Below are 111,941 nucleotides of genomic sequence, written 5' to 3'. Positions count from 1 at the left end.
GCTTGCGGTTCTCCGCCGTGCCCACGCCCATCACGCCAGAGGTGATCACCTGGGTGGAGGACACCGGCGCTCCCAGCAGCGTGGAGAATAGCACGGTCAGTGACGAGTTGGCTTGAGCCACCAGGGCGTGCACCGGCCTGATCTTGAATATCTTCCGACCCACCGTCCTCATTATGCGGTAACCGCCGCCCAGCGTACCCAGGGCGATGGCCGCGGCACAGGCCACCCGAACCCACAGCGGCACATCCATGCTAGAGGACGATCCGAGCGCTATCAAAAGAAGGGCGATCAAAGCCATCTGCTTCTGGGCGTCGTTAGCCCCGTGAGCGAAGGTCTGCATGCCAGTGGTTATCCACTGCGCCCGCTTCAGGTCGGCGTTGACGCTGACCTTGGCCCGACGGAGGGCCAATTGTGCTACTTTCATCAGAATGTACCCTCCCCAGAACCCAAGCAGTACCGAGGCTATAAGGAAGGTCAGCACCTTGGTCACTCCAGTAAGGTGCCCTCCCAGCAGTTCCTCCCATCCCCAGTTCACCCCGGACAGGCCATGGAAGGCCAGGCCGACGCCTATCAGCCCGCCTATCAGAGCATGGGTGGACGACGACGGAATGCCGTAATACCAAGTGAACAGGTTCCAGGCGTTGGCGGCGACGATGGCGGCGAACATGGCCAGGGCCACGTCCTGCCCCACATCGTTGGTCAGCACGCCCTGCAAGGTCAGTGCCACCGCGCTCCCCCCGACCAGAGCGCCGACGAAGTTGGCGGTGGAGGCAGTGAGCAGCGCCCCCTTCACCGAGGCCGCCCCGGAGGAGACCATGGTGGCCACATCCGCCCCGGCGTCGTTGTAACCATTGGTGAAAGCGAAGAAGAGAGATAGCAGGATCCCTGCGACAGCCAGCACCGATAGTACGTCCATGTCCATCCTTCACATCCAGCCCTTGCGTCGGAAGTAGTAGAGCATCAGCAACGATACGCCGGTCATGCCGATCAACACCGCCGGATAGGCCAGTTCGTTGGTCAGTTCTGGCATGAACGCGAAGTTCATTCCGAATACACCTACGATGAAGGTCAGGGGGATGAATATGGTGGCTATGATGGTCAGCGTCTTCATTATCTCGTTCATGCGGTTGCTGACGCTGGACATGTAGACGTCAAGGAGCTCGGCCAGCATGTCCGTGTACGTCTCCACGACATCCATCACCTGGATGGTGTGGTCGTAGACGTCGCGCAGGTAGGTGTTGGTCCCCGGGGAAACCAGCTCGGTGTCCTGTCTCATAAGGGCGGCCACCACCTCCCTAATGGGCCAGATGGACTTGCGCAGGAAGAGCACCTCCCTTTTCAATCGATAGATATCACCCAGTATGTCTGGCTCAGGGTTATCGGACAGCCTCTCCTCGATGTCCTCCACCAGGTCCCCGACCTTCTCCAAGGCCGGGAAGTAATTGTCCACCACCAAGTCCAACATGGAGTATACCAGGTAGTCGGCTCCTAATTTTCTGATGCGGCCCTTATTATTGCGGACGCGCTCGCGCAATCCGCAGAAAACATCGCCCTCCCGCTCCTGGAAGGAAAGGACATAGTTCTTGCCCAGGACAAGGGAGAGCTGCTCGTAGGTGACCTCTTTGTCGTTCTCTCTCCGGTAGATCATTTTTACCACGAGATAGACGTACTTATCGTACATCTCCAGCTTCGGCCTCTGTCCCATGTGGAGTATGTCTTCCATGACCAGAGGGTGCAGACCGAAGGCCTCACCAAGCTGTCTTACCATGTCCACATTGGCCATACCGGAGAAGTTAAGCCAGGTGACGCTGGGGCTGTCCCTCAGAGGCAGACATTCCTCCAGGGTGACCCCGGTCTTCTCCAGCACGTCGGTCTCGGTATAGTCCAATAGGCATACGGTGGTAGGCGCCGGGCCGGTCTCTCCGATGTAGACCAGGGAGCCAGGGGGCATTCCCACCTTGGTCGTGGCTCGTTGGGTGTTAGCCTTGGTCTTCCCTGATTCCATAAGATCACTCCCTCGGTCTCAACCTAATGGAAACGGAATTTATACAATACCTTTGGCCGGTGGGAGCCGGCCCGTCGTCGAACACATGCCCGAGGTGCCCTCCGCAGTCCGGGCAAAGCACCTCGGTGCGCGCCATGCCATGGCTCAGGTCCCGCTTTTCCTCCACTTCCTCCGCCGGCTTGATGAAGCTGGGCCAACCGCATCCAGAGTCGAACTTGTCATCGGAGAAGAAAAGCACTTTGCCGCAGCCGGTGCACACGTAAGCGCCCTGATAGTGGCTCTTGAAGTATTTGCCGGTGAACGGGGCCTCCGTTCCCTTGTTGCGGAGCACACGGTACTCCTCCGCGCTCAGCTCCTTCCGCCATTCCTCCTCGGTCCTCTCCACCTTCCTGCCCATGTCCACCCCGGCATGATATGGATGGATGGGTTTATTTGGCTTGCTCCCCACCAGAGGATTAAAAACTCAGGGCTCCGATACGTTTGCGCATGAGCGTTCCCGCTGTCCGCTTCCGCGAGTTGAAGTATTACCGCCCCTGGTGGTTCGTTCTGATCATCCTGCTCGCCAGCGGTCTGGCCTGGTGGGCGGCGGTGACACAGCTGGTAATGGGCGAGCCCTGGGGCAACAACCCCGCCTCGGATGAGTTCGTGCTCGTGTTCTTCATCGGCTTCGGCATTCTGTTTCCGCTGATAATGTTCAATATGCACCTGACGATCACGGTCTCGGACGCGGTATACATCAAGCTTTGGCCGTTCATGCCCCGGGCCCGAATGCTATCCCCCCGGGACATCGACTCCTATCAGGCGATGGATTACGATCCTCTCTCCGATTACGGCGGCTGGGGGATCAAAGGGACGGCGTCCGATCGGGCCTACAATGTGTCCGAAAGGCGTGGAGTAAAGTTCAATTTGAGGGATGGCAGAAAGGTAATGATCGGTTCGCAGAGGGCCGAGCAGCTAAAGATGTCCGTGGACCTCATATCACGACCAAAGAAAACGTAAGCACTCGAAGGGGCCTTGACAGAAGTTCTTCAGCTACTTCTGCGCCACCCGCACAGCCACCTCGTTGTGCCGCAAGAATCCCGGGGTGAAAGGTGAATTGTAGCGGAGCAGGAACGGCCGCCCGTCCATCACGTAATTGGCTTCCTTTAGCTCGCCCAGCAGCTCATTGGTCATCCTCTGCACGTCGTCGCCGACGGCCTTCCCTCGGAAGCGCATGATGGCGAAAATGCCGCCCTTCTTAGTTTCCAGCACCACCCGCGGATCGCTGGGCTTCGGGGCTTGCGATACCTTGACCTCACTGGGCAGGATGAAGGACATGTGCCCTTCGGAGTCCGGGTCCGCCGGCTCCCCTGTACGGGTAACGACCGGAGTGGTCATGGACAGCTTCACTTGACCGTCGTTCTCCCCGCCGATGTACCTGAACAGGAGCTGGAAGGACTCGTCCTCTTCCATATCGTAGACCGTGGCCAGGACCAGTTCGTCGTAGCGTCTCAGCTCTGCCTCGCCCAGGTGCCTGACTACCTCGTACGGGATGCTCTTGACCATATGTCATCCACCTCCGGACCGCCCGCTCGCCTCGCTCGAGGTTAGCGCATTGATGTAATAACATTCACTGAAGAGATAATTAACCGCTTGGTATCGTCCACATTCATTCCTTGCTCACGTCCACCAGTGGGGTCAAAGACTCTACGGCGTGGGCGATGAAGTCCAGGTCTTCCAGGTGCAGCGTTATGGCCTTCTCCGAGCAACCGTGCGCGCAGCGGGCGCAGCCCTTGCACACGTCCTGATTGATTACCGCCTTACCACCTACGAGAGTGACGGCCTTGACGTAACAGCCTTCGACGCACTTGCCGCAGCCCACGCACTTCTCAGGGTCGACGGTGAGGTGCACCCCGGGCAAGCGCCTTATCTTGCTGGATATTCCAAGGTCCAGCTGGGGGAGCATCTTCCACAGGCAGCAACAGGGGCAGCAGTTGCAGATGGTCATGAGGTCCTCCTTCGGGGTGGCGGAGGTCCACACGCTGTCTATCTTGTTCCGCCCGATGAGGTGGACCAGCCCGGCCTCCTGGCAGTGGTCCAGATGTGCCAGCGCCTCCTCCTTGCTGACCAGACGGCCCAGCTGGGGGTCTATCTTTAGAACAACTTTCCCCAGGAACAGGCAGCCCAACTCTCACGGATAGTCCTGGCAGTGAGCCGAGGTGCGGCATATGCAGTAGTTCATGAGGAAATGGTAGCGGGAGCCCTCCACGAAGTGGCGCACGACCTCGGAAGGGACCATGGCGTCCTCACGGACTTGGTCGGGAAGGTCCAGGGAGATGTCCACCATTCTGCCGGTGGTCTCCTTGGGCAGCACGTATATGTCATCGCCCTCGAAGAACGCACGGTCCATCATCCTTCCCAGGAGAGGCCACCGGGTCAGATTGGCCAGCCTGAAACGATAACGGAAACCGCCCTTGATGATGCGCACGTAAAGCATGGTCTTGCGGCCCAAGCGTCCACCTTTCAAAAGTAATGGGCCGGAGGCATATAGAACGATTACCCAGGTCCAGTGCCAGCCCCGATCGGGAATCGTCCCCACATTCCAGAGCCAATTGACTTTAGGTGGGGGTTCAACGCTTATTAACTGGGAAGTACATGCTCGCCCAGATGGAGATCGAGGAAGTGGCCAAGGCGCTGTCGTCGGACACCCGCCTAAGGATACTCAAGATAATGGCCGAGGGAGAGGCCTCTGCGGTGCACGTCTACAAGATGTACAACGAGAGGTTCCCGGAGCGCAAGGAGAGGGCGACCATCTATCGGGAGCTGGAGGTGCTCTACAAGTCCAACTTCCTGGTGAAGCTGTACAAGGGGGAGAGCAAAGAGATAGTGTACCGCCTGGCCGCCCGCAGTATCAACCTCGACCTCATCAAGCAGACCGCCTGTGCCGGCCCTTGATCCTTTCCCCGATATTCTCGTTTCATATGCTCTGAACCTGTATCATCAGGGTGTATCTGGTTACACGGGCGTGTAACAAACCCTTATACCCCTGCAAGAGGTTGGAGTATTCAGCGGTGAAGACCGCTACAAGGAGGAAATTATATGACCACTGTCGAATTAACTTTCGGCGTTCCGGACAAGGTCGCTGAAGAGGTAAAGAAGAAGTTCCCCAACGAGAAGGACGCACTGCGCGTGACCAAGGCCAACCCCAACTTCCCGCCGTACTACTCCGTCGGAGACCCCAGGGCCAAGCCCGAGGAGATCACCGTTGACGGAAAGAAGTACTGGGTATACCGCTGCTTCCAGGGCTGATCAAGCCCTCAAAACTTTCCCGTCAAACCTTTTAACTAATCCATTATTCTGAGTTCTTTGCATTACGGGATTATCATTTTACCCCATGCCGGCCTAACATACAACGAAAACGTCCATGATATCCGAGTATGTGTTCGGCCCGGTGCCGTCCCGCAGGTTCGGGAGGTCCCTAGGCGTCAATCCGCTGCCGCGCAAGACCTGCAACTACTCCTGCGTGTATTGTCAGCTGGGAAGAACGCCGAAATTGCAGGCCGAAAGGGTGGCGCTTTACGAGACGGCGGAGGTCATCGCCGACGTGAAGAAGGCGATCGATTCTGGGAATGAGATCGACTACGTCACCTTCATGGGGGATGGAGAGCCGACCATAGCTTTGAACCTGGGAGAGATGGCCGAGGGGGTCCGCAGGTTCTGGGACGGGAAGATGGCCCTGATCACCAACGGGTCCATGTTCCGCCTGTCCGAAGTGCGGGCGGCCGCGTCTTATTTCGATGTGATTTCCCCGACCGTTTCCGCCGGGGACGAACGGACCTTCCGCCGATTGCACCGGCCCCCGCGGTCGCTGAAGTTGGACGATGTCCTGGAAGGCCTTCGGCTACTGCGCGATGAATATCACGGGCAGATATGGGCGGAACTGATGCTGGTGCAAGAGGTTAACGATTCGCTGCCCTCTCTACTGAACATACGCAAGGTGATGAGGCAAGTAGGCGCCGATCGGGTGTACGTGAACGCGCCCATACGGCCGCCGGCGGAGAGCTGGGTAAGGCCTCCGACCAAGGAGGCGCTGCAGCAGGTGTTCGATGTCTTCCCCGAGGCCATAGACATGACCGGACCAGAGGAGGGCCCGTTCATAAGGAACAAGGAGGAGCGTGAGGCCGAGCTGGTAGAGATCGCCAAGAACCACCCCTTGCGCGAAGACCAGGCCCTGGAGCTGCTGGCGTTCGCCATGGGAGAGGAGGAGGCCAGGGAGGGCCTACGAAGGCTTGTGGACACGGGCAGGCTGCGGCCAACGAAGTATTCCGGCAAAACGTTCTACAGCGTGCCATTGGACCTCGACCGCCCCGCCAGCGATCATTGATTAGATTTAAAAGATGTGTGCATCCCAGGGCGCGCGTCAATCGTTTAAAATAATTTCCTTGCGCATGTCCCAGGGTCAGGTGAGCTCAGTTGGTAGAGGTGCGTTTGGTCACCATGACCAAGAAGGAGTTCAAGGCCATGGTGGAAGGGGGCATAAGACGGTACGCCGACGAGAACGTCAAGGCCGGGTATTGGTCCTCCTACAACTCATTGGAGAGGTCCCGCGAGGCCCACGACAACCTGCTGCCGAACGGCTCGCACACCGAAGGTCACCATTTCTACACCGCCAAAGATTCCGAGACAGACGTACCGGTCGGCCACGTCTGGATCCGAGTAGAGCCCGGAGAAGAGCGGCGCGGATTCATCTTCACGGTGTTCATCGAGGAAGGGTTCCGCGGGCGGGGCTACGGGAGGGCTATGATGGAGGCGTTGGAGGCCAAAGCCCGCCTTATGAAGATCAGCTCCTTGGCGCTTCACGTGTTCGCCTACAACGATGCGGCCAGACACCTCTACGAATCGCTGGGCTACGATACCATGAGCCTGAACATGCTCAAAAAGATCTGAGCCGCGCACATCCGACGTATAGGGCTCAGACCTTCTTCAGGTCCTTGAACTGCCAGCCGAATATCGTCACGAAACAGTTCCACAGATCGACCGAGCGGTCCTTGTACTTCGAACCGAACATGCGCTGGCAATCGAAGTCATTCGAGTCGTCCATGAGCACCACGTGATCGTACCTCCAATCCTCTACCATCAGGTAGGCGATGAAGGCCGCGTAGGGGTGGGTGGTCGGGTCGGCCGCGTCCACGGGTATGTGCTCGGGCACCACGAACTCTTTCTTGGTATGATTGAACAATCCGTATCTCACTCCCATTTCCTTACCTCGTTCTTCCATTTCACACATGGCAGGTCCTTGATAATTAATGTGTTCCTGGTAGGTCGAGGGGATCGGGCTCAAGGTTAAATCACGCCTGTGGCATCCCTTCTAACGATGCGCTGCACCCATTGCACCAAATGCTGCCAGGACACTCAGATGGAGCTGTGCCAGGCGGACATATCCAGACTGGTGCGGCGTGGATACTCCGAGGGGGAGTTCATGATCATAGGCCAGGACCGCATACCTCGGCTCAGGAACGTGAACGGTCACTGCTTTTTCTTTGACCGCGATCAGGAACGCTGCCGGGAATACGCCGCCCGACCGCTTGGATGCAGCATCTATCCCGTGAACTTGACGGACGAGGGCGATATCATCATTGACGACCTGTGCCCGGAAGGTCGGACTCTTACCAAAGAGGAGGTCCGGGAGAAGGGAGAGCGTCTGCGCAGACTGCTGGATACAATTGACGCCGAAGCGATCAAGAGGCAGGATCGGATCGAACAGTGATTATTATACGACTCATCCGGACCGCCAAATTTAAATATGGTTCTGAAACTGACCGACGGTCGGTCAATGAACAGACGCCGCAGTACTACCATGCTATCGAGCCGCCAGGACGAGTTCCTAGAGACAGCTCTTTCTCTCTTCAAGGAAAATGGGTTCGAGAACACCTCCATAGATGACATCGTGGGGTCCATGGGCGTTTCCAAAGGCCTGTTCTATCACTATTTCGAATCCAAGGAGGAGATGCTCAGGAACATCGTCCTCAGGACGCTCGACGAGGTCGACTCGTCGGTGGCCAAGATCATGGAAAAAGAGGGGCTTAGCGCCCTGGATCGGTACGCGGCGTTGATCTCGGTAAGTTCCGGGGTCAGCGAGCGCTCCAAGGACCTGGTATCTTTGTTCCGGCAGGAACGGAACCAGGCTATCCATCTGCTCATGGAGGAACGTGCCAGGGTGTCCATGGTCCCCGTTTTGCAGCGTATAATCGAACAGGGGAACGAGGAGGGCGTTTTCCACGCCCAGCACCCTTTCGAGACGTCCGTGGCCCTGCTGGCATCCATGAACTGGCTGCGCGACATCTATATGACCTCAGTTAGAACAGATTCGACCGAAGCTCGGCTCAAAGTGATGCAGGGACTTATCGAGAGGCTCCTGTGCATGGAACCCGGCTCGTTCACCCTGCTCGAAGAGATGGGCCGCTTCGATCAAGACGGTAAGGTAGCTCAAAATTCATAGTCAAGGGCGGATCACATGTTCAAAAAGAAGAAAGCTGAAGAAGGTCCGAACCACAAGGTCGAGACAGACCAGGATATAAAGGCCAAGAAGACCAGGACCTTCATCATGATAGGGCTGGGCTTAGGCATGCTGCTGGCCAGCCTGGACCAGACCATCGTGGGTACTTGCCTCCCCAAGATCGTCGGCGAACTGGGCGGCATGAACCTGTACGCCTGGTTGTTCATCGGTTACATGCTGGCCGAGACCGTGACCATTCCCATAGCCGGGAAGATGTCCGACCGCTTTGGGCGGAAGCCGGTGTTCCTCACGGGAATGCTGCTGTTCCTGGCCGGGTCCATATTAGCTGGCATGTCCAATAGCATGGAGATGCTCATCGTTTGCCGTTTCATCCAAGGATTCGGCGGAGGTGCTATGATGCCAGTGACCATGGCCACGGTGGCCGACCTATACGCTCCTACGGAAAGGGGTAAGATACAGGGCATGCTCGGTGCCATATTCGCCGTGTCCAGTGTCATCGGTCCCTTCCTGGGCGGTTTCATAGTGGACAACATGAACTGGCGCTGGGTGTTCTACGTGAACATTCCCGTGGGCATACTGGCCATATTGGTCACCACCCTAAAGTTCCCCGTGCTGAGGAAGGATGATGCGTTGCCCATCGACTACCCGGGAATGCTGACCTTGACCTCCACGCTGGGCCCTGCTCTGTTGGCGGTCTCCTGGGGTGGAAGTACTTATGCCTGGGACAGCTTGGAGATAATCGGCCTGGCGGTACTGGCCATCAGCTCGCTGATAGCCTTCATCCATATCGAGAGGAAGGCCGCCGACCCCATACTGCCACTGCACATGTTCAAGGAACCGATATTCAGCATCGGGAGCATTGGCTTGTTCATAATGTCCTTCGGTTTGTTCGGTGTGATATCGTACCTACCGTTGTTCCTACAGGCTATCATTGGCATGAGCGCCACCAACAGCGGTGAGACCCTCATTCCGTTGATGATGGGGGTTATGGCCACCAGCCTGGCCAGTGGGTTCCTCCTGAAAAGGACCGGCTATAAGCCCTGGTTGTTGATAGGACCGCCCATCGCCGCCGGTGGACTTTATCTATTGTCCACCTTGCATTCCGGCAGCTCACAAACGGATGCCATTGTCTTCCTGATCATCACCGGCATGGGACTGGGAGCGGTCATGTCCAACTTCATCGTTGCCGCCCAGAACGTCATGAGGAAGAAGGAGATGGGAGTGGTTACCTCATCGATGAGCCTGTTCCGAAGCATCGGTGGGACCATAGGTGTCGCCGTCCTGGGAGCCATAGTCAATGCCAAGATGGCGACGGAACTGAACTCCAACCTAACCCCGGCGGCCATGGCCAGCCTCCCGACCACGGACGTCAATAGCATCGGCGGGTTGCTCCTCTCGGCGCAAGCGGCATCCATACCCACCGAGGTCCTGGGGTCTATACGGGACTCGCTCAGCAACAGCATCAGCTATATGTTCTTCATCTCCTCGATCATCGTGCTATTCGCGCTTGTCGCCAGCGCGTTCGTCAAGAACGTGCCGCTAAAGAGCGCCGAGGAGTACCACGAGATCGAGGTGAAGGACTTGGCAAAGCCCGGGAACGAAGCCACCACTCCTGAAGCAGGTTCAATGATCAAGAAAAAAGGGGAGTGAAAACCTTTTCATCCATCTCATCTAAGAAATATCATGACAGAGAATAGTAAGGTGTTGACATGTTTCCGTACAAAAAAATACTGATACCTACCGACGGTAGCAAGAACAGCAATAAGGCCCTCGAGCATGGACTTCAGATAGCCAAGCTTTCGAACGCTGAAGTGACCGCCCTGAGCGTGATCGATATCAGCAAACCGAGTTCCCGGGTCCAGAGCATGACCTCTATGCCCCTCGGAAACCCTGAGGCGGACGTCGCGGACGCCGCAGTGAAAGAGGCCACCGAGATGGCGAAAGCTATGGGTATCAAGATAACCCCCGAGGTCAAGATGGGCAGCCCGGCCTTTGACATCATCGCTATGTCCGATAAGTTCGACCTTATCGTCATGGGCACCCAGGGCCGCACCGGATTACCGCACCTGCTCATCGGCAGTGTGGCTGAAAAGGTGGTCCGCGAGGCCAAGTGCCCGGTGCTGGTCATCAAGGCCATGAAGTGAGCCATCCCTTGGTCCAATTCACCAACTCCCCGGAGAACGAAGGTCCGGGGGAGGTGCGCTTCATCATGGAAACGCAGGCCACCAAGATCTTCGGGGACATACGCCTGGACCTTCTGTCGGGAAAATGGCCTACATCGATGCATACGAACCCCATCTCGCAGAGCACGATAGAGCTTGGATTCCGCAGAGGTACCTTCCTCAACATTTTCCCGTCCAAGGATTTCGACACGATATCCAGTTCCATCGGTTCTGACATAAAAAACCCTTTGGTCCCTGGGAACATTTTCGATGACACGGTCCATAGCATTGGCCAGATATGAGGAGCTTGATAGAATAAAGTGAAAATGGTTTAAATGGGGCTTACGCCCCAGAAAGGTTTAGCACCTAAGTGCTTAGAACCGGTCCTTCGGCTTGTGCTTCTGGAAGCAGTCCCTGCAATAGACAGGCCTGCCCTCAGTCGGTTTAAAAGGTACCTGAGTCGCTGCTCCGCAGTCGGAACAAACAACGTCGTGCATCTCGCGGGGTCCATCGTTTCTTGGGCGGTTGTATCCGCCGGAATTACCTCTGTTTCCGTACATTACTAAACTACCTACTGTTGTTATATCTCGCTTCCTTGTGGTTGCGGGATAAGGATGCCATATTTCCTCTAGTATTTAACTGGATGCATTCTAACAATTTTTCAAAGAATTATTCATTAACAATAAATAAATTGATTAGAAATAGGTAGCGGAAAGAGAGTTCCAGCATTATCAAAAGACCTTCATTTTTGTTATAATGCGTAAAGGAATAAAGGCAGTTTCGAGGAAGGTATACTTGCAAGCGAGCTCTGAGGGGGCATCGATTTCCGGACCGGATGGTTGGAAATAACATGCGGAGTAATTTTTAGATATGTGACATCGAATAACACTCACATAGCCATTCACGAGGCCATTGCATGAAAAGTATGGTAGTTTTCGACAGCGTGTACGGCAACACCAAGATGGTGGCCGAAGCCATAGCAGATCAGATAAAGGCCGACGGGAACGAGGCCGTTCTGGTGAACTTGAAGGATAACTCCAAGCCTTCTTTGGACGGGGACATAATGTTCGTCGGTTCACCGACCAGGATGTTCAAGATGACCTCGGCCGCAAAGAACTTCGTCAAGGACCTGAAGTCTTTGGGCTGGAAGGACCAACCCATCGTCATGTTCGACACCATGATGGGCGTACCTGAGGACATGGCCGAGAGGAACAAGGGCTCTTGGGCCACCAAAGGGGCGGCTCCAAAGCTCAGGGACCTGGCCAAAGCTGAGGGTCTCAAAACTCAGGAGGCCGTGCTGCACATAGGGGTCACTGGAATGAAGGGGCCATTGACCGCGACAGGCCAGGATGAGGCCAAGCAATTCACGAAGCAGGTACTGGCCGAACTGAAGAAGTGATCTGTCAAACCCATTAAACCTTTCTTAATCAGGCACTAATAAAGGACGATTCATACGTCCCCTTAGACAATTTTCAGGCCGAATGGATGTTGCAGAAGTAGGTACGCTGGATTTAGAGGTCGTTGCATCTATCGCTAAATATATGATTAGTGCATGAGGTCGGATCTCATCAACCAGGATTGGATGAAGATATCATAAATAAGGAATCGTCGATGCGAATATGTGGAAAGCAAACGGGACACCGCCGGCCGCTTCCTTCTCATCCTTGGGTCATTGGCAGCGCTGGCAATATTATCCTCCACAATGTCCAAGAATCCTGCATTGCCGTTGCTGGCGCTCCACATCGGTGCCACTGATGCGCAGATTGGGCTCATTTCTGCCATCAGTCCGATCCCTGGTATTCTAGTCAGCGGCATTGCCGGTGCCTATTCCGACAAGCACGGTAGGGCACGGATCATAACCCTCTCCCTCCTAATATTCGCTACCGCCCCATTCCTTTACCTCTTCATCACCGAGGTTTGGCAGCTGGCGCTCGTGAGGTTCTATCACGGGTTCGCCACCGCGATGTTCATGCCCGTGGCCACGGCAGCGGTGGCCGACCGTTATGATTCATCGGTCAGAGGCCAAGCCATGGGAACCTACTCCTCGTTCACTATGGTGGGCAGGTTCATGGCGCCCTTCCTCGGTGGGACATTGCTCTTCTATACCAGCTTCTTCTCCCTCTACCTGATCATCGGCATCACCGCCGTCATGGCCCTGGTGTTCTCTCTGCTTGTTCCTTGGGAGGGGAAGGGGGCGACCGCCCACGCCAAAAAGTTCGAAGGGTCTATGATCTCGGCCCTAAAAAATGTGGTAAAGGAGCGTAAGATCATGGTCACATCCTCGATGGAGGCGCTGCAGTACTTTGCCATGGGCGCCTTCGAGACGTTCCTGCCCATCTACATGAGCAGCATGCTTCATTTCAACGCGCTGGAAATAGGTTTTGTAATGGGCATTCAGGTCGTAGCCATGCTCATGGCCAAGCCATTGATGGGAAGGATGTCCGATAAACATGGAAGGGTGCAGTTCATCGTCGCCGGTCTGCTATTGGGAGCGGTCACCATGACGCTCATGCCCATATCCTCAAACATCCTGATCCTATCCGTTCTCTCCATAGGGTTCGGGCTCACCGTGGCCACGGTCACGGCGTCCACTTCCGCCCTGGTGACGGAGATAGCTGGCTCGTCGTCCCATGGGTCCTCCATCGGTGTCCTGAGCTCGGTCATGGACATAGGCCATTCATTAGGGCCGCTCGTGACGGGCATGATGATCGGAGCGATATCGTTCATGGCCGGCTTCGGCCTGGCAGCGGTCCTCTTGATCGTAGGGGCTGTCATCTTCGCGTTGAAGATGCACGTACCCATCACCGTTAGTACGCACATTTAAATACTGAAATCGCAACCACTGTTCGAAATCAAATTCGTCTTTTTACAGGGCGTTTTTCAATTTCCTCATAGAGTGAACATCGTGACAACTTTCACAGATCTACAGATCTCAAAGGAGATCATCAGGGCAATGAACGGCATGGGGTGGACAGAGCCCACACCCGTGCAGATAGAAGCGATACCGTTAGGCCTCAAGGGCGGCGACATGTTCGCCCAGGCCCAGACCGGGACGGGAAAGACCGGCGCATACGGGTCCATAATACTGGAGAACATCAAGCCCGGGATGCGGTTCGCATCCGCGTTGGTCCTGGTTCCCACCAGGGAACTGGCCAATCAGGTCTCCGAGGAGCTTACCAAGCTCTCCAAGTTCACCGGTCACAGATGCATCCCCATCTACGGGGGAGTGGGCATCGAGCCTCAGATAGCCAAGCTCAGAAGGGGTGTGGACATCGTAGTGGCTACACCTGGCCGGACCAAGGACCTCATTAACCGGAACGACCTGGACCTTTCCAAGATATCGGTCGTGGTACTGGACGAGGCGGACCGTATGCTGGACATGGGTTTCATCAGGGACATCAATTTCATCTTATCGAAGGTGCCCAGGAAGAGGCAGTCGCTGCTGTTCTCCGCGACCATGTCGCCGGATATTAAACAATTGGCAATGCATCAGATGGTCAACCCCCAGGAGATACTGGTCTCCAAGGATAAGCCGGTCCTGGACCTGACCAAACAATATTACATCATATCGGACAAGGACTCTAAGCGCGACACGCTCTGCACCATCCTCGACACGAACAATCCCAAGGCCATTGTGTTCTGTCACACCAAGCACAAGGTCGATCAGCTGACCAGGAAGCTAATGGCCTACAATTACCGCGTCGGCGCGATACACGGCGATGTGGCCCAGAACAAGAGGGAAAGGGTCATCAAGAGCTTCAAGGACGGTTCAATCAAGATACTGGTAGCTACTGACGTAGCCGCCCGCGGACTGGACATCGACGCCGTGGACTGTATTATCAATTTCGACGCGCCGAGCGATCCGGACACCTACATTCACCGCATCGGACGCACGGGCAGGGCGGGGAAGGAAGGCACCTCGGTATCGATATTCCTGCCCGAGGAGCGCGGCATGATCAGGGACATCCAGCGCAGGACCGGCAAGCCCATTGACTTGTTAGACATAGAGATCGTGCACCGGCCTGAACCCGAGATCAAGAGGCCCTTTCCCATCCATAACGCTCCCCGAGGAAGAGGGCCAGCGAGCCCGCCCACAAGGACGAACCGGAACAGACCTGCGTACAACAGGTAAGGGAGTTCCATCTGTATTGGGAAAGCAAAAAGAAGCTGGTTCCCTACCAGCAATAAAGCCCCTTCGATAGAATCAAAATCGAGGCAGCTTGAAATTGTTGAAGTGCGGGCGCCAGGATTTGTCCGACACGATAACCAGTAAGTCAATTTTTTTAATTAATCAGAGGATTATCGACTTAAACCCATTTCTTTTTATTTATAAATATATATCATATATAATAACTCTCTAATTCGTTTGTCTTCAATTGATAAAAAATAGATTTATACAATATCTATATCTTACTTTCTTGTTCTCTTGTATAATAGGTATGTATTACGGGGAAAGGGATTCGAACCCTTGAACCGCTAGGGACAGAATCTTAAGTCCTGCCAACACGAAAAAAATGATTGTACAGATCGATATTAATATGCTACTGAAAACTCACAATTTTAAGCCTTGCCGAAGATGTTTTTCGTGTCCGTGCAGACCGTTGATGCCTTTATAAGTGCAATAATCCCTGATAATAGAATGAAGGACCCCGGGGGCTTGGGCCTATTTTCGAAAACCACCCCACAGTAATATAATATTGGCTGCAATGGACCTCAAGGTTTCCCACTTTCGCCAGATGATATCCATCAATGGCACTGATTTTACAAAGTGGGAATTTTGCAGACCTTCATTTTTCTCTCCCAGTAATGATTGCTTGAATGAATATGGCAGTAAGGAAGCCTAGCACTAGATAGCCCGTGACGGATTCGAACAATGTGACCCCTTGACCAATGCCGATGGGGATGATTTCTGATGAACCAAGCGTTGTAAAAATGAGACCGCTATAATACATCGAATCCTCAAAACTGACATTGATCACGCTAGTGCTTAAGAAATCGCCCGCTGGATCAGCCTTTTCTAATAGACCGTTGACGTAATAAACCGTGGCAAATGTGTATATTATCAATACAATGGTCAGGAAGATCAAGCCCAAAGGCACTCTCGACTCTTTTTTTGACAATCCCTTGCCGAATTACCGATTCGACCAGAATCATGATGATCAGTATGAGGGGGATTATGATGACTACCGATGAGATCGCCCTAAGCACCACGATTACCTCTAAACCTAACAAGAATGTCAAGATGATGGTTAGAAGATAGAGCAAGATTGGTATTGAAATTATTAAAATGATTCCCGAACCAGCTTTCTTGAGTCTTGGGTCCGATTGTCTTTTTGCAAATGTGTGTACGACTATGATCATCAGACTGAAGACTATGGTCAGCCCGGAGAAGACTGTAATTGACTCTAATTGACGTGTTGTACTTTCATTCGGACCGCCCAATAATGGAACGATGAGGAAAATTGAAAAAAATGTTAGAATAATGATCTTTGATAGTTTGTTAGAATGAAGGATGAGCTGATGAAAAAAATCAAAAACCCCACTACTCGAATAATAATGATTTAATCTATCCTCTTTGTAAATCATGAGGTTCAATTTTCCTAGTATATAACTCAATTATATTATTTTGTACTTATTGATAGTATATGAGAGGTGTCTACGAAAATCTAATTATCCATAAATATTTATAAAAATTGGGCAGGGGAAAGGATTCGAACCCTTGAACTATAAAGAATAGAATCATGAGACTTAAAATTAATAGAATTATTATCTCAGGAATCATAAGTAAAATTATTTTTTTAAAAAAAGGAGATTCTTTTTAATGCTATAAAATGTAAAAAAGGTTAATTCTAAACTTTAAATTTCATCGGAAATTAAGATAAACTAGTAGTTTCAAACCAATCCTACTTGGGGGAGAGTAAGATGTTTAATGCCGAAGAATAAAGATATCATTGATTAATCGGGTATGTGGAAAGGGATATAATTATGACCTCATTCACCATTGAAGAGCAGAACCAGGTGCTTGATCATCTGATTGATTCAAGACGAACGGTCCGCAAGTTCAAAGCACAGAGCCCTCCAAGACCTTTGGTAGAGATGGTCCTTCAGGCCGGTCTCCTTGCTCCTTATGCCCAGCTCAGCGTAACCCGAGAAGACTTTCGACGGTTCGTGATAATCCCTCGGGAAAGTGATGCGACCGCTAAAGTAATCTCACTAATGAAGCATCGAGGTGCCATCCTGTCCGAAGAGCTGGGGGAACGGATGCAGCATGATGCTTTTCAAAGAAGTCGTGGGGAGCGGTACCTTGGCATGCTGAGGATGACCAGCCAGCAAGGACCACCCAACCTGGGGAAGGCGCCGTACTATGTCGTAGTAGCCGAACAGAGAGGTGTTCCTGATGTGGCACAGCTTTCCCTGGCCCACTGCCTGGAGAACATGTGGCTGAAGGCCAACGCCCTTGGACTTGGCTTCCAACTTTTCTCTATCACCGAACGGATGGCTGAGGACAAGGAGTTCTGTGAGCTCCTCGGCATTCCTTTCGGGGAGTATGCCCTAGATGGCTGCTTACTCGGTTACCCAGATGCTTCCCCTGCACTATCTAAAAGGCCATCAATGGACGAGGTTACAAGATGGATTTGACCACTCATAAAAGTGTCAATATCTACTTAGGGGATTACTGGAAAAGCTGATTGGCGTCATTAGTATTTATGAAAAAGCATCGAAATATACGAAATCCCCTAATAATATCAATACATGACTCAACCTAATGCCCCCTTTCCCATGTTCTAAAGGATAGCGGTCTAGATGTTTACATTTATTCGATGCGGATAAATAAATCGAACCACTATTTTCCACAGCCATACTAAATAAATCTAAGTGCGGGGGTAATATATAGAATTGAAAAAAGCCTACCTCACAATCATTATGATAAGTATATAGATTGAAAATGACCATTTTCTGAACTGTTCTCGATTTTCCCTTGGAAGAAGGTGGAGGGGATGACGTATTTCTCCGATTTATCAGCATAATCCGAATGTATGAAAATAGGATTGGAAAGCAATGGCATAAAGAAGCAATATCTCTCGCAGGTGATCCTGGGAAGCCTCATACCCGCATGAATGGGGTTGGAGCCAATTTTTTAAGGCAATACTAATTCTGTGAACCAATACTTTTCCTGTTTCAGTTTGTTTTTAACGACAACATCAATCCTTTGTTTGAACAGGGGACAATTCAAAACAAGAGTATGAAACTCGCCGTTCTCACCGCAGGCATCAACACCTAGTGTATCTAATTCATCGGTGAGTTCTTCATTCATAATTTTTCCTAAAAATTGCTCGCCCAATGTTTCATTGCAGCTGACGATCATTGTTTCGATGCCGCTGCTCATCATTTGCATCATCAAGTTTCTGCTGTCTTGTTGCCAGAGTGGTAAAATGGCTTTTATTCCCGCATCGGCGCATACTTTTTCTTCCCAATCCCTATGCGGTTGTAGATTAATATCTCCAAACACCGCATATTGTAATTGATACTGCTTTTGCAATAGTTGCAAGGTGCCAATAAATTTTTTCTCATAATCTTTCCAACTGCTGCTGATGAAATGAATGGGCAACCCTGCTGCACTTGCCTGTGCTTGTAATATAGCCGAAGGAATACCATGTGACCGGGAAATCTTTCCTTCTTCATTCAATACATTCAATAAAATTTTAGGTGTATAACCATTTTGAATAGTTTTCATTAATGCAAAACAACTGTCTTTTCCGCCACTCCAGCTGCATGCAGTATTTTTATTGTTCATTTTCTTGAACTTCATTAACTTGAACTATCGGCGTTGATATTTCTAAGGTTCTATTGGGAATATATATTTATTCATTACGATTTAATGTTGTAGCATACGAACCTCAAGTATAGCAGGAGGTACATCTCTTGTTTTGGTTCTCTATTCTGACTTCGACAGTCGATCTCGTTGAATTCAATAGATGCTCAATTTCTCTGAAAATTATCACGACCAAGTGTCGATCTCAGGACAAACGGTGGTTTCGATGGGCAACGGGCTAAAAAGAGGTTCTATTCGAACTTCAACGCGGTCAACAAGGCCATTTTGGCTGAATATCTGTGTTCGACCTAGTTGAAAACGCCCGAAAACGGGCGTTTTCGATGAGGTTAGAACACCGAAAAATCATCTGTCAAATTCTAAAAGCAGTGAATATTCTCAAGATCAACTGTCGAATTCAGGATAAAAAAATCAGCTCAGAATAAGGTTAGTATTCATTTTAACAATGTTAATAAATGAATTTTACAGAATGAGCACCCATTGATCATATAATAGCCCCCCGACCGCATGCCACGGACAATCGTCTAACAGCGTTCCGGACCTCGGTCGGGGAAGAACCGTTCAACGTCATCGCTACTAACGACGAACCTACGATCACTCCGTCCACGCCCGCCTCCTTTGCCATCTGAACATGCTCTGGTCCGGAGATGCCGAAACCCGCGGCCAAGGGAACGTCATCCCTTGCCTTCCTGGCCCGCTCCACCATGCGTCGGAGGTCATTTGTATCGACCACCCCTCCCCCGGTGACACCAGTGCGGGTAACTAAGTACAGAAAACCGGATGTGGCATCCATCAGCGCATGGTTACGATCGTCCGGGGTCAGGGGGGTGCTCAACTGCACCAAGTCCAAACCCTTTTGCGAACATGTACGACGCAGTGATTCGCCTTCATGCAATGGTAGGTCGGGTACGATGACGCCTTCCGCTCCCACTTTCAAGCAGGCAGAGACGAACCTTTCCTCCCCCATGCGGAATATGAGGTTGTAGTAGCCCATGAGCACCAGGGGCCTGGTGGTCCTTCCCCGGAGCTGTCTCACCATTTCCAGTACCATGGGCGGGGTCACCCCGTTCTCCAGCGCCCTGACCCCCGCCTCCTGTATGACCGCCCCGTCGGCCAACGGATCGGAGAAGGGTATGCCTATCTCCAGAACGTCCGCCCCGCCCTCCAGGCAGGCCATGGCCATGTCGATGAAGCCCTCGGGGGAAGGGACGCCGGCCATGAGATAGCAGACCAGTGCCGTCCGGCCTTCCCGCCGCGCCTCGGCGAACGCCTCGCTCAGCCGGCTCATCCCACCACTCCCAGGCCGAACACGGTCTCCAGGTCCTTGTCCCCGCGGCCGGAAATGGTGATGACCACCAATTGGTCCCGGCGCATGCCCGAAGCCTCCCGCATCCCGGCATGCACGGCATGGGCGCTCTCCAGCGCCGGTATTATGCCTTCCACCCGGGACAGCGTCACAAAAGCCTCCAGGGCCTGTGCGTCCGTCACTCCGACGTACTCCGCCCGCTTGATATCCATAAGAAAGCTATGCTCCGGACCCACGCCCGGGTAGTCCAGACCTGGGGCGAGGCTGTAGGTCTCTTTGATCATGCCATGTTCGTCCTGCAGCAGATAGGACTTGCAGCCCTGCAGCACGCCCACCTCGCCCCGGGACAGGGTGGCCGAATGGCGTTCGGTCTCCAGACCGTCACCAGCCGCCTCCGCGCCCAGCATGCGCACCCCCCGGTCCTCGATGAACGGATGGAAGGTGCCTATGGCATTGCTCCCCCCTCCCACGCAGGCCACCAGCAGGTCCGGTGAACGGCCCTCGGCCTCCATCAGCTGATGCCTTATCTCCCGTCCGATTATGCTCTGGAAGTCCCGGACCATCGTGGGATAGGGATGCGGTCCGGCCGCCGTGCCCAGTAGATAGTAGGTGCTCTCCACGCTTCCTGCCCAGTCCCGCAACGCCTCGTTTATCGCGTCCTTCAGCAGCCGGGAGCCGGAGCGCACCTCGTGCACCTCCGCCCCCATGAGCTTCATGCGGAAGACGTTCATGCGTTGCCTGGCCACGTCCTTCTCTCCCATGTATATCTCCGCCCTCATCCCCAGCACCGCCGCGGCCATGGCCGTGGCCGTCCCATGCTGACCCGCCCCCGTCTCGGCGATGAGGCGTCCCTTCCCCATGCGCTTGGCCAGCAGCGCCTGTCCCATCACATTGTTGAACTTGTGCGCCCCGCCGTGGCAGAGGTCCTCCCTTTTCAGGTATATCCTGGCCCCGCCGCACATCTCCGTCAATCGTTTGGCGAAGTACAGGGGGGTCTCCCTCCCGCCGTAATGACGGTTGAAGTCATCCAGCTCCCTGACGAACTCGGGATCCGCCCTGGCGGCGACGTATTCCCTCTCCAGTTCCTGCAAGGCCGGCACCAGCACCTCCGGCACGTATTGTCCGCCATAAATTCCGAACCTGTCCTTCATCCGTCCTCACCTCTGACCTTCATGATCAGCTCTCTCACTTTTACGGGGTCCTTCCCCGCCTCCCCCTCCACGCCGCTGGACACGTCCAGGGCGAAGGGGGACACCTTCCTCACGGCATCTACGGCGTTCCCGGGGGTGATCCCCCCGGCCAGCACCACCGGCAGAGGATCCACCTCGTCCCTTATGGCCCGACTCAGGGTCCAGTCATGGACCTGCCCGTTGCCCCCAGGCATCTTCCCTGGGGAATCCAGCACCAATGCATGAATGGAGTTCAAGGCCTCGCGGTCAAGGCAGGCTCCGGGGCGAACGGTCATGACCCCCCACACCGGGACCCCCAGATCCCTCGTGCTCTCCAGGAGCTTCCTGTCAAAAGGTGAGTGCAGCTGCAGAGCGTCCGGGTCCAGCCGGCGGACTATCCCTTCCAGCTCCCTCCGTCTTGTCTCCGTGGTCACTACCACTCTCAGATTGCCGCAGCAGGACATGAGGTCCGAGGCAGTACCAAGGTCCAGGCTCCTCGACGAATCTGTGAACACCACGAATCCCAGGTAGTCGGCTTCACGGCAGCTCTCCAGGTCGGCGCGGTGGCGCATGCCGCATATCTTGATCGCGGTCATCTTCCCACCTTCAGCGACAGCAGCTTGTCCCGTGGGCTGGGCGTGCCGCTCAGGGCGGAGCCGATGAGCACGCAGGAAGCGCCCAGGTCCCGAGCCCGGCACACGTCCTCCCTGGTGTCCATCATGCTCATGGCCATGGCCGGTCGGCCGCCCTCCCCGATCAGGCGCAGGGCTTCACCGAGCGCATCCGGGCCCTGGCGGAAGGTGCGCAGGTCCCGCCGGTTGAAGGCCAGGACGTCGGCCTCGGACGTCATCGCCCCCTGCACCTCCTCCAGGTCGGACGCCTCCAGCACCACTTCCAACCCTAGGCGGTGGGCTTTTTCGATAAGGTCGTCCCGCCCGGAAGCCAATCCACGTTCGAATATTCCTTCGATGAGCAGTATGGCCGAAGCGCCCAGACGGGCGGCGGCCTCCACCTGCCTGACATCGACCACGAAGTCCTTCATCATCACTGGCAGGCCGGTACGTGCAGCCAGCTCCAGATATCGGAGCGACCCCTTGAAGTACCGTGGCTCGGTGATGACGGACAGGGCGGCCGCCCCTCCTTGGCAGTAGTCGTCGATCAGTTCCTGGGCCAGGTGCGGGCCGAGCCGTCCAGCGGTGGGGGAGGCCAGCTTTATCTCCGCCAGGATAGGGAAGGAAGGGTGCTCCCTCACCACCTTGGTCAGTGAGGCCGGGCCGGCCCCGGGCGATCCGCCAGGACGCACCGCAGGATCGGAATAGAAACCACATCCCACCAGTTCCTGGGCGTTGCTCACCAGCAGCGACAAACGGTCCTCCACGTCGCTGAGCATCACGACGCCCCCCTGCTGCTGGCGATCACATATTCCCTCATCTTGGCGAAGGCCTTCCCGCTGTCGATGGTCATCTCCGCCAAGGAGAGCCCCGAGGCCAGGCTGCTGGTCTTGCCGAAGGCGAAGAAGGCGCAGGCGCAGTTCATGAGGACCATGTCCCGGCGCTCGTTACGACGACCCCGCAGCACATCGGTACAACAGCGGGCCGCCGCCTGGAGGGCCAGCTCGCCAACGGATCTGGGCTGACAAGGTTTCATCCCTATCTCTTCCAGGGTTATCTCGTACCTCTCGACGGTGCCGCCCCTGAGCTCGGCCACCTGAGTGGCGCCGCAGGGTGATACCTCGTCCATTCCCGGCTGGCCATGGACTACCAACGCCCGGTCCACTCCGAGAAGGTCCAGGACCGCGGGCACGACGTCCAGCAGCGCCGGGGAATGCACGCCCAGCAATTGCCGGCGGGGCCCCAGCACCGGGTTCATCAACGGCCCCATCACATTGAAGACGGTGTGTACGGGCACCATCTTTCGCGCCTTGACCACGTGGCGCATGGCCGGATGGTAGGCCGGGGCGAAGAGGAAGGTAAAATCGATCCGGTCCAGCATTTGTGTCGTCTGCTCCGTGCCGGGGGAGATGTCTGCGCCCAGCGCCTCTAACATGTCGGCACTGCCGCAACGTCCCCTCGAGGAACGGTTGCCGTGCTTGGCCACTGGGACCCCGGCCGCGGCCAGGACGAAGGAACTGATAGTGCTGACATTGAAGGTCCGTACCGGGGCGCCCCCGGTGCCGCACAGGTCCATGACCATAGGATGCTTCGTGACCACCCGTTTGCACTGGGGGTAGAACACCGATATCATGCCCATGAGGTCCTCGGCGCTCTCCCCCCTGCGCACCATCTCCTTCAGGCGCTCGGCTATGACCTGGTCGGATATCTTCTGATTGAGTATCTCGCAAGCGAAACGGTGCGCCTGGACCGTCCTCTCGGCCTGGGTCATGCCCCTCGCTCCAAAGATGAGACGAAGTTGTCCACGATGTCCTGCCCGCGCTCGGTGAGCACCGATTCGGGATGGAACTGCAGCCCCTCTATCGGATACTGACGATGGCGCAGGCCCATGACCGTGTCGTCCTCGCTGCAGGCGGTCACTTCCATGCACGAGGGGAGGTCCTCCTCCTGCACGCACAGGGAATGATACCTTCCCACGATCAGCGGCGAGGGCAGCCCCCGGAACAACCCCCGGCCATCGTGGCTGATGGGCGTGGATTTTCCGTGGAGGGGAGTACGTGCCCGGACCACCTTCCCGCCGAAGGCATGGGCAATACCCTGATGTCCCAGGCAGACGCCGAGCGTGGGGATGGACGGGGACAGTGTGCGAAGTAGCTCCACGCACATGCCAAAGTCTCTGAGGTTGGCCGGGTGCCCTGGGCCCGGGGATATGACGATGCCATGATACCTCCCCTCGACGGCCTTCAGGTCCAGCCGGTCGTTCCTGACCACATGCGGTTCAGCGCCGGCCGCGGCCAGGGAGTGTGCCAGATTATAGACGAAGGAATCATAGTTGTCGACCAGCAGCACATGCGGTCTCACGCTCCTCCCCCCTGGCAGATCTGCAGAGAGCGGTGCATCGCGCCTAGCTTGCTCTGGCACTCCTGAAATTCCCTTTCTGGGACGGAGTCCAGCACGATGCCCGCACCAGCCTGCAGGGAGATGCGGTCGCCGTTCACGAAGGCCGACCGTATGGTGATCGCCGTGTCCACGTCCCCGCTATCGGACAGGTAGCCAACAGCGCCCGCATAGGGCCCTCTTCCCCGTCCCTCCAAGGACTCTATCAGTTGCATGGCCCGGTGCTTAGGCGCGCCGCTTACCGTCCCGGCGGGGAAGACCGCGGCCAGGGCGTCCAAGGCGTCCCGGTCGCTCCGCAATATGCCCCGCACCCGAGAGACCATGTGCTGCACGTGGCTGTACTCCTCCACCCGCATGAGGTCCGCGACCTCCACCGATCCGTACTCGCAGACCTTGCCCAGATCATTACGTGCCAGGTCCACAAGCATGATGTGTTCGGCCCTCTCCTTCTCGTCGGAGAGCATATCCCGGCGGTTGCTCCGTCGTTCCTTGAGGTCAGAGCCGAGCGGCCGGGTCCCGGCGATGGGATAGGTAATCACTTCCCTTCCTTTCACGGTAACAAGCGTCTCCGGACTGGAGCCCAGGACCTTCCGCTGGCCGAAGTCCAGGTAGAACATGTAGGACGATGGGTTGACCTGCCTCAGCTTGAGGTACAGCCCGAAGGGGTCCCCGGCGAAGCGGTACTCCTCGTGTCCTGAGAGCACCACTTGGAAGGCCTCGCCCTCCCTGATCCGTTGTTTGAGCGTCCCCACGCCGCGCTCGTACTCCTCCTCGGTGGTCCCGGATGTGCGCTCCAGCAAACGGAAGTTCTCCCCTTGCGGCACCTCGGCGGGCAGAGCGATTCCCTTTTCGCCCTCCGAATGGAACTGATAGACCTTGAAGGCGGAATGATCGTAGATCAGGCCTCGGTCGTACAACCCTAGCTCGTAGGACGGGAATCCCCCGTCCCGCAGGTGCAGGTCCTGCTCCACCGCATTGACCAGATGATAAGAGAAGTAACCAACCAGCCCGCCCATGAAAGGGAACGGGGACCTTGTGCGGTCCCTGGTGGCCATGACCTCGCGTAACCGTTCCACGCCCTGTCCGCCATCGCTCCGTACGATTTCCCTAGGACAGGCGCCAAGGAACGAATAGGCGACGGTGCGGGAGGCCCCCTCCGCGCTCTCCAACAGGAAAGAGGCCTCCGCTCCCTGCCGCAGCCTGGAGAAGGCTTCGGCCGGCGACAGGTGCAGGTCGACCTCTTCATAGACGATCTTCGGCGCTATATTCATGTAGATGTCTGCACATTAATGAACATATAAAAGCATTATTGATTTTAATAATACAGTAGATTATTATTATAGGCTATGCGTTTTGACGGAAACAACGATCGAAAGACCACTTTGGGAAGGCAAAAGGGATCAGTGCGCGGAATACGATGTTGCCTAGTAATCTCGGCCAAGGCCGCTCTGCGGAGGAATCCTTAGACATCCAGCCACGGGAGAACATCATCTGCAAGCCCAGGAGAACGACGATGGCGTTCCCAATGATAACCTAACCTTGACAGTTAATCAGACAATTTAGGCACAGTATTTTGATTGATCGAATCTCTGGCCACCGCTTCGAGGAGGTGGCCAAACAGATTTTAAACGAGTCCTCAACCCTGCTGTAATTTGTGCATAGATAGTCCAGGCTGAGGACGACTCAGCATGGATTGTTTTGTCACAAACTCAACCTAATGTTGAGGACACCCTTAATTTCTACCCATTCCGCTGAACGCTCGTGCGCCCAGCATCGAATAATGACTAAATTTTACTGAATTCGATACGATCAACTGTCGAGGTCAGGATATAACTTAACACCTTCTTGCAATCATAAAAAGGTTAGTTCAGTCTCGGTTTGATGAGGAGGTGATATTTTTAAAAAGATGTCTATAACCCCTATTATTCTGGTGCGGGGGAAGGGATTTACCCAACACGACAGCCAGTAATTGAAGTTTACATTTCAATCAGATGGTTTTTCACATAAACCCTTTATCATTTTTATTATTATATACACATTATGATTTATTAATTAATAACGAGGTAGAAAAAATTGTTGCTTTACTTAGCGAAACTACGTGCCGCCGGAAGTCCTTCAGCTTGAAATTGATTCCCGAAAGCTCGAGGACTTCTATTTTCAGTTCGCAGAAGTGGATTGACATCAATCCGAATGAACGAGCTTTAGAGTAACAACCTGTTCATATCCCATCAACGGTATTTGTTTAATGAAAACCTTCGATTGGTATTCATGCATGGTTGCCGGATCTGTGACCTTCAGTTCTACAACCCCCTTATTGAAAATCTCATAGAGAGTAGCCTCAGCTTCCGGATCCATCAGAATCTTCAGGAAATAGCTTGCTTCTTTCAGGCCATCGATAAATTCACCCCTTCCTACAGATATTTTGTGCGTTAAGATGTCACATTGGGCTAGCAGAACCTTGTTAGTCAGAACCTTTCCATCAAAAAGAATCTCGGGGTTAGCGACTGAATACTTTTCAGCGACCATAAATGATGTAATGGATTGTCTATAAAAAGGGTATTCTTCGGTTCAGTGAAAGTGAGTGTATTGTTACTGGATAGTTCAGATTCTCATCGCCCTCCCGGTATCATCGGATCAAACTTCCGATAATCCTTAATCCGCTCCAGGAAAGCACCGTGGGCTCATGGATCTCGAACGTACGTCATGACCTCGTCGCAACCATTGCATTCTATCTCGATTTGCATTTTGACATCGAATAGTATCCTCACCTTGACCATTGATTAGGTCGGTTCCGGGAAGAGTTCGGTAATTTTCCAATGCTGGACGCGTGAGCGTCCATCATCAATTGTTCGTTCAATTCCTCTGAAAAAAATCTTCACCAAATGACAAAGTCAGCTTGATAAGAGACGTGATGAGCTCAGCCGAGACCACTCATCACTTGAGCCAGATGATTAGAATTGAAATTCAATTATTCAAATAATTCGCAGGGCCGGCTATTCAAACACTTTACTATTATTTTTTTCAATCATTAACGGCCCTGTTGCAAAACTAAATCCGACACTCTGACAATATAATTATTCTGTATTATCTATATTGTTATAGAAATTTATATGTGTGGCTGTCACCATATACCAGCTGTTCAGGATGGTAGTTGTTTGACAGTCACAATGATAGAGATACCGCGCTCGATATTCAATTTTTCCGGGCAGACGCACCTTGACACCTTCTCGATCCAGTTCGAGAAGGTGACAATGGATTTTGATCGATACGACGATCTGGCTGTCAACGGCCTCCGCCTGGCCATGGAGGCCATTCGCCTACATGCCGATGAGTTCTCGTTCTGGCAGCGGAGGAGACCGACCGGAAGGCCAGCATACGATGAGTGCGTCGTGCTCATCGGATTCCTGGTCCAGCAGCTGCTGGACCTGACCTTCCGTGAGACGGAAGGAATGCTGGCAATGATGCAGGACTACTATTCCATCGAGACCATTCTAGATTATTCCACCTTATGCCGGATGATCCAGTCGGACCGCTTCGCGGTCGTGCTGGAACGGTTCATCCAGCATATTCTCTCGGACCTTCCGACCAGGAAGGTTGTCGCCTCGACCGACGCCACTGGATACTCTGGCAGGAAGCGAGGCTGGCGTGAGACGCCGCACGCCCAACGCGCGAAGCAGGACTGGGTGAAGGCGAACATCGTCATCGAGGTGGACGAGTTCGTCATACTGGCTTATTACCTCTCAGACTCGAACGTACACGAGTCCCAGACGTCCTGGAACGTCTGGGACCGTTTGCCCGATAACGTCGTCCCCAAACGAAGTCTGGCCGATTCCGCCTACGTGGGCAACGACTGCCTGGCCGTGGCCAGGCAGCACGGTGCCACGCCTTTTCACAAGATCAAGAAGAACGCCAAGCTGGTCGTGGAGCCTGAGACGCTGTACCAGAAGCTGGTCAGCTTCGCAAAGCACTGGCCGAAGCGCTTCGCCGCGTTAACGGCGAAGCGCGCTCATTCCGAAACGGTGTTCAGCATGATTGATGCTTTGCTCGGTTATCGGCTGAGATGCTGGACGAAAGCTGCTCGGAAAAATGAGGTGCGGATCAAGTTCTGCCTGTTCAACCTGATCCAGCTGGCCATGAGGAAGGAGTTCTGGTCAAACTAGTTTTGCAACAGGGCCCACGAATCATCGATTTTGTGCGGACAAGCCCTGCAGACGTCATCGCATCGTGATGATAGCACGACACGCGGCGAATCATCATTTTTAATCTGGTCTATGATGCTATTGAATGTTGTTCGTAAAATCATCACTGTAGCCATAACCCTCGAAGAATCGAATGTATAAAAGATGGTGAGTTCTCAATTTTAGGATATCTAACATTCGATAACTCTATGTCATCTGTTACCTAGTTGCATTTTCTAGCTTCAACATATGGTGTATGAATGAAGTGGAAGGTGTTTCACAGTCACACATCAATCAATATCAATGTGATGCCGTCCTTGGTAACTGAAATCGTATGCAGATGTTCTCAGGATAGTAAAAATCAGAATATCGAATGACCTACATGAGCCGTTCTCGTTGGACCGGAAGAATCCAAATCAGAAAATCAAATGTTCAAGCAGACCGGTGGGTGCACTGATTATAAACTGAAAAAAATAAAAAGGCCCCAAAGGGCGTTTGGCGACGGTCAGGCAGCCATCTCTCTCCTCTTGAACAATACGTAGGTAAGGGCCAGTGCCACAATCGTGTAGGCCAGCATAACTGCGATGGAGACTCCGGTGTCCGCGCTGTACGAGTTCATGCTGAACCCAGAACCTCCTCCGTTGTCTGAGGTCGATGCACCAAAGACGTCGGTGATGCTCTGACCCGCCTGGGACAAAATAAACCATGGGTCTACGCCGCTGGCGCTCAGCACACTCGTTATGATGCTGAAGATGAACAGGAACAGGGCGAACGTCAAGATTAACGCTCCCGTCGATCCTTTCATCACCGTGCTTATCAGATAGCCAACGGCCAGAGCCGCCACTGAGTACGGCATCGCAAGCATCAGTGATTCGACCCCATTGACGGAAAGACCACCAGTGATGCCCACCCCGAGCAACAGCGCTACGCCGTAATAGATCACGAGCACCAAGAACATCGCCGCCACCGAAGCCAGGAACTTGCCGATCAGAAGGGTCCCTTTCTTAACCGGATTGGGGAAGAGCAGGAAGCCTGTGCGGTTCTGGAATTCGGATACAATGACGTCTCCGGCGAAGAACGTGGCTCCGATGACGACCAGGACCGTTCCGAACGAAGCGTAGGTCCTGACGAACGAATCGGCATCGTCCGAGTAATCGCTACCCAGAAGAGGCGGCAGTAGGGTTATGAGCAGCAGGACCAGCGCATCTATGGCCAGCATCCCCATCAACCGCCGGCTGCGCAGATACTTCAATATGTCGTACTTGAACACGGTCACAACTTGTGCCGCGTCCGATGGTGGGTTCGAAGTGACTTCGCGAATTTTCACTGTCTTTGTTTCGTTCATGAAGATCACTTCGATTCCTTGATAAGGGACATGTACAGGTTCTCCAGCGCCACGCCAGATTCCTTGAATGAGATTATGTCAAGATTGAGGCCTTGAAGTTCTTTCAACAGTTCGATCTGGGCATCATCTCCACCTTTCAACATCATAACGACAATATTATCTCCGGCCGGTTCCAGCTCGGATATCTTGTCCATCTTTGAGATATTGTTCAGCAGTTCCATATTGACACTTTGCCTCATCTTGACCTCTAGTCTGCGGAAGTTATTGGACGATATCAGTTCGCTCACTGTACCGCTCTTCAATAGTTTTCCATAATTAATCAGAGCGACCTCGTCGCAGACATCCTGTACTTCGTTAAGCAGGTGAGAGGACATGAACACGGTGTAGTTTTGTTTCTTCAGATCGACCAGTATCTCTCTTACCTCGAACATCCCTCTCGGGTCCAGACCGGAGGTCGGTTCGTCCAAGATGACGATCGGCGGTTCGTGTAGTATCGCCTGGGCTATGGCTATGCGCTGTTTCATTCCCTTTGAGAACTTGCCGATGCGCTTGTCCTTCCATTCGGTCATCTTGACCGTTTCCAGCACTTCCGTGCTTCGCCGCCTTATATCCTCCTTTCTCATCCCTCTCAGTTCACCCAGATAAGAAAGTGTCTCTGTCGGTGTAAGGTATGAATAGAACTCAGGGGTCTCAACCACTGCTCCTATCTGTGCCATTGCCTCCTTGGGTCGCTTGACGACGTCTATTCCGTTCAGGCTAGCAGATCCATTCGTCGCCGACAGCAGATTGGTCAATATCTTGATCGATGTGCTCTTCCCGGCCCCGTTGGGGCCGAGGAAACCGACGAAGGAACCTCTCTTGACAACGAGACTCAGGTCGTCCACCGCCCGGAACCCGTTGAAGTCCTTGCTCAGGTGTTCTATTACTATTGGTTCAACCATTGTAAGTTACCTGGGGCGGGCTATTCTATAAGGGGTATTAGGAAAAATGCCAGTATTAGGCCCAAATCTCACCCAAATCATTCGTTCGTGACTCTTATCAGCATTATCAGCGCAATGCTCTCGAACACGTTGAACCCGAAAGGCAGTATCCCCCCTACCATATGCTCATCGGATATCACGTTAAATGCGATGATCAGAATATAGCCGGTGTTCATAATGCTTTTCAGAAAGAAAGCAATGGAGAAGAGCAAAAGACCCCGAGTGAAACTGGACTTTAACCGACGGTAGTTCTTCCAAAATATATGCATGAGCACAAACAAGAGACCTAAGTTGACCAATTCAATGCCGATTGGAACCAATATAAAACCGGACAGATCCATCCTCATTCCTCCCTTTTAACCATAGTTGGTTTATCCCTGAACTTGCTGTATATCTCAATGAACAGGTTATAATTCCCCTCCATTTCCGTGGAGAGAAAGTACATCGTGCCATACTTTTCACCAGTATTTGATTCGATGATCCTGTTGTCAACTAGGACCTTAAGATGATGGCGGATGGTCTTGTAGTCGAGTCCCAACATCACCGTCAGCTGGTTGGCGTTGTATGGCCTTCCGTGGAGAGCCTCTATGATCCTTGCACGGTTGATGCCACCCTTAGAACCTGCGATCAACCACCATAGAATCGTCTTCATGATTCCCCACCGGATGGACTGATCGGTTGCGGTTAGCCGCTTCGACCATGTCCATGATCGACTTGCTCTAACATCAATTCATGATTAAAAACAATTGGTGATTGTCATTTCGAACTACGCGGGGCCGCTTTGATTTGTAATTTTAATCCTTCTGAATAACTCTCTCGTCGTTAAATTTTATATTTGCCATTGTTTTAAACTCTCGCAGATTTGTGAATATCGACAGGATGAGAGTTATGGTGGGCTAATCCGGGACTACGCGTCACTTGAGCCAGATAAGAAAATATTGAAATCAATTTTCGGGCGCTACGCGGGGCCAGCTCATAAAACCCTTTTCATCTTATTTTATTTAAGGAATATATATCAGTATGTGCATCCGTCGGGATTCGAACCCGAGACTAGCCAGACATTAATATTTTGGTTTCAATCAAAGGGGTTAGGAAAACCCTTTCCCGTCTTTTTCCTTTTTATTAAGAAGTCTACAATAGAAAATATTAACCCCACTCAGGTACCTTGCAGTCATCGATGCGGATAGTAGACTTAATGGATAAGTACGCCCAAAAGGAAGACATTTCCATAATGATGAAATCGTCGGGGCTTCCTTATACCGGTTCAAAGCGCGAAATGCTGGCGATTGTAGAAAAGAACTTCAATAAAACCAACGCTGCTCCTCTACTATCGAGAATGCCCCAGATGATTTTGGCCAACATAATCAGGAATGAGAAGACAAGTGCAAGCTTACTGTCCAAATTTAGACTGGCCTCGAAAGGCGATATTATCAATACGATCTTGAATGAGATTGTTGATGAGGAACCGAACCATTTTCAACCGTCTGTTTTACCAACTCAAAGTACGCCTAAATCAGAATTGACATTTACTACTCAACATACACCACCCGTCGAAAGCTCTCAATCGTCTAACCCTTATCAAGACGAACCAAGTAAGAAATTGTATGATATGCTGCTAAGTCTGGACAAGGAATCTCTTCAGTCATTATTAATGAGGTTTGACCAGGCGATTTCCGGGAATAAGAACGAGATTGTCCTTCGTTTAATCAATTCCCAGAACGGCAACCCTCAGTTGATCATTCCAATGATCGACCTGGCCAACCTACAATATCTGGCTTCTCAATACGGTATTCAAAGAAAGCGCTTGAAAGATGAGCAAGTAAGCGAGATATTGGAAGCTCAATTTGGAATTGTGTCGGTTGCAAAACCGATACCGCTCCAAGCGTCCTCCGTAGCAGAGACCAAACCCAAGGCCAAATCGAAAGACAAAGAAGGCAATCTGTTGCTTGATGTCTTGGATGTATTGGACAAAGAAGCGTTGAAGTCAGCATTGTATAAACTGGGAGAACCAGTCTCAGGGAAAAAGGATGAGCTTATCCTCAGGATAGTTCAGAGCTGCGATGGATCACCAGAGTCGGTATTGAGTGCGCTCGATGGTATTTCACTTAATTCGATTGCATCAGCTTATGACCTGCCTCGGAGACGCAGCAAAGATGACCAGATGGATGATTTGTTACGCGATTTGTTTGGTGTAGATAAGCACAAACCCAAATCGGAGCCTAAGGCAACTCAGGTCATTCCTTCAACCCCCAGTAGGAAATCAACCATCTCGGTCAAAGGAGATGCCGGGTTTGATGTCTTGGTGCGTGATATCGATGCGTGGCTTCCCACAATATCCTATGCTTCTGAAGATGGTTATAGGGCTGATCTAAACGCATTCCTTTCGGGAAGGGGTCATACCACGAGAATGGAAGCGGGAGATACCCTGGTCGATATTCTCGTCGATCAAAACTATCCCATCGAAGTCAAGAAGTCGCCAAGGGGCGGGGAGCTGGACAGAGCGTTTGGTCAGGTATTCCGCCATCTCGATGCATATCACAATGTAATTGTCGTGGTGTGTAAACCAAAATTCCTGGATGAGCTTGAGGACTTCAGCGATAGAATAAGCAAGTATGCGGTCTTACACAATCACCCATTTATTTTGATAAAAAAGGGTTGAGAGGAGCTTACTATCCTCCATCTTTTTTCCCTCTGGTCGGGATTATCATAAATACCAATAATCACCCCATCCCGGTTCAACTCTATTACCTAACTATCTTTGTGATAGGAGGGGCGATAGCCGTGGTGAAATACCTTGTTTTAGAAATATTGTACAATAATATACATTATTATTTTATGTTACATAATATGTATAACATGTTAATATGAATATGAAAACATATACTACATAATAAGGTAATAATATATATATAACAAACATCTTTTACTCCATATAAGAGGTTTATAACATGGAACAATCAACCAAACCAAGTGTAAAACCAGAAGAAGATAAGGATGAACGAGCAAAAAGGAAAGCTAGGGTATATAGCAGATATGTCCTTCCTTCCAATAGACATAGTTTTCAGGTCCAGTTTGATGTTCTTAAGAGGATTGTCAACCAAAGAAGATCAAGTGGAATTTCCGCATCTCAAATAGAAGGGGAGGGGATTCCTGCACAAGCAGCATCAATGAATGTCCGATTTTTACGGGATATCGGGCTGATTACTCCCTCGGATCGTGGATTATATGTTCCAACTCAGGAAGCAATACAATTTATCAATGCGAAATCCGTGAGTGATGATAAAGCAAGACCAATACTGGCCGCTCTTATTGTGAAAACATGGTTTGCTGAAATAGCAACATCAGTTTTTAGTAACGAACCAATAATGTCCGAGGATAAATTCCTCGGGGAGTTAGCAATTGCCGCTCAAACAGATAAAATAAAAGAGCAGCTTGCACTGAGAACCCTATTAGAATATCTCATTTACACAGGTATCATCGTCAGAGACGAAAGGGGGCTATCCTTCGGAGGTCAATCCAAGACATCGACTCCTTATCAACCAACCGAACTCTCGGAAAATGTCAGTCCAATCGATGTCCCATTGACTGAAAAATCATCGGAAAAGCAAAGCCAGGAAAACCTCGGCTGGCACATTATCCAAACAGAGGATTTTTATGTTAAGGTAAAATCGGATATAGACATCGTTGATGATTTAATCCTTTATCTTCAGACTCTTCAAAAGAAAATTTCGAGGTTAAAGGGGGCAGCAAAGAAAGATTCTTAAAACCCCTTCTCTCCATTTTTATATGCTGACTATGGATGAGAGTGCGGGCGCCGGGATTTGAACCCGAGTTATGAGCTTGGCAAGCTCAAGTGATAACCAGCTACACTACACCCGCGTTGCTTTTTCGGAAATGCACTGATTGCATTTAAAGGTTGTTGAATTCCAGATATCCAGCCGTCGATTCAAATATCGGGAAGCGGATTCCCCGCAGATGGCACGAGCAAGGAGGAGACGCGACCGTTCGATTCTGCCGGTACTTTCCATGTTCCTCTTCGGCCTCTTCCTGGTCCTGGGAACCAGCCCCGGCTCGCTGTTCTTCGATAGCGTGCTGTCCCTGGTCTCACCTTACGTCCAGGCGGCCTTCCTGCTGGTCCTGGTGCTTGTAATCTACCTGCTGTACGACCAGGTCTACGTCCCGTTGCAACAGCTATACCAGGCGTTGAAATGGGGAGGAGCGCTAGCCATTGTCTCCCTGATATTCGCCTTCCTTGGAGGTTGTTACCTGCTGGTGAACGAGAACGGCATAGTCTTCTTCCTGATCTCGCTATTACTGTGGAAACTTACCGTCTACCTGACGTACAGGAAAAGATGGTGGTGAGCCGGCAAGCGCCGGCTGGAAAGATCATTTGACTTCAATGACCACCAGCAGGTCCCTGACCTGAATGGTCTCCACGGACTTTCCCTTGAACTGCAGCTCGCAGACGACCTCCACCAGGTCGCTGGTGATGAGCACCGACCGCCCGTTGTCCAGGGTGACCTCGAACCCGCCTTCGGCCAGCTTTCGCATGGCCGTCTCCGGTTCGATGGCCGCGATCTGCGCTACCACGTCCCGGGCCAGGTTCTTGAACAGGGGGCCGATCTTGGCGTGGACCGGTTTCACCTGAATGGGGCACTCGTTCAGCTGGACCTTTTCCAGGACCTCGACCCTGCCCGCGCGCACGGTCATGGCGATGTCCTGTTCATATCCCTTCAAGGCCAAGGCGCCCTTTCCGACGATCTCCACATTCAGGAGCTCCTTGTTCAAAGGATACTTCTTCTCCGCCTTCCAGGTGCGCACGGCGGCGATGATGTCCTTGGTCAGCTCGCCCTTGACCTCCGCCTCCTCGTCGATGTGCTCCGGCTCCGGCCACTTGCTGATGTGGATGGACTTCGAGTCGTCCATGGCGGCGAACGCCTGGTACGCATCCTCGGTCACGTGCGGCAGCATCGGGGCCATCATCTTCAGTATGCCCAGGTAGACCGTGTACAGCGTGTAACGCACGGATTTGTCGTTGGTCCGCGTGCGGTGCTTGGTCATCTCCACGTAGTGGTCGGCGAACTCCTTCCAGGCGAAGTTCTCCACTTCCCGCATCGCTTTATCGAAATTGTAGTTGTCCAGATGCCCGGTGACCGTCTCCAGGACCTTGGTGTAGCGGCTCATGATCCAGCGGTCGATGGGCTTCAACTGCACCCTCTCCGGCCTCTCCGTCACCGTCATCTCGATGAGCTTGCCGAGGTTCCAGATCTTGGTGCACAGCTTCTTGCCGTGCACGACGTCCCTCTCGCGGAAGGCGTGGTCCTCGCCTAGAGTGCAGGTGCAGGCGTAGTAGCGCAGAGCGTCCGTCCCATAGCTCTCCAGCAGCGGCATGGGGTCTATCACGTTCCCGATCGAGGTGTGCATCGGCGTTCCGTCCGGAGCCATGATGAACCCGTGGATCATGATGTGCTCCCAGGGCTTCTCGTCAGTAAGCAGATACTCCCGTAGGATGGTGTAGAAGGCCCAGGTGCGGATGATGTCATGCGACTGCGGCCGCAGGGACATCGGGTACAGTTTCTTGAACTTCTCCTCGTCCCGCTTCCAGAAGGTGTTGTAGAGCGGCGACACGGAGGAGTCCATCCAGGTGTCGAACACGTCCGGGCAGCCCTTCAGCTCCCCGCCGCACATGGGGCACTTCTCCAGGTACGGATTCTTCACCGTGGGGTCCATGTAACAATCTTCCTCTTTGGCCGGCAGCACGAAATCGCAGTTCTGGCACTCCCACACCGGGATGGGCGTGGCGAAGTAGCGCTGACGCGACAGCACCCAGTCCCACTGCAGCGAGTTGACCCAGTCCTGCAGCCGGACCTTCATGAACTCCGGGAACCACTTTATCTCGTCGGCCTTGGCCAGCACCTGTTCCTTGAAGGGCATGGTCTTGAGGAACCACTGCTTGACCTGCAGGAACTCGATGGGAGCGTGGCACCTCCAGCAGATGCTGCGGTTCTGCACCTGCTCCTCCTGCTTGACTATGAGGCCCTGGGCCAGCAGGTCCTTGATGATCTTGGCTCGGGCGTCCTTCACCGGCATGCCCTCGTAAGGACCGGCTATGGCCGTCATGCGCCCTTCCTCGTCGATACCCTTGTCCAGGGGCAGCTTGTACTTCATGACCCATTCCAGGTCGGTCTTGTCCCCGATGGTGCAGATCATGACGATGCCGGAGCCGAAGGCCGGGTCGACCTTCTCGTCGGCGATGACCTTGACCTTCTTCCCGAACACCGGGGTGATGACGTATTGGCCGACTAGTTCCGCGTAGCGTGCGTCGTTAGGATGCACGGCGATGGTCTGGCAGGTGCAGATGAGCTCCGGGCGGGTGGTGGCGATGATTATATTCTCGTCTAGGTCCGCCAGGGGGAACTTGACGTAGTTAAGCTTGGTGACGTTCTGGTCGTATTCCACCTCGGCGTCCGCCAACGCCGTTATGCAGCGCGGGCACCAGTTGACCGGGTACTCACCTTTGTACGCGAGCCCCTTCTCCAGCATCTTGATGAAGGTGATCTGGGTGATGCGCCTGTAATAAGGAGCGTCCGTCTGATAGTAGACGGAGGGGTCCATGCTCTCCCCTAGGATCTCGAACTGGGCCTTCATGGACTCGATGAAGGAGTTGGCGTACTCCTCGCACATCTCGATGTACTTCTGGCGGGGCACGGAGTACTTGTTGATGCCGAACTTCTTCTCCACCCTCACCTCCACTGGCGTGCCGTTCACATCAAAGCAGAGGGGGAACATGACATTGTAGCCGCGCTGCCGGTGGTAACGGGCGGCGAAATCGATGAGCGAATAGCCGGTGGCGTGGCCCAGATGCAGGGCGCCAGAGGCGTAGCGGGGCGGGTTGTCGATGGAATAGACCGGCCGATCGGAATCCATCTCGAACTTGTACAGCTCCCAGTCCTTCCACTGTTTCTGCCACTTCCTCTCCGTGGGTATCGCTTCATACTGTGACATGGACTGGAGAGGGAATGGGAAAAGGTTTAAAAAAGGTTGCTGAGCCCGGAGCTCAGCGGCGGTTCTTCTTGGTGCGCATATCCTCGTTATGCTCCTTCTTATCCGTGACGATACGGTCCAGGCGGTCCATCAGCTCCACGGTGGTCTGCCCGAGCGACCAGTCCACGGCCTTGGCCATGTAGTGCGAGCCTTCCGTGCTCAGTCTGCCGGTCAGCGAGTACTTGGCCCTGGTGCCCTCCCGATTGTGCTTGCTGACATGTATGGTGAAGAGCAGGGGCCGGGTGAACTTGGAGATCTTGGCCAGACCGGACTGTATCTCCTTCTCCATGACGTCCAGGGAGAAGCGGTCCTCCTCCTCCAGGCCGGATATCTGGGTGTAGACCATGTCCCGGTTGCGCACGGACGCCACCAGCTCCAGGATGTCGTACTTGGTGATGATCCCCACCATGTGGTCCTTGGAGATGATGGGTATCGTCGATATGTTTCGGTCCACCATGGTCTCTATCGCTTTCGTCAACGGGTCCTCGGGGGCTAGCGTCACCGGCGAGTCGTGCATCAGCGAGCGCACCTCCAGCTCCACCGGGTTGTTATTTCCTCCCATGTCCCGACGGCCCTGGGCCTGGGTGCCTGAGCCGCTCCAGGAGTATTGCACGATGTCCTTGATGCCTATTATACCGATCAACCGGTCATTGTCGTCGACCACCGGGACGGTGCGCACCTCCAGCTCCCGCATCAGGGACATGGCGTCCTTGATTAGGTCCTTCTCGTGAACGGAACGGGTGCCGCTGCTCATCAGGTCGGCCACCTTCAGGGCTTTCACGTCCTTCAGCTTGGTGAGGACGGAGATTATGCCAGCGCGGGTGATTATGCCCTGCACCGCCTTCCCCTTGGTCACAGGCAATTGGCGGTATCCAGAGGAAAGGAAATGCTCGGCTATCTCGGTGATCGGCGTCTCCAAGGTGATCTCCGGGGTGCTCTCCACCATGGTCCTGGCCTTGGTGCCAATGACCAGGTTCTTCTTCCTGATCACCGTGCCGTAGCTGATGACCCCCAGCAGTTTCTTGCCGTCCACCACAGGTATCTCGTGCATGTCGGACGACCTCATCTTAGCCACCACGTCAGAGAGGGTCATCTCCGGGTCTACGGTCTCGAACTTCTTCTTCATCAGGTCCTCGACCTTGTTAGAGTCGATGAGGGACCTGAGCAGCTCCCTTTTCTTCAATCCCTCGATGCTTTCTCCTATCATTTTGGCTCACCTTCCTCGTCCATTAAGATATAAGTTCAGCAAGATAGTTTGCGCCGCAGGCGCTCTTTGATGAGCGTCACCACGTCGTCGGCCGGGACCCGCGTCTGCTCGGCGGTGTCCCGTTCCCTGATGGTCACGTCGCCCTTCTCGAGCGTGTCATAGTCCACGGTGACGCACCAGGGCGTCCCGGCCTCGTCCATGCGCGCGTAGCGCCGGCCGATGGAACCGGAATCGTCATAGTAGGTGGCGATGCCCTCCTCCCGCAGAGCAAGGTCCAGGGCCTTGGCCACCTCTCCCATGCCGTCCTTGGTCATGAGCGGGAACACCCCTACTTTGATGGGCGCCACCTGCGGTTTTAGTCCGAGGGTGACGTACCCGTCCTTTTCCCGGTAAGCGTGCTCCAGACAGCTGTATAGTATGCGGTCCAGGCCATGGGACGGCTCGATGACGTGCGGCGTCACCTTCACGCCGTTCACCTTCTCCTTGACCCGGACCACCTCATAGTACATGGTGTCCAGGTCCACGTTCTGGCCGTCGACGGTGACCGTGACCATTCCGTCATGCACCGCTGAGGCGTCCATGACCTCCAACTGCTTCTTGATGTCCCCGGCCGCGCCCTTGAAGCGAGGGCCGAGCGCACCGAACTTCGGACGGACGGCGTCGCACTCCACGTCCTTCGGCTCGTCGAAGCGCTTGAACGCGGTCAGGTCCGCCTTGGAGAACTCCATGTGCCGGGACAGGTCCCAGCAGCCGCGGTCGGCAATGCCCACGATCTCCGTCCAGCCGAAGCTTATGAGCACCTCGGCGTCCCAGCAGTCGGAAGCGTAGTGCGCCATCTCCGTCTTAAGATGCTGGCGGAAGCGCAATCGTGCCGGATCGATGCCCGCGGAGGTCAAGAAATCGTAGGTCACCCACATGAAGTAGGCCAAGGTCTGGTTCCCTATCGTTCCCTTGTCCACGGCCTCACCGTAGGTGATCTCGACCTCCTCCTCCCCGATGTTGGGGACCAGCTTCACCTTGTTATCCTTAATGTCATTATAACGGAGCCAGGTCTTGTCCTCCGGGTCCACGAAGAGCTCGGCCTCCATCATGTTGAACTCCCGCAGCCTTATGACGCCTTGGCGCGGGGAGATCTCATTGCGGAAGCCGCGACCGACCTGTATGCAGCCGAACGGCAATCGTTCACGGCAGTGACGATAGAGGTTGGCGTAGTTCACGAAGATGGACTGCGCCGTCTCCGGGCGGAGGTAGCCGGTGCGGCCGTTCCCTGGCCCGATCTTCGTTTTGAACATGAGGTTGAACTCTTCCACGTCGCCGAACTCCCCGCCGCACTGGCAGCGGACGTTGTTGTCGCGCAGGAGCTTCTGCAGCTCTTCGATGGAAAGGGAGTCGGGGTTGGGGTGGAGCCCCTTTGTCAGGTGGTCCGCGCGGAACGATTCTCCGCACGCCTTGCAAGTAACGGAAAGATCGGTGAAGTTGTCCACGTGCCCGGAGGCCTTGAATACCGCCTCCGGCCCGATGTTGTCGCCGTCTATCTCCACGAACCCTTCCTGCATCGCGTAGATCCGGCGCCACAGCTCCACGATATTGGCCTTCAGCGCCGTGCCCAGCGGCCCGTAGTCGTACAGGCCAGCGATGCCGCCGTATATCTCAAAGGCGGGGTAGATGAACCCTCTCCTCTTGCACAGGGAGAGGATCTCACCAGAGTTGACCTCCTTCATCTGGTTCATTACTCCTTGATCAGCACCGATATGATATCATGATCGTATATCATGGCCAGCAGCCGGTCCTTGTTATCACGGACGGGCAGCTGACCGAAATCGTTCTTGCGCATGATGCGCGCCGCCTCGGAGATGGCGGTCTTCTTGAACACGGTGATGGGGTCCTTCACCATGATGTCCTTTATGGGCACGCCTGGTAGCTCTATCTTGGAGACTTCGTACCACAGCTTCATGACGTTCCGCAGGCCGTCCCAGGACCACTGGTCCTCGTCCTCCGCAATGCCCAGGTCAGAAATGGCCTGGACGCCCTCCACGTAGCTCTTGTTGAATATATCCCGATCAGTGATTATGCCCGTTAAGCGCCCATGTTCGTCCAGCACCGGCAGTGCCGAGGACTTTGATACTTTTAGTATGACGGACGCCACGGCCAAGGGCGACTCCTGGAATATGGGGACGCAAGGCGAGCGAATCACCTTCTCCACCGGGGAGTCGATGCCCCGCTTCTCCACGATGCACAGCAGGTCCGTGGGCGTCAATATGCCGACCAGGCGGTTGCCTTCGACCACCGGCAGGTGGCGCATCGTCCCCTCCACCAACAGCTTGGCCGCCTCCTCCACCGACGCCTTGGGCGATATGGAGAGGTGCTCCCGCTGCATGATCATGGCCGCCTGCTCCTCGTCCGGGCGGTCGAATATGTCCTGACGGGTTATCATGCCGGCCAATGAACCGTCGTTTCTCCGAACGACAGGTAGCCCGGTCAGGTTATGCTGTATCATTATCTTCAGCACCTCGGCTCTGGAACCCGGGACCTGGGCCACGATGGGGTTGGACGTCATGACGTCCCCGACGTTGGTCACTGGGAATCATCCCCCAGGGAACGGATGACGAGAACCGGGCATTTGGCGAAGCGCACCACGCGCTCGGCCACGCTGCCGAGTAACAACTTGGAAAAACCGGTGCGACCTAACGTGCCCATGACCACTAGGTCGTGCTGGGCCGAAAGGTCCACTATCTTGCGGGACGGCGAGCCTTCCTCGATGCAGGTGGTGACCTTCACGCCCATTCTCTCTGCCTCCTTCTTCACGTAGTCCATGGCCTCGGCGCCCTCCCGTTCCAGCAAGGTGTACACGCTCACGATGGTGGAATCCATGGGGAAGTTTATGAACGAGGTCTGGTCCACCACATAGAGAGCGGTGACCTCCGCCCCCAAGACCTTTGCCATCTCCAGCCCTTTGTCGACGGCCGCCTTGGTGTACTCGCTTCCGTCCGTGGGAATCAATATCTTCTTGAACAGGACCATCCTCTCATCTCCAGCAATTGTTACCTATGCATACCAGCTCCGGTGCCTCCGAGGCGCCTCTAAGAACAAGGTCGGCGACCGGGTCCCCACCCCTGTACCTGAGCACCATCAGCTCGCAACGTGCGTCCGGTTCTATACTAAACGATTCCTGGCCATTTAATAATTTTCTTCCGTTCAGGGCCATCTGCAGGGCTTCCCTGATGCCACCGACGCCCTGGGACCGCAACACCCGGGCGGCCATCTCCATCTCCGCCAGCATGTCCGGCAGGCACAGCATGGCGTTGTCCGTGCCCAGGGCGACGGTCACACCGTTGTTTAGCAGTCTCTTCAACGGAGGAACCTTGCCGAAAAAGAGGTTGGAACGGGGGCAGGATACCACCGGCACGTTCTCCTGAGCGATCCTCTGCAGGTCCGCGTCGGTGGCCTCGGTCATGTGCACGACGTACGAGGGCTTGAGGTCCAGCACCTTTTCGACGTCCTCCCGCACCCTTTCGCTGACGTGGATAGCGAAGGGACGTCCTTGCAAGCGCACTTCCTTAGCCAGCTTCTGCAGTTCCGGGTACTCCCAGTCGGAGATGGAGGAGACGGCTATGCCGTCGGCGACGCGCAGCAGACGGCGGGTGCCCTGGCGGCAGAACTCCAAGAGCTTCGGCCGCCCCATTATGACTGACGTTGCGCCATCGCCATCCAACCTCCTCAGGTAATCGGAACCGTCGTATCCCCCCTCTCGGAAGTCCAGGAAATGGGACACCCCGTGCCGGACCATGAAGCGCTTCATCTCCAGCATGCCGCGCATGAGGTCTTCCGGCTTCGCGCTCTCCAGCAGGCGGTGCTTGAGACCGTTGGGCGGCGCCACCAGCTCCTCCAAGGACAATGTCGGGTCCACCGGCACGATGTAGTCCGCGATGTGGGTGTGCCCGTTCACCAGGGTAGGGACGATCAGTCCGTTGGCGTCCGCCCCGCCTCTCTCCCCCTTCCCCACCTCAGCGATCACCCCGTCCTCGATGCCCACGTAGCCGGGAAAGAAACCATCCTGGCCGAGCACGAGGCCGGAGACGTAACGCATGCTTCCCTATCGGTTTGACGCTATTTTAACCGCTTGTTGGTAAAAACCAAATGGTAATTGCGTTGAATCATTTAAATGCAACGTGATTGACCCATAACCAAAACAATGGGGTTGTTTTTGGGAGTCTGAGGTGCTGCAGACTTCCTCGACCGAACGCAATTCTCAATATTGGTGAGAGTGATAATCATAGGGGCCTTGGCGCCCACGCTCATGGCCCAGAGGTGGTTCGACCCATGGAGGGAAAGCAATTGAGGCTACTGGTGGCAGTGGACGGCTCGGTGCACGGCGAGAAGGCCTTGCGCAAAGCGGCCCTGCTGGCGCTGTCCACCCCTTCCTACGAAATAGCGGTCGTCTGCGTGGTGGAGATGCGGGAGTTCGCCTCGCTGGTTGCTGAGGCAGGCACCGAGGAGATGGAGGTCCAGGGGAACAAGGTGCTGCAGGAATCTCTTGAGATCCTTACATCAGAAGGGGTGCAGGCTACGGCGCATCTGTTGCACGGCCCGCCGGTGGCCAAGATACTGGAGTTCGCCGAAACGTTCCACCCGGACCTGATCGTTACGGGAAGCAGGGGCATGGGGGCGGCCAAAGGGGCTTTGATAGGCAGTGTCTCCTCCTCCCTCTCGAAAAAGGCCAGCACCTCTGTGCTCATCGTTAGGTGAGTGACTATCTAGAATAGGTAAAGCATAAATACTAAAATTTTTCTTCCACCTTTTCATAGGTGCCTTACAATGGTTACTAAGGTTAACGTGGACGAGTGCGTGGGATGCGGACTTTGCGAGGATGTCTGCCCGAGCGGGGCATTAGCCGTTGACGATGTCGCCGTGATCGACCCCAAGAAGTGCACCGACTGCGGAAAGTGCATCGACGAGTGCCCCAACGACTGTCTGTCCAAGTGAATTCCCAACGGTCTCCGACCGCCCATCAAACCATTTATCTTACCTGATTTTCAATTTTATTGATGTACGAAAGCATATATCGAAATTCCTTAGGGCAGGTTGTCCAGAAGAGCGCCCCTGACCCTGACCGCCGCCGCCTCGACCTCCGGGGTCAATCCCTCGCCGAAGTCCACGTTCTTCGGTTCTATAAGCAAAAGGGCGATCCTCGCTCCGGTGAGCTCCTTCACATAATCACAGAACACCCTCAGCGGTAAAGTGTGGGTCGAGATGGTCGGGACGTTCATGACCTCCTCGGCATCGTACAGGTGGACCGTTCCAGGCTTTAATCCGAGCACTGCAGCGTCGATGAGAAGTACATGCGTGGGTCTAATCTCCACGATCTCATCCACGAAGCTCTCCGGCACGGTCTCGCACTCGATAAGGTGCATCGTGTCGGAGACCTTGCCCACCAGGTCCACGGCTATTTTGACGCCAACAAAATCGTCCCTGCGGATGGAGTTTCCGATGCCGGCCAGCACTATGCTGGCCGCACCCTTCAGCCAGGCATGCAGCTCGTCCTCGAGGTTTTGAGTGTGCTCTTTCACTTGACGCATCCGCCTTGATATGATATGCGAACGGGGGGTTTATCCGTCTATCTGGCGGGAAAACCTTCCCACTAGGTGCTTCCCAGAATCGTACACCTGGACCTCCAGCGGCATCTGGCCGACCGCGAAGTGCGTGGCGCACCCGAAGCAGGGGTCGTAGGCCCGGAAGGCCATCTCCACCCGGTTCAGGGTCTCCTCGTTCGCCTTACCGCCATGGATCAGGCCCTTGGCGGCGTCCCGGATGCTCATGCAGATGGAGGGATAGTTGTTGGTGGTGGCAACGATCATATTGACGTTCTGGACCAGCGCGTTCCGGTCTAGTTTGTAATGATGGACGAGCGTCCCTCTGGCCGCCTCGACGATGCCGACGCCCTCGCCCGGCTCACCCGTCTTGTTGCGGACGTGCGTGCTGGTGATCTCCGGGTCGTTGGCCAGCTCCACCGCCCGCTCGGCGGCGTACAGCAGCTCGATCAACCGGGCCCAATGGAACACCAGGGTGCCATGGGCCGGCTTGCCCAGCATACCGAACATCCTATCGTATTCGGCCTGGGCCAGGGGCGTGGCCATCCCGTCCGCGGCGTTTAGGCGAGCAAGCGGACCTACCCGGTATATGCCGTTGCCCGCTCCGTCCGTGAAGCCCTTCCAGCCGACCTTCCTCAGGAAAGGGAACTTGGAATAGGTCCATTCCTCGGACCTTTCCTCGATATGTTCGGCATAGTCCGCCGCCCTGAACCTGGCGAACTCCCTGCCTGAAGGGTCCACCACCCGAACCTCGCCATCATAGAAGTTGACCCGGTTCTTGGGGTCCACCGTGCCCATATAATAGGTCCTCTGGGTATAGACCTCGCTCTTGATCATCTCCAGATACTTGGGGTTGTCCAGGACCAGGTCGTGGAAGAGCTGCAGGGTGAACTGGGCGAACTTGACCAGGGACCTTGACATCTCCAGGATGGAGGCGCGGAACTCCTCGCTGAGGGGCTTGCTTATACCGCCGGGAAGCCCGCTGACCGGGTGCGTGGCCTTTCCCCCGATTATCTCGGTTATCTTCTGCCCATAGGCGCGGTGCCTGATGACCTCCTTGGCCACGTCGAGGCCGGCCTTCTCTATGACGCCTAGTATGTTGCGCTTATTCGGTGGCGCGTCCGGACCAACGATGAAGTCAGGCCCGCCCAGATAGTAGAAGTGCAGGGTGTGGTCGTAGCAGATGTAGCCCATGTACTGTAGCTCCCGCAGCTTCTTGGCCGCGGACGGCGGTGTGACGTGGAACGCCTCGTCCAGCGCTTTGACCGAGGCGTAGTGATGGGCCACCGGGCAGACCCCGCAGATCCTGGTGGTGATGATAGGCATGAGCTCGGCCGGGCGTCCGACGCAGAAGGCCTCGAAGCCCCTCAGCTCGGGGATCTTGAGATAGGCGTTCTCCACTTCGCCCGCCTCGTTGAGGAAGATGGACACGCTGCCGTGCCCTTCCAGCCTGGTGATCGGATCGATGCTTATCTCCTTCATTTCTTCACCACCTTCTTCTGCAAGATGGACGAGGGCAGGCTGTACAGGTAGAAAATGCCCGCAGGGTCCTTGATCTGCGATATGAGCTCGGAGACCTCCTCATCGGTGTACGTCCCAGGCTCCTTATCCAGGTTCAGGATGGAGGCCAATGCGGTTATCATGCCAGTGCCTACGTCGGACTGGTTGGGCGCCGCCCCGCCGCAGCCGGTGCAGGGCATGTCCACCTTGAGGCACTGGGCCCCGCATCCGCTGCGGGTGGCCATCCCCATGCAGATGATCCCCTGCTCCATCAGGCAGCGTTCCGGCTCCGGGGTGATCTCATGTACGCGGTGTATGCTGGAGATCTTCTTGTTCTGTCTTATCCGCGGGCATTCGTCACACACCGCTGGCAATGGTGCCAGGACGGACCCCTTCGGCGGCAGTTCGTTCATAATGATGGCGTCCAAGGCTTTGGTGATGAGGGCGACCGGGGGTGGGCAGCCCGGTAGGTAGTAGTCGACTTCCACGGTCTGGGCCAGCGTCCTGACGGAATCGTAGAACACCGGGATCCTGAGAGTGCCCTCCTTTACCTTCGATTCAGGTTTCGGGATGACGGCGTCAGCGGGGCCATCCTCATTGAGATAGACCCTTTCCAGTATGCTTTTGGCGTCGCTGAAGTTGGCCAGCCCGGGCACGGAGCCCTCGTTGGCGCACGATCCGAAGGCGATAAGTATCCTCGATTTAGAGCGGAGCAGCTTGGCCATGTGCTCCTGCTCGCTGTTGCGTATGGAGCCGTTGAAGAAGGTTATGTCGATGTGACCGTCCGGCATTCCCTCGACATCCTTGTACTTGAAATCCATGGCCACCGGCCAGAAGACGATGTCCGCTAACTTCACCAGGTCGAGTATCTTCTCGTTGATGTCCAGTACGGCTATCTCACATCCGCCGCAGCTGGCGGCCCAGTAGAACGCGATCCTTAATTTTCGGTCGATGGTCGCTCCCCCCTCGGCGTTTCGTTCATGAGATACTCGTGCATGGCCTTGACGGCCCGTTTCCCGGCCCCCATGGCGCTGATGACCGTGGCCGCCCCGGTGGCCACGTCCCCCCCGGCAAAGACGCCCTTCAGGTTGGTGCGTCCGTCCGTGTCCACCACGATGGTCCCGTTCCGGGGGTTGGTCTGCAGTCCCGCGGTAGTGCGCTGGATGATAGGGTTGGGTGTCTGCCCGATGGCCACGATGACGGTGTCGACCGGCATCTCGACGTCCGAATTGGGGATGGCCCGGCATCCCTGCCTGCCGCTGGCGTCCGGCTCGGTCAGCTCCATGCAGGTGCTCTTCATGGATTTGACCCAACCCTTGTCGTCGCCAAAGAACTCCACAGGAGCGCTGAGGAACTTACAGATCAGGCCCTCCTCCTCGGCGTTCTCGATCTCCTCACGCCTGGCCGGCAGCTCGTTCCGGGAGCGACGGTAGTTCAGGCAGACCGTGGCCCCCAGCCTCATGGAGATGCGGGCGCAGTCCATGGCCACGTTGCCGCCGCCGATGACCACGACGTGCTTGCCGACGCGGATGGGCGTGTCTTTCTCTGGGAAATCGTAAGCTTTCATCAGATTGACCCGAATAAGGAACTCGTTGGCGGAGTAGATGCCGCCCAGGTTCTCCCCCGGGCAGCCGGTCCACTGCGGCAGACCTGCGCCGCTGCCGATGAATATAGCGTCATAGCCCTGCTCCATCAGCTCGGGGATGGTGTGAATCCTGCCGATGAGGTTGCCCGTTCGAAGGTCCACGCCCAGTTTCTGGACGTACTCCACCTCCTTCTTGACTATCTCCTTAGGTAGGCGGAACTCCGGTATGCCGTAGCTGAGCACCCCCCCGGCCACGTGCAGCGCTTCGAACAACGTTACCTCATGCCCTAACTTCACAAGGTCGGCCGCTGCGGTCAGTCCGGCAGGCCCCGCTCCGATTATGGCCACCTTCCGACCTGTAGAAGGGGCTCGTTCCGGTATCTGGACCCCGTGCTCCCTCTCCCAGTCGGCCAGGAAGCGCTCCAGTCGCCCGATGTTGACCGGGTCGCCCTTCTTGCCCCGGACACAGTTCATCTGACACTGATTTTCCTGCGGGCATACCCTCCCGCAGATGGCTGGCAGGGCGTTCTTGGACTTGATCACCGTTATCGCTTCGGCGTACTGGCCCTGCCTAAGCAGCTCTATGAACTCGGGGATGGGCACGTCCACCGGGCAGCCCTGGCGGCATTGCGGTTTCTTGCACTTCAAGCACCTAGCGGCCTCCTGGAGTGCCATCTCTTCCGTATAGCCTAAGGCGACCTCGCTGAAGTTTTTGACCCGTTTCCGAGGCTCCTGCCTGGGCATAGGAACGTCCTCGTCAAGTGCGGCCTTTTTGTCGTGAGGCTCATTTCCTTTCACACTTGCAGCCTCCCTTCGTCTCCCAAAGGATGGAGCTCAGCCTCTCTTCCGGAAGCATGCTACGCTGCCGGTTGATCAATTCATCAAAATTGGTCTTGTGCCCGTCGAACTCCGGGCCGTCGACGCAGCCGAAGAGCATCTTGCCGCCAACGGTCACCCGGCACACGCCGCACATGCCCATGCCGTCGATCATTATCGGAGTCAAGGAAACGATGGTCGGTATGTTGTAAGGTCTGGTGATATCGCTCACCGCCTTCATCATGACCACTGGCCCCATGACCACGCAGCGATCGAAGCGCTCTCGCGTAAGCAGGTCTTTCAGGAACTCGATGCCCTTCTCGCCGACCGTGCCGTCGTCCGAGGCCACGTACACCTCGTCGCTGCAGGCATCGGCCTCCTTCTCCATGAACAGGAACTCCTTGCTCCGGCAGCCAAGTACGGTCGTCACATGGTTCCCCGCAGCCTTCATGGCTCTGGACTGGAGCAGGAGCGGGGCGATCATGATGCTCCCGCCCACGCACAGCACGCGGCCGTAATCCCGTATCTCCGACGGATTGCCCAGGGGCCCGGTGACGTTGAACAGGCTGTCGCCCTGCTCAAAGGTTCCCAGCTCCTTGGTGGACTTTCCAACCTCGTGAAAGGCGAAGGACACCGTGCCCTTCCGGGCGTCGTAATCGCATATGGTCAGGGGGACCCTCTCGCCTCCCTCCTTGGCGATGACTATCAGGAACTGTCCTGGCTTGGCCTTGGCCGCAATGCCCGGGACCTCGACCTCGAACAGTTTCTCCTTGTACGCGAGCCGCTTCTTGGACACTATACCGTACATCGTTAAGGCCTCCTTTGCGCGGCCACAGCGCAAGTTGACTTGGCGGCGATCTTCTCGCAGAAGGCCTCGAACTTCATGGCGAACTCGCCCTCGCACCTTGGCGAGAGCTCGTGGATCTCGAACCGGTCGAGCAGGCCCAGCTTCTTCAAGGATTTCTGGAGGACCTCCAGCTGCCTCTCGGCCGTATCCCTTCCGTTCTGCAGTTTGCAGTCCTGCGCCGAACAGACCACGGCCATCACCCCATCGAAACCATGTCGCAAGGCGTTGATGACGTGCACCGGGTCCATGCTCTTGAAGCAAGGGACCTCCAGGACCATGGCGTTCTTGCCCTTGAGCATCTTCTCTGGGTCGTCCAAGGCGGAGAACTCGGACCACTGGCAGCTGAAGACGAGGACGGCCGGCTTACTTGAGCGAGCCTTCATGCCCACTGCCGCCTCCGCATATGAGCCGAGGACCTTATCGAACTCGAACCCTTTTACCTGAATAGCGCTGTGCGGGCAGACCATCTGGCATGCACCGCAGCCCGTGCACTTGTCGTTATCGATGGTTGGCGAGGAGAACGGCTCGGCCCTTATAGCGCCGTAAGGGCAGACGAACACGCACTTGTCGCAGCCCACGCATTCCTTGTTGATCCAGAACGCCTTACGGGAATACTTCACCACCTTGAGGGTGTCCCTCGGGTAACCGAGCTGCTCGATGACCGCCATGCCCAGTAGCAGGCGCCTGGTCTCGATGGACGTTCCTTCCTTCATCCTGCAGAACCCGTCCCGGCACTGCACAGAGACGATGTTCTTGATCCCTGACTGGAGGGCTTTGAAGACGAAGTCCGTGGGGATCCGTCCGGCGCAGGGAACTCGTAAAGGGATGTATCTATCGGCGCTCAGGCCGTTGCTGGCCAGGATGTCCTGGACCTCCCCGCTGCTCGGCGAGTTGCCCCGGCACATCATGACCAGCGTTTCCGCCTTCTCGTCTGACGAGCGGACATGCTCCAAAAGATCGTCATAATCATAGTAGGCCATCTCGATGGCCGACACCGGGCAGGCGCTGTAGCATATGCCGCAGACCTGGCACTTCTGGATGTTGATCATTATTCTACCGTCCTCCGGCCTCTGATCGATGGCCTCGAACGGGCACAGTGAGTAGCACACCTTGCATCTGCTGCAAAGGTCCTGATCTATCTTTACAGCGGCGATGCAGTTGTCGTTCATCGATGATCTCCTCCCAGAGTCACCAATTGTTTGTGGAGCTTTGCGTTATCATCATATCTTTTGAACGCGCTTTTTTCACGCACCGGCGATAGTCTGGAACTTGTAATGGCTTGCTTCCTCAAGGTAATTTATTGCATGATGGGTGAATTATTTAATGTATATGCTCGAAAGTTCGTGAATGGACCAGGTCCGACCAACCAATCCCCGTCCATAGGTCATTTCACCGCGGAGCACGATTAGATAACAAAAGACAACTGGCTAATCTTTTTATTTTCCGACGCACCTTTGCAGCAGCAGAAGGTGCGATAGATGAAAGTACTAGCTTTGAACGCCAGCCCCCGCAAGGAAGGCAACACCGCCAAGATACTGAAGGAAATGACCAAGGAACACGCCGACGTCGACCTTGACTATTACGACCTGAACTCGCTGAACATCAAGGACTGCCAGGGCTGCTTACATTGCAAGAAGCACGAAACCTGTGCGATCAAGGATGACATGCAGATGCTTTATCAGAAGATCAAGGAGTGCGACGCCCTGGTCGTCGGATCGCCCATTTACTTCGGCGCCGAAACTGCTACGTTGAAGGCTTTCATCGACCGTTTGTACGCCTTGCTGGAGTTCGGAAAGCCACCGGCCAAATACGCCACCAGACTCCGGGGCAAGAAACAAGCGGTCGTAGTCCTCACCTGCGGAAATCCCAAGGGCAAGGAGATCTACGCCGCCGAGGCGGAGCGCCTGTTCAGGACGTGGCCCGGACTGGGCTTTCAGGACGTGCACATGTACGTCATCGGCGGCAACCAGCCTGCCGGCAACATCATGGAGCTGACCGATGCCCAGACTATGTTAAAGGAATGCCACCAGCTCCTAGGTGATTGATGAGCTTCCGAGCGTTCATCGCGGTGGACGTGGAATGCGGACCTGAACTGGAACAGGCCATCGCGGAGCTGAAAGAGTTCGGCAAGGCGCTGAAGCCAGTTTCCCCGGGCAATATCCACGTCACCCTGAAGTTCCTAGGTGAGATATACGAGAGGACGGTCCCGGAGCTGGAGGCGGTAATGCGCCAGGCGGTGATGGGAATTAAGCCGTTCAGCGTCCGTCTGGTGAACGTCGGGGCCTTCCCCAACATCCGTCGTCCTCGAGTGATATGGATAGGGATGGAGGGGGCGGAGCCGTTGATCAAGATGGCCACCGTCCTGGAGGATGGTTGCGAACCTCTCGGATTTCCCAGAGAAAGGCGGGCGTTCAGCCCGCACCTGACCTTGGCCAGGGTCCGCGAGGGTTTCAGGCCTGACCTCACCGATTTCCTTAGGGTGCACGAAGGCCAGGAGTTCAGTGCCTTCGCCGTGAAGGACATAAAACTGAAGAAGAGCGTGCTGACGCCTTCCGGACCGATATACTCAGACGTGCTGGCCGTCGACCTCTAACGGCCGATGCCTTCGAAAAGAGAGAACTCGGTGGTCTTAAGCAGATCCTGGGGCAGATGGTCCTTGACGTAGTCGATGCTGTAGTTGCCGGCGCGGAAGTCGGGGTTCCTGACCACCAGGCGGTGGTACGGTATCGTCGTCTTTATGCCGGTGACCGTATAGCGGTCCAGGGCGTCCTGCGACCTTGAGAGTACCTCGTTCCTGTTCTTGCCAGAGATGATCAGTTTAGCCAGCAGGTTGTCAAACTCCGTCGGGACCACGTACCCTTCGTAGGCATGGGAGTCCACGCGGACGTGGTCGCCCGCCGGCTCCATGTACTTCTCGATGCGCCCGGGAGCGGGGAAGAAGTTGTTGAACGGGTTCTCCGCGTTTATCCTGAACTCCATGGCGTTCCCTTTCGGTTTTACTTCCGAGAGAACGTCCTCCACCGGCACGTCGGAACCGATCTTGAGCTGCATCTCCACCAGGTCCAGCCCGGTGACCAGCTCGGTTATGGGGTGCTCCACCTGAATGCGAGTGTTGGCCTCCAGGAAGAACAGCTCGCCCTCCGCGCTCATCAGGAACTCGAAGGTGCCCAAGGAGGTATAGCCAGCGCGTTTGACCGCAGCGATGCACAGCTCGATCATCTTCTCCCGCAGTTCCGGGGAAACGGCGCAGGAAGGGGTCTCCTCTATGATCTTCTGATGACGTCTCTGGACGGAGCATTCCCTTTCGCCCAGGCAGAAGGCGTTCCCGCGGGAGTCGCCCACCACCTGGAACTCGATGTGCCGCGCTTTGAGCAGGGCGCGCTCCAAGTAAATTGTAGGGTTCTTGAAGGCCTTGTCCGCCTCGTTGCGGGCGGAGGTCAAAGCGTCCTCCATCTCCGAATCGTTGTGCACCAGGCGCATGCCGCGCCCGCCGCCACCGCCCGAAGCTTTCAGAAGGACGGGGTAACCAATCCGATTGGCCTGGGTGATGGCGTCGCTGGGGTTCTCCAGCGGGTCCAACGTCCCGGGCATGATGGGCACGCCCACCTTGGACATGAACTCACGGGCGGAGAGCTTGCTGCCGAGAAGCTTCATGGCCCTTGGCGATGGTCCTAAAAAGGCGATGCCCTCCTCCTCGCAGCGCTCCGAGAACTCCGATTTTTCCGAAAGGAATCCGTAGCCAGGATGTATGGCGTCGACGCTCATGCGGTTGGCCACGTCGATGATGGCGTCAATGTCCAGGTAACCTATGCCGATCTCGTCGGTCTTTAGCTCCACGCTCTTGTCCGCCAATGAAACGTGCTTGCAATGCTTGTCGGAGGGGGTGTAGATCCCCACGGTCGGGACCCCCATCCTCTTGCAGGTGTTGATCACCCGGATGGCGATCTCCCCTCTGTTAGCTACAAGCACCTTCTTGAACATCTTGAGACCTCAGGCGCATGGCTCACGCATGCGACTGCGTGGCAGGGAATGTAACAGGTTTTTATAATAATTTCGCCTCGATGTGTCAACAATTTCAATTGATTTCGGAGGAAATATTCGTTTTCTGATAAGAATCGCGCGATAATTCCAATTAAATCGTTTTTTATTCTGCTTAGTGACGACAGGCAAGTTAATATCACTGTAGACGAGAGGGCCATGACCCTACCCCGTTCTTTTCCTTTTCGGAGATACAATGAGGTTCTCTAAGAAAATGATGCGTGGGGACAGGAACGGGGGCATCGAAGGATTGCCCCTGCAATTGATGATAATGGTAATAGTGGCCGGACTGGGCACGGCCGTTCTGGTCGGATGGATGGGCGGGCTGTCTACGCCGGAGGCGATATCTTCGGTGAACGGAAGCCCGTCGGAGATCATCCTGACCGATGGTGATCTGGACGGCACTTACGAGAACGGCGACATCACATTGACGATCTACGTCCGCGACCAGAACAATGACGCGGTCGCCGGAGCCTCGGTAGTGCTAGACGGATGCAGCGTGCGCGATTCCGACGGTTCCTCGGCCTACGGGACGACGGATGCCGAGGGAAAAGTGGTGTTCGATGGTCTAACCGCCTCGCACTACGGGCAGGGCATCGACTTCATCACCGTGACCGTGGCCAAAGGGGGAATGGGAACCGACTCGTCCCTTCAGGTCCCGGTGATATCCGGGTGATGGCTTGAGAAACGATAAGAGAGGGATAGAAGGGCTCCCCTTGCGACTGATGGTCGTGGCCCTTCTCATCTCCCTGACTTTGCCAACGGTGCTCTCCTCCTTGGGCCAACTAAATGACAGCATTGACGACCGGCGATTGGCGACCGTCGCCGAGGACATCTCCAGGGTGATCGAGGAGATGGCCGCCGACGGACCCGGCAACGTTCGAATAATCGAACTGCCGGCCGACCTGCCCGCGGGAACGAGCATCGTCATCGGCGGAGGGAACGCCTCGGTGGAATGCCACAGATTGACCTGGATGGCCGGCAGCCAGGAACTGGGCAGCCGATATCTGAACGGCGTGCAGGTGCTGACAGAGGACGGTTCCCCGATGACACTGAGCGGCGGCAGCAGGCTGCGACTGATCTGTCCGGAGGACACCTGGGGCGTGGTGAGGGTGGAATCGGCATGATGGAGTTCTACCTCTCAAAGGTGTGGGCGTTCGTGGTGGGGGCGGTGCTGATGGGCGTGCTAGTGCAGGGTGTACAGATGCAAGGCCAAACCGCAAAGGAAGGAGCGATGCAAGAGGTCGCAGACAACATCCGTGAAATGCTGAACTGCATGAACGAGGCCGGGCCGGGCTTGGAGCAGGAGGTAGAACTGCATAACATATTGCCAGCTTCGTCCACGCTGACCGTTCATAGAAGCTATGCGATGCTGGACGACGGGAACACCAATATCAGCTTCCGGATCCCTTCAGCTCGCCTCTTCGTCCAATTGACCGACGGGACCTATGTCGAAGTGGACTCCTTGGTACTCCGATACAGCGATTACATGAAGGTGGTCACAGACGAGGGCGGTCTCATGCTCACTGCGCTCAGTCAGCGAACTTATCTGACAGGTACCTGATCGCCTCGGCGAACCTCTTCATCTCTTCATCAGTATTGTAGAGATAGAACGAAGCGCGGGCGCAGCCCTCGATGCCCTTGGCCTTGAAGTAGGGGTGCACGCAGTGCATTCCGGAGCGTATGAGGAAGGAGCCGATCTCGTCGAGTATCATGGCCACATCGTGCGGCAGCATGCCCTTCAGGTTGAACGAGTAGATGCCCCCGCGGCGCTTCGGATCCTCCGGTCCCAGCACGGACAGCTTAGGCAGTCCCTTGAGCTCCTTGGTCAGGATGGAGTTCAGGCGATGTTCGTGCTCCATCAAGGCGTCCATTCCCACGGCCTTCAGGTAATGCACGGCCGCCCCGCTGCCGATGATCCCGGCGTAGTTCTGCAGGCCAGCCTCGAACTTGTCTGGAATCGGTAAGATTTCCGCGGAATCGTAGGAAGTTATGGACACGCCACCGCCGCCGGTGATCAGCGGCTCAATCTGTTCCAATACCTCCCGCTTACCGTACAGCACGCCGGTGCCGGACGGTCCTAGCATCTTGTGCATGGACCAGGCGTACAGGTCGACGTCCAGATCCTTCAGGTCCAGGGAATTGTGCGGGGCGGTCTGGCACCCGTCCGCCATAACAATCGCGCCGTGATCGTGCGCCAGCTCCACCACCTCCTTCAGGGGGATAGTGCTTCCGTCGACGTTGTTCGTGTGCACGACGCTGAGCATACGGACGTCCTTCTCCAGCTCTTCCTTAAGCGGCTCGAGGTTACCCGATTCAATATCAGAGAAGGAGACGATCCCGCGCTTCAGCCCGATCTTCTTGGCCAGCAGTATCCAGGGCACGTGGTTGCTGTTGTGCTCCATGTCGGTAGTGACCACCCGGTCGCCCTTCTTGAAAGGGAATCCTTTGGCCACCAGGTTCATCGATTCCGTGGCGCTCTTGGTGAAAATGACGCACTCCGGATCCGGGGCGCCGACAAATTCGGCCACCTCCTCCCGGGACCGGTCCAGACGGATGGACACCTCCGTCGCCAGCCGGTGCACGCTGCGGCCGCCGCAGGCGGGGAAATCGTAATAGTACTCGTTCATCGCCTCCACGACCTGCCGAGGGCGAAGGCTCTGGCAGGCGCTGTCCAGGTAGATCGGCGGCTTCTCCTGCTGGTACAAAGGGAAGTCCTGGCGAAGGCGTGAAACATCCATTCCAGTCGTGCTCGGAACGGGATTTACATTATTAACGCCTTTGGATACGAAAAAAATGTGAGGAGAGGTCAGGTCGTCATGACCTTGTCGATGTACCTCTCCACCTCTTTTACCAGGGCGCCCGTCGCCTTTCCTCCGCCGAAAGCCTCCCGGTAGTCCAGAAAGTGGCGGAGCACCTTTTTCTTGATGTCCGCCTTTTTATTCGGACTCTTCTTCAGGTTGACCCTGACAGAGCGAGCTATCATGGCCTTGCCGTCTTCGGTTAACAAGTTTAGAACCCCCAGACATTAACATGATGCAGCCGTCTTTTAATGGTTTGGACTCAGTCCATCAGGATTTATCCAGAAGGACATGTACGTCCGAGCACACGGTGGGATCGGTCGAGCGCTGTTTGGGAGGGGGAAATTAATATTCTTGGATGGCATGCGCAAGGCGATGACTTCCCTGAAGGTGGTCCTGGCCGACATCGAGATGGAGAACCCTACCATGCTGGCCTCCGGCATCATGGGCGAGACCGGAGGCTCCCTATTGGCCATGGCCAAGGGTGGTGCGGGCGCCCTGGTCACCAAGTCCATTGGTTCCGTTCCTCGCGAAGGCCACAAGAACCCCACCCTGGTGGAGATGGAGCACGGCTACCTGAACGCCATGGGCTTGCCGAACCCGGGGATAGAGGCCTTCGAGAAGGAGATGCTCGAGGCCTTGAAGGCCGATGTGCCGGTGATCGGTAGCGTCTTCGGAGCCTCGGTGGAGGAATTCGCCGACCTGGCCAAGAAGATGCAGGGATACGGCGCTCATGCTGTGGAGCTCAATCTCAGCTGCCCGCACGCCAAAGGCTACGGCATGGAGATAGGCGTGGACCCGGAGGTAGTGGCCAACGTCATCAAGGCGGTCAAGGCCGCGGTGTTCATTCCGGTCTTCGCCAAACTAACCCCTAACACGCACATGCTGATCGAGGTGGCCAAGGCCGCGGAGGAGGCTGGCGCGGACGGCATCGTGGCCATCAACACGCTCAAAGCGATGAAGATCGACGTGGACATGAGACGCCCGGTCCTTTCCAATCGCTTCGGGGGATTGTCCGGCCCGGCGGTGCGAGCCGTGGGGGTCCGATGCGTCTACGAGCTCTACGAGAACCTCAACATACCGGTCATCGGCGTCGGCGGGATCGAAGACTGGCGTTCAGCTCTAGAGTACATGATGGCCGGTGCCGCGGCCGTCCAAATCGGCAGCGGCGTCGGCCGTAAAGGGGGTCAAGTCTTCGGGGACATCTGTTCCGGGATGTCCGTCTACATGTCACAGAACGGGTTCAAGGACATATCGCAGCTGGTGGGGGTGGCCCATGACTGAGCTGTTCCTGGTACGCCAGGATACGGTCACCGTCGCCTCTCGCACGGAAGAGGCGGACGGCGTGGTGACGCTCAGGTTCGACTGGGACGCGCCTGCGGCACCCGGTCAGTTCGTGATGGTCTGGATCCCGGGAGTGGACGAGATACCCATGTCCCTATCCTACCTGGGCACGAGGAAAGGCGTCACGGTGAAGAACGTGGGCGAGGCCACCAAAGCCCTAACCTCCCTGAAGGTCGGAAAGAGGTTCGTGGTCCGTGGTCCCTACGGGCGCGGGTACCATGTTCCTAAGGAGAAGGTACTGGTGGTCGGCGGCGGCACGGGAATGGCATCTTTGCTACCGGCCATGGAACGCATCGCCGCTGACGAGGTCGACACGGCCATCGGGGCCCGGAACGAAAAAGAATTATTGTTCGAGGAGAGGTCCAAGAAGACCTCTTCCAACGTGCGGGTGTCGACGGACGACGGCAGTAAAGGCTTCCACGGCAACGCTGTGCAACTAGCTAAGGAGATGATGGCCGAAAAGAAGTACGACCTGGTCCTCGGCTGCGGCCCGGAGAAGATGCTGTTCTTCTTGCACAAGCTCTGCCTGGAAAAGAAGGTTCATTGCCAGATGTCCCTGGAGCGCTACATGAAATGCGGCGCTGGCCTGTGCGGCTCCTGCGCCATCGATGGCAAGCGCGTATGCAAGGAAGGGCCGGTGTTCACCGGTGAAGAGCTGAAAGGGATGAAGGAGTTCGGCAAACAGCGCCGCGACGAGTGCGGGCGCGCCGTCAGGTTGTGAGGACCGGGCGTATAATATAGGCCACGATCTCGCGGAACTCGTGGGCGTCCACCCGTCCCTTCTTCTCTCCCAGTTCCTTCACCATTTCTAAAATATCAGTCAGTTGCTGCTCGGTGGCCATCAGTCCGATCTCATCCACCCGTTTGCGTATGTAGTTGAGGCCGGTGTGCTTGCCCATCAGGATGTGGCGCTTGTTCCCCACCGCCTCCGGTGGGATGCTCTCGTAGGTCAGCGGACAGTTGAGGACGGCGGCCACGTGAATCCCCGACTCGTGTGAGAAGGCGTTCTGCCCCACCAGGGGCTGATTGACCGGGCGTCTGAGACCGGAGAACGTTTCCACCATCTCCGAGACCTCCTTCAGTTGGGCACAGTCGATGCCCAGGTCCTTGCCGTAGATAAACTTCATGGTGGCCACAAACTGCTCCAGCGGTACGTTCCCACAGCGCTCGCCGATGCCGTTCACCGTGGTCGTCACCGCATCCGCCCCGGCCTTCACGCCGGCGATGGCGTTGGCGAGAGCTAAACCAAAATCGTTGTGCAGATGTAGCGATACCGGCGTCCTGACCTCCTTCTTGGCCTGAGATACCAGAAAGGAGATCGCCTCCGGTGAAGCGCATCCAAGCGTGTCCGTGACGCCCACGCGGTCCGCCCCGGCCTCCTCGGCGGTGTGGTACACCTTCATGAGGAAATTCAGTTCCGTCCGGGTGGTGTCCTCGGCGCTCATGCTCACCTTGACGCCGCGGGACTTGGCGTACTCCACGCCCTCCACGATCTTGTCGAGGACGTATTGCTGGTCCTTCTTGAACTTGTACTTGATGTGCAGGTCGGATGTGCCGATGAAAAGCAGCACGATGTCCACACCGGCGTCTATGGAGGCGTCGATGTCCCCCTTAGTGATGCGGGACAGCACCAGAATGTCCGCGTCCAGCTTCTGGTCACAGACGGCCTTCACCGACTCCCGCTCCGCTTCGGACACCGCCGGGAACCCGGCCTCGATCTGGGGCACGCGCATCTCGTCCAGCTTCCGGGCGATAGCTACCTTCTGCTCCAGGCTGAATGTGACCCCCGGGGTCTGCTCGCCGTCGCGCAAGGTGGAATCGTAGACCACGACATCCCCCACCTCCAACTTGGGGTTGTAGGGGCTGAGAGCCGTTTCGTGCATGAACTTAGGAACTTTCGCTGGGTTATTATTGCTTTCGATTTACGAATCATCGAAGACGTAAGGTCGTAATCGGCAAATTCTTTAAGGGGATGGTTAATGCCAGCGATGTGGCAAAGAAGGAAGATGAAAAGGTAAATCCCAATTTCATCGAGGTCAGCCACGGCCATCTTCTGGTGAACATTCCGCTTACGGCCTTCGACGGGACGACGTACCGCATCAAGCCGAAGGAAGCAGAAAAGCTGAAGGAGCTGCTGGCGTCCCGCTACCCCTGGCTCACGCCGAACGCCCTCAAGGTCTTCATCGAAGAGGCGGAACAGGCCATGTTCGAGCGCATCCAGTCCCAGCTTGGGTATATGGACAAGGCCAGGAACGCCCTGCGTTCCGGCAACTACGAGAGGGCGAAGAGGATGGCCGAGAAGCAGCTGGAGCGGCTGCCGGAAGATCCGGACGCCTGGTACGTGCTCGGTGAATCGTTATGCAAATTAGGGGAGAGCGAAAAGGGCTTTGCCGCGCTGGCCAAAGCGCGCTCCTTCGCCAAGAGGAAATGAGGTCAGGGGAAGAGCGCCTGCAGGGCCTTGACCACGTCCATCATGTTCGCGCCCCAGGGCACGGAGGCGATGTTGCCCTCCACGGTACACCCTTCCTTCACCTTGCAGCATTTGACGATGGTCGGCACGCCGTCCTTCGGCGCCAGGTTCTGAGGGCAGATGTCCAGGCTTTCCACCGGCCGTCTGTAGATGTGCTGGAATATGCGACGAGACAGGTCGCAGCCAATGAGCGTCGACTCCACGTCTATCTCCGGCGTCTCGTCCAGGTAGAATATCTTCTTCTTGGACGTCAGTCCGGAGGCGCGGCAGGGAAAGATGACGCCTGGTGTTTTGACCTTCCTTTCCTGTTCCATGATGTCGATGTTGACGTACTCGGGAACAATAGGTTTCTCCACCAGTCCAGAAGATAAAGCTCTTTCAACCAGAACGGAGAGCTTGGAAGGGGACGGCGGAATCACGTCCAGAACGCGCAGGTCCAGGAGCTGGTCGGTCTTCAGGAAGGAGACGTGGGAGAACATGCCGGAGACGACCACGGTCTTGCCATCATGCTTGCGAACCAGGCGGGCCAGCTGAGAGACGTTAAGGACATCGACGTCCTCGTCGTGGATGAAGACGGTGTCCTTGGGCAGGGAGATGATCTCCAGGCCAGTGATGGGGCGAAAGAGGTCCTTGCCGTTCCTCTTGATCACCCGGACCGTGGCGGTGTCACCGCTGTTCCGCAGGATCATGAAGTCGGTGCGGGTGTAGGCCTCCTTGCCCTGGTACTCCCGGAGGATGTTCTCGCGGGTGAGGGGGAAGTCCACGTGGCGCAGGGAGACGTCCTTGCAATGGTCGGGGAGCATGAGGTGCTGATGCTCAATTCAGCTAATATCATTTTTCCATGCTTCTGGAGAAGGCGATCGGCCTGTCAGGATCAAAGGGACGAACTATTTTATCGCCCCTGGAGCAACCGAAATTCCTTCATCCGAAAGGAAAGATCGAAATGGAGAACAACGTGCGGAGGATATCGCTATGAGCGCGGGGCTTGACGATGAGAATCAATATTAACGAGCAATGACGTCCATTCGAACATGGACCTGAAATTGACTCAGGAGCTGAGGGAAGCTTCAGTCCAAGCGTGAGCGGATCTCTTCGGGGTGGCCCCCGCATCGGGCTTCCTGGACCCTTCGTATCGGAGCAACCGACCGCAGGACATAATGCCTCAGTCCATGTCGGTCATTGTTATCGGGGTGATCGTGCCCAAGGGGGCGGTAGAGAACCTTCCCCTGGGACGGGCGGAGTACACCAACACCCTGCTGGCCGGCACGGTGGTGCTTAGGGACATGGCCTTCAGGATGGCCCGGACCATCGAAAGGAAGGGTTACCGGGCGACCATAGTTCCCACCGAGGGAAGCGAGTTCGGATACTGGTATGCGGACCGGGAGACGCTGAAGGCTGACGTTTCCATAAAGTACGCAGGATATCTGGCCGGCATGGGAAACTACGGCATCAACCATCTCCTCCTTCTGCCGGAGGTGGGTCCGCGGGTACGCATGACCGCACTGGTAACGGACGCTCCATTGGTCCCAGGTAGTCCTTCGGGAGAACTTGTGGAACCATTCTGCGCTCAATGCTTGAGGTGTGTGAAGGTCTGCCCTGCCGGGGCGTTGCATGAGGATGGGACCATCGAACCGCAGAAGTGCCGGGATTACATGTTCAATGTGCTCGGCGGATTGAGATGCGGACTTTGCGTCAAGGTCTGTCAGGGTAGGAACTGTCAGAGCGCTGAACATATGAACAGCCCTTAGATCGACCTTCGATGAGCGTGCTGGTCATCACCAAGTACTCAAGATGAGCATCGAATTGACATGTGCGAACCCAAGGGGAGCCATCGAGGCCGACGTAGGGATAATTTAAGAACGGTCTAGTGCAGGAAGGCATGAGAAAACGTATTATATGCAAAATTTGATGGGCTCTTCAAGCTGGGATGACAGAGCGGCCATGTGGCGGACTGCAGTCCACAAGGCGGTTATCCGCACACCCGAGTTCAAATCTCGGTCCCAGCTCCACTCACTTCTACTTCTTCTCGCAGCGCTTCTTGGTCTCCTCGTTCATCCGCTGTAATCCCTTCTCCGAGTCGCAGATAATGCCCCTAGTCAGGTAGGACAATAGCCCTCTGAACACGATGTTCTGCGAGAAGACGCACTCGTTCTCCTCCAGCGGTTCGATCAGGAAAGAATGGTCGTCGGTCATCAATACCCCCTTGATCTTTCCATGGAACAGCATCTCCTTGTGCGGTTCGACCTTCACCAACTTCGACTGGAACTTGGTGTCCTGGCGGTCGGGCAGGGAGACGGTGACGTCGAAGACGTTGCCTTCCTTCAGCTCCCCTTTCATCAGGGTGATGAAGGGGTTCCATTCAGGATAAGAAGCGAAGTCCGTTATGGTGGTCCAGACCTTCGCCGCCGGCTCGTTGATCATGACCGTGCCTTTGATCTCTTTCATGACAGATAATACGAATTTCGCACGGATTTAAAGACTAATATTAATTAATTTATTAAATAATATTTAGCGATAACATCATTCGCACCGGACGAAAGATGTGGGAAAAGGTATGATGACCTACCACTTTTGCCAATGCGCTACGTCGGAGACCGGTTTCCTGATGGAGCTGCGGGCCACGGCCTTCATTATCTTCTCGCCCATAGATCTCTTCTCCGCCGGATAGCCTAGGGGGGTCATGCACACCACCCGGAGGTTCTTCGGGATCTCCAGCAGCTCCCTGACCTTCTCCTCATTGTAGGCCGCCAGATAACATGTTCCCAATCCCAGGTCCGTGGCCGCTAGGACCATATTATGCATGGCCAGGGCGGCGTCCCACATGTAGTACGGAAGGTCGTTCATGTCCGTGCTCTCTTTGGGGTCGGCGCAGACCACAATCACGGCCGGAGCGTCCTTGATCCAGCCATTGATGATGACCTGGCACTTGGATATCTGGGCGATCCTCTCTTTGTCTGTAACGACCACGAAGCGCCAGCACTGACGATTCATAGCCGAGGGCGCCTGTATAGCCGCCTCCAGAATGGTAGCGATCTTTTCCTTCTCCACCGGGCGGTCCTGATAGCGGCGTACGCTCCGTCTGGTCTTTATGGTCTCCAAGGTCTCCATAGCATCTTCTGTGAGGTTAGGGAAGCAACCCCCTTAATAAGGATTTGCTGGAGATGAATCGAGCTGTGAGTGAGATATTAAAACGAGAATTTTATATAAATATCTTAAGTGGAGATATTGTGGGTATCCAGCCAATATAGTGTTCTGAACTTAAATGTCGAAGAGTTGATCGGCGTTCTGAGGTAAAATTTAGTAAACGATTGTCGCTTACTTATAACCCTAATAAAGCATATCCTCATCAACGCGGGATAAGATGTTGCACAACAGCATAACGAGCACCATCGGGCGCACTCCGTTGGTCCGGCTCAACAATATTTCGATAGCATCCTCGGCCGAGATCTATGTTAAACTAGAGGGCCGTAATCCCGGGGGGTCCATAAAGGACCGGGTCGCCTTGCACATGGTCGAGGTAGCGGAAAAGAACGGTCAGTTGAAGAAGGGCATGAGCCTGGTCGAGCCCACTTCCGGTAACACCGGTATCGGTCTTGCGCTCGTATGCGCCGCCAGAGGTTATCAGATCTCCCTAACCATGCCGGAGAACATGAGCGTGGAGCGAATCAACTTGCTCAGGTCTCTGGGGGCCAATGTCATCCTGACGCCCGCAAGCGAGGGCATGGCCGGGGCGGTGGCAAAAGCCAAGGAGCTCAGTTCCTCGGGGAACTACTGCATGCCCAACCAGTTCGATAACCCGTCTAATCCGGAAACGCATTACCTGAGCACCGGCCCAGAGATATTCCGGGACCTCCCTTCCATCGACGCCTTCGTGGCCGGCATCGGTACTGGGGGTACGATCACCGGCGTAGGAAAATACCTGAAGGAAAGGAAAAAAGGGGTATTGATCGTCGGAGTGGAACCAGCGGGCTCCCCGGTGCTATCCGGGGGAAAGGTTGGTACACACGAAATACAGGGCATCGGGGCCGGCTTCGTACCAAAGGTACTGGACATGAAGCTCGTGGACCGCATCATCACAGTGAGCGATGAGGAGGCCATCGATACCGCCAGGGCCCTTTCCCGACAGGAGGGCATAATGGGCGGCATATCCTCTGGAGCCGCGCTGTTCGCCGGGATGAAGCTGGCCAATGAAATTGGCCGGGGAAAGAAGATCGTGGTCTTGCTCCCAGACTCCTCAGAAAGATATATGAGCACCGCGCTGTTTCGAGAGTAGAGGTTATGAACTGGAAGGATGACGTCAATACCGTCCTGGAGCGAGATCCGGCGACAAAGTCGTTCAAGGAAGCCCTTTACTTCAGCCCCGGTCTTCATGCCATCATCTTCCAGCGCATCTCTCACCGCCAATACCTCAAAGGCAACATCATGATGGCCAGGGCCATCAACTACTTCGCTCGATTTCTCACCGGTGCCGACATTCACCCCGGCGCCAACATTGGCAAGGGTTTCTTCATAGATCACGCCGTCGGTGTGGTGATCGGTGAGACCACCATAGTCGGCGATAACGTCTCCATATTCCAAGGGGTCACATTAGGCGGTGTCAGCACCAGCCACGGCAAGCGCCACCCGACCATCGGCAACAACGTCACGATAGGTGCCGGAGCGAAAGTGCTCGGCAACATCACAATCGGGGACAACGTGAAAATCGGCGCCGGTTCCGTGGTCGTAAAGGACGTCCCGCCGGACTCCACTGTGGTCGGTGTGCCTGGACGGGTCGTCAAGAGGGAGGGCACCTGCGTCAAGGTGGACCTCCGCCACGACGAGCTGCCAGACCCGCTGCGCGACGCGATGATGCAGCTCACGAACAACATCTCCGAGCTGGACCACCGCCTGGAGAAGTTGGAGAAGATGCTCAACGAAAAGAACGGCAAATAGGAGGTGTACCAGTTGACTCTGCAGATCTACAACACCATGGCCAAGGCCAAGCAGGAGTTCCGACCGCTCGAGAGCAAGAAGGTTAGGATGTATGTCTGCGGCGTCACCGTCTACGACGATGTGCACATGGGGCACGCTCCCGAAGGTGCATCGAGTCCTACTTCCGGGATTCCGACGCCCTACGCGTGCAGCGCGCGACGATCTACCCGAAGGCCAGTGAGACCATCCCCGAGATTATCACCATGGTCGAGGACATCATCAAGGCTGGTTTCGGTTACGTGACGCCGGATGGCAGCGTGTACTTCGATGTATCCAAAGCTCCGGAGTATGGAAAGCTCTCCGGCAACAAGCTAGAGGAGATGCAGGCCGGCGCTCGCATCGAAGTGGACGAGATCAAACGCAACCCCATGGACTTCTGCCTGTGGAAGGCAGCGAAACCAAGGGAGATATCATGGGACTCCCCCTGGGGCAAAGGCCGTCCGGGCTGGCATATAGAATGCTCGGCCATGGTCCGGAAGCTGTTAGGAGAAACGATCGATATCCACGGTGGCGGTAACGACCTCATCTTCCCGCACCATGAGAACGAGATCTTGCAGTCTGAATCGGTGACGAAGAAGCCGTTGGCCAACTACTGGATGCATAATGGAATGCTCCAAATAGCCGACGCGAAGATGTCCAAGTCCCTGAAGAACTTCTTCTCGGTAAAGGATATACTGGCCCGTTACCCCCCAGAGGTAGTGCGCTTCTACCTCCTCAACACTCACTACCGCGGACCACTGGTGTACGGCGAGGCCGCGCTCGACGAGGCGGTCGCCTCCCTGAAGCGCATACACAACTCCTACGATTCCCTGAAGACGTACAAGGGCAACGGCAGCGATGACGCCTCATCCATCATCGCCAAAGTTAGAGAAGGGTTCGTCGCGGAGATGGACGATGACTTCAATTCCCGCGGCGCATTTTCCCACATGTTCGAGCTGACCCGAGAAGCGAACCGGCTCATGGATACCAATGAGCTCAGCATCAGAGGGGCATCAAATATATTGCAGCTCATTGAGGAGATGGACTCCATATTCGACATTCTGCCGCCGAAGAAGGAAAGCGAGAGCAAGCTCGATGACGTCATGATTCTTCTCATTGACATGCGCAAAGAGCTTCGCAAGCGCAAGATGTACGACCTCTCGGATATGATCCGCGACCGGCTGGCGGAAGCAGGTATCAAGATAGAGGACACGGCCGACGGTGCGAAATGGAAGCTGATCTGAGCGCGGTGCGAAATAAAGCGATACTGATCTGCGGAGGCACGGTCAAGGTATCTCCTGATTTCCGGCCGCCCTTCCGATTGAGCCGTTCCACCGCCGGACCTGGCGCAGGCTCCGCCTCCATCGTTCTGGCCTTCGACGGACTTCGAGTAAAGAAGAGCATATCCCGTATAGAGGGGGAGTTCGAGCTGGTCGGGGGACCGGATGGGTATTCACTGCTCAGGGATGGTCGTCCGTTCATCGATAACCTCGAACTAAAACCAGTCCTCTACCATTCACCGGAACAGGCCTTCTTCAATCTCGGCCAGGAATGTATCTTTGATTGCGTCTTCTGCACCTCACGCAAGCTCAGTAAGGACGTGACGAAGTCGTTGGAGCTCGACCAGGTCGTAGATATGGTCCTCGAGGCCGAGAGGAAGGGCGAGATGAAAGGGGTGGCGTTCACTTCCGCGGTGGTCGGCTCCATACAACAAACGATCGACCGATTCATCTACGTCATACGCAAGGTTCGCCAAGCACTACCCGATGTGCCGATAGGCGTCGAGCCTTACGTCTCCACGTTCGAGGACATAGACCGCCTACACGAGGCGGGGGCAAACGAAATCAAGATTAACGTGGAGAGCTTCGATTCAATGATAATAGCAATCGCCTGCCCCAAATTAGAACTGGAAAAGCAGCTGGAGTTCTTAGAGTACGCTGTACAGGTCTTCGGTCGGGGAAAGGTAACCTCCAACATCATCATCGGTCTGGGCGAGACGGACCGCAACGTGCTGGAAGGCGTACACGCACTAGCCAACTTAGGCGTCGTACCCAGCATCCGTGCCTTGAAGGTCAATCCCACCAACCGTCTCGCGTTGGAGAAGGCGTTGGGGAAGCTGGATCCAGTTACCCCGGAAAGGCTTATCCACCTCAATCAAGAAGCAAAGCTCATACTGTTGGGACATGGTCTGACCACTCGCACCTACCAGACCATGTGTCACGAATGCGGCTGCTGTGACATTGTACCTTTCAAGGACCTTTGAATTATTTAGGTAATTTATTTTTCAATATCAATGGCTACTTTTAGGGTTCTTAATTATTATATATCGGTTATTAGGATATCCTAAATCATGGTCTCGGAGAACGTCGAGGAGTATCTCGAGTGCATCTGGGAGCTGACCCAGGACGGCACCCCCGCCAGGACGACGGACATCGCCAAGCATATGAAGATATCCCCGGCCAGCGTTACCGAGATGCTTCAGCGATTGGATTCCTTCGGCTACATCACCTACGAGAAGTACAAGGGCGCCTCCCTTACGGAGGCGGGGATGCAGATCGGCTCGCACATCAAGCGCAAGCACCGATTGCTGGAGAGGTTCCTGGTGGACGTCCTCGGCATCAGCAAGGAGAAGAGCCACGACGAAGCCTGCCGCCTGGAGCACATGCTCTCCGACGAGAGCGAGCGACGCATCTCGGAGATGATGAACAACCCGACCACTTGCCCTGACGGCGATCCGATACCGGCAATGGACGAGCTCTGCCAGGCGGGCAAGGACAGAGGCTCCTTTACTCTCAGTTCCCTTAAGGAGGGCGATGAGGGTGTCATATCGCACCTTTCCTGTGACGACCCCCAGAAGATACGTCGGATCATAGCCATGGGCTTCGTTCCGGAACGTTCTTTGAAGGTTGAGGAGAAGCTGCCCTTAGGCGGTCCTGTGCTCGTACAAGTGGGCGATTGCCGCGTCGCGCTGGCAAAGGAATATGCCGACCTGGTCTACGTAAGCACCTCAGGGCGCCAGGAGAGACGTCGGCGCCGCGGTGGTAAGTGATGGAAGTTGTGCTCGTAGGCAACCCTAACGTCGGAAAGAGCGTGGTCTTCAACCGTCTGACCGGGGTGGGGGCGATATCATCGAACTACCCGGGAACGACCGTAGAGTACCTCAAGGCCGAGGTGCTCATGAACGGTCGCAAGGCCACAGTGATCGATCTTCCCGGCCTTTATTCCCTGACTGCCGGGACCGAGGACCAGATGGTCAGCGCCAAGCTGCTGCACACCTCCAAGCCCGATTGCGTGGTGGTGGTGGCCGATGCCACCCGCCTCGAACCCTCGCTCGTCCTGATTTTCCAGCTCATCGAGCTCGGCTTCCCCGTGCTCGTGGCCATGAACATGATGGACGTGGCTCGCAAGCGCGGCGAGCTCGACATCGACGCGCTGTCAAAGATCCTTGACGTACCGATCGTCCCCACCGTGGCCGTCACCAGCGAGGGCATGGAGGACCTGCTGAAAGCAATTGTGAACGACAAGGCCCGCGTCTCCAAGTTCAAGGTCAGCTACGATTCGCACATAGAAGCCTACCTGGAGGTCATGAGGAGAGGGCTCGAGAGATCAGAATTGAAATACCCGCCCCGTGGTGCCTCCATCAAGCTGCTGGAGGGGGACGAGCACTTCACCGAGGGCGTTCCGAAAGAGCTGCCGCAGCAGGTGCACCGCCTGCGCCAGGAGTTCCGCAAGGAGCATGATGAGGACCTGGAGGTGCACATCAACCGCGACCGCTACGGGGAGGCGGGAAGGGTCATCTCCGAGGTCATGAAACCCAAGGTCCGGCCGCGGACCCGCAATCAACGGATATCGGACCTCACCATGCGGCCGAGGACGGGCATCCCCATACTGCTGCTCGTTCTGGCCGGCGTTCTCCTGACCATCATCTTCCTCGGCGCCTGGCTGGAAGGGACGCTGCTATCGCTCTACGCCGATGTTACCGGAACATTCTTCCAGGACCTGGGCGACAGCATCGGTGGCAAGGTCGGCACATCGTTAGCGTCAGGCCTGGACCTGAGCATCCAAGCGATATTGGCCATAGTCGTCCCCTACATCCTGCTCTTCTACCTAATACTGGCGTTGCTGGAGGACTCCGGCTATCTGCCTCGAGTGGTCGTCCTTCTGGACAGCGTAATGCACAAGATCGGTCTGCACGGACAAGCTATCATCCCTATGCTGGTGGGCATGGGATGCAACGTGCCGGCCATCATGGCCACCAGAGTGATCGAATCCCGCCGGGAGAAACTAATCCTGGCGACCATCATAATCATGGCCGTGCCCTGCTCGGCCCAGATGGCCGTGATTATCGGCACCGTCGGCCATTACGGCGGCATCGTGTACGTGCTGGTGATATTGCTCATACTGCTCGGCCTGATTCTCTTACTGGGGCGGCTGCTACACAAGGTGTTAAAGTTCGAACCGACCAGCCTGATAATCGAGATACCCGATCTGACCGTGCCGAGGGCCATGAACGTGGGCATGAAGACCTGGATGCGCATCAAGGAGTTCTTCTTCATAGCCTTTCCCATACTGCTTGTCGGTTCAATAGTCCTGGAACTGTTATCGGCCTACGGCGTGCTTGAGTCTCTCGTCCAACCGTTGTCCTTCTTCACCGTGGGATTCCTGGGACTGCCAGCGGTCATCATCATCGCCCTGATATTCGGGGTGCTGCGCAAGGAGATGGCCTTCCAATTGCTGATCGTCCTCTTCGGCACGGCCGACCTCGCCTCCGTCATGACCATGGACCAGCTGTTCGTGTTCGCCTTGGTCATGGCCACCTTCATGCCCTGCATGTCGGCCTTCGCCGTCATGGTCAAGGAGTACGGGCTCAAGGACACGCTGATAGTTACGGTAGCCTCGATCGCCCTGGCCTTCACCTTGGGCGGAGCGGCCAACCTGATACTCTCAGCCATATGAGGAAAACGGAATAAGGGGTACGGCGTTCCCCCGGACGTGTACGAGGCCGTGTTTCTTTCCGCCGTGGTGCTCAGCGTCATCTTCTGCGGAATGCCGGGCGCAGTGAACACACAGGCGCTGCGCGTAGGCGTGAGCGGAGGCTTTCGCCGGGCGATGGGGATCGAGATGGGTTCTATCGTCGGGGACACCACCTGGGCGGTTATCGCCCTGACCGGCCTGGCCATCGTCTGGAACAACGACATCGCCCGTTGGGTGCTGGGCATATTGGGCGGGGCGATGCTTCTCTATCTAGCCTATCGCGGCTTCCAGGACGCCCGGAGAAAAGAACTGCCGGAGGCGAACGCTCCTTCGGGGCACACGGACCTGGTGACCGGGATAATGATGTCCTTCGTCAACCCCTTCCAACTGGCCTTCTGGATCGGCATCGGTAGTTCGGCCATCGTGACCATAATCCCGGACCCGCAGCTCACGGACTTCCTGGTCTTCTACACCGGATACATAACTGGAGCGGTGCTCTGGGGTATAGCGTATTCGGCGCTCATCGGCTACGGCCGACGCTACGTCACGGCAAAACTGTTTAGGAGAATAAGCTTGGTCTGCGCCCTGGTGCTGCTGTATTTCGTGGTGACCCTGCTGTGGAGCACGTTCGTCGTATGATCAGTGTGTGAAGTAGGCGATCATCTTCGGCGAGGTCTTCTCCACCTTCGCGAAGCCGAAGCGCTCGAACTGCACGACCTTCCCCTCCTCTTCCTTGGGCATGTTCTCCACGAAGCCGTCCTTCGATTCGCCGGTGGGCATGATGACCGAGGCGGGCGTGCAGTTGTCCGGCACCCAGTGGATGATCTTGAAGCCCTCCTTCAGCACCGAGAGGTCGTTGCCGAGATAGAGCGCTTTTCCGGAGCGGAACTCCACGTTGCCCAGGTCCTTCAAGCGGACCTTCCCGGCCTCCATGGCGTTGTTCAGGTCCTTCTCCACCACGTGGACGATTATGGGGGCGTTCAGTTGGTACTCCCGGTTCCCCAGCTCCGGTTGGCCAGGGTGTCTCGGGGCCCTGGAATGCAGTTCCTGTACACCGCAGATCTGTAATGGAACAGGGTCCCAGACGAAGAAGTAACGGTTAGCGTTCTTGTCCACCAGGTCCTTGTTGTACGCGTACAGGTTGTCCCAGGAGAACTCGATGTCCGTCTCCTTGATGCCGCAGTCGGTCCAGAAGTGGCGTATGGCCTCTGGTCGGAAACCGCGCTTGGCCAATGCCCTAACCGTTCCTAGACGGACGTCGTCCCAACCGCTGTACTCGCCGGACCTTATGCCTTTACCGACGGTGGAGGTCTTCAGTATGGCGTCGGGGACGGAAACGAGACCGTAATGGGTGTAATGGGGCTGCTTCCAGCCGAAGTACTTGAAGATGTACTCCTGGCGCATAGTGTTGTTCAAATGGTCCTTGCCCCGCAGGACGTGGGTCAGGCCGAGGAAATGATCGTCCACGGCTACGCTGAAGTTCATCAGGGGGTACAGGCAGTACTTCGAACCCTTCAGGGGGTGCGGCGTTGAGGTGACGATGCGCAACCCCACGAAATCCCTTATGGCCGGGTTGGGGTGCTTGAGGTCGGTCTTGACCACGAAGACGGCCTTCTCCTCCTCGTAATGACCGGCCAGCATCTTCTCGAACTTCTCCATCGTCGTCGCCACGTCCTCGTCGTGGTGCGGGCAGGGCAAGCATTTTTCCTTCAGTCCCCGCCATTCCTCCACCGGGCAGGTGCAGACGTAGGCCTTGCCCATCTCGATGAGCTTTTTGGCCACGTCGTAGTACAGCTCGAAGCGGTCGCTCTGGACCACCGTCTGGTGCACTTTGACGCCTAACCAATCCAGGTCCTCCGGGATCATGTCGTAGGCGTTCGGATCTATCTTGTCCGGGTTGGTGTCCTCGATGCGGTTGATAAACTTACCATCATAGTTCTTGCAATAATCATCATTGAGTATGGCGACGCGGGTGTGCCCCAGATGCAGCGGTCCGGATGGTCCTGGGGCGAAGCGCATCACTACCTTTCCGCGTACCATGTTCGGCAGCTCGGGCAGACCGACGCGTCTCTCGGTCTTTTCCCGCATGAGCATGGACGAATCGATGCCCTCCAGCTCCTTGTGCTGCGCCTCGGGTGCCATGGAGTTGACCTGCTCCACTATCGAGGCGATTAACGGCAGCACCTCCTGGACCTTGGAACGCAGCTCCGGCGATTCGGCCAGCACCTTGCCCTGTACCGCTTTGGGGGTGGCCTTCCCCGCGTAAAGCACAGCGTTCTGCAGGGCGTACTTCCTGATGGTCGCCTCCAGGTCGTTCTCGGACATCGTCCGGCGATATCTCCCTCTTGTTTTTTAACTTTCGTTGCCACCCCAGGGGCGCATTGGTTATATCATGGGACGGTAATTATCGCTCATGGCCGTCCAAAGCCACCTGGACCGGATGAAGGACGTGAAGGTAGTCGATAGCAAGGTGCCGATCGAGATCGAGCCGACCCGCATCCTCATGGCCGACCAGAGGCGCCCCGTTCTGTTCGAGGACCTGAACGGCATGAAGGCCGCCGGCAACCTGTGGAGCGAGAGGGACCGCATCACCGAGGCGCTAGGATTGCCGAAGGACGGATTGACCAAGGCGCTGCTGCAGGCGCTGTCCTCCCCGAAACCGGTGGAAGAGGTCAAGAAGGCCAAGTTCGAAGAGGCGATCGAGGACAAGTTCGACCTGCGCAAGTTGCCGATACCGAAGTACTATCCCGAGGACGGCGGAAGGTACGTCACCGCCGGCGTGGCCATCGCCGAGTACGAGGGAAAGATAAACGTCTCCTTCCACCGACTCATGCTCATCGGGAAGGACAGGTTCGCCATACGATTGGTACCTCGCCACCTGTTCACCATGCACAAGATGGCCATGGAAAAGGGGCAGGACCTCAAGGTCGCTTTCGTCGTGGGCACCTGCCCATCCGTTCTATTGGCCGGGGCCACGTCCGCCGATTACGAGTTCAACGAGCTGGAGATGGCCAGCGCGCTCCGTCACATCGGGCTGAAGGAAGGGCTGAAGGTCCGCCGCACCAAGTACGGCATTCCGGTGCCGACCGACGCCGATTACGTCTTCGAGGGACGCCTGACGTCCGAGACGACCGACGAGGGGCCGTTCGTGGACATCACCGGCACCTACGACGCGGTGCGCAAGCAGCCAGTGTTCGTCGTGGACCGCATGTATCATCGGAAAGACGCGGTGTTCCAGCTGGTGCTTTCCGGAGGGATCGAGCATTTCCTATTGATGGGGCTGCCACGCGAACCGGTGATCTTCCGGACCGTGCGACAGGCTGTGCCGCGCGTTCACGCCGTGCGCTTGACGGAAGGGAGCTGCTGCTGGCTGCATGGGGTCATCTCTATCACAAAGAACAAGGAGGGGGACGCCAACAACGCGGCCATGGCCGCCTTCGCCGGTCACCCGTCCATGAAGCAAGTCATCGTCGTGGACCAGGACATCGACATATTCGACGATAGGCAAGTGGAGTGGGCCGTGGCCACGCGCTTCCAGGCCTCCCGCGGACTGCTGGTCATACACAACGCCGCCGGTTCCTCGCTTGATCCGAGCACCGAGGGAACCACGTCCAAGGTGGCTATCGACGCCACGATGCCGTTAGGCGATCAGACCGGGTATCGCAAGGCGCAGCTAAATTGAGCTAAAAAGAACGTTAAATCAGCGGTGTCTGATAGGGCTGATAGTCTTTAGCGGCGTATAGTCTCCTCGCGCCCCTTGCCGATGCTGATTATCCTGACCGGTACCTTTGACCGCTTCTCGATGTACCCCAGGTACTGCCGCATCTCCTTGGGCAGCGCCTCGTAACCGCCGCGGACGATCTCCATGGTCTCCTCGGGCTTCCAACCCTTCCAGCCGTTCAATTCATCGTAGACCGGGACGGCCCTCTCCAGCATCCTGATGTTGCCCGGGAAATGCTCGACGTGCTTCCCGTCGATCTCATAGGCCACGGCGACCTTGATCTTCTTCAGGCCATTCATCACGTCCAGCTTGGTCACGGCGAACTGCGTCAATCCGTTCAAGCGGGCGGCGTGCTCCACGACCAGCAGATCGAGCCAGCCGCATCGGCGCGCCCTTCCGGTGGTGGTACCGAACTCCCCTCCAACGTTCAGGAGCATCTCACCAGTGGCGTCGTGCAGCTCCGTGGGGAACGGTCCCGCGCCCACGCGGGTGGTGTACGCTTTGAGCACGCCCATGATCTCGTCCACGCGCTTCGGCCCAACTCCTGCGCCGGTGCATATGGCCCCGGCCACGCAATTGGAGGAGGTGACATAAGGATACGTCCCATGGTCGATGTCCAGCATGGTGCCCTGGGCGCCCTCGAACAGCACGTTCTTCTTCTGGTCCAGAGCTTCGTTGATCAGCACCGAGGTGTCGGTGATGAACTTGCCGTACTTCTTGCCATAGGAGAGCAGCTCGGAGAGCAGCTCCTCCCGGTTCTGGGCCAGCCGCACCTCCAACATCTCCATGGTCCTGAGCTTCAGGGGCATGACGGTGTCCAGGCGTTCTTCCAACAGCTCGGGGTCCAATAGATCCCCCATCCTGATGCCGCTGCGGGCGATTTTGTCCGAGTAGCAGGGGCCGATGCCCTTGCCGGTCGTCCCCACGCCTTTCTTTCCCCGGATGCGTTCCTCCGCACCATCGAGAAGGCGGTGCCAGTTGAGGATGATATTAGCTCTATCGGAGATCTGCAGCCCTTCCACGGAGCGCCCGCGGGACTCCACCTCAGCTATCTCGCGGTCCAGGGAGAGCAGGTCCACGATGACCCCGTTACCGATGACGTTGATGACGCCCTTGCGGACGATGCCAGAAGGAAGTATATGCAAAGCGAAGACCTCTTCACCCACCTTGATGGTGTGCCCGGCGTTGGACCCGCCCTGGTAGCGCACGACCATGTCCGCACGCCCAGCTTCATAATCAGTGATCTTGCCCTTGCCCTCGTCTCCCCACTGGGCCCCAATGACCGCTATGCTCGGCAACCTGTCACCGATTCGCAAAACCAGCCAAGATAGATAAAGGCTTCTTCCTCACCGCCATCAGCCTTAACGGGGCAATAGCGCTCTCGAACGTAGAATCCACTCGACATACTCAAATACTATTCAAAACCGTGCAAAACCGGGGAAGAGCGTGTGTCATGAGGAATGGACACGCGGAGGTCGGGTATAGTGTCAACTAAAAGGATATTGACGACCCCCGAGGAGCGTCGCGGGGTCATGTTCGGTATTATGATGGGGCTGGCCTGGTTCCTGGTCGGCAATTTCCTTCTGGTCGCGGCAATCTTCGACGCGCAGACACAGGAGGACTTCTACACACCATTCTTCGTATGGGTGTCCTTTGGCCCCCTCCTAACATTCATCTTCCTGGGAAGGCACATCATGCGCTTCGAGCTGCGCATGGTAACCGGTTCGCTGAGCAACATCAGCAACGCCATGATCTCCGCCGTCTCTTTCCTCACCTAGGCGGTGGTGCTGCTGGTGTGGGACAGCTTCCTCAGTGAGCTCTTTGTGGAACTGGGGATCGCCTGCGGGCTATTCTTCAACTATGTAGTTCTAGTGGTGTCCAACCGCAAGCTGGTCATGTGATCCACCGAGTCCTGTCAGCTCAGCATATGGAACGGAAGGTTTCCAGCACTTCCTCGAGCGGCCGGTCGGTGCGGAAGCCTGTGGGAGAGAAGTTTGTGCGAGAGACGTGGCCGATGGAGCCCATGGCCGTCAGCAGCTCGTCCCTTCCGGGCGGGGACAGCTTGAGCATGGCGGTAATCTCGTTCGTCTCGTAGTAGAACGGTACGTCCAGCTCTTCCTTCCATATGTCGAAGTGCTGCTTCGTGCGCTCCTGGCACTCCAACCCTTCCGGCACCTGCACCTCAGCGACGGCGTCCTTGTCTAGCAGCGGTCCCAGCCAGAGCGGGCCGATCTTCCCCTCGCCCACCTTCCTTTCGCCCGTGGTCCGGTCGTAGGACATGAACCCCAATTGTTCCAGGGAAGTGTCTGCCAGCCCCGCACCATCCTTGACCCTCAGGAACAGGCGAAAGTAGTGGTCCGCGTAATAGCAGAGCAGAGGCGTCACACCCTTGTCCTCCTGCGCCGCCATGCGCACGATCGTCCCTATCATTATGCGAAGGCCGCTCTCGTGCAGGAAGGGGTTCCGCTGGCTGTTGGCCATGTACCGTCGGCGGCATTTCCCTGGATGCGTACCTGATAATGACGCGGTGTCCGTGGCCGTTACTGCTAAGATGCCTTTCCGGGTCATTCCCTGCAAGGCCGCAGGCACGAAAGGTATGGGCGTGCCGAACGGATCAAGATCGACGTAGTCGAAGATCTCGTTCGCCAGCAGGCATCTCAAGTCGGCGTTGGACACCTCGGCGTTCTCCAGTCCGTTCCGCCGGATGTTCTCGGATATGTATTCGCAAGCTAAGGAGTCCCTGTCATTGATGATGAATCGATAATCGCCGGCAGCTTCGTGACATATTCTTATTCCGCGAGCTCCGGTCGCGGCCATGGCGTCCAGGCCTTTGCGGGGTTTGATGGCGGAACGGAACATGGTCACGGAGACGTCACGGTTGAAGGCCATCTGCTTGTTAAAGAAGACGCGTCCTTGGACCTTCCCCGGTCCCTTCTCCGAGATCGCCAGAGGCACCAATAGCTCGGTGCTCCCCTCCTTGATGGTTGAACCTTCCAAATTCACAACAGCTCGCCCTTCAGCAGCTTCATAATCTTGTAGGGCAAAAGGTTTCTGTTTATCGGCGTGACCTCCAAGATGCGCACGTCGTCCCGCCGTCTGATGTCCTGGAGCAATGGGTTCCTTGATTTCTTATGCAAAGTGAGCAGCATGGGCTTCTCGGTCTTCAGGGCCTCTTTGACCGTGTCCCGGAACTGCTCGCTCTCCACCTCGATCTTGCCGACCTCGTCGATGACGATGATGTCCGCCTTCTCCACGGCGTTGACCAGGGCCTGCACGCCTATCTTCTGCAAAACCTCGAGGTCTATGCCGTACTTGCCCACCATGAACTTGCTCTGGATGTCCGTGGCCGCCAGAACGCCTTTCTCCTTGGTCATCCAATCGATGACATAGAGGCCATTCCTCTTTTTGTTGTCCAAGATCGGTTCGGTGATCATGCCGCCGACGACGTGACCTTCCTCCTCTAACATCTTGATGACCTGTATGAGGGTGTTGGTCTTGCCCGCGCTCGGAAGCCCAGTAATCCCGATCTTGATATTGTTCATCAATTTCACCGGTGGTTATGCATCGTTTTGGCTCGATGCGATAGAAGCCCTATATGGGAATCCAAGCTTAATTACCTTTGCTGATTGACGTAAGTCTGGGTATAGATCTTGAACGCCTTTAATAAATATAAATGACTGGATAAATGGCTATTCGATGTCCTTGACGTACATCAAAGGGTAGCGCAGGTCGGACTTGAAGTCCATGCCCGCGATGACGGTCGTGCTCCCGACGGTGACGGTCAGCTCCACGTTGAGCATGTTCCCGGTGAGCGTCTGATAATCGAACTCGTCCTTCTTCTTGCGCAATACCTCGCGGGATATGGACACCTTGACGTCCTTCACGAAGGGCTGCACCCGCACCCCGTCCTCGATGGCCTTCTCCAGTATCTCCACGTTGGCTGCGGCGACAGGCGTGCCTACGAACTGGTGGTATATCGTCCCCAGCTTGATGCCGGCCTCGAAGACCGCCCTCTCCCGCTCGCTGCAGTTGAAGTACCTGGTAGCCAGCTCCTCTCGCCTGCTCGTCATCTTAATCGGACCTCAATACGCTGAAACGATTTATTCTTGTTGGATTGACCAAAACCGTTATGTGCTTCTTGCTGCGATAGGCGACTCAGGAGAATCATCATGGAGCAAGCCAAGAGATACGAGTTGCCAAAGCTCGTCTATGGATACAAGGACCTCGCCCCCTTCCTGAGCGAGGAGCAGCTAACCGTCCACCACACCAAGCACCACGCCGCCTACGTGAACGCCGCCAACGCAATACTGGACAAGATGGACAAGGCCCGGACGGAGAATGCCGACCTGGACTGGAAGGCGGTCGCCAAGGACCTTTCCTTCCAGGTGGGAGGACACTATCTGCACTCCGTATTCTGGGAGACCCTGGCCCCCGCCGGAAAGGGCGGAGAGCCGAAGGGAAAGTTGAAGGAGGAGCTGGTCAAGGAGTTCGGTTCCATCGACCGCTTCAAGAAGGAGTTCACCGCCGCGGCCGCCAGCGCTGAGGGCTCCGGGTGGGCCGTGCTGGTCTACTGCATGGCCTTGCACAAGCCCATCATCATGCAGGTGGAGAAGCACAACGTGAACGCCATCCCCGGGTTCCGCGTCCTCATGGACCTGGACGTCTGGGAGCACGCCTACTACATCGACTACAAGAACCTGCGGCCGAAGTACGTGGAGGCGTTCTGGAACCACGTCAACTGGGACGCGGTCGGCCATAAGCTGGACGCCATGCTGAAGTAGGACTAACTTTCTTCCACCCTCCGCTGCAGGCGTTCCACCGTGAACGTCAGCCAGCGCGAGGGTACCTTCTTCTGACAGAAATCGAAGTCCTTCCAGCTGGTCCACACGGACTCGGGCGTGTATCGTCCGTCCTGATCCTTCTTGCCCTCGATCACGGAGAGCATGTCCCTGAACCGTTCGTCCCTGAGGACCCATGGATAATGGCTCAGCGTCTCCGCCACGCTCAGGACGTCATACCACACAAAGGGCAGCTTCAGCTTCCTGAAGTCCGTGCCCATGAAGAACATGTAGGGATGCCTTTCCCGGCTGTCCTCCCAAAGCGAGAGCAGTGATCCAGTGATGCTCTTTGCCAATTCCTCGCTCCCCTTTCGGTCCAGCTGGGCGATGGCCTTGAGCGTGTAGAGGCTGGCCAGCGGACAAGGGTCGTCCTTCCGGCCGGGTCCGCGGAAGCTGCCCAGCTCCGGGGATACCCGGCAGGGCATGCCGTTGTCCCTGGACATGGACGATAATGTCCTCATTCCCTCTTTTCCATCGAAGGAGGGAAAGCAGCGGGACATCGAATATAGGACCAAAGGCGTATCGCACAAGGACCAGGCCAGTTCCGTCTCCCCGGAACCGCCGAAATGGACCGGCGTTCTATTGGGAAAGCGGGGCAGGCCGTTCACCATCGAAGACTCGAGCGATCTCAAGAGACGGTCGCCACCGGCGCTCTCAAGGTCCACCCTCAGGTCGGCAAGGAAGGCGAACTTGTGCAACGGATGTCCGGCCGATTTATGGTTCGAAATGAACGGCCAGGGCCAGTTAGTCACCTCATTGATGATGCTCCTTATCCTGGGATCGTCAACGATGCGCGCGGTGTCGGTCCTTTCCCCTAGCACGTCCCTTCTCACCACGGACGCCAATACAGGATCTCCTTCCAGGTACCATTCCAGGTTGCCCGAGCGAGCGTTCATCCTGTTTACCATGACCTGCCAGGATGAAAATCGTTTCGCCGACCTACGCCAATTTCTGTCGCTGGTCGCGTAGATATTTATACGGAACTCCTCATGAGAGGCCGAAATGAACGCCGCGGAACGCATCCAGGAGCTGAAGGCGCAGCGCAAGGCCATCATCCTGGCGCACAACTACCAGCCGCCAGAGGTGCAGGACATCGCCGATTACGTGGGCGACTCCCTAGGCCTATCCCAGCAGGCGGCCAGCACCGACGCTGAGGTCATCATATTCTGCGGCGTGGACTTCATGGCCGAGAGCGCCAAGATCCTCTCGCCGGGCAAGAAGGTCATACTGCCGGAATCAGAGGCCACGTGTCCCATGTCCGCCATGTGCACCGACCTCGAGCTCGCTCCGATAAAGGAGAAATATCCGGAGGCGGCCATCGTGGCCTACGTGAACACGTCGGCAGCGGTCAAGGTCCTCGCGGACGTTTGTTGTACATCATCCAACGCCGTCAAGGTCGTAGGGAAGATGCCGCAGAAGCAGATAATCTTCGTCCCCGACCGGAACCTGGGCGCCTACGTGCAACGTTTCCACCCGGACAAGGAGATACTGCTCTGGCCCGGTTACTGCCCGACGCACCACGACATATCGGTGCAGGACCTGAAAGAGCTGAAGCGACAGCACCCCCAGGCCAAGCTAATGGTGCACCCGGAGTGCACCCCCGAGGTGATCGACCTAGCCGATCACGTATCCTCCACCGAAGGCATGATAAAATACGCCAGGATGAACGAGGCCAAGGAGTTCATCGTCGGCACGGAGGTGGACATGACCTACCGCCTGAGCAAGGTCGCCCCGGACAAGAAGTTCATCCCCATTCCCACAGCGATCTGCTCGAACATGAAGCGGACGACCGTCTCATCGCTCATCAAGGCCCTGGAGACCTTGTCCCCGGAGATAACCCTGTCACCAGAGATCATCGAGGCGGCCAGGAAGCCCTTGGAGCGCATGATGGAGATAGGCCGCGGGGATTGATTTTTAAAAAATAGATGCACTTATAGCAGACCGTTCAAAGCATCGTAGATGAACATCAGGGCGAAGACCACCATGAGCACGCCGGAACCGGCGATGACCCGCTGATGCCAGGTGGTGCTCCACTTCCCCTTGGTGTCGAATATGGTCATGCCCACGAACCCCTCCCACAGGAAGTCGCAGACGATGTGGGTGACGATGAACAGAGGCAGCATCCACAGCCCGAAGGAGATCGCCGTGGTGGTCAGGGCGGCGCCCACCGTGGCCCACCAGATAAGCCATCCAGGATTGGAAGCGGTGGTCATCACTCCGGCCCAGAAAGGATTGGTGTACTTCAGGTCGCAGCTGGCGAGCACTTCCTTGCGTTTGCGCACCATGTCGTAGCCCATGTAGAGCAACAACGCTCCGCCCAGGAGGCCGATGACGGCGAAAACGAAATCGTCCCGGAGGAACATGGAGAGACCAAAATAGATGGCCACGATGGTCGGTATCTCCACACAGGCATGGCCGAGGGCGATCTTCCAGCCCGACAACCTTTCCTTGAAGCCGAGGGCGATGGTCACGGCGAAGACCGGTCCAGGCATGAGCACTCCGGAGAGGGAGATGATGGCGACGGATCCCAGGAAGAAAAGGGCGGAGTCCAAGCCATCACCTCAGATGTACCATTCCACGGTCAGATTGATGTATTCGTCCGGGGACATCTCCCGCAGGACGGCGTTCTCCACGTCGATTATGGAGACGCTGTGGATGCGGGAGTTCAGGATCTCCTCCAGGCTCACTGGCGGGTTCGTGTAGTACATGTCGCAGTAATGCTTCACCAGCTCCATCTCCTCCGCGCTGCGGTCCCGAGGCGGACGGGTGAAGAAGGGCATCAACGGCATGATATAGTGCGGCGGGGCGGCCAGGGAGAACTTGTGACAGTGATTGCTGTACCGGGCGATCTTGGAGGCGATCCTGGCCCGTATGTAATCCATGGGGTCCAGGGCGTGGGCCGGAGGCACGTACCCGGTCTCCACCTCCACGATCAACACGCCTTCCCCCTTCCGGGCGTAGACGTCGCAGCTCAGACCGGCGTCGATCATGTGCTCCAGGTCCACCTCGTACCCGTCGAGCACCAGATACTTGGCCACGACCATCTCGAGCACGGAGTGGTTGATCTTCAGCAGATTCATCTCCTTCAGGTCCAGCAGCCGCTGCTCCAGTTTGCGAAGGGACTCCTCGTATGGTCCGTCACAACCCGAGACCAGTTTGGTCATCAGCGTTTCAAGGTCCTGGGAGAACTTGTCCAAAAAGAAACCTCTGCTGGGTAAATCACGAGCTAATGTTTACCTTTTATGCTCCTTGCACACCACCAGGGTGAGGGTGGAGCGCACTCCCGGCAGCTCCCGGATCGTGGAGATGGTCCGGCTCATATCGTCCTCGCTGGAGGCCTGGACCTTGGCCACTATGTCGTAGACGCCGTAGACGATGTAGCACTCATGCACTGCGGATACCTGGCACAGGGAGTCCATGACCTTCCCTTCGGCGCCCATCTCGATGGTCATAGCCACGATTGCGCTGTTCATGATAATGCTATGAACCGAGGTTGAAATCAAACTTGCCGCCGTCTGATGAAGAAGGTGGACGACGGTAACGTAAGTCTCACTCCTCAGCCGAGGGCTGGAAGACGTCGGTTATGGTCCCGGTCTCGCAGGACACGCTGAAGCCGTATCCTTCCGAGGTTATCTCGTGGGCCACGCACAGGGAGTAAGGCACTCCCACGAAGCTGTCCTTCATCACATTTAGGGGCTGTTGGTTCATGTCATCCCTCTTTTACTATCGCGGAATTAGTGATTATAACCGGACGGGACATAACCATGCTGTTCGGCAATCCTCAGCGACCTGAGATTACTGTCTAATTTCAGACATTTAGCCGTCCCGCATTGAGAAACGTTTATTGCTGCACAGAAGGTAACCGCACTAGTCATTGGACCATTTATCGGATCGATGAAGAGAAGAGGGTCAGCTGATCCCCCGGGAGATGATGAACCCTATGAGTGCAGAGATCCCGGTCCAGGACCTCATTCCAACTTCTTGATGGTGATGTGCAGGCCGGGTGTCCGGTCGCACTCCCCGTAGCACTTGCCGGCGGTGATGCGCACGACCTGCGAATCGTCTGGAATGAGCACGTTGGTGATGCCGTCCAGAGCGGCTCGGATCAGCTTGTCCAGGTCCGGCCGCTTGGTGTTCATCTTCCATTTCCTAGGTTGGCTCTTCGGCTTGGTGAAGACGAAGTCCAAGGTCACCTCGTACGCCAGGCGGCGGTCGTCGGAGAAGAAGTTGATGGGGCGGAGCTCGTTAGCCCGCTGCGCCTCCGTGGCGATGCGGTTCCTCCACTTCTCGGTGTTGGCGTTGGTGTGAGTGGTCACGACCCGCTCCAGCTTCTTGATGTAGAAGGCCTTGGTGGACCCCTGCGGTACCGGCTCACCGGCCACGAAGAACCCTATGGTGCCATGGTCAAAATGGTCCTCATGGTAGCCGACGTACTCCATGGGCCCGGACTCATAGTCCTCAGCGTCCGCTCCTTCGAAAACCACGTGCATCCCAGAAGGGATATGAATACAGCAAGATTTATAATTTAGCTGCTAAGCTCAATCTACATCAAAGAAAAGGAATTATGGAAGGAGGTTCAGGGGACCAGTCGGTTGCGGTCCCTGGGGAATAGTATGGTCTCCCGGATGTTGTTGAGGCCCAGCATCTTCTGCACCATGCGCTCCACGCCCAACCCCCATCCGCCGTGCGATGGCATGCCGTAAGCGAAGGCGTTCAGGTAGAACTCGAAGGACTTGGGGTCCAGACCCTTCTTCTCCATCCTGGCCACCAGGCGGTCATAGCGGTGCTCGCGCTGCCCGCCGGAGGTTATCTCCTGCCCCTTGTAGTCCAGGTCGAAGGAATAGGAATACGGCGTGCCGTCCTTCTCCATGATGTAGAACGGCTTCGCCTCCTCGGGGTACTCGGCGATCCAGTACATCTCGTGGCCGTCCTGGGCCATGAGGTCCCCCAGCATCTTCTCCCCTTCGGTACCGAGGTCCTCACCCAGGTCGATCTTGAAGCCGGCGTCCTGCACTATACCGATGGCCTTCTCGTAGGGCACGATGGGGTAGGGCGCCTTGGGCACCACGACCTCGCTTCCCAGCATGGTCAGGGAACGTCCCGCCCTCTCCTTGACCTCGGAGATGACGAACTGGGTGCAGCCCTCGATCATGGCCATGACGTCGTTCTGCGAGTCTATGTGGGCCATCTCCCCGTCGAAGCTGATGAACTCGGAGACGTGCCGGGCGGTGTCCGATGGTTCCGCACGGAAGGCCGGGCCGATCTCGAACACCCGGTCCAGACCGGTGGACATCAGCATCTGCTTGTAGAGCTGTGGTGATTGCGCCAGGTAAGCGACCTTGCCGAAGTAGTCCACCTTAAACAGGGTAGAGCCACCCTCGGCCCCGGACGCCACCAGCTTGGGGGTGAAGACCTCCACGAAGCCGTTGTCGGCCAGGTACTCGTCGATGAGGCGTAGGGTGAGTGACTTGATCTCGAAGACCGCCCGCACTTCCGGTTTCCGAAGGTCGATATAACGGTGGTTGAAACGGGTCTCGAACTCCACGTACACCTTATCCACAACTCCCATGGGCAGCGGGGTCTGGGCGGAGCTAATTACTGTGACCGAGGACGGGACGATCTCGTAACCGGACTTCACCTGGGCGCTCGCCTTGACCGTTCCGGTCACCCGGACAACGGACTCCCTGGACAGTGATGTTATTGCTTGCATGACCTCCGGGGCGATCTTCTTCTTAGGCGCGGTGATCTGCACCACGCCGTAGCGGTCGCGCAGGATAAGGAAGGAGATGCCGCCGAGGTTGCGCACCTCCTGGGCCCAGCCTTCAACAGTGACCTCCTTGTCGTACTCGTTGGCGGTTATGGACCTGGAATCATAGAGCATGTGAACCATCCTTGACTGAATGGCTCGATAACGCCGCCGTTACATATAAGAATTGGCGGCGATGGTCTCCATCGCCAATCACGGAGGGCCAATCGAAAGCTTAAAGCCCGGTCCGAGAAAATGCCGTCCTATGCCTGTCAAGGTCACCATCGATCAGAGCGAATGCACCGGTTGCGGTATCTGTTACAACGACGAGTGCCCGGACGTCTTCATGGAAGGGGACGACGGCAACTCCAACATAAAGCAGATGTACCAGAAAGGGGACAAATCGGTCGGTGAGGTCCCGGACAGCTTGAAGAGTTGCGTCAAGAACGCCGAGGCTTCCTGCCCCTCCTCGTCCATCAAGGTGGAGTAGGCAACTTCACAAATCATTTCCCTGATTTTTTAACCGTCATTCGACGAAATCTGGGCATCAAACATTATATATCCATGCAGTAATTCTGAGAAACCAAGGTATGGGAATCTCATGTCTCAGAAGGTTACTGTCTCTGTCATAAAGGCTGACGTAGGCTCGGTCGCCGGACACTCCAAGCCGCACCCGAAGATGATGCGCATTTGCGAGGAGATACTCGCGGACGGAGTGAAGTCCGGGGTCATCAACGACTTCTACGTGACTCGGGTGGGTGACGACATCAACTTGTTCATGACCCACTTTAAGGGCGAGAACAACAAGGAAGTTCACGCCCTGGCCTGGTCTGCGTTCCAAGCCGCGGCCAAATTGGCCAAGGAGATGAAGATGTACGCCGCCGGTCAGGACATTCTGTCGGACGCCTTCAGCGGCAACATCCGTGGCATGGGCCCCGGGGCGGCCGAGGTCGAGTTCGTGGAGAGAGGCGCCGAGCCCATGGTGTTCTTCATGGCCGACAAGACCGAGCCGTCCGCCTACTCCATGCCGCTGTCCCGCATATTCATGGACCCCTTCACCACCACCGGTCTAGTAATAGACCCCCGGGCGCACGAGGGCTTCCGCTTCGAGATAGTGGACGTCATGGACTCCAAGAAGATAGTGATGTCCGCCCCTGAGGAATCTTATGATATCCTGAGCCTGTTGGGCGATACCAGCAGGTACGCCATCAAGCGGGTCATGAGCAAGGACAAGAACCTGGGCACCAGCGCCGTGGTCAGCACGGAGAAGCTGAACATCTGCGCCGGCAAGTACGTCGGAAAGGACGACCCCGTGGCCGTGGTCCGCGCCCAGAGCGGCTTCCCCGCCGTGGGCGAGATATTGCAGCCCTTCATGTTCCCCGCGCTCGTGGCAGGCTGGATGCGCGGCTCTCATTACGGTGCATGGTATCCCTGCACCGTGGCGGATTCCAGCCCCACTTATTTCGACGGACCGCCGCGGATCTGCGCTCTCGGGTTCCAGATCAGCAACGGTAAATTGCAGGGATGCGAGGACCCCGATGGACCTCTGGGCAAGAAGGAGCCGGTGGATTATTTCGCCGACACCGTCTGGGACGAGGCGCGCAGGAAGGCCGTCCGCGCCAGCATCTACATGCGCCAGCACGGACCATTCATGCCCTCCATCCTCGGTCCCGAGGAGATGGAATACACCACCCGCCCGGCCGTACTCAACAAGTTGAAGGACAGGATGGAGAAGATTGACTGAGCTCAAGACTCCGGTCATTGTCATCAACTTCAAGGTATATTCCGAGGTCGAGGGAACCGGGGCTTTGCGTCTGGCCAAAGAGTGCGAGACCGTGGCCAAGGAAAAGAAGGTCAACTTCGTGGTCTGTCCGCCCATGGTGGAGCTTTCCAAAGTGGCCTCCTCGGTCTCCATACCAGTTTTCTCGCAGCACGTCGACCCGAGAGCGCCTGGTTCCATCACCGGGTATGCATCCCCCCAGAGCGTGAAGGCCGCGGGGGCGAGAGGAACGCTAATCAACCACGCCGAGCACCGCATGAAGTTGGCTGAGGTCAAGGCAGCGGTGAACATGTGCAAGGAGAACGACCTGGTCAGCATCGTCTGCACCAAGGATGTCAGGACCTCCAGGTTGGTGGCCAGGTTCGCTCCGGACTTCATCGCCGTGGAGCCTCCAGAGCTGATCGGCGGCGACATCTCCGTGACCACCGCCGACCCCAAGATCGTCAGCGATACGGTGGCAGCGGTGAAGGGCGTCGACCCCAAGGTCAAGGTGTTGTGCGGCGCCGGGGTCAAGAACGGCAGGGACGTGGTCACGGCGATAGAACTGGGCGCCTCGGGCGTGCTCCTGGCCTCAGGAGTGGTCAAGGCCAAGGACGTCAAGGCCGTGCTCATGGACCTGGTCGCTAGCCTCTGAAGCCTGATTGCACTGCGTTCGCTCTTCTCATATCAATTCTATCGCGACCGCATGCGCATCTTTTCGGCGACCATTGTAACGGTCATGGTCCTCCTCCTCTGCCTTCCAACCCTGCCGGCAGCCTCGGCCGCGGACACGGCCCCTTCCACAGGCCAGGTGCTAATAACGCGGGTATGCCCCACCTATCCGGGCGAGTTCATCACCTTGACCAACTTCGGTTCGGCGGTAGACCTGAAAGGGTGGAGGCTGAGCGACGGCGAGGGCAGCGTGACGTTCAATTCATCCTTGGTTCTAACTGCCCATGCTAACCTTACATGGTGTCAATCACCGGAGAGGTTCGCGGCCCTGTACCCCGGGGAATCATATGTGGATGTGAACACCACCATCACCAAAGGGACCCTCAAGCTGGCCGATGCCGGGGACGATGTGACGCTATTCGGGCCGTCCGGTTCTGCCGCCGATTCCGTTTACTACGGGAGCGCTGAACCCGCTTCCCCTTGGCGTGGGACGTCGGTCCCGTGCAAGAAAGGGGAGATGCTGGTGCGGACGGACGAGGCCATCGACCGCAACTCCTGGTCCTCCGACATACCTGGCGTCTACTCGCTTAGCACCGGAACGGTGTCCGTCGAGGCCACCCCCATCCTGTACCCGGACGACGGGCTCACCTCCTTGGTCAGGGAGATCGACCGGTCCGAGGCGTCCGTGCATCTGACGGCATACATCCTTGAGAACTGGACCATAGCCCGTCACCTGTCCATGGCCGAGGCCCGAGGGGTGCAGGTCACCTTGCTGTTAGAGGGGCAGCCAGTAGGTGGGATCTCCAACAACGGGGCAGCTCTGGTCTATTACCTTGACGAGGCCGGCGTGGAGGTGGCCGTCATGCGCTCCAGTGATAGCTTCCGTCGTTACGATTATCTGCACGCCAAGTATGCTGTGTTCGATGAGAGGCGGCTTCTGGTGAGCTCGGAGAACATGGCCGATTCGAGCTTCGAGAGCAACCGAGGTTGGGCGGTCGTCGTTGAATCACCTGAACTGTCATGTTACGCTCTGTCGATCTTCCAAAGAGATGCCGCTGGAACGGGAGTGGACATATTCCCGTTGGAACTCAGCGTCGCCTATCAGGAAGGAAGTCCGGGAAGGTCATTGTCGTACGACAGCGAGGTCCGACCGAGCGTACCGGCCTCAGCCTCCCTGATGTCATCCCCGGACAAGATAGGGGAGATAATGGAGAATCTGTTCATCAGGGCTCAGCACCGCATACTCGTGCAGCAGATGCGCATCGACGAGGATTGGCTGGAAGGGAACGACATCATGGACGCGCTGCTCCTGGCCGCGGAGCGCGGAGTGGAAGTGAAAGTGCTACTGGATGCCGGTATGGGCACCGAAGAGTCCAACGAGGAGGTGGTGGAGGCCCTCAATTCCCTGTCGGTAAGCAACGGATGGGATCTGGAGGCCCGCCTGACCAGCGATCAGTCCCCTTTCGACCGCATGCATAACAAAGGGGTCATCGTCGACGACACGGTGCTGGTGGGCAGCGCCAACTGGGTGGACAACTCCATGTGGCAGAACCGGGAGATGGCCATGATGCTGACGTCCGCAGAGCTGACCGAGACCTTCTCCCAATGGTTCCACGAGGATTGGCTGGGGGACGCCCTGCCCCCGGACATTGTCCTTCCTTGGCGTTATCTTGAGGTTTCTGATGGCGAGGCGGTGATACTTGATGCGACGTCCTGCTCCGATCCCTCGGGAATCTCGGATTTCGCCTGGGACCTTGACGCGGACGGCCTTCCAGACGTCCACGGACCGCTGCAGGCCATCGCCCTGCCCGAGGGGGAGCATGTACTTACCTTGACCGTCACGGACGCTCTGGGAAATCAGGCCAACACCACGCTGACCGTGGTCGTGGCTAAGGGCGCTGACGGCATTCCCTCGGCCTTGCTCTACCTCCCCATACCGGTATTGGGTTTGCTCCTTCTGCTCGGCCGCAGAGGTAAAAGGGTTAAGTAATGAATAGGAGGATTGGCCGCCGTTGCTGATCCGATACTATCAAAGCCGGGACCTGCCCGGCATTTGCCAGCTGGCCGCAGATTCGTTGCGGGAGCGTTACGACCCCAGCCTCTTCTGGCAGCTGGTGCCTTATTGGCCAGAGGGCCTAATCGTCATGGAGGACATGGGACGTATTGTCGGCTTCGTCTTCGGGATTATGAGCGGACAGCAGCAGGCTCGAGTGCTCATGCTGGCCATCTCCAAACCATATCAAGGCGGGGGTCTAGGTACATTGTTGACGCAGGAGTTCTTCCGGGAGTGCGGGAAAAAGGGGATAAGGCAGATATCGCTCGAGGTCCGGGTCAGCAATCATTCGGCGATGCATTTCTACGAACGCCTGGGGTTCTTCAGCGTGCGCCGGGCCACGCACTATTACTCCGACGGCGAGGATGGCATCTTCATGATGCGCTACCTCTAATGGAACATGGAGTCCTTGGTCTCGTTCCAGAAATAGTAAGGTGATTTCTCCTTTTGGGCCGAGGATATGTCCGTTCCCAGCCCTTTTGTATAGGAGCCGTAGCGGTCCTTTATCTGCTCTTCAGCGGTCTTGCTGCGCTCCACCGCCTTAGCGATGTGCCCGGCGTTCATCAGCTCGGCACCGTCGCCTACGGCCAGATCGCCGGCGGCGCGGATGAGCCCTCCTAGCTCCCTTAACCTGAGGGTAAGGGCGTTGTTGATGCCGTCCACCTTCACCGCCCTGACCCGAGCTTCCTTTATTATCGCCTCTATGGCCGAGGCGTCGGCGTGCGGTATGCGCCCGTCGGAAGTGATCTCCTGAGCGATAAACTGCACCAGCTTCCCGCGGTTCTCTGGCGTGTCGGGCATGGCAGTGTTCACCAGCACCTCGTAGCCGTTGCCGCAGATCCGGGAGCGCAAAGGAGACAGTACCTGTTCGAGGTCCTGAATGTTGCACGCACCCACGAAAATGAAATTGCAGGGAACGTTCTCCACTTTGACGCTAGCTCCGGAACTTTGCGGGTTCCGTCCGGAGATGGGAAAGCGGCGCTCCTGCATGGCAGTTAGAATGAACCTTTGAATGTGGCCGAGGTGCGGCAGCTCGTCGACGAACAGCACGCCCTCATGTGCCTCGTGAATAGCTCCAGGAACCACCCTGTCATACGGCTGCGTGCCCAGTTGGGCATGACCTCCGTAAGGATCGTGGCGAACATCGCCCAGTAGCTCCGTCTCGGACGACCCGGTAGCAAGAACGAACGGGTTGCGGTCCAGGCGGACGATGACCTTGCGCGGGGATTGACGTTCCCAGTCCCGACGCTTCTCGAGGGCCTCTTGGTCCAACACCCGGATCATCTCCCCGCATCTTTCGAAGACGACCACTTCCTCCTTGCCGAAGCGAGTGCGGGTGGTAGTTACGCGTTCCTTCCCAGCCGATCCGGCCATTCCGGTCACGTTCATCTGCTCGAACAGTCCGGTCATCAGGTCCCCAAAGGGATTGTTGGGGGTGGAATCAGTACCCTTGGGCTTTTGGCATTTGGCGCAGGTGCGCTCTTTCGGAGAAGAATAGGTGCCGCAGTTGCGACATCTGTATCCCAAACGCTCGGCCACGTTCACCGGGGCGTTCTTCGGTTCGATAAGCTCCCCCTCGGCGAACTCCTTGGACTTCGATTCGTTGCGGACCTCGTCCTCGTTCTTGACCTCGACGAAAGGCCGTTCGGGGTTCTCCGGGTTGTGCACCACCCTGATCTCCTGGGTGGGGCGGGAAAGGTGCAGCGCCAAGGCCTGCGCGATCATGGACTTGCCCGTTCCCGGGGGTCCGACCAGCAACAGGTGCCGGCGCTGCTTTGCAGCGATGCGGGCCAAGGTGACGGCCTCGTCCTGTCCGATCACCCTTTGCAAAGGGTCGGCGGGGATGGCCACCTGGGCGGTGCTCTCTACACCGCGCCAGTCCACCTTGTCCGTCTCGCTCATGTTCAGTTCAGGTCGTCCTTGGACCAGACCTCGGTCCCGGTCGGCTGCTTGGTTATGTTGCCCATCTTGGTGCCGACGATGGTCCCGATCTTCAGGTCAGAGGCCAGGTCCAGTATCCTCTGGGTTATGATGCCGTCGAAGACGACCGCGGACACCGGTTCCTTTTCCTCCTTCAGGGTGTTGACCAGCTCCTTAACTGCCACTTCCTTGGACACGCCGCCGGTGGCGTCGATTATGCGAGCCTTGGAGGAAGATGCCAGCTCATTGATCATTCCCTTGAACTTCTCCTGCGCCGCAGAAAGCTGCTTGCGGGAGACGGGCTTCCGCTCTTCCAACTCCTTCTCTTCTACGAAGGGCTTTTCCTGGCGATCGGCCCTGGGTTCCCTTTCCTGGCGGGGTTGTTCGGCCCTCGGCTCCCTTTCGGCCCGAGGCGCCTCGCGTTCGCGGCGATCCTGGCGATCGGCCCGGGGCTCGCGGTCGGACCGCTCCCGGCGCTCCTGCCTTTCCTGGCGGGGCTGCTCGAACCTCGGCTCCTTCTCGGGCAGAGGCTCGCGTTCCGGTCTGGATACGGATTCGTCCTTATCCTCCTTATCGCGATCGGCCTTCTCGGCCTTCTCGAAGCGCTCCAGTTTCTCTACCTTGTCCGCGCGCGGCTCCAGCCTCTTCTCCTTGTCCTTACCGTTGCCCTCGCCTTCCACACCGAACATCTCCATGAACTGGTCGCCGGGGATCTTGTTGCGCAGGCACTTCATGATCTGCTTCTGCGTCAGCTCCTCGACCTCATGGGCGCGTGGGGCGCGGGCCACGAAGTCAACTTCGGCCACCTGGAACAGCTCGCGCAGGATTAGCTCTCCGCCCCTATCGCCGTCGACGAAGGCGGTTATGACCCTCTCCTTGCTCAATTCCATGATGGTCTTGGGAACGTTCGTTCCCTCCACGGCTATGGCGTTCTTAATGCCCGACTTCAGCAGGTTGAGCACGTCGGAGCGGCCCTCCACCACGATGATGGCGTCGGACTCGGCCACGTTGGGGCCGGCCGGCAGATGGTCCTTGCCGTAGTAGGTTATTTCCTCTACCTGTACGGACTGGCGCACGCTCTCGGTGAGATCGATCCCGCTGGTCTTGGACTGCTTTATCAGTTCGGTAAGCAGCTCCCTGGCCCTCTCGATGATCTTCTCGCGCTTTACCACGCGTACGTCCTCGATGCTCTCCACGCTTATCTTGGCCTTGCACGGGCCCACCCTGTCGATGGTCTCCAGTGCCGAGGCCAGGATAACGGTCTCGACTTGATCTAAGCTAGATGGTATCAGTATCTGTCCTTCGGACTTGCCCTGCTTGGAGTGGACGTCCACCTCGATCCTGCCGATCCTGCCGCTCTTCTGCAGGTCCCTCAGGTCGAGCTCGTCGCCCAGCAACCCCTCGGTCTGTCCGAATATCGCTCCCACCACGTCCGGCTTCTCGACTATGCCGTCAGCGTTCAGCTTGGCCTTAACCAGGTACTTGGTGGTGCTTGGGTCAATGTTCATTGTGTCACCTCATTTAGGCCGAAAAAAGTATCCGCTCTCGTTTACCAATTGCAACTATACTCTCAGGACCATGACTTGGGCGGTCCTGAAAGTGGTTTCCATCCGCATCCCGGCCGCAGCTGGCCACGTAAGGAAATGATTATAGTGATCATGATATAGGAGAGCCCGGAGTCCTTTCCAGGCCTTGATTTAACATATCAGTTAAAATTACAGATGTTTATATACTTTGTGCCGTGGCGGCCGCCCACAGAGAATTCTGGTCCCCGAACCATCAACCGCCCGAGGCCACTTTGATGATGCGCAGGCGGTCGCCGGGGAAGACAAGCGCGTCCAGCGGCACCGGGGTCTTGCCCCGGACCACGATGTGCGCATCCGGGTATAGTCCCAACGAATCGAGCATCGCCTCTACGGTGCACCCTTCCGGCAACTGCATGACGCTCTCCTTACGGCCGATCTCCACCGTGAGCTCGATCTCGCTCATATGTCACCGCTCAAGCGCTCCGTCGAATTAATCTTTTCTGACGGTGGAATCGTAAAACCGTCAAGATTGAAATACGAGTACGGAAATGCCCAAACGGGCCAAGGTAGCCTAGTCCGGAAAGGCGGTAGCCTCGAATCGGCCCCCGGGCCGAAGGGACAGCTACTGACTTCACGTCTCGGGAGTTCAAATCTCCTCCTTGGCGCCATTCCAATTCTCAGTAGATGCCTTTGAAGAAACCGGGGCCGAGCAATCTTTCCTGTATGTCGTTGGCGAACTCCTCAGACACGAGATAATAGTTCTTGCCGAACCCCTTGTTCATGAACTTCTCGTACTGAGCGTGCACCAGGGCATCGGTCTCCAGCTGTAGGCAGTTCTCGATGACCGGGAAGACCTGGTTCTCCTCCTCACTGATGTGCACGGTCATGTGGTCGACCAGCTCCCGAGCCTGCGACTCCAAGGTCGGTACGTTGCCCTCGTCGAGGGCCTTCAAGGCCTTGTGGATCATCTTACTGGCCTGGGCGTGCTCCTTCTTCAGGCGCTCCAGGGTCTCGGTCATCTTGGGACATTCCTCGGCCGCGGCCGGAAAGAGGAACTTCTCCTCCTTGGCGTGGTGAAAGAGGTCCAGGAACTGCTCCAGGAAGGAAATGGCCTCCCTGAACTCAGGCAGATGCTTGGCGACCCGGTGGGTGCGCACTACCTCGCCCATCACGTCCAGCACCTGTCTGACGATCCCGTGTTCGTATTGCAGTATGGTGACGGAGATCCTCATGATGGAAACAAAGTCTTCTTACCTTTTTATTGATTTTGACAGGAACGCTCAGTGCCCGTAGCCGTCCAGGTCGATAGCAATGCGCCGGTAGCCCAAAGGCTTCAGCTTAGAAGCAATGTCGTTATGGGCCTCGAACAAACGGGTCAGCTCCTCCGGGGCCACCTCGATCCGCGCCCAATACTCATGGTCCCTGACCCTGAGGTCCTTGAAATGGTACGAGGATAGGAGGTCCTCGGCCTTGTTGATACGGCGCAGCTGTTCCGAGGTGATGCGCACGTCGTGCGGGACCCGTGTCGCCAGGCAGGTGGTGCTCGGGGCGTTCCAGTTGGGCAGGCCTAGCTCCTTGAGCAAAGAGCGCACCTCTTCCTTGTTCAGCTTGGCCTCGACGAGGGGTGAGCGAATGTTCATCTCCAAGATCGCCGCTCTCCCCGGACGCACCTCCTTCAAGTCGTCCATCTGGCTACCCTCCAATATATGGATTATTCCCAGTTTTTGGCTCTCCTTCTTGATCTTTTGGAAGATGGTGTCCTTGCAGACATAGCAGCGGTCGTCCCAATTGCGCTTGAAGAGCTCATCGTTCACCGGATCGATCTTGAGGAGGACCACCTCCACCCCCAAGCTTTCGGCTATCTCCAAGGCCTTCCTCTGTTCGATAGGGAAGAATATCTCGCCAATGGCCATGAAGGTCGTGACCTCCGCCTTGGAATCAAGGGCGGCCTTCAGCAGAAGGGTGCTGTCCGTTCCTCCCGAGAACGCTATCGCTACCTTCTCCATTTTCTTGATGGATTCGACCAGCGTGTCGTATTTCTGCCTCGCCTCGCCCATTGCCATCTACCGGTGATGGGAACGACGTTATTTATTAAGAGCTTGCCTTATTATGTTCATATGCCCGGAAATCATTGCCGTCGGCGCGGGGGGCCGGGGCGGCCGATGAAACCTCGTTTCATCCAGGGCAGCTCCGATTTCGTAAGTTTCGCCCCCCGGGGAGGGACAGGGCGCGATCCGATACAACTTGAGCTGGACGAAATGGAAGCCGTACGGCTCGTCGACTACCTCGGTCTTAGCCAGGAAGAGGCCGCGACCAGCATGGGAGTGTCTCGCGGAACGGTGTGGAGGTGCGTGGACAGTGGACGGCGGAAGCTAGTGGCCATGGTGGTGGAGGGGCGACCTCTCACTGTTGGACGAGACTCGGAAGATGCAACAGGGAAAGACGATTAGGTAACCCTAAATTACTTATAATATTGTGATTATGCACAATATAGACGCCGTTAAGACATTGGTGTAAGGAGATGTATAAAATGCCGTACAAAGATGGAACTGGCCCGATGGGCGCCGGTCCGATCGGCCGGGGTATGGGTCCCTGCTACGCGGACGGTAGGACCTCCGGGATGGGCTTTGGAATTGGTCGCAGCCGCAGGGGCGGCTTTGGGGGTCGATGCTATCCAGCGGGAACATTGAAGGTCGACCAGCGCCAGACGCTCGAAATGGAAATGGAGATGCTGGAGAACCGCCTGAAGGTTCTCAAGGACCAGCTGTCAAGATCGGAGACCTACTCCCCATGAAGGTCGCTGTCACTTCCAGCGGGCCAGAGCCGGACTCCCTGATGGACGACCGATTGGGACGCTGCCCTTACTTCATGATATTGGACACGGTCAACGGGCAGATGGAATCGATCAAGAACACGGCCGCGGACGCCTCCAGCGGAGCGGGCACCAAGGCCATGCAGATCCTGGTGGACCAGGGGGTCAGTGTCATCATCACCGGCCGGGTAGGGCCGCATGCCACGGCCATGCTCGACGAGACCGACCTAGAGGCCGTCACCGGCATGTCCGGCAAGGTCCGGGATGTCCTCGATGATTTCAAAAAGAAGAGGGGTCTCTAACTCTTTCTTCACTTCTTTTTCAATCCAGTTTTAGTAAGATTCCGCTGCCCTTGCGCTCAACCGCACGCTTGCTTATCTCCTGCCACACGCGCTGGAACTCCAGAGCCGCGGGGGAGCGGGGGAACATAGAGGGCAATGGACGCATGGCCTTGATGGCCTGCAGCACCGAAGGATCGTAGGGTATCCTGCCGACTACCGTGACCTCGTGCGCATGGCAGCTCTCCTCGATGCGCTTGGTCATTCCTGGATGGAGGTCCCACTTGTTTATAGCCACGCATATCGGAATGGAGAAGTGATGGGCTAGTTCTACGAGCCGCAATAGGTCATGCTCCCCGGACTGGCTCGGTTCGGTTATGGCCAGGATCAGATCGACCCCAGCGATGCTGGCGATTGCAGGGCACCCTGTGCCTGGCGGGCCGTCGATGAGCACCATATCCAAACCATCCGACTCCGCAATGTTATCGGCCAGATGGCGCACCTCGGTGACCAGTTTCCCGCTGTTGGACTCGCCTGGTTGAAGCTCGGCGTATACCATGGGCCCCTTCTCAGTGTCCAGTATGAATATCTCCCCGGACTTCTGGCGGAAGAGCTCCACCGCCCCTTCCGGGCAGACCACCTTGCAGGCCCCGCATCCCTCGCAGTGAATATCATTAACGTGGAAATCGGATATGGCCCCGAACATGCAGCTGTCCTGGCAGCGCCCGCATTCGATGCACAGCTCGGAATCGATGCGCGCCTTCAACCCCCCACGGTAATCGCTCTTTTTAAGCAGCCTTCCCTTCATGGTCAGGGCCAGGTTGGCCGCGTCGACGTCGGTGTCGACCAGCACCAGTTCCTTTGAGTACCAGGCCATGGAAGCCACCGCGGTGGTCTTTCCCGTGCCTCCCTTCCCGCTCAGGACCGCTATCCGGATCATCGGCGCCGCCCCTTGATGTCCAGGAAAAGGTCTATCAACCTTCCTTTTATGTCAGGCAAGGCATCGAGCAACGTGCCACCGTTGGCGTAGCACTCGGCCACTCGGCGCTCGAACGGAATCCTCATGAGTATCGGCACTCCGGTTTCCTTGCATAATCGTTCTATCAGGCCATCGTCTTCGAATGAGCGGTTGATGAGCACCCCGCAGGGTACCCCCAGTCGTCGGCAGACGGTGATCATGGCCCGCAGGTCGTGCTCGCCAAAGGGGGTCGGTTCCGTTACGAGCAGAGCGAAGTCCGCCCCTTCAATGGATTCCACCGCCGGGCAGCTGGTGCCAGGTGGGCAATCGATGATGACCAGGTCGTCCTTCTCCTGTTTGATCCGGCGGATGATAGGGACCGCCAACGCTTCCCCGGTCAAAAGCTCGCCCGAACAGAAACGCATGAGCTTGGCCGTACCCAGATGAACCGTCCCCACCGGTCTTCCGGACATAGTGATAGCATCCTGCGGGCAGACCAGGCGGCAGACCCCGCAGCCGTGGCAGAGGTTGGGCATCAGCTTGACCTTCTTGCCCAGACGCACCATGGCCCCGAACTGGCAGCTCTCAACACATTTTCCGCAGACATTACATTTACCAATGTCCACCACCGGATAGGGCACCAGGACCTCCTCTCGGAAGCGGTATTCCGGCCGCAGGAACAGATGGGCGTTCGCCCCCTCCACGTCGCAGTCCAGGAACGTCAGCGGGCGGTCCAAGGCCAGTGCCAAGGCGCAGGCCACGGACGTCTTTCCCGTGCCCCCCTTACCGCTGGCCACCGCTATGATCATCAAACTCTCCTTAATGGCTGTGTTCCTGGCAGGCGTTGTCGTGGTCCGCCCGCGGCAGCTTGCCGGCCTTCCAGGCCTCGAGGGTGTCCTTGACCGTGCCTTGGGCGCCCACATGGACCTTCATCCCCAGGGAGGCCAGCATGTCCACGGCCTTAGGGCCGAGGCCCGAGCACAGAACGACCTGCACCCCTTCCTTGGCCAGCAGCTCAGGGGGCATGCCGACCCCGCCAAGATGCTCACTAGTGTTGTCCACGAAACGCAGATCGCCGCTCTCGGTGTCCACGATGGCGTAGGCCGGCACCTTTCCGAAATGCGCTCCGACCATTGCTGACATGCCCAAACGGTCCATGACTGGAACAGATACTTTCATGATTTGACCTCTATCTAAACGCCGTTCATAAGGTGCCCGGACTTAAAGCTAATCCCTGACCGTCCCGCATAACGGTAAAATACGCCCCCGCACCTCCCAGGTAACGATGAACGTCCGGGACGTCTTGGAAGAATATCGCCAGGGAAAGATCGACCTGCGCAGGGCGGAGCAGCTGCTGCGCATGGACTTCCTGGAGAGGGTGGGAGAGCACACTCTCTTCGATCACGCCCGCGAGGCCCGCCGGGGCATCCCCGAAGTGATCTGGGGAGAGAACAAATCCCCACAGATGGTGGCCGAGATAGTGCAGGTCGCCCTGCAGGACCGCGACGCCGTCCTGGTCTCCCGAGCCTCTCCTGAGCACCTAAAAGCCTTACAGGCGGCGGTCGGTCCGCAGCACCTTCACTACATCGAAGGCTCCCGGATGATCGTGGTGGACCGCAAGCCCGACCGCGAGAAGATAGGCAAGATAGGGATACTGACCGCCGGCAGCTCGGACATCGCCGTGGCCGAGGAGGCCAAGGCCATGGCCGAGGTCATGGGCTGCGAGGTGCTGACAGAATACGACGTTGGCGTGGCCGCCCTGCACCGATTCCTCGAGCCGTTGTCCAAGATGCTGGACCAGGGCGTGGACGCTCTGGTCGTAGTCGCCGGGATGGAAGGGGCGCTGCCCACCGTCGTCTCCGGCCTGGTCGACGTTCCAATAATCGGCGTGCCCACGTCCGTAGGTTACGGTTACGGAGGGAAGGGGGAGGCGGCCCTCATGGGCATGCTGCAGACCTGTTCTCCCGGACTGGTGGTGGTCAACATCGACAACGGGATCGCCGCCGGGGCCACGGCCGCCCTCATCAGCCTGCGTTGCCAGCGTCAGAGGTGAAATCACGGAGGTCCCTCGCCCGCTCATGCCCAGGGACGTCCTGGCGGCGCAGGCCTTGATGGCCAACACCTGGTCCCATCTGTTGAAGATGCAGACGGGCATGGATATCGCCTATCCCGTGCGTCCGGCCGTCTGGTACTCGGCGCGCATGGCGCACGAGCCCGGAGGATGCCTGTGCATAGAGGAGGACGGACGAATCGTGGCCACCGGGTTCTGCCTCAGCTGCGGCACGGTCGGTTGGATCGGTCCCATGGAGGTACATCCCTCCTACCAGGGACGGGGGTACGGCAGCGAGCTGCTGCTGTCTCTCGAGACCTACCTGGCAAGCAAGGGATGCAAGGTCGTGGGCCTGGAGACCATGAAGGATATCGCGAGGAACGTCTCCTTCTACGCCCAGGGCGGGTACGCCGAGAAGAACGACATGCTCTACATAGAGAAGGACTGGCTCGAAGGTCAGGACGCCGGAAGGCCGGAAGAAGGGCAGACCGATGCCAAGGAGGTCCGGCGGCTCGCCGGCACCATATTCCCAGGGTTCGATCCCTCCAAGGAGTTCCTGATCAGCGAAGAGACCAAAGCGGGCAAGACGCTCAGTTCCGAGGGCGCGGTCGCCCTGCTACTCACCGACCCTATATCCGGCTCGGGCAAGGCCTACCTGCGTACCCTGCTGTCCGAAAGCTATCAGCGTTTGAACGAGTCCCTGGACCTGGTGCAGAGGGCGGAAAGGGAGGCGCTGTGGTCCGGGGCCCGGTCGATATTTACCATAATATCCACGGATAGCGAGCTTCTGCCCTATCTCCTCCGCGGCGGGTACCGCCCCAAAGGTGTCGACGTACGCATGATGAAGGGCAGTTTCAACACCTCTCACAACTGCTCCATCATTTCCTGGTCAGGTTAAGGGTTTTTTAGTCATCACCACGGCCAATACGCTGCAGGTCATCCTTTATTCAATTCTCGGATACGACGGTCCTGAGCATGGTCAAAACTCCTTGCATGGGCGATAGCTCATTAAGAACCAGTTCCATTATGCCGCTCATGAACGACGAGGCTGAACAGGAGGAGCGGTTGCGCCGGGTGCTGGCCAGGGTGAAGGAGGAGTACGGTTTCATTCCCCTGGTGTCCGAGGTGATGTCGGAGCGTCCGGACATCTACCTGCCCTATTCCGAGATATCCAGCAACCTGTTCTTCAAACCCAAGCACATAGACCGGCGCACGGCGGAACTGGCGGCCATCTCCGCCGGGGCCTCCCTCGGCAGCGAGAACTGCCTGGGCGTACACATACCGCAAGCCATGAAATTGGGGGTGAACGAGGAGGCTATATTGGAAGCGATGCTCATCGGGGCTTTCATGAGCATGAACCGCAGCAACTCCATCGCCTTCCGCTGCCTCAAGAACGCCAAGGAAGGGAAGGAATGAAGCTCTCCGAAGGCAAGGTAGGCAGGGTTCTGGTCCTGCGCTTGGAGGAGGGCGAGATACTCCACGAGTGCGTGGAAAGGGCGGCCGCGGAGAAGGGCGTGCTACGAGCCACCGTTATCGCCATCGGAGGGGCCGACAAGGGCAGTAGGCTGATTGTTGGGCCGAAGGACGGTCGAGCCGAGAAGATTGAACCTATGCAGGCGCAACTGGCCGGGGAATCGGAGATCGCCGCGGTGGGAACGATATTCCCGGATGAGGACGGCCATCCATCGCTGCACATGCACGGCTCTTGCGGACGCAAGGGTCGAAGCATCACCGGCTGCGTCCGCGCCGGGGTCAAGACATGGTTGGTTCAGGAAGTAATTATCATCGAGCTGCTGGGCCTGGGTTCCAGGCGCGTTACCGATCCGCGAACCGGGTTCAAGCTGCTGGAACCATGATCAGAAGGCGTCCACGCAGCGTAATCCTTTCTCCGCGCACTTTCGGCGGATGAAGGCCTCCAGCCCCTGGTAGTCCTTAAGGCGGTGCGCCCGTTCCAAGCGGTCCGCTGTGCCCTCCATGCCCTGCCTGGCCCGTATGTCCTGGTACATTCCCGGCCGCGGGCGGAAGCGATCCAGCATTATCCATCTTATCCCAGTTCCCTTCAGGGCGTCCAGGAGCTCGGCGGCGTCCTTCTCTTCCAGGACCGGTAGCAACGGGCCCACCAGGGCGTAGGCGTTGACGCCAGCCTCGGCCAGTTGCCTCAACGCTTCCAGGCGCTTGCCTGGCAGGGGGGCGCCGGGCTCGAACTCCCGGCTCAGTTGGTCGCTCACCGAAGTGACGGTCAGCCCGACCTCTCCCTTGAGATCCTGGAACAGGTCAAGGTCGCGCAGTATCAGGTCCGACTTGGTGAGGGTGGAGACCTTGAGCCCATGAGGTATGATCTCCATGAGGCAGCGCCTGGTTATCAGCAGGTGCCTCTCCGCCTCCTGGTAGGGATCGGTGACCGTCCCCAGCCCAATCGTCCCGGTCTTTCCCTTGATCTCCTTGGCCAGCACTTGGGGCAGGTCTGTGCGAGCCTGCACCTTGGTCCATTCGGAGCGCAATCTCTTCGTCACATACGGCGCGTAACAGTACAGGCAATCGTGCTCGCATCCTACATAGGGATTGAGAGCATAGTCCAGTCCGGGCAGGCGCGAGGGCGGGAGGGCCACGCGGGTGCGGACCTCGGCGACCCTGCACGCCTTGGGTATCGGGTACCCCTCCTCCATGGCCAGAAAGAGGTCCAGGTCAGACATATTCGTCCAGCCTCCGCTGGTGCTTGATGTCCTTCAGCACCTCGCTGTGACCGACCCAGGTGGGGATCGGTATGTCCATGCGGGTCTGCACATGTTCTAGAGATTGGTCCAGGGTGTTGAACTTCCTCGGTTTCAGTGTTAAGGCCATGCGCACGTTCTCCCGGACGTTCCAAACTCCCACCGGCAGAAGGTAACCGGGGTGTGCTTCGCGGAAGATGACCGCCCCCGACTGGTGCCTCTCCCTCTGCAATAGCTCATTCACCGCCAGGCGGGCGGCGTAGTAGCATCCGCCAATCTCGGCGTAGTCCTTCCGGCCATCGTAGAACTCATGGGAGGAGATGATCTCCACCTGCCTGCCCAAGGGGTTCCAGACGGTGTTGGGGTACCAGGCCTCGATGAGCTCGTAGCGCCAGGACGTGGGCGTGAGGAGCACGCTCCAGCGATTGTCCAGCTGGTCCCAGTCGTACACCCTGAACTCGTTTATCAGAGGGTAGGTCTTGGTGCTCTTGAGCAGGTCCTTGCCGAGAATATCATCGATGGCGGTGATGCTCCACCTGGTAGGCACCAGGCGACGGTTGTCCTCTATGCCGAAGGCCCCTACGCTGAAGGCCTTCTGGATGCGGGAGATGAGCACCTCGTTCTTGTACAGCCCCTTGACCGCCTCGGCCGCCTTGAGGTCCGTGTCGTAATACGCCTTCTCCACCCTGTGGTCGTACTTGGGGTTGGTGATGCTCAGGCGTTCCAGCTTGGCCGAGGGCCCGAAAGGCTGTATGTTGTCGTCCAGAACGATGCGCCCGGAAGGTTTCTTGGAGAAGCTGGCCTCCACGTCCACGGAGTTGATGGAGAGCGCCAGCTCCCGGGTGTAATCGACGATGCGCCCGGCGTTCTGGAACTCCTTCACGTCTACGAGATGTTTTCCCCGCACCAGACGGAAGCGGAAGTCCACGATCTCCTCGATGGACTTGCCCACCCACTGCTCCGGGGTGTCCATGATCATGGTGTCCCCCAGGTCCGGCGGCACCAACGGCCCGATGTCCACCTTGGGATAGCCGTAACGGCCGACGAAGACCCCTGGAGGCGAGCTGCCGTGCAGGTCCTGGCTGTCGATTAGCTTCTTGGTCCGGGAATGCGAGTAGAACTTGATCATCAGAGGGCAGCGGTCCTTCCCGCACAGGTTCTTGCTGCCCTTGCAGATATGGCAAGGGCTGGAGCTGACGGTGTTCACCTCCGGAAACGAGGCGGTGGCGAAGGACGGCCCCAGGGCGTTCATTCCGACCGTTCTACCGAACACAGCCTATTTGACCGTTTTCCACAGCACTTTAAAAGTGTGGGCGGTCCTTGATGATGAGCAGGGCCTCGATCGACCTTCGCCAATCCCCGGAAGAGCCGTTGGTTACCCCCGGCAGTTCGATTGCTTCGTACTCGTCCCCCTCGAATCTCAAGGCCACGACGGTCCAGGAAGGCGCACTTCCCAGTTTTGGAGTAGATATCAGGGACGCCCCGTAGCCGTTAGGGAAGCGGTAAACGCGCTGCTCCCTTCCTCCTTGCAGGTCCAGACAGGCTCTGCAATAACCCTCGTCAATGCGATAGGCATCCAGATCCTCTTCCACATTATCTACTAAGGGTGGCGCCCTGAAATATGTTACTAGTTCCACTGAGGGGCTAATCTTTTATATGGTGTAATCATTCTCGAAGGTGTCAGCATACTGTTTTAGGGAGCGCTGAATCCGACAATCTTATATAGAAGCGATAAAATACCGACCGTAAGGAGGCTCATAATGGCTTACGGAATGGGACAAGGAAATCAGCCTATCATAATTCTTCGCGAAGGTACAGATAGATCAAAGAACAAGGAAGCACAGTTCAACAACATCGCCGCCGCCCGCGCGGTCGCTGACTCTGTCAGGTCGACCCTGGGGCCAAAGGGGATGGACAAGATGCTGGTCGACTCCATGGGCGACGTCGTCATCACCAACGACGGCGTCACCATCCTGAAGGAGATTGACGTTCAGCACCCGGCGGCAAAGATGGTCGTCGAGATCGCCAAGACCCAGGACACTGAGTGCGGCGACGGGACCACCTCCTCGGTAGTAATCGCCGGGGAGCTTTTGAAGAAGGCCGAGGCCTTGGTGGAGCAGAACATTCACCCCACCATCATCGCCAACGGCTACAAGATGGCCGCTGCCGAGGCCATCAAGATTCTGGACACCATAGCTGTGCCCATAACTTCCACGGACACCGAGATGCTGAAGATGGTGGCCATGACCGCCATGACCGGAAAGAGCGTCGGAGGCCAGGGAAAGTTCCTGGCCGAGATCGCGGTAAAGGCCGTCAAGTCCGTGTCCGAGAAGGCTGGCAAGGGCTACACCGTCGACATCGAGAACATCAAGGTGGAGAAGAGGACCGGTGGGTCCATCGCCGAAACCGAGATCATCGAAGGCATAGTCATTGACAAGGAAAGGGTTCACCCCCGCATGGCCTTGCAGGTAAAGAACGCCAAGATCGCCCTGCTCAGTGTCCCCATGGAGGTCAAAAAGACCGAGGTCGACGCCAAGATCCAGATACGCGACCCCTCCCAGATGCAGCGCTTCCTGGACGAGGAAGAGGCCGTCCTGAAGGCCATGGTCGACCAGATAGCCGCCGTTGGCGCCACCGTGGTCTTCTGCCAGAAAGGAGTGGACGACCTGGTCCAGCACTACCTGGCCAAGGCCGGAATATTCGCCGCCCGCAGGCTCAAGGAGTCTGACCTGGAAAAGATCGCCAAGGCCACCGGAGGCACTATCGTCGGCAAGATCGACAACATCTCCAAGGAGGACCTGGGTGTCGCCGCCGTCGTGGAGCAGAGGAAGGTCGGCGAGAACGACATGATATTCATCACCGGTTGCAAGAACCCGAAGGCCATCAGCATCATCGTGCGCGGCGGTACCGAGCACGTGGTGGACGAGGTCGAGAGGTCCCTGCACGACGCCCTGCGCGTGGTCGGCGTGGCCCTGGAGGACGGCAAGATCGTCCCCGGTGCCGGCGCCCCCGAGATAGAGCTGTCCCTGCGCCTGGCGAGCTACGCCTCCACCGTCGGTGGACGTGAGCAGCTGGCCATCGAGGCCTTCGCAACCGCCATGGAGATCATACCCTGGGCCCTGGCCGAGAACGCCGGACTGGACGCCATCGACATGGTCATCCAGTTGAAGTCCGCCCACGAGAAGAAGGGCGCCAACTCCAAGAACATGGGGCTGGACCTGAACGCTGGAAAGCCGGCCGACATGTTGAAGAACAATGTCATCGAGCCCCTGAGAGTCAAGACCCAGGCCGTCAAGTCCGCGGCCGAGGTGGCCAACATGATCCTGAGGATCGACGACGTCATCGCCTCCAAGAAGGGACCCCCGGCACCCCCGGGCGGCATGGACATGGGCGGTATGGGCGGAATGGGCGGTATGGGTGGCATGCCCGGGATGATGTAAGCATCCCATCGCCAGCCAAAACCATTTCCCAGCAATTCTTTTCCTTTTTCTTTTTTTTTTATGATTCCAGGTTCAACAAATTTAATATCCATTTAGTCAATTACATTCTTAATTCAATAGATGGGATGAATCATGAAAAAAATGCTAAGTCCATTGATATGTGCCTTAACCTTTTTGTGTCTCTTGAGCTCCCTGGCCGTTCCTGCGTTGGCATTTACTATCACACCAACTGCGCAAGCACCGGTATGGACCGAGGGGACCCAATGGGCCTTTGGTTCGGAGACGGACGTCGGCGCCTCATACGCGGAGACGCTGGATAACTTTACCAACCTATTGGAAGTGGTTGGAGAGGTCAACGAGCTGAGCTTGAACGGAGGGACTGAGTTCTGGTTACTTTTCGAGGTAACTGAAGCCAACGATACGACGTATGTCCTAAGCATGGACATGGCTGCCAAGGCCTCCCTCGACGCGACCCTGTCGTTCAGCGCTTTGAAAGAAGTGGCTGGAACGTACAACATGTCCGATACACCTGAAAAGGAAGAGGTCACGATCAGCGCCGATGTCAACTTGGACGCCGCACTGGTCGTCAATGCAGATATAACGTTCGATAAGAACACCATGGCCATCAAGTCCGTGGTCACGAACGTCAAGATCACTGCCTCAGCGGATTTCGTAGCTGACAACATACCGAACTCCGATATGGACTGGACCAACATGACCCAGGAATACTCGTATGATGACTACGACGTGAGCGGTGATTTCGAGCTCAACCTGGGCATGGACCTCGCCTTCGACCCTGCCCTGAACCTATGGGACTTCCCTATGGACGTCGGTAATATCTGGAACGTGACCTCGGTGGCCACCCTCAACGGGACCCTGACCGGAAGCCTGGATGTCCAGGGACTGCCCGACGATATGAAGGACAACCTATTCACGGAAGAGTTCTACAATATTACTGGCTTCACTGACTTCCCCATAATCTTCGAGGAGATCCATGGGGTCCTCAACAGCCCGATAGATCAGGGCGTCATAGAGGAGTATGTCACTGACGAGTTCAAGCTCGACATGCGATGCACCGACTACTTCATCCTCAACGACCCATACCTAGGTCAGATAGGCGTCTACGAGATCCAGGTGGGAGAATCTGACTCGCCGGTAAAGTACTACTACTCCCCCGATGTAGGCTTCATGTCCTATTTCGAAATAGACAAGAATGAAATGGACGATGGCGTTGCTACGTACATAAACGGGAACTTGACCACGATGGCAGCGGTCGATCCTGCAGTGGCCGAGGAGCACATTGCGGACATCGCCGATTATCAGTCCAACGTCAATGAAGGCCAGGACGGTATCGCCGGATTCTTCATGGACCCCCCGTACCTCGGGATAATACTAGTCGCCGCGATAGTGGTAGTGGCCGGGGCTGCCGTGTTCCTGATCAAGAGGAAATAGGCCAAGTCCAAACCCCTTTCCAAATCCTTTCCTTATTTTCATTTTTTATAACCAGTAGAGATTGCCGAGGGGTTCGATTAGCAACGTTTATACACTAACAAATTCTAGAACATCCCAGTATTTTTCAGAGGTGTATCGTTGAAAGCATTAATGGTATACGATTCAGTGTCGGCGGTAAAGATGACGGCCAAGGTGGCCCAGGTCATCGTCAGCTCTTTGAAGGACGGAGGGCTGGACGCAACGTTGCTTCCGGTGGGGGACGCCAAACAGACCGCACAGGAGTTCGACTGCCTGATAGTAGGCTCTCCGACCATGGCCTGGGCCCCGACCAAGGCGACCATGGAGTTCTTGGACGGACTGAAGGGGAAACCATTGTCAGGACGGTCCGCAGCCAGCTTCGATACCCAGCTCAAATCGGTGATCAGCGGGAACGCCAACAAGGCCTTGGAGTCCAAGCTTAAGGACCTCGGGATGAACATCGCTCAGCCGGCGTTGCAGGTCTACATCAAAGGGAAAAAGGACGCCTACGAGTTCTCCGAAGGGGAGCTGGATAAGGCCGCCTCTTGGGGGAAGGAACTAGCCATGAAATTGACCGCCAAGGTTTGAGAACCGACCCGCATAGCTCTACGTCGGTTGTCGGTGACCGTCCAGACATCGTTACGCAAGGATTAAACCCTGGACAACAATAGATAATACATGGCCGTCCGTTCGATCAATCCCCGCACCGGTGAGGTCATCAAGGAGTTCACCGCGAGCAGTCCCGAGGACGTACTTTCCAGCATCGTTCGCGGACGTGAGGCGCAGCGAAATTGGATGGCCAAATGGTCCAAGGAGGAGAGGATTGAGGCAGTACTGGAACTGCGCTCTGCCATGCTGTCCATGAAGGACGACCTCATCGCCACCGAGGTGCTGGAAGGCGGCTTTCCGCAGAAGGACGTCATCGGCACCTACAACGGCGTCATCAAGGGGTTCGACCATTATGTCTCCGAGCTTCGCAGCGTTGGGGACTACGACTTCCCTCTGGACCCGGCCGGTTGGCCGGACACCAAGGCCACCATAAACCTCGTCCCTCATGGTATCGTCGGGCAGATTGGTATCTGGAACTATCCTCTGTGGCAGACCATGATCACGGTAATACCAGCATTGCTGGCTGGCAACGCCGTGGTCTTTAAACCCTCGGAACTAACCACCATGACCGGTCTGAAGGTCAAGGAGGCCTTTGACCGAACTTCTATGCCCGGTGATCTATTCCAAACGCTGATCGGCGGACCCGAGGTGGGCAAGGCCATGGTCGCTGCTCCCTTTGACGCCCTGGTCTTCACCGGGGGACGCTCCACTGGATTGGACATAATGCACAATGCTGGGATCAAGCCCATGATAATGGAACTCTCCGGGAACGATGCCGGTATCGTATGCGCCGACGCTGATGTGAAGAGCACCGCCAGAGGAGTGGCCAGCGGAGCGTTCTCCCATGGAGGTCAGGTATGCATCAGAATAAAGAGGCTATATGTGGTCCAAAGCATCGCTAACAGATTCATCATCGAGCTGCTTAGAGTGGTAGCGCGGGTCGACCCAAAGCAGCAGATAGGGCCGCTCATCAGGGAGGAGGCCAGGGCCAGAGTACATGAGAAGGTGCATCGTGCGGTCATGAACGGCTGCGAGCTATTGACCGGAGGGGAGAACATTCCCGGCCTGGGATACTACTTCGAACCTACCGTGCTCAAGGTCACCGACGATTCATTGGAAATAATTAGGGAAGAGACCTTTGGTCCGGTGCTCCCGATACGGGTGGTCAAGGATGAGGAAGAGGCCATCAGGCTGGCGAACGACAGTGATTATGGCCTTGGCGCCACTATCTGGACGTCCGATCTGGTCAAAGGAGAGGCGTTGGCTCGTAGATTGGAGGCCGGCAACGTCTGGATAAATGAGTATGGGCGCACCATCAATTGCGGGGAACTTTTCCAGGGATGGAAATGCAGTGGCATAGCTAGCACGAACCGTCGCATAACCATGTTCATGAAGAAGAGGACGATCGTGGACCATCGGTCGACGCAGGCCCGAGCCCACTGGTTTACTTAGGGTTTATCAGAAAAAATGTTGAACGCAGGGACAATGATCCGACCCCTGATAAAATCGGTCAAACCATCTCCGCGGACATGTAAACATTGATCATCGCGTCAAAGCTGATCTTACTGTCCCACCCAGAATGCTGGAAGACATCCATAAACCCCACTCCCACTATCAAGGGTTTTCTAAGGACCTTAGATATGAAGGAATTGACCTCCTCAACCGGGCATCCGAACTTTGGAATCGCCAGTCCTCCAAGCACCACAATGACGCTCGTTACAGAAAGATCGACCTTTCCTTTACTGACCTGGTAACCCACGCCTTCCACCCATGTCATCGGGCTGCATTTGTCCCATATCGCCTTAGGGCTAAAGCAGAAGGACATCTTCCTGTCCCTTACAGCATAGGCAAGCAATTGCGCGAACGGAGAGCAGACCGCCTCCGAGCCTAGGAAAACGACCAGACCACCATTCGGCGCTGCGGTTATGGATTCCCGAAATAGTTTGGTCAATCCCGTAATACCTTCGACCTTTGCCATGTAGGATTGAATGCCTCGAAGTAATTTAGTATTTTCGATTTTAATAATAAAAATTGATTATAATGCTATATTTATTCTAATGATTTAGCAACAAGATAATCATTATTAGATTTTGGATATAATATATACATAAAATATAATAAATATAATGCATATAATAATATAAATATATGCAATTAGTTTAGTATGTTGTTTAACATATGATAATAATTTAATAATAATTTTTCAAGAAAGCAATTCGAACGATCTTGTTTTAATAATTCTTAACTATTTTATCATGTATAGCTATATGTTTAATTAAATAAATGAATAACGATGTGTATTAGTTTTTGTCAGACAAATGTCGGCTTATATATATTTAATAAAGCTATTATGATGTGATTCCGCGGTCAAATGTCAGACAATGAGCATCTCAGGGCAGCGATCTATGTCCGTGTTTCAACGGAGGACCAGGCCAGAGAAGGCTACAGCATCCCTGCTCAGCTCAAACGGCTTCGCTCCTACTGCCTGGCCAGGGGATGGACGGTATTCTATGAGTATGTTGACGATGGATACAGCGGTAGGAGCGCTGAGCGCCCTAACTACAAGAAAATGATGCATGAAAAGGATCACTGGGACGTTCTGGTGGTCCTTAAGATGGACCGTATCCACCGCAACAGTCGGAATTTCGCCATGATGATGGATTTCCTGCGATCCTGGAACAAGGAATTCAACTCCATGCAGGAGAGCTTCGATACTACTACCGCCATTGGCAGGTTCGTAATGGACATCATCCAGCGCATCGCCCAGCTGGAGAGCGAGCAGATCGGTGAGAGAGTCAAGGTGGGCATGACCCAGAAGGCCAAAGAAGGGAAGGGCCATCTAGGCAGCCCAGAACCATATGGATATCACTATCAGAATGGTGAACTGGTGATCGAAGAACAGGAGGCTCAGGCCGTCGTTAGTATGTTCAGGATGGCTACTGGCCTATCTTCGCTCAATCAGATATGCGAAGCCTTAGATTCTCAAGGCGTGGAGACAAAGAACGGTGGCATCTGGCAAAGGGCCACGGTCCATGGCATCCTCACCAATCGCATCTACCTTGGAAAACTGATATGGGAAGGATTCGAACAGGCCGCCCCTCAATTGAAGATCATCGAGCCAGAGCTCTACGATGAAGTTCAGGAGCTCATCGCCTCTCGCATCAAATCGAAGAAAGGTCCTAAGAGGATCTCTCCTAAAACCCTGTTCAGGAGCGAGGCCCATGCCTAGGGTGGCCATCTATACCAGGGTCTCCACCGAGGACCAGGCCAAAGAAGGTTATTCCCTGGCTGCCCAGAAGGAGAGGCTGGAAGCATATTGCGAAGCGCAAGGCTGGGACATCGCTGGATATTATATCGACGATGGTCACTCTGGCCGCAATACCCGCCGACCAGCATATCATAGGATGATGGAAGAGCGGGAGAAGTGGGACATAATCCTGGTCCTTAAGATGGACCGTATCCACCGCAATTCCAAGAACTTCATGACCATGATGGAGAACCTCGAGAAGTGGGGGAAGAAGTTCAGCAGCATGAACGAATCCCTGGACACCTCGAACGCGGTCGGTCGTTTCGTAGTTGATATCATCCAACGCATCGCCCAGCTGGAGAGCGAACAGATCGGTGAACGAACGTACATGGGAATGAGGCAGAAGGCCGAATCTGGCCAGGGACTTCTTGGTTTCCGCGTACCTTACGGTTATCATTTGCAGAATGGTGAGCTGGTCCAGAATGAGGAAGAGGCTCCAGTTGTACGTTCAATTTACGATCAATATCTATCTGGGCGGACCATGGACCTGATCGCCTGGGGCTTGAACAAGGACGATATCGGAACTAAGAGCGACAATCACTGGACGGTCTGGTCGATTAGTCGTATCTTGCACAATCCGGTGTATGCCGGGCATCGCAGATGGGATGATCTGGTGGTCCGTTCGATGCACGCCCCCATAATATCCAGTTTCACATTCAATCAAGTACAAGAGAAGATTGCCTCAAGGGTAAAAGATAAGAGACATAGGACGGTCTGTCTACTGCCAGATGATTTGCTGGGAAAAGACGAAACCGTCGAGGCGTCTTAATCGTCTTCGATGTCTGAAATCTTAAAAATTTTAAATAAAATTGATTAGCCAGATATCGCCAATATTATAAAATATAAAATAAATGCTACTCAAATTATTAGGAAGTAGTAATGGTGCTTACATATATTTAATAATTATGTAGTCTTAATCCAGTTGACTCGATGAATGGCCATATTGTTCTTAACGGCCTATAGTAATTCAAGTAAACAGTCCTAAACGAATAAAGTATATATTATCGACTCCCGCAGATACTATAACAGGATTGTTGAATCAATCCAAGGGACAACACAGAGGGGAGAGGGGATCGAAATGGGAGAGTTAGTGCGTTGCCTTGGAATTGACCGTCGTTCTCTTAGAACGTTCATTCCAGCAAGCAATAAGCCTCACCCTTTCTTATGTCCATAAATGGAGAAATAAAAATGGCAGAAGAAAGCAACGTACACATCAAGCTAGCGGGAGCTGAGGTACTGGGTTTGTTCCTGGTCAGTATGATCGCTATCTTGGTCGGCATGTATGGGTTAAGCGTATTCGATGGTTTGGGGGTGATCCTGGGTGTCGCGGCAGTCGTCGGCACGGGTCTATTCCTTTGCACCATCGTTGCCTACCTGAACGAGAACATACTGGTATCATCCGCCTTTGGTCTTTTCTCAATATTCCTGTTGGGATTTGTCGGAATGGCCAGCGGTGGAGATGCCATGGCAGCGGAGATATACACGATCTTCTTCGGGCTCGGCCTGTTGATGGTCGGTATCGTAGCCTTCGCCCAGCCGGTCAAGATACTGCCCATATTCCTGGTCATCGCTGCCCTGGCATTCATATGCCTGGGGCTGTGGTTCGACCCGGACATGGCCGATGACATGAGGGCTATCGTTGGAATCCTATGGACCGTCGCCAGCCTTATGGCGCTCTACATGGCAACTGCGATCGCCTTCCTGGTGGTCAAGGGCAAGCCGGTCCTGCCGCTGCTCATAAAGGCCTAAGCGGGACAAGCGACCAAACATCTCAAACCCTTTCCTTCTTATCTATTTTTAAAAAATCAAAATATTATAATCTCGTTTAATCAAGTTCCAATCGAGAGCGATCGATATCGAATCTTTTTCATGGCGCAACGCACAGCACTAACCTAATGAAAATGCGCATCAAGGTTCGTGTTTTCGATAATACTGTTTTTCGATGAGGATTGAGGGAGTAAAACCGGTTTTAGACCATATCCAAGTTGATGTTAGGGAGTCCGTCGCTTACAAATATGGATGGGTTTGTACAATAAACTATTAAAATTATTATAATTCATAATAGTGTTAAAATTAATAAAATAAATAATGTTATATCTATCATTAAAAATATGTAAAATATTAATATGATATAAATTATTAAGATTATCTATAGCAATAGTATTATGGTGATTGACTTGTCAGATAGCAAGACCACGATTCAAGTGACCGAAGCGACGCGAGACCGGCTCTACAAATTGAAGTTCCGTCAAACGTATGATCAATTCCTGAACGAGCTATGTGATTTATTCGAAGAACGAGAGAAAAACAGCTCCAGTGAGGACTAAAATCATTAATTAATACATAATGATAAAAAAATAATACAAGTATAGGTACAATATTTAATAAATTAATATCAACATATAACTAACAATAACATGCATAGTT

At 56.2% G+C, this 111,941-nt stretch carries 122 protein-coding genes, 3 tRNA genes and 1 pseudogene (1 of these 126 only partly in view); 61 read left to right on the top strand and 65 right to left on the bottom strand.

Annotation, left to right across the window (positions count from 1 at the left end; translation table 11 throughout):
* The 3 genes in view from NT131_04885 to msrB are tightly spaced (at most 9 nt apart) and all read right to left on the bottom strand, a layout consistent with a single transcriptional unit that may run on beyond the window.
* On the bottom strand, positions 1–916 hold the 5' portion of the coding sequence (locus NT131_04885; GenBank protein ID MCX6650976.1) for an inorganic phosphate transporter. 116 nt of this gene lie to the left of the window's left edge; only the first 916 of its 1,032 coding nucleotides appear in the window; it begins with the start codon at positions 914–916; its stop codon lies beyond the left edge, outside the window.
* Positions 917–925: 9 nt separating this feature from the next.
* Positions 926–2,005 (bottom strand): magnesium/cobalt transporter CorA, encoded by a 1,080-nt coding sequence (gene corA, locus NT131_04880; protein ID MCX6650975.1) that lies wholly within the window; start codon positions 2,003–2,005, stop codon positions 926–928.
* A gap of 4 nt (positions 2,006–2,009) precedes the next feature.
* Entirely contained in the window at positions 2,010–2,402 is a 393-nt protein-coding gene (msrB, locus tag NT131_04875; GenBank protein ID MCX6650974.1) for a peptide-methionine (R)-S-oxide reductase MsrB, read from the bottom strand.
* A gap of 89 nt (positions 2,403–2,491) precedes the next feature.
* On the opposite strand from msrB, the gene NT131_04870 reads away from it, so the two are divergent.
* Positions 2,492–3,004 carry a DUF6141 family protein gene (locus tag NT131_04870; GenBank protein MCX6650973.1) on the top strand — a complete coding sequence of 171 codons (513 nt, stop codon included), beginning with the start codon at positions 2,492–2,494 and terminating at the stop codon, positions 3,002–3,004.
* A gap of 33 nt (positions 3,005–3,037) precedes the next feature.
* Here the strand turns inward: NT131_04870 and NT131_04865 are convergent, their stop codons facing one another.
* The 3 genes from NT131_04865 to NT131_04855 all read right to left on the bottom strand — a co-directional run bounded on the left by NT131_04865 (position 3,038) and on the right by NT131_04855 (position 4,496).
* On the bottom strand, positions 3,038–3,550 hold the full coding sequence (locus NT131_04865; GenBank protein ID MCX6650972.1) for a heme-binding protein: 513 nt from the start codon (positions 3,548–3,550) through the stop codon (positions 3,038–3,040).
* A gap of 103 nt (positions 3,551–3,653) precedes the next feature.
* Complete coding sequence (locus tag NT131_04860; protein MCX6650971.1) at positions 3,654–4,172, bottom strand: 4Fe-4S binding protein; 519 nt, start codon at positions 4,170–4,172, stop codon at positions 3,654–3,656.
* A 3-nt stretch (positions 4,173–4,175) separates the two neighbouring features.
* Complete coding sequence (locus NT131_04855; GenBank protein ID MCX6650970.1) at positions 4,176–4,496, bottom strand: hypothetical protein; 321 nt, start codon at positions 4,494–4,496, stop codon at positions 4,176–4,178.
* Positions 4,497–4,651: 155 nt separating this feature from the next.
* On the opposite strand from NT131_04855, the gene NT131_04850 reads away from it, so the two are divergent.
* From NT131_04850 to NT131_04835, 4 genes are all read left to right on the top strand, one after another.
* Entirely contained in the window at positions 4,652–4,939 is a 288-nt protein-coding gene (locus NT131_04850; GenBank protein ID MCX6650969.1) for a transcriptional repressor, read from the top strand.
* 144 nt (positions 4,940–5,083) lie between these two features.
* On the top strand, positions 5,084–5,293 hold the full coding sequence (locus NT131_04845; protein ID MCX6650968.1) for a hypothetical protein: 210 nt from the start codon (positions 5,084–5,086) through the stop codon (positions 5,291–5,293).
* 115 nt (positions 5,294–5,408) lie between these two features.
* Positions 5,409–6,368, top strand: coding sequence for a radical SAM protein (locus NT131_04840; protein MCX6650967.1), 960 nt, complete (start codon positions 5,409–5,411; stop codon positions 6,366–6,368).
* 98 nt (positions 6,369–6,466) lie between these two features.
* Positions 6,467–6,931 carry a GNAT family N-acetyltransferase gene (locus tag NT131_04835; protein MCX6650966.1) on the top strand — a complete coding sequence of 155 codons (465 nt, stop codon included), beginning with the start codon at positions 6,467–6,469 and terminating at the stop codon, positions 6,929–6,931.
* Positions 6,932–6,956: 25 nt separating this feature from the next.
* On the opposite strand, the gene NT131_04830 is transcribed toward NT131_04835, so the two are convergent.
* Complete coding sequence (locus NT131_04830; protein ID MCX6650965.1) at positions 6,957–7,241, bottom strand: hypothetical protein; 285 nt, start codon at positions 7,239–7,241, stop codon at positions 6,957–6,959.
* Positions 7,242–7,358: 117 nt separating this feature from the next.
* On the opposite strand from NT131_04830, the gene NT131_04825 reads away from it, so the two are divergent.
* The 5 genes from NT131_04825 to NT131_04805 are packed head-to-tail and all read left to right on the top strand — an operon-like array spanning position 7,359 to position 10,965.
* On the top strand, positions 7,359–7,751 hold the full coding sequence (locus NT131_04825; protein ID MCX6650964.1) for a YkgJ family cysteine cluster protein: 393 nt from the start codon (positions 7,359–7,361) through the stop codon (positions 7,749–7,751).
* Positions 7,752–7,787: 36 nt separating this feature from the next.
* Positions 7,788–8,483, top strand: a complete 696-nt coding sequence (locus NT131_04820) for a TetR/AcrR family transcriptional regulator (GenBank protein ID MCX6650963.1) — start codon at positions 7,788–7,790, stop codon at positions 8,481–8,483.
* Between the two features lie 15 nt (positions 8,484–8,498).
* Positions 8,499–10,151, top strand: coding sequence for an MDR family MFS transporter (locus tag NT131_04815; GenBank protein ID MCX6650962.1), 1,653 nt, complete (start codon positions 8,499–8,501; stop codon positions 10,149–10,151).
* 59 nt (positions 10,152–10,210) lie between these two features.
* Positions 10,211–10,645 carry a universal stress protein gene (locus NT131_04810; GenBank protein ID MCX6650961.1) on the top strand — a complete coding sequence of 145 codons (435 nt, stop codon included), beginning with the start codon at positions 10,211–10,213 and terminating at the stop codon, positions 10,643–10,645.
* Positions 10,642–10,965, top strand: coding sequence for a hypothetical protein (locus NT131_04805; GenBank protein MCX6650960.1), 324 nt, complete (start codon positions 10,642–10,644; stop codon positions 10,963–10,965). Before NT131_04810 ends, NT131_04805 begins: the two co-directional genes overlap by 4 nt.
* A 72-nt stretch (positions 10,966–11,037) precedes the next feature.
* Here NT131_04805 and NT131_04800 read toward each other — a convergent pair whose 3' ends face one another.
* Positions 11,038–11,160, bottom strand: a complete 123-nt coding sequence (locus NT131_04800; protein MCX6650959.1) for a hypothetical protein — start codon at positions 11,158–11,160, stop codon at positions 11,038–11,040.
* A gap of 419 nt (positions 11,161–11,579) precedes the next feature.
* Here NT131_04800 and NT131_04795 point away from each other — a divergent pair, with 419 nt between their 5' ends.
* The 3 genes from NT131_04795 to NT131_04785 all read left to right on the top strand — a co-directional run bounded on the left by NT131_04795 (position 11,580) and on the right by NT131_04785 (position 14,795).
* The gene (locus NT131_04795) at positions 11,580–12,062 is read left to right on the top strand and encodes a flavodoxin domain-containing protein (protein ID MCX6650958.1); all 483 of its coding nucleotides are present in this window, start codon (positions 11,580–11,582) and stop codon (positions 12,060–12,062) included.
* Positions 12,063–12,284: 222 nt separating this feature from the next.
* Complete coding sequence (locus NT131_04790; GenBank protein MCX6650957.1) at positions 12,285–13,487, top strand: MFS transporter; 1,203 nt, start codon at positions 12,285–12,287, stop codon at positions 13,485–13,487.
* 81 nt (positions 13,488–13,568) lie between these two features.
* A complete protein-coding gene (locus NT131_04785) occupies positions 13,569–14,795 on the top strand; it encodes a DEAD/DEAH box helicase (protein MCX6650956.1) in 1,227 nt (408 codons plus the stop codon).
* A gap of 655 nt (positions 14,796–15,450) precedes the next feature.
* Here NT131_04785 and NT131_04780 read toward each other — a convergent pair.
* The gene (locus NT131_04780; protein ID MCX6650955.1) at positions 15,451–15,750 is read right to left on the bottom strand and encodes an ion channel; all 300 of its coding nucleotides are present in this window, start codon (positions 15,748–15,750) and stop codon (positions 15,451–15,453) included.
* A gap of 898 nt (positions 15,751–16,648) precedes the next feature.
* Here NT131_04780 and NT131_04775 point away from each other — a divergent pair.
* On the top strand, positions 16,649–17,302 hold the full coding sequence (locus NT131_04775; GenBank protein ID MCX6650954.1) for a nitroreductase family protein: 654 nt from the start codon (positions 16,649–16,651) through the stop codon (positions 17,300–17,302).
* Positions 17,303–17,801: 499 nt separating this feature from the next.
* Here NT131_04775 and NT131_04770 read toward each other — a convergent pair whose 3' ends face one another.
* The 9 genes from NT131_04770 to NT131_04730 form a co-directional block, all read right to left on the bottom strand.
* Positions 17,802–18,473 carry a diphthine--ammonia ligase gene (locus NT131_04770; GenBank protein ID MCX6650953.1) on the bottom strand — a complete coding sequence of 224 codons (672 nt, stop codon included), beginning with the start codon at positions 18,471–18,473 and terminating at the stop codon, positions 17,802–17,804.
* A 505-nt stretch (positions 18,474–18,978) separates the two neighbouring features.
* Positions 18,979–19,782 carry a tryptophan synthase subunit alpha gene (gene trpA / locus NT131_04765; GenBank protein MCX6650952.1) on the bottom strand — a complete coding sequence of 268 codons (804 nt, stop codon included), beginning with the start codon at positions 19,780–19,782 and terminating at the stop codon, positions 18,979–18,981.
* Entirely contained in the window at positions 19,779–20,951 is a 1,173-nt protein-coding gene (gene trpB / locus NT131_04760; GenBank protein ID MCX6650951.1) for a tryptophan synthase subunit beta, read from the bottom strand. Before trpB ends, trpA begins: the two co-directional genes overlap by 4 nt.
* Positions 20,948–21,565, bottom strand: coding sequence for a phosphoribosylanthranilate isomerase (locus NT131_04755; GenBank protein MCX6650950.1), 618 nt, complete (start codon positions 21,563–21,565; stop codon positions 20,948–20,950). Before NT131_04755 ends, trpB begins: the two co-directional genes overlap by 4 nt.
* The gene (locus tag NT131_04750) at positions 21,562–22,359 is read right to left on the bottom strand and encodes an indole-3-glycerol-phosphate synthase (GenBank protein MCX6650949.1); all 798 of its coding nucleotides are present in this window, start codon (positions 22,357–22,359) and stop codon (positions 21,562–21,564) included. Before NT131_04750 ends, NT131_04755 begins: the two co-directional genes overlap by 4 nt.
* The gene (trpD, locus tag NT131_04745) at positions 22,359–23,351 is read right to left on the bottom strand and encodes an anthranilate phosphoribosyltransferase (protein ID MCX6650948.1); all 993 of its coding nucleotides are present in this window, start codon (positions 23,349–23,351) and stop codon (positions 22,359–22,361) included. Before trpD ends, NT131_04750 begins: the two co-directional genes overlap by 1 nt.
* Positions 23,348–23,941, bottom strand: coding sequence for an aminodeoxychorismate/anthranilate synthase component II (locus NT131_04740; protein MCX6650947.1), 594 nt, complete (start codon positions 23,939–23,941; stop codon positions 23,348–23,350). Before NT131_04740 ends, trpD begins: the two co-directional genes overlap by 4 nt.
* Positions 23,938–25,248: an anthranilate synthase component I family protein gene (locus NT131_04735; protein MCX6650946.1), complete on the bottom strand. Its 1,311-nt coding sequence runs from the start codon at positions 25,246–25,248 to the stop codon at positions 23,938–23,940. Before NT131_04735 ends, NT131_04740 begins: the two co-directional genes overlap by 4 nt.
* 910 nt (positions 25,249–26,158) lie before the next feature.
* Entirely contained in the window at positions 26,159–26,503 is a 345-nt protein-coding gene (locus tag NT131_04730) for a hypothetical protein (protein ID MCX6650945.1), read from the bottom strand.
* 629 nt (positions 26,504–27,132) lie between these two features.
* Between NT131_04730 and NT131_04725 the strand changes: the two genes are divergently transcribed.
* The gene (locus NT131_04725; protein ID MCX6650944.1) at positions 27,133–28,137 is read left to right on the top strand and encodes a transposase; all 1,005 of its coding nucleotides are present in this window, start codon (positions 27,133–27,135) and stop codon (positions 28,135–28,137) included.
* Between the two features lie 523 nt (positions 28,138–28,660).
* Here the strand turns inward: NT131_04725 and NT131_04720 are convergent.
* From NT131_04720 to NT131_04710, 3 genes are all read right to left on the bottom strand, one after another.
* A complete protein-coding gene (locus tag NT131_04720; protein ID MCX6650943.1) occupies positions 28,661–29,500 on the bottom strand; it encodes an ABC transporter permease in 840 nt (279 codons plus the stop codon).
* Between the two features lie 5 nt (positions 29,501–29,505).
* Positions 29,506–30,441, bottom strand: a complete 936-nt coding sequence (locus tag NT131_04715; protein ID MCX6650942.1) for an ABC transporter ATP-binding protein — start codon at positions 30,439–30,441, stop codon at positions 29,506–29,508.
* A gap of 382 nt (positions 30,442–30,823) precedes the next feature.
* Positions 30,824–31,132, bottom strand: a complete 309-nt coding sequence (locus NT131_04710; protein ID MCX6650941.1) for a winged helix-turn-helix domain-containing protein — start codon at positions 31,130–31,132, stop codon at positions 30,824–30,826.
* 525 nt (positions 31,133–31,657) lie between these two features.
* On the opposite strand from NT131_04710, the gene NT131_04705 reads away from it, so the two are divergent.
* Together NT131_04705 and NT131_04700 are read left to right on the top strand one after the other, a co-directional pair.
* A complete protein-coding gene (locus NT131_04705; protein MCX6650940.1) occupies positions 31,658–33,139 on the top strand; it encodes a hypothetical protein in 1,482 nt (493 codons plus the stop codon).
* 289 nt (positions 33,140–33,428) lie between these two features.
* Positions 33,429–34,244, top strand: a complete 816-nt coding sequence (locus NT131_04700; protein ID MCX6650939.1) for a hypothetical protein — start codon at positions 33,429–33,431, stop codon at positions 34,242–34,244.
* Between the two features lie 42 nt (positions 34,245–34,286).
* Here the strand turns inward: NT131_04700 and NT131_04695 are convergent.
* A tRNA-Gly gene (locus NT131_04695) sits at positions 34,287–34,359 on the bottom strand.
* A gap of 96 nt (positions 34,360–34,455) precedes the next feature.
* Between NT131_04695 and NT131_04690 the strand changes: the two genes are divergently transcribed.
* The gene (locus NT131_04690) at positions 34,456–34,842 is read left to right on the top strand and encodes a hypothetical protein (protein ID MCX6650938.1); all 387 of its coding nucleotides are present in this window, start codon (positions 34,456–34,458) and stop codon (positions 34,840–34,842) included.
* A 24-nt stretch (positions 34,843–34,866) separates the two neighbouring features.
* On the opposite strand, the gene NT131_04685 is transcribed toward NT131_04690, so the two are convergent.
* The 6 genes from NT131_04685 to NT131_04660 are packed head-to-tail and all read right to left on the bottom strand — an operon-like array spanning position 34,867 to position 42,818.
* Positions 34,867–37,485: a valine--tRNA ligase gene (locus tag NT131_04685; GenBank protein ID MCX6650937.1), complete on the bottom strand. Its 2,619-nt coding sequence runs from the start codon at positions 37,483–37,485 to the stop codon at positions 34,867–34,869.
* 52 nt (positions 37,486–37,537) lie between these two features.
* Positions 37,538–38,731, bottom strand: coding sequence for a CBS domain-containing protein (locus NT131_04680; GenBank protein ID MCX6650936.1), 1,194 nt, complete (start codon positions 38,729–38,731; stop codon positions 37,538–37,540).
* Between the two features lie 35 nt (positions 38,732–38,766).
* Complete coding sequence (gene glyS, locus NT131_04675) at positions 38,767–40,461, bottom strand: glycine--tRNA ligase (GenBank protein MCX6650935.1); 1,695 nt, start codon at positions 40,459–40,461, stop codon at positions 38,767–38,769.
* Positions 40,461–41,309 carry a CBS domain-containing protein gene (locus tag NT131_04670; GenBank protein MCX6650934.1) on the bottom strand — a complete coding sequence of 283 codons (849 nt, stop codon included), beginning with the start codon at positions 41,307–41,309 and terminating at the stop codon, positions 40,461–40,463. Before NT131_04670 ends, glyS begins: the two co-directional genes overlap by 1 nt.
* Positions 41,306–41,752: a universal stress protein gene (locus NT131_04665; protein MCX6650933.1), complete on the bottom strand. Its 447-nt coding sequence runs from the start codon at positions 41,750–41,752 to the stop codon at positions 41,306–41,308. Before NT131_04665 ends, NT131_04670 begins: the two co-directional genes overlap by 4 nt.
* Before the next feature lie 4 nt (positions 41,753–41,756).
* On the bottom strand, positions 41,757–42,818 hold the full coding sequence (locus NT131_04660; GenBank protein ID MCX6650932.1) for an amidohydrolase family protein: 1,062 nt from the start codon (positions 42,816–42,818) through the stop codon (positions 41,757–41,759).
* 233 nt (positions 42,819–43,051) lie between these two features.
* Here NT131_04660 and NT131_04655 point away from each other — a divergent pair, with 233 nt between their 5' ends.
* On the top strand, positions 43,052–43,477 hold the full coding sequence (locus NT131_04655; GenBank protein MCX6650931.1) for a universal stress protein: 426 nt from the start codon (positions 43,052–43,054) through the stop codon (positions 43,475–43,477).
* Positions 43,478–43,546: 69 nt separating this feature from the next.
* A complete protein-coding gene (locus tag NT131_04650; GenBank protein MCX6650930.1) occupies positions 43,547–43,714 on the top strand; it encodes a 4Fe-4S binding protein in 168 nt (55 codons plus the stop codon).
* An 89-nt stretch (positions 43,715–43,803) separates the two neighbouring features.
* Here NT131_04650 and NT131_04645 read toward each other — a convergent pair whose 3' ends face one another.
* From NT131_04645 to NT131_04620, 6 genes are read right to left on the bottom strand one after another with little or no spacing between them, the layout of a single operon-like run.
* Complete coding sequence (locus NT131_04645) at positions 43,804–44,307, bottom strand: hydrogenase 3 maturation endopeptidase HyCI (GenBank protein ID MCX6650929.1); 504 nt, start codon at positions 44,305–44,307, stop codon at positions 43,804–43,806.
* 30 nt (positions 44,308–44,337) lie between these two features.
* Positions 44,338–45,801, bottom strand: coding sequence for a Ni/Fe hydrogenase subunit alpha (locus NT131_04640; GenBank protein MCX6650928.1), 1,464 nt, complete (start codon positions 45,799–45,801; stop codon positions 44,338–44,340).
* Positions 45,798–46,754 carry an oxidoreductase gene (locus tag NT131_04635; GenBank protein MCX6650927.1) on the bottom strand — a complete coding sequence of 319 codons (957 nt, stop codon included), beginning with the start codon at positions 46,752–46,754 and terminating at the stop codon, positions 45,798–45,800. Before NT131_04635 ends, NT131_04640 begins: the two co-directional genes overlap by 4 nt.
* A 2-nt stretch (positions 46,755–46,756) precedes the next feature.
* Positions 46,757–48,202, bottom strand: coding sequence for an NADPH-dependent glutamate synthase (gene gltA / locus NT131_04630; GenBank protein ID MCX6650926.1), 1,446 nt, complete (start codon positions 48,200–48,202; stop codon positions 46,757–46,759).
* The gene (locus NT131_04625) at positions 48,189–49,028 is read right to left on the bottom strand and encodes a sulfide/dihydroorotate dehydrogenase-like FAD/NAD-binding protein (protein MCX6650925.1); all 840 of its coding nucleotides are present in this window, start codon (positions 49,026–49,028) and stop codon (positions 48,189–48,191) included. Before NT131_04625 ends, gltA begins: the two co-directional genes overlap by 14 nt.
* 2 nt (positions 49,029–49,030) lie before the next feature.
* Positions 49,031–50,236: a hydrogenase iron-sulfur subunit gene (locus NT131_04620; GenBank protein MCX6650924.1), complete on the bottom strand. Its 1,206-nt coding sequence runs from the start codon at positions 50,234–50,236 to the stop codon at positions 49,031–49,033.
* 309 nt (positions 50,237–50,545) lie between these two features.
* Between NT131_04620 and NT131_04615 the strand changes: the two genes are divergently transcribed.
* A complete protein-coding gene (locus tag NT131_04615; protein MCX6650923.1) occupies positions 50,546–51,112 on the top strand; it encodes a flavodoxin family protein in 567 nt (188 codons plus the stop codon).
* Entirely contained in the window at positions 51,112–51,660 is a 549-nt protein-coding gene (gene thpR / locus NT131_04610) for an RNA 2',3'-cyclic phosphodiesterase (GenBank protein ID MCX6650922.1), read from the top strand. Before NT131_04615 ends, thpR begins: the two co-directional genes overlap by 1 nt.
* On the opposite strand, the gene NT131_04605 is transcribed toward thpR, so the two are convergent.
* On the bottom strand, positions 51,657–53,048 hold the full coding sequence (locus NT131_04605; GenBank protein MCX6650921.1) for an ATP-grasp domain-containing protein: 1,392 nt from the start codon (positions 53,046–53,048) through the stop codon (positions 51,657–51,659). The two genes, thpR and NT131_04605, sit on opposite strands and share 4 nt — an antisense overlap.
* 253 nt (positions 53,049–53,301) lie before the next feature.
* Here NT131_04605 and NT131_04600 point away from each other — a divergent pair, with 253 nt between their 5' ends.
* Genes NT131_04600 through NT131_04590 form a run of 3 tightly spaced genes read left to right on the top strand, consistent with a single transcriptional unit; the run spans position 53,302 to position 54,669 of the window.
* Positions 53,302–53,781, top strand: a complete 480-nt coding sequence (locus tag NT131_04600; GenBank protein MCX6650920.1) for a carboxypeptidase-like regulatory domain-containing protein — start codon at positions 53,302–53,304, stop codon at positions 53,779–53,781.
* 4 nt (positions 53,782–53,785) lie between these two features.
* A complete protein-coding gene (locus tag NT131_04595) occupies positions 53,786–54,232 on the top strand; it encodes a hypothetical protein (GenBank protein MCX6650919.1) in 447 nt (148 codons plus the stop codon).
* The gene (locus NT131_04590; GenBank protein MCX6650918.1) at positions 54,229–54,669 is read left to right on the top strand and encodes a hypothetical protein; all 441 of its coding nucleotides are present in this window, start codon (positions 54,229–54,231) and stop codon (positions 54,667–54,669) included. Before NT131_04595 ends, NT131_04590 begins: the two co-directional genes overlap by 4 nt.
* Here NT131_04590 and NT131_04585 read toward each other — a convergent pair.
* The gene (locus NT131_04585) at positions 54,638–55,846 is read right to left on the bottom strand and encodes a cysteine desulfurase (protein ID MCX6650917.1); all 1,209 of its coding nucleotides are present in this window, start codon (positions 55,844–55,846) and stop codon (positions 54,638–54,640) included. The two genes, NT131_04590 and NT131_04585, sit on opposite strands and share 32 nt — an antisense overlap.
* Before the next feature lie 68 nt (positions 55,847–55,914).
* On the bottom strand, positions 55,915–56,115 hold the full coding sequence (locus NT131_04580) for a hypothetical protein (GenBank protein ID MCX6650916.1): 201 nt from the start codon (positions 56,113–56,115) through the stop codon (positions 55,915–55,917).
* 154 nt (positions 56,116–56,269) lie between these two features.
* On the opposite strand from NT131_04580, the gene NT131_04575 reads away from it, so the two are divergent.
* Together NT131_04575 and NT131_04570 are read left to right on the top strand one after the other, a co-directional pair.
* A complete protein-coding gene (locus NT131_04575) occupies positions 56,270–57,190 on the top strand; it encodes a dihydroorotate dehydrogenase (protein ID MCX6650915.1) in 921 nt (306 codons plus the stop codon).
* On the top strand, positions 57,183–57,971 hold the full coding sequence (locus NT131_04570) for a dihydroorotate dehydrogenase electron transfer subunit (protein ID MCX6650914.1): 789 nt from the start codon (positions 57,183–57,185) through the stop codon (positions 57,969–57,971). The genes NT131_04575 and NT131_04570 overlap by 8 nt, the downstream gene beginning before the upstream one ends.
* Here the strand turns inward: NT131_04570 and NT131_04565 are convergent.
* Positions 57,961–59,133: a homocitrate synthase family protein gene (locus NT131_04565; protein MCX6650913.1), complete on the bottom strand. Its 1,173-nt coding sequence runs from the start codon at positions 59,131–59,133 to the stop codon at positions 57,961–57,963. The genes NT131_04570 and NT131_04565 overlap by 11 nt on opposite strands.
* 107 nt (positions 59,134–59,240) lie before the next feature.
* On the opposite strand from NT131_04565, the gene NT131_04560 reads away from it, so the two are divergent.
* The gene (locus tag NT131_04560; GenBank protein ID MCX6650912.1) at positions 59,241–59,681 is read left to right on the top strand and encodes a tetratricopeptide repeat protein; all 441 of its coding nucleotides are present in this window, start codon (positions 59,241–59,243) and stop codon (positions 59,679–59,681) included.
* Between the two features lie 2 nt (positions 59,682–59,683).
* Here NT131_04560 and NT131_04555 read toward each other — a convergent pair whose 3' ends face one another.
* Entirely contained in the window at positions 59,684–60,523 is an 840-nt protein-coding gene (locus NT131_04555; GenBank protein MCX6650911.1) for a hypothetical protein, read from the bottom strand.
* A gap of 294 nt (positions 60,524–60,817) precedes the next feature.
* On the opposite strand from NT131_04555, the gene NT131_04550 reads away from it, so the two are divergent.
* On the top strand, positions 60,818–61,468 hold the full coding sequence (locus NT131_04550; protein MCX6650910.1) for an epoxyqueuosine reductase: 651 nt from the start codon (positions 60,818–60,820) through the stop codon (positions 61,466–61,468).
* Between the two features lie 173 nt (positions 61,469–61,641).
* Positions 61,642–61,729 (top strand) — tRNA-Cys (locus NT131_04545).
* 7 nt (positions 61,730–61,736) lie between these two features.
* Here NT131_04545 and NT131_04540 read toward each other — a convergent pair.
* Both NT131_04540 and NT131_04535 read right to left on the bottom strand, forming a co-directional pair.
* Complete coding sequence (locus NT131_04540; protein ID MCX6650909.1) at positions 61,737–62,165, bottom strand: SRPBCC domain-containing protein; 429 nt, start codon at positions 62,163–62,165, stop codon at positions 61,737–61,739.
* Between the two features lie 117 nt (positions 62,166–62,282).
* The gene (locus NT131_04535; GenBank protein MCX6650908.1) at positions 62,283–62,828 is read right to left on the bottom strand and encodes a nitroreductase family protein; all 546 of its coding nucleotides are present in this window, start codon (positions 62,826–62,828) and stop codon (positions 62,283–62,285) included.
* A 253-nt stretch (positions 62,829–63,081) separates the two neighbouring features.
* Between NT131_04535 and cysK the strand changes: the two genes are divergently transcribed.
* The 7 genes and pseudogenes from cysK to NT131_04500 all read left to right on the top strand — a co-directional run bounded on the left by cysK (position 63,082) and on the right by NT131_04500 (position 70,283).
* Positions 63,082–63,993 (top strand): cysteine synthase A, encoded by a 912-nt coding sequence (gene cysK / locus NT131_04530; GenBank protein ID MCX6650907.1) that lies wholly within the window; start codon positions 63,082–63,084, stop codon positions 63,991–63,993.
* A gap of 5 nt (positions 63,994–63,998) precedes the next feature.
* On the top strand, positions 63,999–64,652 hold the full coding sequence (gene cysE / locus NT131_04525; protein MCX6650906.1) for a serine O-acetyltransferase: 654 nt from the start codon (positions 63,999–64,001) through the stop codon (positions 64,650–64,652).
* A gap of 87 nt (positions 64,653–64,739) precedes the next feature.
* Positions 64,740–65,914, top strand: a pseudogene (cysS, locus tag NT131_04520) (cysteine--tRNA ligase).
* Positions 65,899–66,933, top strand: coding sequence for a radical SAM protein (locus NT131_04515; GenBank protein ID MCX6650905.1), 1,035 nt, complete (start codon positions 65,899–65,901; stop codon positions 66,931–66,933). The pseudogene cysS and the gene NT131_04515 overlap by 16 nt, the downstream one beginning before the upstream one ends.
* A gap of 87 nt (positions 66,934–67,020) precedes the next feature.
* Positions 67,021–67,719, top strand: coding sequence for a metal-dependent transcriptional regulator (locus tag NT131_04510; protein MCX6650904.1), 699 nt, complete (start codon positions 67,021–67,023; stop codon positions 67,717–67,719).
* On the top strand, positions 67,719–69,626 hold the full coding sequence (gene feoB, locus NT131_04505; GenBank protein ID MCX6650903.1) for a ferrous iron transport protein B: 1,908 nt from the start codon (positions 67,719–67,721) through the stop codon (positions 69,624–69,626). Before NT131_04510 ends, feoB begins: the two co-directional genes overlap by 1 nt.
* 36 nt (positions 69,627–69,662) lie before the next feature.
* A complete protein-coding gene (locus tag NT131_04500; GenBank protein MCX6650902.1) occupies positions 69,663–70,283 on the top strand; it encodes a LysE family transporter in 621 nt (206 codons plus the stop codon).
* Here the strand turns inward: NT131_04500 and NT131_04495 are convergent, their stop codons facing one another.
* Positions 70,284–71,969: a glutamate--tRNA ligase gene (locus NT131_04495; protein MCX6650901.1), complete on the bottom strand. Its 1,686-nt coding sequence runs from the start codon at positions 71,967–71,969 to the stop codon at positions 70,284–70,286.
* Between the two features lie 88 nt (positions 71,970–72,057).
* Here NT131_04495 and NT131_04490 point away from each other — a divergent pair, with 88 nt between their 5' ends.
* Positions 72,058–73,326, top strand: coding sequence for a UbiD family decarboxylase (locus tag NT131_04490; protein MCX6650900.1), 1,269 nt, complete (start codon positions 72,058–72,060; stop codon positions 73,324–73,326).
* A 47-nt stretch (positions 73,327–73,373) separates the two neighbouring features.
* On the opposite strand, the gene NT131_04485 is transcribed toward NT131_04490, so the two are convergent.
* Entirely contained in the window at positions 73,374–74,663 is a 1,290-nt protein-coding gene (locus NT131_04485; GenBank protein ID MCX6650899.1) for an adenylosuccinate synthase, read from the bottom strand.
* A 186-nt stretch (positions 74,664–74,849) separates the two neighbouring features.
* Here NT131_04485 and NT131_04480 point away from each other — a divergent pair, with 186 nt between their 5' ends.
* Positions 74,850–75,143, top strand: coding sequence for a hypothetical protein (locus NT131_04480; GenBank protein ID MCX6650898.1), 294 nt, complete (start codon positions 74,850–74,852; stop codon positions 75,141–75,143).
* 142 nt (positions 75,144–75,285) lie between these two features.
* Here NT131_04480 and NT131_04475 read toward each other — a convergent pair whose 3' ends face one another.
* The 3 genes from NT131_04475 to NT131_04465 form a co-directional block, all read right to left on the bottom strand.
* The gene (locus tag NT131_04475; protein ID MCX6650897.1) at positions 75,286–76,362 is read right to left on the bottom strand and encodes a tRNA (guanine(26)-N(2))-dimethyltransferase; all 1,077 of its coding nucleotides are present in this window, start codon (positions 76,360–76,362) and stop codon (positions 75,286–75,288) included.
* 2 nt (positions 76,363–76,364) lie between these two features.
* Positions 76,365–76,907, bottom strand: coding sequence for an NTPase (locus NT131_04470; GenBank protein MCX6650896.1), 543 nt, complete (start codon positions 76,905–76,907; stop codon positions 76,365–76,367).
* A 147-nt stretch (positions 76,908–77,054) separates the two neighbouring features.
* Positions 77,055–77,435, bottom strand: coding sequence for a dihydroneopterin aldolase family protein (locus NT131_04465; GenBank protein ID MCX6650895.1), 381 nt, complete (start codon positions 77,433–77,435; stop codon positions 77,055–77,057).
* Between the two features lie 99 nt (positions 77,436–77,534).
* On the opposite strand from NT131_04465, the gene NT131_04460 reads away from it, so the two are divergent.
* Positions 77,535–78,146 (top strand): superoxide dismutase, encoded by a 612-nt coding sequence (locus tag NT131_04460; protein MCX6650894.1) that lies wholly within the window; start codon positions 77,535–77,537, stop codon positions 78,144–78,146.
* A gap of 2 nt (positions 78,147–78,148) precedes the next feature.
* On the opposite strand, the gene NT131_04455 is transcribed toward NT131_04460, so the two are convergent.
* Positions 78,149–79,111 (bottom strand): hypothetical protein, encoded by a 963-nt coding sequence (locus NT131_04455; protein ID MCX6650893.1) that lies wholly within the window; start codon positions 79,109–79,111, stop codon positions 78,149–78,151.
* 94 nt (positions 79,112–79,205) lie between these two features.
* Here NT131_04455 and nadA point away from each other — a divergent pair, with 94 nt between their 5' ends.
* The gene (gene nadA / locus NT131_04450; GenBank protein ID MCX6650892.1) at positions 79,206–80,114 is read left to right on the top strand and encodes a quinolinate synthase NadA; all 909 of its coding nucleotides are present in this window, start codon (positions 79,206–79,208) and stop codon (positions 80,112–80,114) included.
* Between the two features lie 20 nt (positions 80,115–80,134).
* On the opposite strand, the gene NT131_04445 is transcribed toward nadA, so the two are convergent.
* From NT131_04445 to aspS, 6 genes are all read right to left on the bottom strand, one after another.
* Complete coding sequence (locus tag NT131_04445; protein MCX6650891.1) at positions 80,135–80,755, bottom strand: LysE family transporter; 621 nt, start codon at positions 80,753–80,755, stop codon at positions 80,135–80,137.
* A gap of 9 nt (positions 80,756–80,764) precedes the next feature.
* Positions 80,765–81,400 carry a hypothetical protein gene (locus tag NT131_04440; protein ID MCX6650890.1) on the bottom strand — a complete coding sequence of 212 codons (636 nt, stop codon included), beginning with the start codon at positions 81,398–81,400 and terminating at the stop codon, positions 80,765–80,767.
* Positions 81,401–81,436: 36 nt separating this feature from the next.
* Positions 81,437–81,676: an Lrp/AsnC ligand binding domain-containing protein gene (locus NT131_04435; GenBank protein ID MCX6650889.1), complete on the bottom strand. Its 240-nt coding sequence runs from the start codon at positions 81,674–81,676 to the stop codon at positions 81,437–81,439.
* A 76-nt stretch (positions 81,677–81,752) separates the two neighbouring features.
* Entirely contained in the window at positions 81,753–81,911 is a 159-nt protein-coding gene (locus NT131_04430; protein MCX6650888.1) for a hypothetical protein, read from the bottom strand.
* 260 nt (positions 81,912–82,171) lie between these two features.
* A complete protein-coding gene (locus NT131_04425; GenBank protein ID MCX6650887.1) occupies positions 82,172–82,693 on the bottom strand; it encodes a RusA family crossover junction endodeoxyribonuclease in 522 nt (173 codons plus the stop codon).
* An 86-nt stretch (positions 82,694–82,779) separates the two neighbouring features.
* Positions 82,780–84,084: an aspartate--tRNA(Asn) ligase gene (gene aspS / locus NT131_04420; protein MCX6650886.1), complete on the bottom strand. Its 1,305-nt coding sequence runs from the start codon at positions 84,082–84,084 to the stop codon at positions 82,780–82,782.
* Between the two features lie 130 nt (positions 84,085–84,214).
* Between aspS and NT131_04415 the strand changes: the two genes are divergently transcribed.
* The 5 genes from NT131_04415 to NT131_04395 all read left to right on the top strand — a co-directional run bounded on the left by NT131_04415 (position 84,215) and on the right by NT131_04395 (position 88,827).
* Complete coding sequence (locus NT131_04415) at positions 84,215–84,439, top strand: ferredoxin (GenBank protein MCX6650885.1); 225 nt, start codon at positions 84,215–84,217, stop codon at positions 84,437–84,439.
* A gap of 111 nt (positions 84,440–84,550) precedes the next feature.
* Positions 84,551–85,693 carry a fructose-1,6-bisphosphatase gene (locus NT131_04410; GenBank protein MCX6650884.1) on the top strand — a complete coding sequence of 381 codons (1,143 nt, stop codon included), beginning with the start codon at positions 84,551–84,553 and terminating at the stop codon, positions 85,691–85,693.
* Positions 85,686–86,363 (top strand): triose-phosphate isomerase, encoded by a 678-nt coding sequence (gene tpiA, locus NT131_04405; protein ID MCX6650883.1) that lies wholly within the window; start codon positions 85,686–85,688, stop codon positions 86,361–86,363. Before NT131_04410 ends, tpiA begins: the two co-directional genes overlap by 8 nt.
* 51 nt (positions 86,364–86,414) lie before the next feature.
* A complete protein-coding gene (locus NT131_04400; GenBank protein ID MCX6650882.1) occupies positions 86,415–88,370 on the top strand; it encodes a phospholipase D-like domain-containing protein in 1,956 nt (651 codons plus the stop codon).
* A 22-nt stretch (positions 88,371–88,392) separates the two neighbouring features.
* On the top strand, positions 88,393–88,827 hold the full coding sequence (locus NT131_04395) for an N-acetyltransferase (GenBank protein MCX6650881.1): 435 nt from the start codon (positions 88,393–88,395) through the stop codon (positions 88,825–88,827).
* Here NT131_04395 and NT131_04390 read toward each other — a convergent pair.
* The 3 genes from NT131_04390 to NT131_04380 form a co-directional block, all read right to left on the bottom strand.
* Positions 88,824–90,335, bottom strand: coding sequence for an ATP-binding protein (locus NT131_04390; GenBank protein ID MCX6650880.1), 1,512 nt, complete (start codon positions 90,333–90,335; stop codon positions 88,824–88,826). The genes NT131_04395 and NT131_04390 overlap by 4 nt on opposite strands.
* 2 nt (positions 90,336–90,337) lie before the next feature.
* A complete protein-coding gene (gene dnaG / locus NT131_04385; protein ID MCX6650879.1) occupies positions 90,338–91,861 on the bottom strand; it encodes a DNA primase DnaG in 1,524 nt (507 codons plus the stop codon).
* Positions 91,862–92,132: 271 nt separating this feature from the next.
* Positions 92,133–92,342 (bottom strand): hypothetical protein, encoded by a 210-nt coding sequence (locus NT131_04380; GenBank protein MCX6650878.1) that lies wholly within the window; start codon positions 92,340–92,342, stop codon positions 92,133–92,135.
* 97 nt (positions 92,343–92,439) lie between these two features.
* Here NT131_04380 and NT131_04375 point away from each other — a divergent pair.
* A tRNA-Ser gene (locus NT131_04375) sits at positions 92,440–92,547 on the top strand.
* A gap of 9 nt (positions 92,548–92,556) precedes the next feature.
* Here the strand turns inward: NT131_04375 and NT131_04370 are convergent.
* Positions 92,557–93,111, bottom strand: a complete 555-nt coding sequence (locus tag NT131_04370; GenBank protein ID MCX6650877.1) for a hemerythrin domain-containing protein — start codon at positions 93,109–93,111, stop codon at positions 92,557–92,559.
* A 48-nt stretch (positions 93,112–93,159) separates the two neighbouring features.
* Positions 93,160–93,942 carry an ATP-dependent sacrificial sulfur transferase LarE gene (larE, locus tag NT131_04365; GenBank protein ID MCX6650876.1) on the bottom strand — a complete coding sequence of 261 codons (783 nt, stop codon included), beginning with the start codon at positions 93,940–93,942 and terminating at the stop codon, positions 93,160–93,162.
* Positions 93,943–94,041: 99 nt separating this feature from the next.
* Here larE and NT131_04360 point away from each other — a divergent pair, with 99 nt between their 5' ends.
* The 3 genes from NT131_04360 (at position 94,042) to NT131_04350 (ending at position 94,993) form a co-directional block, all read left to right on the top strand.
* Positions 94,042–94,329, top strand: a complete 288-nt coding sequence (locus NT131_04360) for a DUF134 domain-containing protein (protein ID MCX6650875.1) — start codon at positions 94,042–94,044, stop codon at positions 94,327–94,329.
* 80 nt (positions 94,330–94,409) lie between these two features.
* Complete coding sequence (locus NT131_04355; GenBank protein ID MCX6650874.1) at positions 94,410–94,673, top strand: DUF5320 domain-containing protein; 264 nt, start codon at positions 94,410–94,412, stop codon at positions 94,671–94,673.
* Positions 94,670–94,993, top strand: coding sequence for a NifB/NifX family molybdenum-iron cluster-binding protein (locus NT131_04350; protein MCX6650873.1), 324 nt, complete (start codon positions 94,670–94,672; stop codon positions 94,991–94,993). Before NT131_04355 ends, NT131_04350 begins: the two co-directional genes overlap by 4 nt.
* Positions 94,994–95,012: 19 nt before the next feature.
* Here NT131_04350 and NT131_04345 read toward each other — a convergent pair whose 3' ends face one another.
* From NT131_04345 to NT131_04335, 3 genes are read right to left on the bottom strand one after another with little or no spacing between them, the layout of a single operon-like run.
* Positions 95,013–95,909 (bottom strand): ATP-binding protein, encoded by an 897-nt coding sequence (locus NT131_04345; GenBank protein ID MCX6650872.1) that lies wholly within the window; start codon positions 95,907–95,909, stop codon positions 95,013–95,015.
* Complete coding sequence (locus tag NT131_04340; GenBank protein ID MCX6650871.1) at positions 95,906–96,736, bottom strand: ATP-binding protein; 831 nt, start codon at positions 96,734–96,736, stop codon at positions 95,906–95,908. The genes NT131_04345 and NT131_04340 overlap by 4 nt, the downstream gene beginning before the upstream one ends.
* Positions 96,737–96,746: 10 nt before the next feature.
* Positions 96,747–97,106, bottom strand: coding sequence for a NifB/NifX family molybdenum-iron cluster-binding protein (locus NT131_04335; protein ID MCX6650870.1), 360 nt, complete (start codon positions 97,104–97,106; stop codon positions 96,747–96,749).
* A 106-nt stretch (positions 97,107–97,212) separates the two neighbouring features.
* Here NT131_04335 and larB point away from each other — a divergent pair, with 106 nt between their 5' ends.
* The 4 genes from larB (at position 97,213) to NT131_04315 (ending at position 99,833) form a co-directional block, all read left to right on the top strand.
* The gene (gene larB, locus NT131_04330; GenBank protein MCX6650869.1) at positions 97,213–97,980 is read left to right on the top strand and encodes a nickel pincer cofactor biosynthesis protein LarB; all 768 of its coding nucleotides are present in this window, start codon (positions 97,213–97,215) and stop codon (positions 97,978–97,980) included.
* A 25-nt stretch (positions 97,981–98,005) separates the two neighbouring features.
* Complete coding sequence (locus NT131_04325) at positions 98,006–98,875, top strand: GNAT family N-acetyltransferase (protein MCX6650868.1); 870 nt, start codon at positions 98,006–98,008, stop codon at positions 98,873–98,875.
* Between the two features lie 137 nt (positions 98,876–99,012).
* Positions 99,013–99,393, top strand: a complete 381-nt coding sequence (locus tag NT131_04320; GenBank protein ID MCX6650867.1) for a carboxymuconolactone decarboxylase family protein — start codon at positions 99,013–99,015, stop codon at positions 99,391–99,393.
* Positions 99,390–99,833, top strand: coding sequence for a DNA-binding protein (locus tag NT131_04315; protein MCX6650866.1), 444 nt, complete (start codon positions 99,390–99,392; stop codon positions 99,831–99,833). The genes NT131_04320 and NT131_04315 overlap by 4 nt, the downstream gene beginning before the upstream one ends.
* Here NT131_04315 and NT131_04310 read toward each other — a convergent pair whose 3' ends face one another.
* The 3 genes from NT131_04310 to NT131_04300 are packed head-to-tail and all read right to left on the bottom strand — an operon-like array spanning position 99,834 to position 102,280.
* Entirely contained in the window at positions 99,834–100,670 is an 837-nt protein-coding gene (locus tag NT131_04310; protein ID MCX6650865.1) for a radical SAM protein, read from the bottom strand.
* Positions 100,663–101,961 carry an Nre family DNA repair protein gene (locus tag NT131_04305; GenBank protein MCX6650864.1) on the bottom strand — a complete coding sequence of 433 codons (1,299 nt, stop codon included), beginning with the start codon at positions 101,959–101,961 and terminating at the stop codon, positions 100,663–100,665. Before NT131_04305 ends, NT131_04310 begins: the two co-directional genes overlap by 8 nt.
* Before the next feature lie 28 nt (positions 101,962–101,989).
* Positions 101,990–102,280, bottom strand: coding sequence for a hypothetical protein (locus NT131_04300; GenBank protein MCX6650863.1), 291 nt, complete (start codon positions 102,278–102,280; stop codon positions 101,990–101,992).
* Positions 102,281–102,448: 168 nt separating this feature from the next.
* On the opposite strand from NT131_04300, the gene thsB reads away from it, so the two are divergent.
* From thsB to NT131_04280, 4 genes are all read left to right on the top strand, one after another.
* Positions 102,449–104,128, top strand: a complete 1,680-nt coding sequence (thsB, locus tag NT131_04295) for a thermosome subunit beta (protein ID MCX6650862.1) — start codon at positions 102,449–102,451, stop codon at positions 104,126–104,128.
* A 183-nt stretch (positions 104,129–104,311) separates the two neighbouring features.
* The gene (locus tag NT131_04290; protein ID MCX6650861.1) at positions 104,312–105,580 is read left to right on the top strand and encodes a hypothetical protein; all 1,269 of its coding nucleotides are present in this window, start codon (positions 104,312–104,314) and stop codon (positions 105,578–105,580) included.
* A gap of 150 nt (positions 105,581–105,730) precedes the next feature.
* Positions 105,731–106,186: a hypothetical protein gene (locus tag NT131_04285; GenBank protein ID MCX6650860.1), complete on the top strand. Its 456-nt coding sequence runs from the start codon at positions 105,731–105,733 to the stop codon at positions 106,184–106,186.
* Positions 106,187–106,276: 90 nt separating this feature from the next.
* On the top strand, positions 106,277–107,659 hold the full coding sequence (locus NT131_04280; GenBank protein MCX6650859.1) for an aldehyde dehydrogenase family protein: 1,383 nt from the start codon (positions 106,277–106,279) through the stop codon (positions 107,657–107,659).
* A 58-nt stretch (positions 107,660–107,717) separates the two neighbouring features.
* On the opposite strand, the gene NT131_04275 is transcribed toward NT131_04280, so the two are convergent.
* A complete protein-coding gene (locus NT131_04275) occupies positions 107,718–108,185 on the bottom strand; it encodes a DUF2124 family protein (protein MCX6650858.1) in 468 nt (155 codons plus the stop codon).
* 393 nt (positions 108,186–108,578) lie between these two features.
* On the opposite strand from NT131_04275, the gene NT131_04270 reads away from it, so the two are divergent.
* From NT131_04270 to NT131_04260, 3 genes are all read left to right on the top strand, one after another.
* On the top strand, positions 108,579–109,436 hold the full coding sequence (locus NT131_04270) for a recombinase family protein (protein ID MCX6650857.1): 858 nt from the start codon (positions 108,579–108,581) through the stop codon (positions 109,434–109,436).
* Complete coding sequence (locus NT131_04265) at positions 109,429–110,283, top strand: recombinase family protein (GenBank protein MCX6650856.1); 855 nt, start codon at positions 109,429–109,431, stop codon at positions 110,281–110,283. The genes NT131_04270 and NT131_04265 overlap by 8 nt, the downstream gene beginning before the upstream one ends.
* A 419-nt stretch (positions 110,284–110,702) precedes the next feature.
* A complete protein-coding gene (locus tag NT131_04260; protein ID MCX6650855.1) occupies positions 110,703–111,263 on the top strand; it encodes a hypothetical protein in 561 nt (186 codons plus the stop codon).
* The last annotated feature ends 678 nt before the right edge of the window (positions 111,264–111,941 follow it).

It is taken from the genome of Methanomassiliicoccales archaeon (assembly GCA_026394395.1).
GTDB lineage: Archaea > Thermoplasmatota > Thermoplasmata > Methanomassiliicoccales > UBA472 > UBA472.
Note: the sequence above shows the minus strand (reverse complement) of the source record. Positions and strands in the feature narration are given on the sequence as shown.

Excerpts from the sequence above, each read along its gene's own strand:
- corA (MCX6650975.1), bottom strand. The coding sequence starts at position 2,005 with ATGGAATCAGGGAAGACCAAGGCTAACACCCAACGAGCCACGACCAAG.
- msrB (MCX6650974.1), bottom strand. The coding sequence starts at position 2,402 with ATGGGCAGGAAGGTGGAGAGGACCGAGGAGGAATGGCGGAAGGAGCTG.
- NT131_04870 (MCX6650973.1), top strand. The coding sequence starts at position 2,492 with ATGAGCGTTCCCGCTGTCCGCTTCCGCGAGTTGAAGTATTACCGCCCC.
- NT131_04865 (MCX6650972.1), bottom strand. The coding sequence starts at position 3,550 with ATGGTCAAGAGCATCCCGTACGAGGTAGTCAGGCACCTGGGCGAGGCA.
- NT131_04850 (MCX6650969.1), top strand. The coding sequence starts at position 4,652 with ATGGAGATCGAGGAAGTGGCCAAGGCGCTGTCGTCGGACACCCGCCTA.
- NT131_04845 (MCX6650968.1), top strand. The coding sequence starts at position 5,084 with ATGACCACTGTCGAATTAACTTTCGGCGTTCCGGACAAGGTCGCTGAA.
- NT131_04840 (MCX6650967.1), top strand. The coding sequence starts at position 5,409 with ATGATATCCGAGTATGTGTTCGGCCCGGTGCCGTCCCGCAGGTTCGGG.
- NT131_04830 (MCX6650965.1), bottom strand. The coding sequence starts at position 7,241 with ATGGGAGTGAGATACGGATTGTTCAATCATACCAAGAAAGAGTTCGTG.
- NT131_04825 (MCX6650964.1), top strand. The coding sequence starts at position 7,359 with ATGCGCTGCACCCATTGCACCAAATGCTGCCAGGACACTCAGATGGAG.
- NT131_04820 (MCX6650963.1), top strand. The coding sequence starts at position 7,788 with ATGGTTCTGAAACTGACCGACGGTCGGTCAATGAACAGACGCCGCAGT.
- NT131_04815 (MCX6650962.1), top strand. The coding sequence starts at position 8,499 with ATGTTCAAAAAGAAGAAAGCTGAAGAAGGTCCGAACCACAAGGTCGAG.
- NT131_04810 (MCX6650961.1), top strand. The coding sequence starts at position 10,211 with ATGTTTCCGTACAAAAAAATACTGATACCTACCGACGGTAGCAAGAAC.
- NT131_04800 (MCX6650959.1), bottom strand. The coding sequence starts at position 11,160 with ATGCACGACGTTGTTTGTTCCGACTGCGGAGCAGCGACTCAGGTACCT.
- NT131_04795 (MCX6650958.1), top strand. The coding sequence starts at position 11,580 with ATGAAAAGTATGGTAGTTTTCGACAGCGTGTACGGCAACACCAAGATG.
- NT131_04775 (MCX6650954.1), top strand. The coding sequence starts at position 16,649 with ATGACCTCATTCACCATTGAAGAGCAGAACCAGGTGCTTGATCATCTG.
- NT131_04770 (MCX6650953.1), bottom strand. The coding sequence starts at position 18,473 with ATGAAGTTCAAGAAAATGAACAATAAAAATACTGCATGCAGCTGGAGT.
- trpA (MCX6650952.1), bottom strand. The coding sequence starts at position 19,782 with ATGAGCCGGCTGAGCGAGGCGTTCGCCGAGGCGCGGCGGGAAGGCCGG.
- trpB (MCX6650951.1), bottom strand. The coding sequence starts at position 20,951 with ATGAAGGACAGGTTCGGAATTTATGGCGGACAATACGTGCCGGAGGTG.
- NT131_04755 (MCX6650950.1), bottom strand. The coding sequence starts at position 21,565 with ATGACCGCGATCAAGATATGCGGCATGCGCCACCGCGCCGACCTGGAG.
- NT131_04750 (MCX6650949.1), bottom strand. The coding sequence starts at position 22,359 with ATGCTCAGCGACGTGGAGGACCGTTTGTCGCTGCTGGTGAGCAACGCC.
- trpD (MCX6650948.1), bottom strand. The coding sequence starts at position 23,351 with ATGACCCAGGCCGAGAGGACGGTCCAGGCGCACCGTTTCGCTTGCGAG.
- NT131_04735 (MCX6650946.1), bottom strand. The coding sequence starts at position 25,248 with ATGAATATAGCGCCGAAGATCGTCTATGAAGAGGTCGACCTGCACCTG.
- NT131_04730 (MCX6650945.1), bottom strand. The coding sequence starts at position 26,503 with ATGGTCGCTGAAAAGTATTCAGTCGCTAACCCCGAGATTCTTTTTGAT.
- NT131_04720 (MCX6650943.1), bottom strand. The coding sequence starts at position 29,500 with ATGAACGAAACAAAGACAGTGAAAATTCGCGAAGTCACTTCGAACCCA.
- NT131_04715 (MCX6650942.1), bottom strand. The coding sequence starts at position 30,441 with ATGGTTGAACCAATAGTAATAGAACACCTGAGCAAGGACTTCAACGGG.
- NT131_04710 (MCX6650941.1), bottom strand. The coding sequence starts at position 31,132 with ATGAAGACGATTCTATGGTGGTTGATCGCAGGTTCTAAGGGTGGCATC.
- NT131_04705 (MCX6650940.1), top strand. The coding sequence starts at position 31,658 with ATGCGGATAGTAGACTTAATGGATAAGTACGCCCAAAAGGAAGACATT.
- NT131_04700 (MCX6650939.1), top strand. The coding sequence starts at position 33,429 with ATGGAACAATCAACCAAACCAAGTGTAAAACCAGAAGAAGATAAGGAT.
- NT131_04690 (MCX6650938.1), top strand. The coding sequence starts at position 34,456 with ATGGCACGAGCAAGGAGGAGACGCGACCGTTCGATTCTGCCGGTACTT.
- NT131_04685 (MCX6650937.1), bottom strand. The coding sequence starts at position 37,485 with ATGTCACAGTATGAAGCGATACCCACGGAGAGGAAGTGGCAGAAACAG.
- NT131_04680 (MCX6650936.1), bottom strand. The coding sequence starts at position 38,731 with ATGATAGGAGAAAGCATCGAGGGATTGAAGAAAAGGGAGCTGCTCAGG.
- glyS (MCX6650935.1), bottom strand. The coding sequence starts at position 40,461 with ATGAACCAGATGAAGGAGGTCAACTCTGGTGAGATCCTCTCCCTGTGC.
- NT131_04665 (MCX6650933.1), bottom strand. The coding sequence starts at position 41,752 with ATGGTCCTGTTCAAGAAGATATTGATTCCCACGGACGGAAGCGAGTAC.
- NT131_04660 (MCX6650932.1), bottom strand. The coding sequence starts at position 42,818 with ATGCGTTACGTCTCCGGCCTCGTGCTCGGCCAGGATGGTTTCTTTCCC.
- NT131_04655 (MCX6650931.1), top strand. The coding sequence starts at position 43,052 with ATGGAGGGAAAGCAATTGAGGCTACTGGTGGCAGTGGACGGCTCGGTG.
- NT131_04650 (MCX6650930.1), top strand. The coding sequence starts at position 43,547 with ATGGTTACTAAGGTTAACGTGGACGAGTGCGTGGGATGCGGACTTTGC.
- NT131_04645 (MCX6650929.1), bottom strand. The coding sequence starts at position 44,307 with ATGCGTCAAGTGAAAGAGCACACTCAAAACCTCGAGGACGAGCTGCAT.
- NT131_04640 (MCX6650928.1), bottom strand. The coding sequence starts at position 45,801 with ATGAAGGAGATAAGCATCGATCCGATCACCAGGCTGGAAGGGCACGGC.
- NT131_04625 (MCX6650925.1), bottom strand. The coding sequence starts at position 49,028 with ATGTACGGTATAGTGTCCAAGAAGCGGCTCGCGTACAAGGAGAAACTG.
- NT131_04620 (MCX6650924.1), bottom strand. The coding sequence starts at position 50,236 with ATGAACGACAACTGCATCGCCGCTGTAAAGATAGATCAGGACCTTTGC.
- NT131_04615 (MCX6650923.1), top strand. The coding sequence starts at position 50,546 with ATGAAAGTACTAGCTTTGAACGCCAGCCCCCGCAAGGAAGGCAACACC.
- thpR (MCX6650922.1), top strand. The coding sequence starts at position 51,112 with ATGAGCTTCCGAGCGTTCATCGCGGTGGACGTGGAATGCGGACCTGAA.
- NT131_04605 (MCX6650921.1), bottom strand. The coding sequence starts at position 53,048 with ATGTTCAAGAAGGTGCTTGTAGCTAACAGAGGGGAGATCGCCATCCGG.
- NT131_04600 (MCX6650920.1), top strand. The coding sequence starts at position 53,302 with ATGAGGTTCTCTAAGAAAATGATGCGTGGGGACAGGAACGGGGGCATC.
- NT131_04590 (MCX6650918.1), top strand. The coding sequence starts at position 54,229 with ATGATGGAGTTCTACCTCTCAAAGGTGTGGGCGTTCGTGGTGGGGGCG.
- NT131_04585 (MCX6650917.1), bottom strand. The coding sequence starts at position 55,846 with ATGGATGTTTCACGCCTTCGCCAGGACTTCCCTTTGTACCAGCAGGAG.
- NT131_04575 (MCX6650915.1), top strand. The coding sequence starts at position 56,270 with ATGCGCAAGGCGATGACTTCCCTGAAGGTGGTCCTGGCCGACATCGAG.
- NT131_04570 (MCX6650914.1), top strand. The coding sequence starts at position 57,183 with ATGACTGAGCTGTTCCTGGTACGCCAGGATACGGTCACCGTCGCCTCT.
- NT131_04565 (MCX6650913.1), bottom strand. The coding sequence starts at position 59,133 with ATGCACGAAACGGCTCTCAGCCCCTACAACCCCAAGTTGGAGGTGGGG.
- NT131_04555 (MCX6650911.1), bottom strand. The coding sequence starts at position 60,523 with ATGCTCCCCGACCATTGCAAGGACGTCTCCCTGCGCCACGTGGACTTC.
- NT131_04540 (MCX6650909.1), bottom strand. The coding sequence starts at position 62,165 with ATGAAAGAGATCAAAGGCACGGTCATGATCAACGAGCCGGCGGCGAAG.
- NT131_04535 (MCX6650908.1), bottom strand. The coding sequence starts at position 62,828 with ATGGAGACCTTGGAGACCATAAAGACCAGACGGAGCGTACGCCGCTAT.
- cysK (MCX6650907.1), top strand. The coding sequence starts at position 63,082 with ATGTTGCACAACAGCATAACGAGCACCATCGGGCGCACTCCGTTGGTC.
- cysE (MCX6650906.1), top strand. The coding sequence starts at position 63,999 with ATGAACTGGAAGGATGACGTCAATACCGTCCTGGAGCGAGATCCGGCG.
- NT131_04515 (MCX6650905.1), top strand. The coding sequence starts at position 65,899 with ATGGAAGCTGATCTGAGCGCGGTGCGAAATAAAGCGATACTGATCTGC.
- NT131_04510 (MCX6650904.1), top strand. The coding sequence starts at position 67,021 with ATGGTCTCGGAGAACGTCGAGGAGTATCTCGAGTGCATCTGGGAGCTG.
- feoB (MCX6650903.1), top strand. The coding sequence starts at position 67,719 with ATGGAAGTTGTGCTCGTAGGCAACCCTAACGTCGGAAAGAGCGTGGTC.
- NT131_04495 (MCX6650901.1), bottom strand. The coding sequence starts at position 71,969 with ATGTCCGAGAACGACCTGGAGGCGACCATCAGGAAGTACGCCCTGCAG.
- NT131_04490 (MCX6650900.1), top strand. The coding sequence starts at position 72,058 with ATGGCCGTCCAAAGCCACCTGGACCGGATGAAGGACGTGAAGGTAGTC.
- NT131_04470 (MCX6650896.1), bottom strand. The coding sequence starts at position 76,907 with ATGAACAATATCAAGATCGGGATTACTGGGCTTCCGAGCGCGGGCAAG.
- NT131_04465 (MCX6650895.1), bottom strand. The coding sequence starts at position 77,435 with ATGACGAGCAGGCGAGAGGAGCTGGCTACCAGGTACTTCAACTGCAGC.
- NT131_04460 (MCX6650894.1), top strand. The coding sequence starts at position 77,535 with ATGGAGCAAGCCAAGAGATACGAGTTGCCAAAGCTCGTCTATGGATAC.
- NT131_04455 (MCX6650893.1), bottom strand. The coding sequence starts at position 79,111 with ATGGTAAACAGGATGAACGCTCGCTCGGGCAACCTGGAATGGTACCTG.
- nadA (MCX6650892.1), top strand. The coding sequence starts at position 79,206 with ATGAACGCCGCGGAACGCATCCAGGAGCTGAAGGCGCAGCGCAAGGCC.
- NT131_04435 (MCX6650889.1), bottom strand. The coding sequence starts at position 81,676 with ATGAACAGCGCAATCGTGGCTATGACCATCGAGATGGGCGCCGAAGGG.
- NT131_04430 (MCX6650888.1), bottom strand. The coding sequence starts at position 81,911 with ATGAACCAACAGCCCCTAAATGTGATGAAGGACAGCTTCGTGGGAGTG.
- NT131_04425 (MCX6650887.1), bottom strand. The coding sequence starts at position 82,693 with ATGCACGTGGTTTTCGAAGGAGCGGACGCTGAGGACTATGAGTCCGGG.
- aspS (MCX6650886.1), bottom strand. The coding sequence starts at position 84,084 with ATGCTCTATGATTCCAGGTCCATAACCGCCAACGAGTACGACAAGGAG.
- NT131_04415 (MCX6650885.1), top strand. The coding sequence starts at position 84,215 with ATGCCTGTCAAGGTCACCATCGATCAGAGCGAATGCACCGGTTGCGGT.
- NT131_04410 (MCX6650884.1), top strand. The coding sequence starts at position 84,551 with ATGTCTCAGAAGGTTACTGTCTCTGTCATAAAGGCTGACGTAGGCTCG.
- NT131_04400 (MCX6650882.1), top strand. The coding sequence starts at position 86,415 with ATGCGCATCTTTTCGGCGACCATTGTAACGGTCATGGTCCTCCTCCTC.
- NT131_04390 (MCX6650880.1), bottom strand. The coding sequence starts at position 90,335 with ATGAGCGAGACGGACAAGGTGGACTGGCGCGGTGTAGAGAGCACCGCC.
- dnaG (MCX6650879.1), bottom strand. The coding sequence starts at position 91,861 with ATGAACATTGACCCAAGCACCACCAAGTACCTGGTTAAGGCCAAGCTG.
- NT131_04380 (MCX6650878.1), bottom strand. The coding sequence starts at position 92,342 with ATGAGCGAGATCGAGCTCACGGTGGAGATCGGCCGTAAGGAGAGCGTC.
- NT131_04370 (MCX6650877.1), bottom strand. The coding sequence starts at position 93,111 with ATGAGGATCTCCGTCACCATACTGCAATACGAACACGGGATCGTCAGA.
- larE (MCX6650876.1), bottom strand. The coding sequence starts at position 93,942 with ATGGCAATGGGCGAGGCGAGGCAGAAATACGACACGCTGGTCGAATCC.
- NT131_04360 (MCX6650875.1), top strand. The coding sequence starts at position 94,042 with ATGAAACCTCGTTTCATCCAGGGCAGCTCCGATTTCGTAAGTTTCGCC.
- NT131_04355 (MCX6650874.1), top strand. The coding sequence starts at position 94,410 with ATGCCGTACAAAGATGGAACTGGCCCGATGGGCGCCGGTCCGATCGGC.
- NT131_04350 (MCX6650873.1), top strand. The coding sequence starts at position 94,670 with ATGAAGGTCGCTGTCACTTCCAGCGGGCCAGAGCCGGACTCCCTGATG.
- NT131_04345 (MCX6650872.1), bottom strand. The coding sequence starts at position 95,909 with ATGATCCGGATAGCGGTCCTGAGCGGGAAGGGAGGCACGGGAAAGACC.
- NT131_04340 (MCX6650871.1), bottom strand. The coding sequence starts at position 96,736 with ATGATCATAGCGGTGGCCAGCGGTAAGGGGGGCACGGGAAAGACGTCC.
- NT131_04335 (MCX6650870.1), bottom strand. The coding sequence starts at position 97,106 with ATGAAAGTATCTGTTCCAGTCATGGACCGTTTGGGCATGTCAGCAATG.
- larB (MCX6650869.1), top strand. The coding sequence starts at position 97,213 with ATGAACGTCCGGGACGTCTTGGAAGAATATCGCCAGGGAAAGATCGAC.
- NT131_04325 (MCX6650868.1), top strand. The coding sequence starts at position 98,006 with ATGCCCAGGGACGTCCTGGCGGCGCAGGCCTTGATGGCCAACACCTGG.
- NT131_04320 (MCX6650867.1), top strand. The coding sequence starts at position 99,013 with ATGAACGACGAGGCTGAACAGGAGGAGCGGTTGCGCCGGGTGCTGGCC.
- NT131_04315 (MCX6650866.1), top strand. The coding sequence starts at position 99,390 with ATGAAGCTCTCCGAAGGCAAGGTAGGCAGGGTTCTGGTCCTGCGCTTG.
- NT131_04310 (MCX6650865.1), bottom strand. The coding sequence starts at position 100,670 with ATGTCTGACCTGGACCTCTTTCTGGCCATGGAGGAGGGGTACCCGATA.
- thsB (MCX6650862.1), top strand. The coding sequence starts at position 102,449 with ATGGCTTACGGAATGGGACAAGGAAATCAGCCTATCATAATTCTTCGC.
- NT131_04285 (MCX6650860.1), top strand. The coding sequence starts at position 105,731 with ATGGTATACGATTCAGTGTCGGCGGTAAAGATGACGGCCAAGGTGGCC.
- NT131_04280 (MCX6650859.1), top strand. The coding sequence starts at position 106,277 with ATGGCCGTCCGTTCGATCAATCCCCGCACCGGTGAGGTCATCAAGGAG.
- NT131_04275 (MCX6650858.1), bottom strand. The coding sequence starts at position 108,185 with ATGGCAAAGGTCGAAGGTATTACGGGATTGACCAAACTATTTCGGGAA.
- NT131_04270 (MCX6650857.1), top strand. The coding sequence starts at position 108,579 with ATGTCAGACAATGAGCATCTCAGGGCAGCGATCTATGTCCGTGTTTCA.
- NT131_04265 (MCX6650856.1), top strand. The coding sequence starts at position 109,429 with ATGCCTAGGGTGGCCATCTATACCAGGGTCTCCACCGAGGACCAGGCC.
- NT131_04260 (MCX6650855.1), top strand. The coding sequence starts at position 110,703 with ATGGCAGAAGAAAGCAACGTACACATCAAGCTAGCGGGAGCTGAGGTA.